Annotated in this window: 111 protein-coding genes and 1 rRNA gene (1 of these 112 running past the window's edge); 63 read left to right on the forward strand and 49 right to left on the reverse strand. The window is 71.6% G+C overall.

Going from position 1 to position 110,927, the window contains the following annotated elements; translation table 11 throughout:
• Positions 1–151: 151 nt before the first annotated feature.
• The 10 genes from rrf (at position 152) to ACFYXE_RS00050 (ending at position 8,114) form a co-directional block, all read left to right on the forward strand.
• Positions 152–268, forward strand: a 5S ribosomal RNA gene (gene rrf, locus ACFYXE_RS00005).
• 114 nt (positions 269–382) lie between these two features.
• Positions 383–1,024 carry an HAD family hydrolase gene (locus tag ACFYXE_RS00010; RefSeq protein WP_389307475.1) on the forward strand — a complete coding sequence of 214 codons (642 nt, stop codon included), beginning with the start codon at positions 383–385 and terminating at the stop codon, positions 1,022–1,024.
• A gap of 134 nt (positions 1,025–1,158) precedes the next feature.
• Positions 1,159–1,902, forward strand: coding sequence for a VC0807 family protein (locus ACFYXE_RS00015; protein WP_389307477.1), 744 nt, complete (start codon positions 1,159–1,161; stop codon positions 1,900–1,902).
• Between the two features lie 57 nt (positions 1,903–1,959).
• Entirely contained in the window at positions 1,960–3,174 is a 1,215-nt protein-coding gene (locus ACFYXE_RS00020) for an MFS transporter (RefSeq protein WP_389307479.1), read from the forward strand.
• On the forward strand, positions 3,125–4,300 hold the full coding sequence (locus tag ACFYXE_RS00025) for an acetoin utilization protein AcuC (RefSeq protein ID WP_389307481.1): 1,176 nt from the start codon (positions 3,125–3,127) through the stop codon (positions 4,298–4,300). The genes ACFYXE_RS00020 and ACFYXE_RS00025 overlap by 50 nt, the downstream gene beginning before the upstream one ends.
• Before the next feature lie 124 nt (positions 4,301–4,424).
• The gene (locus ACFYXE_RS00030) at positions 4,425–5,240 is read left to right on the forward strand and encodes a phosphatase (RefSeq protein WP_389307483.1); all 816 of its coding nucleotides are present in this window, start codon (positions 4,425–4,427) and stop codon (positions 5,238–5,240) included.
• Between the two features lie 134 nt (positions 5,241–5,374).
• On the forward strand, positions 5,375–5,584 hold the full coding sequence (locus ACFYXE_RS00035) for a helix-turn-helix domain-containing protein (RefSeq protein WP_157869005.1): 210 nt from the start codon (positions 5,375–5,377) through the stop codon (positions 5,582–5,584).
• A 146-nt stretch (positions 5,585–5,730) separates the two neighbouring features.
• Positions 5,731–5,829, forward strand: a complete 99-nt coding sequence (locus tag ACFYXE_RS00040) for a 30S ribosomal protein bS22 (RefSeq protein ID WP_003948845.1) — start codon at positions 5,731–5,733, stop codon at positions 5,827–5,829.
• Between the two features lie 174 nt (positions 5,830–6,003).
• Complete coding sequence (locus ACFYXE_RS00045; protein WP_389307486.1) at positions 6,004–7,053, forward strand: NAD-dependent epimerase/dehydratase family protein; 1,050 nt, start codon at positions 6,004–6,006, stop codon at positions 7,051–7,053.
• 14 nt (positions 7,054–7,067) lie between these two features.
• The gene (locus tag ACFYXE_RS00050) at positions 7,068–8,114 is read left to right on the forward strand and encodes a 1-acyl-sn-glycerol-3-phosphate acyltransferase (protein ID WP_389307488.1); all 1,047 of its coding nucleotides are present in this window, start codon (positions 7,068–7,070) and stop codon (positions 8,112–8,114) included.
• A 91-nt stretch (positions 8,115–8,205) separates the two neighbouring features.
• On the opposite strand, the gene ACFYXE_RS00055 is transcribed toward ACFYXE_RS00050, so the two are convergent.
• From ACFYXE_RS00055 to ACFYXE_RS00065, 3 genes are all read right to left on the reverse strand, one after another.
• Positions 8,206–9,459 carry a DUF5667 domain-containing protein gene (locus tag ACFYXE_RS00055; protein ID WP_361170020.1) on the reverse strand — a complete coding sequence of 418 codons (1,254 nt, stop codon included), beginning with the start codon at positions 9,457–9,459 and terminating at the stop codon, positions 8,206–8,208.
• 259 nt (positions 9,460–9,718) lie between these two features.
• Positions 9,719–10,513: an ECF subfamily RNA polymerase sigma factor, BldN family gene (locus ACFYXE_RS00060; RefSeq protein ID WP_389307491.1), complete on the reverse strand. Its 795-nt coding sequence runs from the start codon at positions 10,511–10,513 to the stop codon at positions 9,719–9,721.
• Between the two features lie 339 nt (positions 10,514–10,852).
• Positions 10,853–11,806: an HAD-IB family hydrolase gene (locus tag ACFYXE_RS00065; RefSeq protein ID WP_361170026.1), complete on the reverse strand. Its 954-nt coding sequence runs from the start codon at positions 11,804–11,806 to the stop codon at positions 10,853–10,855.
• Between the two features lie 127 nt (positions 11,807–11,933).
• Here ACFYXE_RS00065 and ACFYXE_RS00070 point away from each other — a divergent pair, with 127 nt between their 5' ends.
• From ACFYXE_RS00070 to ACFYXE_RS00100, 7 genes are all read left to right on the forward strand, one after another.
• Positions 11,934–12,224, forward strand: coding sequence for a glutaredoxin family protein (locus tag ACFYXE_RS00070; protein WP_389307493.1), 291 nt, complete (start codon positions 11,934–11,936; stop codon positions 12,222–12,224).
• Between the two features lie 304 nt (positions 12,225–12,528).
• On the forward strand, positions 12,529–13,284 hold the full coding sequence (locus ACFYXE_RS00075; protein ID WP_389307495.1) for a redox-sensing transcriptional repressor Rex: 756 nt from the start codon (positions 12,529–12,531) through the stop codon (positions 13,282–13,284).
• A complete protein-coding gene (locus ACFYXE_RS00080) occupies positions 13,281–14,642 on the forward strand; it encodes a glutamyl-tRNA reductase (protein ID WP_361170035.1) in 1,362 nt (453 codons plus the stop codon). The genes ACFYXE_RS00075 and ACFYXE_RS00080 overlap by 4 nt, the downstream gene beginning before the upstream one ends.
• Positions 14,639–15,598: a hydroxymethylbilane synthase gene (hemC, locus tag ACFYXE_RS00085; RefSeq protein ID WP_361170038.1), complete on the forward strand. Its 960-nt coding sequence runs from the start codon at positions 14,639–14,641 to the stop codon at positions 15,596–15,598. The genes ACFYXE_RS00080 and hemC overlap by 4 nt, the downstream gene beginning before the upstream one ends.
• Entirely contained in the window at positions 15,595–17,250 is a 1,656-nt protein-coding gene (locus ACFYXE_RS00090; RefSeq protein ID WP_361170041.1) for a uroporphyrinogen-III synthase, read from the forward strand. Before hemC ends, ACFYXE_RS00090 begins: the two co-directional genes overlap by 4 nt.
• 142 nt (positions 17,251–17,392) lie before the next feature.
• Complete coding sequence (hemB, locus tag ACFYXE_RS00095; protein WP_389309414.1) at positions 17,393–18,382, forward strand: porphobilinogen synthase; 990 nt, start codon at positions 17,393–17,395, stop codon at positions 18,380–18,382.
• 104 nt (positions 18,383–18,486) lie between these two features.
• On the forward strand, positions 18,487–19,464 hold the full coding sequence (locus ACFYXE_RS00100) for a zinc-binding dehydrogenase (RefSeq protein ID WP_389307498.1): 978 nt from the start codon (positions 18,487–18,489) through the stop codon (positions 19,462–19,464).
• Between the two features lie 39 nt (positions 19,465–19,503).
• On the opposite strand, the gene ACFYXE_RS00105 is transcribed toward ACFYXE_RS00100, so the two are convergent.
• From ACFYXE_RS00105 to ACFYXE_RS00115, 3 genes are all read right to left on the reverse strand, one after another.
• Positions 19,504–20,400 carry an NAD(P)-binding domain-containing protein gene (locus ACFYXE_RS00105; protein ID WP_361170050.1) on the reverse strand — a complete coding sequence of 299 codons (897 nt, stop codon included), beginning with the start codon at positions 20,398–20,400 and terminating at the stop codon, positions 19,504–19,506.
• A gap of 141 nt (positions 20,401–20,541) precedes the next feature.
• Positions 20,542–21,015, reverse strand: coding sequence for a carboxymuconolactone decarboxylase family protein (locus tag ACFYXE_RS00110; RefSeq protein ID WP_389307501.1), 474 nt, complete (start codon positions 21,013–21,015; stop codon positions 20,542–20,544).
• Between the two features lie 104 nt (positions 21,016–21,119).
• Entirely contained in the window at positions 21,120–21,746 is a 627-nt protein-coding gene (locus ACFYXE_RS00115; protein ID WP_389307503.1) for a DUF4232 domain-containing protein, read from the reverse strand.
• A gap of 176 nt (positions 21,747–21,922) precedes the next feature.
• Between ACFYXE_RS00115 and ACFYXE_RS00120 the strand changes: the two genes are divergently transcribed.
• Both ACFYXE_RS00120 and ACFYXE_RS00125 read left to right on the forward strand, forming a co-directional pair.
• Complete coding sequence (locus tag ACFYXE_RS00120) at positions 21,923–23,209, forward strand: helix-turn-helix domain-containing protein (protein WP_389307505.1); 1,287 nt, start codon at positions 21,923–21,925, stop codon at positions 23,207–23,209.
• A gap of 134 nt (positions 23,210–23,343) precedes the next feature.
• Positions 23,344–24,555 carry a PLP-dependent aminotransferase family protein gene (locus ACFYXE_RS00125; RefSeq protein ID WP_389307507.1) on the forward strand — a complete coding sequence of 404 codons (1,212 nt, stop codon included), beginning with the start codon at positions 23,344–23,346 and terminating at the stop codon, positions 24,553–24,555.
• Positions 24,556–24,613: 58 nt separating this feature from the next.
• On the opposite strand, the gene argS is transcribed toward ACFYXE_RS00125, so the two are convergent.
• Positions 24,614–26,374 (reverse strand): arginine--tRNA ligase, encoded by a 1,761-nt coding sequence (gene argS / locus ACFYXE_RS00130; protein WP_389307509.1) that lies wholly within the window; start codon positions 26,372–26,374, stop codon positions 24,614–24,616.
• A 187-nt stretch (positions 26,375–26,561) separates the two neighbouring features.
• Here argS and lysS point away from each other — a divergent pair, with 187 nt between their 5' ends.
• Positions 26,562–28,349, forward strand: coding sequence for a lysine--tRNA ligase (gene lysS, locus ACFYXE_RS00135; RefSeq protein ID WP_389307511.1), 1,788 nt, complete (start codon positions 26,562–26,564; stop codon positions 28,347–28,349).
• A gap of 167 nt (positions 28,350–28,516) precedes the next feature.
• The gene (locus tag ACFYXE_RS00140) at positions 28,517–28,726 is read left to right on the forward strand and encodes a hypothetical protein (RefSeq protein WP_389307513.1); all 210 of its coding nucleotides are present in this window, start codon (positions 28,517–28,519) and stop codon (positions 28,724–28,726) included.
• A 23-nt stretch (positions 28,727–28,749) separates the two neighbouring features.
• Here the strand turns inward: ACFYXE_RS00140 and ACFYXE_RS00145 are convergent, their stop codons facing one another.
• The 3 genes from ACFYXE_RS00145 to ACFYXE_RS00155 form a co-directional block, all read right to left on the reverse strand.
• Entirely contained in the window at positions 28,750–30,240 is a 1,491-nt protein-coding gene (locus ACFYXE_RS00145; RefSeq protein ID WP_389307515.1) for a DUF2637 domain-containing protein, read from the reverse strand.
• 162 nt (positions 30,241–30,402) lie between these two features.
• Positions 30,403–31,332: a DUF3558 domain-containing protein gene (locus ACFYXE_RS00150; RefSeq protein ID WP_389307517.1), complete on the reverse strand. Its 930-nt coding sequence runs from the start codon at positions 31,330–31,332 to the stop codon at positions 30,403–30,405.
• A gap of 142 nt (positions 31,333–31,474) precedes the next feature.
• Positions 31,475–32,419, reverse strand: coding sequence for a DUF3558 domain-containing protein (locus tag ACFYXE_RS00155; RefSeq protein WP_389307519.1), 945 nt, complete (start codon positions 32,417–32,419; stop codon positions 31,475–31,477).
• A gap of 181 nt (positions 32,420–32,600) precedes the next feature.
• Here ACFYXE_RS00155 and ACFYXE_RS00160 point away from each other — a divergent pair, with 181 nt between their 5' ends.
• Positions 32,601–33,794 (forward strand): RtcB family protein, encoded by a 1,194-nt coding sequence (locus tag ACFYXE_RS00160; protein ID WP_389307521.1) that lies wholly within the window; start codon positions 32,601–32,603, stop codon positions 33,792–33,794.
• A 4-nt stretch (positions 33,795–33,798) separates the two neighbouring features.
• On the opposite strand, the gene ACFYXE_RS00165 is transcribed toward ACFYXE_RS00160, so the two are convergent.
• From ACFYXE_RS00165 to ACFYXE_RS00175, 3 genes are all read right to left on the reverse strand, one after another.
• Positions 33,799–34,014, reverse strand: a complete 216-nt coding sequence (locus tag ACFYXE_RS00165) for a hypothetical protein (protein ID WP_389307523.1) — start codon at positions 34,012–34,014, stop codon at positions 33,799–33,801.
• Positions 34,011–34,775, reverse strand: coding sequence for an SDR family NAD(P)-dependent oxidoreductase (locus tag ACFYXE_RS00170; protein WP_389307525.1), 765 nt, complete (start codon positions 34,773–34,775; stop codon positions 34,011–34,013). The genes ACFYXE_RS00165 and ACFYXE_RS00170 overlap by 4 nt, the downstream gene beginning before the upstream one ends.
• A 135-nt stretch (positions 34,776–34,910) precedes the next feature.
• Positions 34,911–35,246, reverse strand: a complete 336-nt coding sequence (locus ACFYXE_RS00175) for a YnfA family protein (protein ID WP_361170083.1) — start codon at positions 35,244–35,246, stop codon at positions 34,911–34,913.
• A gap of 114 nt (positions 35,247–35,360) precedes the next feature.
• On the opposite strand from ACFYXE_RS00175, the gene ACFYXE_RS00180 reads away from it, so the two are divergent.
• Positions 35,361–36,122 (forward strand): hypothetical protein, encoded by a 762-nt coding sequence (locus tag ACFYXE_RS00180; RefSeq protein ID WP_389307528.1) that lies wholly within the window; start codon positions 35,361–35,363, stop codon positions 36,120–36,122.
• Between the two features lie 50 nt (positions 36,123–36,172).
• Here the strand turns inward: ACFYXE_RS00180 and ACFYXE_RS00185 are convergent, their stop codons facing one another.
• Both ACFYXE_RS00185 and ACFYXE_RS00190 read right to left on the reverse strand, forming a co-directional pair.
• Positions 36,173–36,685, reverse strand: a complete 513-nt coding sequence (locus ACFYXE_RS00185; protein ID WP_389307530.1) for a GNAT family N-acetyltransferase — start codon at positions 36,683–36,685, stop codon at positions 36,173–36,175.
• Between the two features lie 89 nt (positions 36,686–36,774).
• Positions 36,775–37,761, reverse strand: a complete 987-nt coding sequence (locus tag ACFYXE_RS00190) for a DUF6597 domain-containing transcriptional factor (RefSeq protein ID WP_389307532.1) — start codon at positions 37,759–37,761, stop codon at positions 36,775–36,777.
• Between the two features lie 89 nt (positions 37,762–37,850).
• Here ACFYXE_RS00190 and ACFYXE_RS00195 point away from each other — a divergent pair, with 89 nt between their 5' ends.
• The 3 genes from ACFYXE_RS00195 (at position 37,851) to ACFYXE_RS00205 (ending at position 40,406) form a co-directional block, all read left to right on the forward strand.
• Positions 37,851–38,498: a TIGR03086 family metal-binding protein gene (locus ACFYXE_RS00195; protein ID WP_389307534.1), complete on the forward strand. Its 648-nt coding sequence runs from the start codon at positions 37,851–37,853 to the stop codon at positions 38,496–38,498.
• Between the two features lie 178 nt (positions 38,499–38,676).
• Positions 38,677–39,810, forward strand: coding sequence for an LLM class flavin-dependent oxidoreductase (locus ACFYXE_RS00200; protein WP_389307536.1), 1,134 nt, complete (start codon positions 38,677–38,679; stop codon positions 39,808–39,810).
• Positions 39,807–40,406: a CE1759 family FMN reductase gene (locus tag ACFYXE_RS00205; RefSeq protein ID WP_389307539.1), complete on the forward strand. Its 600-nt coding sequence runs from the start codon at positions 39,807–39,809 to the stop codon at positions 40,404–40,406. Before ACFYXE_RS00200 ends, ACFYXE_RS00205 begins: the two co-directional genes overlap by 4 nt.
• A gap of 9 nt (positions 40,407–40,415) precedes the next feature.
• Here ACFYXE_RS00205 and ACFYXE_RS00210 read toward each other — a convergent pair whose 3' ends face one another.
• Positions 40,416–41,033 carry a hypothetical protein gene (locus ACFYXE_RS00210; protein WP_361170104.1) on the reverse strand — a complete coding sequence of 206 codons (618 nt, stop codon included), beginning with the start codon at positions 41,031–41,033 and terminating at the stop codon, positions 40,416–40,418.
• Positions 41,034–41,197: 164 nt separating this feature from the next.
• Between ACFYXE_RS00210 and hemL the strand changes: the two genes are divergently transcribed.
• From hemL to ccsB, 7 genes are all read left to right on the forward strand, one after another.
• Complete coding sequence (gene hemL / locus ACFYXE_RS00215; RefSeq protein ID WP_389307541.1) at positions 41,198–42,523, forward strand: glutamate-1-semialdehyde 2,1-aminomutase; 1,326 nt, start codon at positions 41,198–41,200, stop codon at positions 42,521–42,523.
• Positions 42,520–43,212 (forward strand): histidine phosphatase family protein, encoded by a 693-nt coding sequence (locus ACFYXE_RS00220; protein ID WP_361170110.1) that lies wholly within the window; start codon positions 42,520–42,522, stop codon positions 43,210–43,212. The genes hemL and ACFYXE_RS00220 overlap by 4 nt, the downstream gene beginning before the upstream one ends.
• A 256-nt stretch (positions 43,213–43,468) precedes the next feature.
• On the forward strand, positions 43,469–44,692 hold the full coding sequence (locus ACFYXE_RS00225) for a hypothetical protein (protein WP_361170113.1): 1,224 nt from the start codon (positions 43,469–43,471) through the stop codon (positions 44,690–44,692).
• A gap of 149 nt (positions 44,693–44,841) precedes the next feature.
• On the forward strand, positions 44,842–45,477 hold the full coding sequence (locus ACFYXE_RS00230) for a TlpA family protein disulfide reductase (RefSeq protein WP_389307544.1): 636 nt from the start codon (positions 44,842–44,844) through the stop codon (positions 45,475–45,477).
• Positions 45,477–46,241 carry a cytochrome c biogenesis protein CcdA gene (locus tag ACFYXE_RS00235; RefSeq protein ID WP_361170119.1) on the forward strand — a complete coding sequence of 255 codons (765 nt, stop codon included), beginning with the start codon at positions 45,477–45,479 and terminating at the stop codon, positions 46,239–46,241. Before ACFYXE_RS00230 ends, ACFYXE_RS00235 begins: the two co-directional genes overlap by 1 nt.
• Before the next feature lie 3 nt (positions 46,242–46,244).
• The gene (locus ACFYXE_RS00240) at positions 46,245–47,996 is read left to right on the forward strand and encodes a cytochrome c biogenesis protein ResB (RefSeq protein ID WP_389307546.1); all 1,752 of its coding nucleotides are present in this window, start codon (positions 46,245–46,247) and stop codon (positions 47,994–47,996) included.
• Positions 47,993–49,087 carry a c-type cytochrome biogenesis protein CcsB gene (gene ccsB / locus ACFYXE_RS00245; protein ID WP_389307548.1) on the forward strand — a complete coding sequence of 365 codons (1,095 nt, stop codon included), beginning with the start codon at positions 47,993–47,995 and terminating at the stop codon, positions 49,085–49,087. Before ACFYXE_RS00240 ends, ccsB begins: the two co-directional genes overlap by 4 nt.
• Before the next feature lie 47 nt (positions 49,088–49,134).
• Here ccsB and ACFYXE_RS00250 read toward each other — a convergent pair whose 3' ends face one another.
• From ACFYXE_RS00250 to ACFYXE_RS00260, 3 genes are read right to left on the reverse strand one after another with little or no spacing between them, the layout of a single operon-like run.
• On the reverse strand, positions 49,135–49,599 hold the full coding sequence (locus tag ACFYXE_RS00250) for a nucleoside deaminase (RefSeq protein ID WP_389307550.1): 465 nt from the start codon (positions 49,597–49,599) through the stop codon (positions 49,135–49,137).
• Positions 49,592–50,533, reverse strand: coding sequence for an isopenicillin N synthase family dioxygenase (locus tag ACFYXE_RS00255; protein ID WP_389307552.1), 942 nt, complete (start codon positions 50,531–50,533; stop codon positions 49,592–49,594). The genes ACFYXE_RS00250 and ACFYXE_RS00255 overlap by 8 nt, the downstream gene beginning before the upstream one ends.
• Positions 50,534–50,562: 29 nt before the next feature.
• Positions 50,563–50,946 carry a PLD nuclease N-terminal domain-containing protein gene (locus tag ACFYXE_RS00260; protein ID WP_389307554.1) on the reverse strand — a complete coding sequence of 128 codons (384 nt, stop codon included), beginning with the start codon at positions 50,944–50,946 and terminating at the stop codon, positions 50,563–50,565.
• 89 nt (positions 50,947–51,035) lie between these two features.
• On the opposite strand from ACFYXE_RS00260, the gene ACFYXE_RS00265 reads away from it, so the two are divergent.
• From ACFYXE_RS00265 to ACFYXE_RS00275, 3 genes are read left to right on the forward strand one after another with little or no spacing between them, the layout of a single operon-like run.
• Complete coding sequence (locus ACFYXE_RS00265; RefSeq protein ID WP_361170137.1) at positions 51,036–52,493, forward strand: menaquinone biosynthesis decarboxylase; 1,458 nt, start codon at positions 51,036–51,038, stop codon at positions 52,491–52,493.
• On the forward strand, positions 52,490–53,392 hold the full coding sequence (gene mqnP, locus ACFYXE_RS00270; protein WP_361170140.1) for a menaquinone biosynthesis prenyltransferase MqnP: 903 nt from the start codon (positions 52,490–52,492) through the stop codon (positions 53,390–53,392). The genes ACFYXE_RS00265 and mqnP overlap by 4 nt, the downstream gene beginning before the upstream one ends.
• A 25-nt stretch (positions 53,393–53,417) precedes the next feature.
• The gene (locus ACFYXE_RS00275) at positions 53,418–54,101 is read left to right on the forward strand and encodes a UbiX family flavin prenyltransferase (protein WP_389307557.1); all 684 of its coding nucleotides are present in this window, start codon (positions 53,418–53,420) and stop codon (positions 54,099–54,101) included.
• A 20-nt stretch (positions 54,102–54,121) separates the two neighbouring features.
• Here ACFYXE_RS00275 and ACFYXE_RS00280 read toward each other — a convergent pair whose 3' ends face one another.
• A complete protein-coding gene (locus ACFYXE_RS00280; RefSeq protein WP_279616319.1) occupies positions 54,122–54,247 on the reverse strand; it encodes a hypothetical protein in 126 nt (41 codons plus the stop codon).
• 133 nt (positions 54,248–54,380) lie between these two features.
• Between ACFYXE_RS00280 and ACFYXE_RS00285 the strand changes: the two genes are divergently transcribed.
• From ACFYXE_RS00285 to ACFYXE_RS00310, 6 genes are all read left to right on the forward strand, one after another.
• Complete coding sequence (locus tag ACFYXE_RS00285) at positions 54,381–54,836, forward strand: Lrp/AsnC family transcriptional regulator (protein ID WP_030791839.1); 456 nt, start codon at positions 54,381–54,383, stop codon at positions 54,834–54,836.
• A gap of 58 nt (positions 54,837–54,894) precedes the next feature.
• On the forward strand, positions 54,895–56,058 hold the full coding sequence (gene mqnE, locus ACFYXE_RS00290; RefSeq protein WP_361170147.1) for an aminofutalosine synthase MqnE: 1,164 nt from the start codon (positions 54,895–54,897) through the stop codon (positions 56,056–56,058).
• Positions 56,059–56,175: 117 nt separating this feature from the next.
• The gene (locus ACFYXE_RS00295) at positions 56,176–56,700 is read left to right on the forward strand and encodes a GNAT family N-acetyltransferase (RefSeq protein WP_389307561.1); all 525 of its coding nucleotides are present in this window, start codon (positions 56,176–56,178) and stop codon (positions 56,698–56,700) included.
• A 96-nt stretch (positions 56,701–56,796) separates the two neighbouring features.
• Positions 56,797–57,132 (forward strand): DUF4229 domain-containing protein, encoded by a 336-nt coding sequence (locus tag ACFYXE_RS00300; RefSeq protein WP_389307563.1) that lies wholly within the window; start codon positions 56,797–56,799, stop codon positions 57,130–57,132.
• A gap of 384 nt (positions 57,133–57,516) precedes the next feature.
• The gene (locus ACFYXE_RS00305; protein ID WP_389307565.1) at positions 57,517–58,881 is read left to right on the forward strand and encodes a dicarboxylate/amino acid:cation symporter; all 1,365 of its coding nucleotides are present in this window, start codon (positions 57,517–57,519) and stop codon (positions 58,879–58,881) included.
• 233 nt (positions 58,882–59,114) lie between these two features.
• On the forward strand, positions 59,115–59,741 hold the full coding sequence (locus ACFYXE_RS00310; protein ID WP_389309417.1) for a TetR/AcrR family transcriptional regulator: 627 nt from the start codon (positions 59,115–59,117) through the stop codon (positions 59,739–59,741).
• Here ACFYXE_RS00310 and ACFYXE_RS00315 read toward each other — a convergent pair.
• Together ACFYXE_RS00315 and ACFYXE_RS00320 are read right to left on the reverse strand one after the other, a co-directional pair.
• Positions 59,704–60,645, reverse strand: coding sequence for a MaoC family dehydratase (locus ACFYXE_RS00315; RefSeq protein ID WP_389307567.1), 942 nt, complete (start codon positions 60,643–60,645; stop codon positions 59,704–59,706). The two genes, ACFYXE_RS00310 and ACFYXE_RS00315, sit on opposite strands and share 38 nt — an antisense overlap.
• A 547-nt stretch (positions 60,646–61,192) precedes the next feature.
• Entirely contained in the window at positions 61,193–62,512 is a 1,320-nt protein-coding gene (locus tag ACFYXE_RS00320) for a 3-oxoacyl-ACP reductase (protein WP_389307568.1), read from the reverse strand.
• A 72-nt stretch (positions 62,513–62,584) separates the two neighbouring features.
• On the opposite strand from ACFYXE_RS00320, the gene ACFYXE_RS00325 reads away from it, so the two are divergent.
• Both ACFYXE_RS00325 and ACFYXE_RS00330 read left to right on the forward strand, forming a co-directional pair.
• Entirely contained in the window at positions 62,585–63,862 is a 1,278-nt protein-coding gene (locus ACFYXE_RS00325; protein ID WP_389307570.1) for an acetyl-CoA C-acetyltransferase, read from the forward strand.
• A gap of 110 nt (positions 63,863–63,972) precedes the next feature.
• Positions 63,973–65,550 carry an alpha/beta hydrolase gene (locus ACFYXE_RS00330; protein ID WP_389307572.1) on the forward strand — a complete coding sequence of 526 codons (1,578 nt, stop codon included), beginning with the start codon at positions 63,973–63,975 and terminating at the stop codon, positions 65,548–65,550.
• An 11-nt stretch (positions 65,551–65,561) separates the two neighbouring features.
• Here ACFYXE_RS00330 and ACFYXE_RS00335 read toward each other — a convergent pair whose 3' ends face one another.
• Entirely contained in the window at positions 65,562–66,437 is an 876-nt protein-coding gene (locus tag ACFYXE_RS00335) for a helix-turn-helix transcriptional regulator (protein ID WP_389307574.1), read from the reverse strand.
• Between the two features lie 227 nt (positions 66,438–66,664).
• On the opposite strand from ACFYXE_RS00335, the gene ACFYXE_RS00340 reads away from it, so the two are divergent.
• Positions 66,665–68,092 (forward strand): MFS transporter, encoded by a 1,428-nt coding sequence (locus tag ACFYXE_RS00340; RefSeq protein ID WP_389307576.1) that lies wholly within the window; start codon positions 66,665–66,667, stop codon positions 68,090–68,092.
• Here ACFYXE_RS00340 and ACFYXE_RS00345 read toward each other — a convergent pair.
• From ACFYXE_RS00345 to ACFYXE_RS00360, 4 genes are all read right to left on the reverse strand, one after another.
• Positions 68,034–69,119, reverse strand: coding sequence for a molybdopterin-dependent oxidoreductase (locus ACFYXE_RS00345; protein WP_389307578.1), 1,086 nt, complete (start codon positions 69,117–69,119; stop codon positions 68,034–68,036). The genes ACFYXE_RS00340 and ACFYXE_RS00345 overlap by 59 nt on opposite strands.
• Positions 69,119–69,259, reverse strand: a complete 141-nt coding sequence (locus ACFYXE_RS00350; protein WP_389307580.1) for a hypothetical protein — start codon at positions 69,257–69,259, stop codon at positions 69,119–69,121. The genes ACFYXE_RS00345 and ACFYXE_RS00350 overlap by 1 nt, the downstream gene beginning before the upstream one ends.
• A 173-nt stretch (positions 69,260–69,432) precedes the next feature.
• On the reverse strand, positions 69,433–70,593 hold the full coding sequence (locus ACFYXE_RS00355) for a lipase family protein (RefSeq protein WP_389307582.1): 1,161 nt from the start codon (positions 70,591–70,593) through the stop codon (positions 69,433–69,435).
• Positions 70,594–70,726: 133 nt separating this feature from the next.
• Complete coding sequence (locus tag ACFYXE_RS00360) at positions 70,727–71,764, reverse strand: AraC family transcriptional regulator (protein WP_389307584.1); 1,038 nt, start codon at positions 71,762–71,764, stop codon at positions 70,727–70,729.
• Between the two features lie 127 nt (positions 71,765–71,891).
• On the opposite strand from ACFYXE_RS00360, the gene ACFYXE_RS00365 reads away from it, so the two are divergent.
• Complete coding sequence (locus ACFYXE_RS00365; protein ID WP_389307586.1) at positions 71,892–73,694, forward strand: AMP-dependent synthetase/ligase; 1,803 nt, start codon at positions 71,892–71,894, stop codon at positions 73,692–73,694.
• Here ACFYXE_RS00365 and ACFYXE_RS00370 read toward each other — a convergent pair.
• Complete coding sequence (locus ACFYXE_RS00370) at positions 73,660–73,974, reverse strand: AzlD domain-containing protein (protein WP_361165294.1); 315 nt, start codon at positions 73,972–73,974, stop codon at positions 73,660–73,662. The genes ACFYXE_RS00365 and ACFYXE_RS00370 overlap by 35 nt on opposite strands.
• Positions 73,971–74,738, reverse strand: a complete 768-nt coding sequence (locus ACFYXE_RS00375; protein WP_389307588.1) for an AzlC family ABC transporter permease — start codon at positions 74,736–74,738, stop codon at positions 73,971–73,973. The genes ACFYXE_RS00370 and ACFYXE_RS00375 overlap by 4 nt, the downstream gene beginning before the upstream one ends.
• Before the next feature lie 97 nt (positions 74,739–74,835).
• Here ACFYXE_RS00375 and ACFYXE_RS00380 point away from each other — a divergent pair, with 97 nt between their 5' ends.
• On the forward strand, positions 74,836–75,396 hold the full coding sequence (locus tag ACFYXE_RS00380) for a helix-turn-helix domain-containing protein (protein ID WP_389307590.1): 561 nt from the start codon (positions 74,836–74,838) through the stop codon (positions 75,394–75,396).
• 244 nt (positions 75,397–75,640) lie between these two features.
• Here ACFYXE_RS00380 and ACFYXE_RS00385 read toward each other — a convergent pair whose 3' ends face one another.
• Entirely contained in the window at positions 75,641–75,844 is a 204-nt protein-coding gene (locus ACFYXE_RS00385) for a cold-shock protein (protein ID WP_006138897.1), read from the reverse strand.
• A 336-nt stretch (positions 75,845–76,180) separates the two neighbouring features.
• Between ACFYXE_RS00385 and ACFYXE_RS00390 the strand changes: the two genes are divergently transcribed.
• Positions 76,181–77,035, forward strand: a complete 855-nt coding sequence (locus tag ACFYXE_RS00390) for a menaquinone biosynthetic enzyme MqnA/MqnD family protein (RefSeq protein WP_389309420.1) — start codon at positions 76,181–76,183, stop codon at positions 77,033–77,035.
• An 8-nt stretch (positions 77,036–77,043) separates the two neighbouring features.
• Here ACFYXE_RS00390 and ACFYXE_RS00395 read toward each other — a convergent pair whose 3' ends face one another.
• The gene (locus tag ACFYXE_RS00395; RefSeq protein WP_389307593.1) at positions 77,044–78,081 is read right to left on the reverse strand and encodes an alpha/beta hydrolase; all 1,038 of its coding nucleotides are present in this window, start codon (positions 78,079–78,081) and stop codon (positions 77,044–77,046) included.
• 163 nt (positions 78,082–78,244) lie between these two features.
• Between ACFYXE_RS00395 and ACFYXE_RS00400 the strand changes: the two genes are divergently transcribed.
• A complete protein-coding gene (locus tag ACFYXE_RS00400; protein WP_389307595.1) occupies positions 78,245–79,927 on the forward strand; it encodes a serine/threonine-protein kinase in 1,683 nt (560 codons plus the stop codon).
• 45 nt (positions 79,928–79,972) lie between these two features.
• On the opposite strand, the gene ACFYXE_RS00405 is transcribed toward ACFYXE_RS00400, so the two are convergent.
• Positions 79,973–84,688 carry an FtsK/SpoIIIE domain-containing protein gene (locus tag ACFYXE_RS00405; RefSeq protein ID WP_389307597.1) on the reverse strand — a complete coding sequence of 1,572 codons (4,716 nt, stop codon included), beginning with the start codon at positions 84,686–84,688 and terminating at the stop codon, positions 79,973–79,975.
• A 258-nt stretch (positions 84,689–84,946) separates the two neighbouring features.
• Between ACFYXE_RS00405 and ACFYXE_RS00410 the strand changes: the two genes are divergently transcribed.
• From ACFYXE_RS00410 to ACFYXE_RS00430, 5 genes are all read left to right on the forward strand, one after another.
• Complete coding sequence (locus ACFYXE_RS00410) at positions 84,947–85,246, forward strand: WXG100 family type VII secretion target (protein WP_361165312.1); 300 nt, start codon at positions 84,947–84,949, stop codon at positions 85,244–85,246.
• A gap of 109 nt (positions 85,247–85,355) precedes the next feature.
• Positions 85,356–85,745 (forward strand): hypothetical protein, encoded by a 390-nt coding sequence (locus ACFYXE_RS00415; protein WP_389307600.1) that lies wholly within the window; start codon positions 85,356–85,358, stop codon positions 85,743–85,745.
• Positions 85,745–87,124 (forward strand): hypothetical protein, encoded by a 1,380-nt coding sequence (locus tag ACFYXE_RS00420; protein WP_389307602.1) that lies wholly within the window; start codon positions 85,745–85,747, stop codon positions 87,122–87,124. Before ACFYXE_RS00415 ends, ACFYXE_RS00420 begins: the two co-directional genes overlap by 1 nt.
• Complete coding sequence (locus tag ACFYXE_RS00425) at positions 87,124–87,810, forward strand: hypothetical protein (RefSeq protein ID WP_389307604.1); 687 nt, start codon at positions 87,124–87,126, stop codon at positions 87,808–87,810. Before ACFYXE_RS00420 ends, ACFYXE_RS00425 begins: the two co-directional genes overlap by 1 nt.
• Before the next feature lies 1 nt (position 87,811).
• Positions 87,812–88,408 (forward strand): hypothetical protein, encoded by a 597-nt coding sequence (locus ACFYXE_RS00430; protein WP_389307606.1) that lies wholly within the window; start codon positions 87,812–87,814, stop codon positions 88,406–88,408.
• A gap of 20 nt (positions 88,409–88,428) precedes the next feature.
• On the opposite strand, the gene ACFYXE_RS00435 is transcribed toward ACFYXE_RS00430, so the two are convergent.
• From ACFYXE_RS00435 to ACFYXE_RS00490, 12 genes are all read right to left on the reverse strand, one after another.
• A complete protein-coding gene (locus tag ACFYXE_RS00435) occupies positions 88,429–88,992 on the reverse strand; it encodes a hypothetical protein (RefSeq protein ID WP_361165327.1) in 564 nt (187 codons plus the stop codon).
• Positions 88,989–89,711 carry a hypothetical protein gene (locus tag ACFYXE_RS00440; protein WP_389307608.1) on the reverse strand — a complete coding sequence of 241 codons (723 nt, stop codon included), beginning with the start codon at positions 89,709–89,711 and terminating at the stop codon, positions 88,989–88,991. The genes ACFYXE_RS00435 and ACFYXE_RS00440 overlap by 4 nt, the downstream gene beginning before the upstream one ends.
• Entirely contained in the window at positions 89,711–90,295 is a 585-nt protein-coding gene (locus ACFYXE_RS00445; RefSeq protein WP_361165333.1) for a hypothetical protein, read from the reverse strand. The genes ACFYXE_RS00440 and ACFYXE_RS00445 overlap by 1 nt, the downstream gene beginning before the upstream one ends.
• Positions 90,296–90,330: 35 nt before the next feature.
• Positions 90,331–91,557, reverse strand: coding sequence for a hypothetical protein (locus ACFYXE_RS00450; protein ID WP_389307611.1), 1,227 nt, complete (start codon positions 91,555–91,557; stop codon positions 90,331–90,333).
• A complete protein-coding gene (locus ACFYXE_RS00455) occupies positions 91,554–91,838 on the reverse strand; it encodes a type VII secretion target (RefSeq protein WP_361165338.1) in 285 nt (94 codons plus the stop codon). The genes ACFYXE_RS00450 and ACFYXE_RS00455 overlap by 4 nt, the downstream gene beginning before the upstream one ends.
• A 307-nt stretch (positions 91,839–92,145) precedes the next feature.
• Positions 92,146–93,240, reverse strand: coding sequence for a hypothetical protein (locus ACFYXE_RS00460; RefSeq protein WP_389307613.1), 1,095 nt, complete (start codon positions 93,238–93,240; stop codon positions 92,146–92,148).
• The gene (locus ACFYXE_RS00465) at positions 93,237–93,911 is read right to left on the reverse strand and encodes a hypothetical protein (RefSeq protein WP_389307615.1); all 675 of its coding nucleotides are present in this window, start codon (positions 93,909–93,911) and stop codon (positions 93,237–93,239) included. The genes ACFYXE_RS00460 and ACFYXE_RS00465 overlap by 4 nt, the downstream gene beginning before the upstream one ends.
• A gap of 149 nt (positions 93,912–94,060) precedes the next feature.
• Complete coding sequence (locus tag ACFYXE_RS00470; RefSeq protein ID WP_389307617.1) at positions 94,061–94,666, reverse strand: hypothetical protein; 606 nt, start codon at positions 94,664–94,666, stop codon at positions 94,061–94,063.
• Positions 94,663–95,289 carry a hypothetical protein gene (locus tag ACFYXE_RS00475; protein WP_389307619.1) on the reverse strand — a complete coding sequence of 209 codons (627 nt, stop codon included), beginning with the start codon at positions 95,287–95,289 and terminating at the stop codon, positions 94,663–94,665. Before ACFYXE_RS00475 ends, ACFYXE_RS00470 begins: the two co-directional genes overlap by 4 nt.
• The gene (locus tag ACFYXE_RS00480; protein WP_389307621.1) at positions 95,276–95,647 is read right to left on the reverse strand and encodes a hypothetical protein; all 372 of its coding nucleotides are present in this window, start codon (positions 95,645–95,647) and stop codon (positions 95,276–95,278) included. Before ACFYXE_RS00480 ends, ACFYXE_RS00475 begins: the two co-directional genes overlap by 14 nt.
• A gap of 158 nt (positions 95,648–95,805) precedes the next feature.
• The gene (locus tag ACFYXE_RS00485; protein ID WP_389307623.1) at positions 95,806–97,071 is read right to left on the reverse strand and encodes a hypothetical protein; all 1,266 of its coding nucleotides are present in this window, start codon (positions 97,069–97,071) and stop codon (positions 95,806–95,808) included.
• 11 nt (positions 97,072–97,082) lie between these two features.
• Positions 97,083–97,379 carry a hypothetical protein gene (locus ACFYXE_RS00490; RefSeq protein WP_361165359.1) on the reverse strand — a complete coding sequence of 99 codons (297 nt, stop codon included), beginning with the start codon at positions 97,377–97,379 and terminating at the stop codon, positions 97,083–97,085.
• A 658-nt stretch (positions 97,380–98,037) separates the two neighbouring features.
• On the opposite strand from ACFYXE_RS00490, the gene ACFYXE_RS00495 reads away from it, so the two are divergent.
• From ACFYXE_RS00495 to ACFYXE_RS00515, 5 genes are all read left to right on the forward strand, one after another.
• On the forward strand, positions 98,038–98,373 hold the full coding sequence (locus ACFYXE_RS00495; protein WP_389307625.1) for a hypothetical protein: 336 nt from the start codon (positions 98,038–98,040) through the stop codon (positions 98,371–98,373).
• Complete coding sequence (locus ACFYXE_RS00500; protein WP_389307627.1) at positions 98,370–99,800, forward strand: putative T7SS-secreted protein; 1,431 nt, start codon at positions 98,370–98,372, stop codon at positions 99,798–99,800. The genes ACFYXE_RS00495 and ACFYXE_RS00500 overlap by 4 nt, the downstream gene beginning before the upstream one ends.
• A gap of 130 nt (positions 99,801–99,930) precedes the next feature.
• Positions 99,931–101,328: a hypothetical protein gene (locus ACFYXE_RS00505; RefSeq protein ID WP_389307629.1), complete on the forward strand. Its 1,398-nt coding sequence runs from the start codon at positions 99,931–99,933 to the stop codon at positions 101,326–101,328.
• Positions 101,325–101,936 carry a hypothetical protein gene (locus ACFYXE_RS00510; protein ID WP_389307630.1) on the forward strand — a complete coding sequence of 204 codons (612 nt, stop codon included), beginning with the start codon at positions 101,325–101,327 and terminating at the stop codon, positions 101,934–101,936. The genes ACFYXE_RS00505 and ACFYXE_RS00510 overlap by 4 nt, the downstream gene beginning before the upstream one ends.
• Before the next feature lie 6 nt (positions 101,937–101,942).
• On the forward strand, positions 101,943–102,539 hold the full coding sequence (locus tag ACFYXE_RS00515) for a hypothetical protein (RefSeq protein ID WP_389307632.1): 597 nt from the start codon (positions 101,943–101,945) through the stop codon (positions 102,537–102,539).
• A gap of 40 nt (positions 102,540–102,579) precedes the next feature.
• Here the strand turns inward: ACFYXE_RS00515 and ACFYXE_RS00520 are convergent, their stop codons facing one another.
• The 4 genes from ACFYXE_RS00520 to ACFYXE_RS00535 form a co-directional block, all read right to left on the reverse strand.
• Positions 102,580–103,494 carry a hypothetical protein gene (locus ACFYXE_RS00520; RefSeq protein ID WP_389307634.1) on the reverse strand — a complete coding sequence of 305 codons (915 nt, stop codon included), beginning with the start codon at positions 103,492–103,494 and terminating at the stop codon, positions 102,580–102,582.
• An 87-nt stretch (positions 103,495–103,581) separates the two neighbouring features.
• Positions 103,582–104,613 (reverse strand): hypothetical protein, encoded by a 1,032-nt coding sequence (locus ACFYXE_RS00525; protein WP_389307636.1) that lies wholly within the window; start codon positions 104,611–104,613, stop codon positions 103,582–103,584.
• A complete protein-coding gene (locus ACFYXE_RS00530) occupies positions 104,604–105,287 on the reverse strand; it encodes a hypothetical protein (protein ID WP_389307638.1) in 684 nt (227 codons plus the stop codon). Before ACFYXE_RS00530 ends, ACFYXE_RS00525 begins: the two co-directional genes overlap by 10 nt.
• Positions 105,288–105,448: 161 nt before the next feature.
• Complete coding sequence (locus tag ACFYXE_RS00535) at positions 105,449–106,204, reverse strand: hypothetical protein (RefSeq protein ID WP_389307640.1); 756 nt, start codon at positions 106,202–106,204, stop codon at positions 105,449–105,451.
• 373 nt (positions 106,205–106,577) lie between these two features.
• Here ACFYXE_RS00535 and ACFYXE_RS00540 point away from each other — a divergent pair, with 373 nt between their 5' ends.
• The gene (locus ACFYXE_RS00540) at positions 106,578–107,219 is read left to right on the forward strand and encodes a hypothetical protein (RefSeq protein ID WP_361165389.1); all 642 of its coding nucleotides are present in this window, start codon (positions 106,578–106,580) and stop codon (positions 107,217–107,219) included.
• A 127-nt stretch (positions 107,220–107,346) separates the two neighbouring features.
• Here the strand turns inward: ACFYXE_RS00540 and ACFYXE_RS00545 are convergent, their stop codons facing one another.
• Positions 107,347–108,222, reverse strand: a complete 876-nt coding sequence (locus ACFYXE_RS00545) for a S1 family peptidase (RefSeq protein ID WP_389307643.1) — start codon at positions 108,220–108,222, stop codon at positions 107,347–107,349.
• Between the two features lie 855 nt (positions 108,223–109,077).
• Between ACFYXE_RS00545 and ACFYXE_RS00550 the strand changes: the two genes are divergently transcribed.
• The 3 genes in view from ACFYXE_RS00550 to ACFYXE_RS00560 are tightly spaced (at most 17 nt apart) and all read left to right on the forward strand, a layout consistent with a single transcriptional unit that may run on beyond the window.
• The gene (locus tag ACFYXE_RS00550) at positions 109,078–109,797 is read left to right on the forward strand and encodes a hypothetical protein (protein ID WP_389307645.1); all 720 of its coding nucleotides are present in this window, start codon (positions 109,078–109,080) and stop codon (positions 109,795–109,797) included.
• Between the two features lie 17 nt (positions 109,798–109,814).
• The gene (locus ACFYXE_RS00555) at positions 109,815–110,651 is read left to right on the forward strand and encodes a hypothetical protein (RefSeq protein ID WP_361165398.1); all 837 of its coding nucleotides are present in this window, start codon (positions 109,815–109,817) and stop codon (positions 110,649–110,651) included.
• Positions 110,648–110,927, forward strand: partial view of an ATPase, T2SS/T4P/T4SS family gene (locus ACFYXE_RS00560; protein ID WP_361165402.1) — the 5' portion only. Its footprint extends 1,031 nt past the window's final position; only the first 280 of its 1,311 coding nucleotides appear in the window; its start codon is at positions 110,648–110,650; the stop codon falls past the right edge of the window. Before ACFYXE_RS00555 ends, ACFYXE_RS00560 begins: the two co-directional genes overlap by 4 nt.

The raw sequence follows: 110,927 nt of genomic DNA on the forward strand, positions 1-110,927 counted from the left end.
AGATCTGGAAGCCCGGTAACGGGTGGAGGTGACTGGTACTAATAGGCCGAGGGCTTGTCCTCAGTTGCTCGCGTCCACTGTGTTGGTTCTGAAACCACGAACAACCCCATGCCATGGTCACGGTGTGGTGCGGTTGTCAGTTTCATAGTGTTTCGGTGGTCATAGCATGAGGGAAACGCCCGGTTACATTCCGAACCCGGAAGCTAAGCCTCATAGCGCCGATGGTACTGCAGGGGGGACCCTGTGGGAGAGTAGGACGCCGCCGAACTCCTTTTAGTCGGGAAACCCCCGCACCTTATGGTGCGGGGGTTTTCTGCGTTCCGGGGCATTTCCGCGGAAGGGGATCGCCGAGCGGGCCGAGGGGACGGATTAGGGTCGACATATGCGCTACGACCTGGTCATCTTCGACAATGACGGCGTCCTCGTGGACAGTGAGCCGCTCTCCAACACGATCCTCTCCGGCTATCTGACCGAGCTCGGGCACCCGACCTCCTACGAGGACTCCCTGCGCGACTACATGGGCGCCGCGGTCCACCGCGTACACGACCTGGTCTTCGAGCGGAGCGGGCAGCGGCTTCCCGCGGACTTCGACGACGTCCTGCACGCGCGCGTGTTCGCCGCCTTCGAGCGGGAGCTGCAGCCGGTGGACGGGGCCATCGAGCTCCTGGAGAAGCTGTCCGCGGAAGGGGTCCCCTACTGCCTGGCGTCGTCCGGGAGCCACGAGCGGATCCGGGTCGGGCACCGCAGGACCGGACTCGACAAGTGGTTCGACGACGACCGGATCTTCAGCGCGCAGGACGTCGGGCGGGGCAAGCCGGCACCCGACCTGTTCCTGTACGCCGCCGAGCGGATGGGGGTGGCGCCCGGCCGGTGCGTCGTCGTCGAGGACAGTCCGCTGGGCGTGCGGGCCGCGGTGGCCGCCGGGATGGACGTGTACGGGTTCACCGCCATGACTCCCGCCGAGCGGCTCGTGGGGGCCGAACTCGTCGGGGATCTGCGGGAGTTGGCTGACCTGCTCGTATGACGTGTGCGGAGGCGGGCCACTGACATTTGTCACGGCCAGGTCCGGACGATCGTTCCTGTCGGCGGCGGGGGGCCCGGCGGGAAGCTGAGGGTGTCGCGAGGAAGTCCACGCACACCGTCACGGAGGAACCGCTCATGAGCCAGCTCGTCACCGAGGCCCCCGCCCCGAACGCCGCCGATGCCGCCTCCGTGTCCACCACCTCGCCCGCGGACCCGGGCGGTGCCCGGGGCGGTTCGCTGCAGCCGCTGCTGCTGGACGCGGTGCTGCCCACCGCCCTGTACTACCTGCTCAGCAAGGGCTTCGACATGGGCACGCTGGCAGCGCTGGCCTGGAGCAGTGTGGTGCCGGCCGGGCGCACGGCGTGGGGCCTGGTGCGGGAGCGGCGGATCAACGGGCTCGCGGCGCTGATCCTGACCGCCAACGTCGTGGGGCTGCTGCTGAGCCTCGTGGCCGGGGACCCGCGGCTGATGCTGGCCAAGGACAGCGGGATCACCGCGACCGTCGGGCTCGCCGTGCTGGCGTCCGTGGTGGCCGGACGGCCGCTGATGACCGCGGCGCTCAAGCCCTGGGTCACCAAGGGGAACGCGGCGCGCGACGCGGCCTGGGAGCGGCTGAGCGCCGAGCGGCGGTTCGTGCGGCGGGAGCGGACGTTCTCGGTCGTGTGGGGAGTCGCGCTCTTCGGAGAGGCGCTGGTGCGGGTCGTGGGGGCGTACACGCTGCCCGTGGACACGATGGTGTGGCTCGGCGGTGCCGTCGCGGCGGTGGCGATCACGGGGGCCGTGCTGGTCAGTGGTGGCCTGGCCGTCGGGCCGATGGAGGAGATGGTCCGCGGTGCGGTCGGGGACGCGACGGGCGGCAAGGGTGTCGCCGGTCGGTGAAATTGGTCGAGTGATCCATCTACCCACGGGTAGACCGGGGCCCTACGCTCTGCAGCCATGACCGAAGAGCTGCGGCGCGGCAGGGCCTCGCTGGCGTTCGCCTTCCTGGTGCAGGGAGCGACCTTCGCCCTGCTCGTGACGCGGATTCCGGCCATCCAGGACCGCTACGGGATATCCGACGGACTGCTTCCCGTGTTCCTGGCCGCGGTGCCCGTCCTGGCCGGGGTGGGCAGTGTGGGCACCGAGCAGTTGGTCAGGCGGGTGCCGCCGAGTGCGGTGCTGCGGTGGTCGCAGCCGGTGGTGCTGCTGGCGCTGCTCGGGGTGGGGGCGGGCGACGCGCTGTGGCAAGTGGCGGTGTCGCTGGGGGCGTTCGGGCTCGCGGTGGGGGCGCTGGACGCGTCCATGAACATGCTCGGGGTGAGCCTGCAGCGGGCGTACGGGCGCAGCATCATGCTCGGTTTTCACGCCGCGTACAGCCTGGGCGGGATCGTGGGGGCCTCGCTGGCGTGGGCGGGGGCGCACTGGGATCTCTCGCTGTTCGTCTCGTATCTGCCGGTGGTGGCGGTGCTGTTGCCGGCCGCGCTGGTGGGGTCTCGGTGGTACGTCGACGCCCCGGTGGAGCGAACAGGTACGGGGGCCGCGGGGGACGGTGGTGGTCTCGTCTTCACGATGCTGCTGCCGCTGTGCCTGGTGATGACCTTCGCGTACATCGGCGACTCGACGGTCTCGAACTGGAGCGCCAAGTACCTCCAGGACGTGCTGGGCAGTTCGGAGGAGGTCTCGACCGTTCCGTACAACGTCTACATGGTCATGACGTTGGTGGGGCGCGGGCTGGGGGATCTGGGGGTGCGGCGGTTCGGGGCCGTGGCGGTGGTGCGGGCCGGGTCGGTGGTGGCGGCGCTGGGGTTCGCGGTCGTGGCGCTGGCGCCGGGGGCGTGGGTCGGGATCGGCGGGTTCACGGTGCTGGGTCTGGGGTTGTGCGTGGTGGTTCCGCAGACGTTCGCCGCGGCGGGACGGCTGTTCCCGGGGGCCTCGGACGCGGCCGTCGCGCGCCTGAACGTCTTCAACTACGTGGGTTTCCTGATCGGTTCGCCGTTGGTGGGGGCGCTGGGGGACGCGTGGAACTACCGGGGCGCCATGGTCGTTCCTCTGGTGTTGGTGCTTCTGACCTTGTTGTACGCCCGTTCCTTCGCCCCGGGAGCGGACGGGTACGGTGACGGTCATGAGCGGCCGCGCACAGCTGATGTGGGACGAGGCAGTAACGGGCTATGACTTCGGTCCGGGTCACCCGATGGACCCGGTCAGGCTCGGGCTGACCCGAAGTCTGGTCGGCGCCTTCGGGCTCGACCGGGAGCTCGACGTGGTCGCGGCCAAGCGCGCCGGTGACTCGACGCTCCGGCTCGTGCACCGCGCGGACTACGTGGACGCGGTGAAGGCCGCGTCCCTCGACCCCGCCGCCGCGCGCGGGGAGTACGGCCTCGGCACGGAGGACGATCCGGCCTTCGCCGGCATGCACGACGTGTCGGCGCTGATCGCCGGCCAGTCCGTGGGCGCGGCCGAGGCGGTGTGGCGCGGGGACGCGCTGCACGCGGTGAACTTCGCGGGCGGGCTGCACCACGCGATGCCCGGGGCCGCCTCCGGGTTCTGCATCTACAACGACGCGGCGCTGGCCGTGGCGCGCCTGCTCGAGCTCGGCGCCGAGCGGGTGGCGTACGTCGACGTCGACGTGCACCACGGGGACGGCGTGCAGGCCGCGTTCTGGGAGGACCCGCGGGTCCTGACGATCTCCCTCCACGAGCATCCGCGGACGCTCTTCCCGCAGACCGGCTGGCCCGAGGAGACCGGGGCGGACGGCACGGCCGAGGGGTCCGCGGTGAATGTCGCGCTGCCCGCGGGGACCGGGGACGCGGGCTGGGTGCGGGCCTTCCACGCCGTGGTGCCCGAGCTGCTCGCCGAGTTCCGGCCGCAGGTCCTGGTGACGCAGCACGGGGCGGACACGCACTTCGAGGACCCGCTCGCGCACCTCGCCGTCTCGCTGGACGCGCAGCGGGCCGTGCAGGTCGCCTGTCACGACCTGGCGCACGAGCACGCCGACGGGCGGTGGGTCGCGCTGGGCGGCGGGGGATACGCGGTGGTGGACGTGGTCCCGAGGTCCTGGACGCACCTCGTGGGCATCGCCGCGGGGCGGCCCGTGGAGCCGACGGCGACGATCCCCGAGGCGTGGCGGCAGGAAGTGTACGCACGCACCCGGCAGTTGGGCCCGCAGCGGATGACGGACGGGCGGTGGCCGGTGGACTTCTCCGGCTGGGAGTCGGGGTACGACCCCGCGGACCGGCTCGACCAGGCCGTGCTGGCCGCCCGCCGGGCGGCGTTCCCGCTGCGGGGACTGCTGGCGTAGGAAGGGCGTGTCCTTCGGGTCCCTGCCCCCGGGGCCCGTCGGATTATGGCCGCGTTAGCCCAACTGTGGGGGTTTTCCGGGGTTTTGGCGGACCTGTCGGTGTGCATGCGCCAGCATCGGCAGCGTGTTGAGCACCGGAGCGCTGCGTGCGCATCTGTTGGCGGCCCGGCTGGCCGGGCCCGTGGCCACCTCGCGTGAGGAGAGCCTGCGGAGTTATCGCCTCTTCGCGGCCCGGGACCCCCGGATACTCCTCGGGCTCGACCCGGAGTGGAGCTGGGGGGCCGGCGATCTGCTGCGCCTGATGTCCGACAAGTGCGGGGTGTCCGCCGACCCGCGGCACACCTCGGGGGCCGATGTCATCGATCCGGAGCGGACGTTGACGGCGCTGGACGCGTTCGCGGAGCGTCTGTCGCATGCCGCCCGGCGACGACTTCCCGTACTCTTCGGGACCGGACACCCGCACCGGTTACTGGGCTTCTACGCCGCGTTGGCGGACGCATTGTCGGCGGCGGGATGTCCCGTCCTCACCCCGGCGCAGGGCAGCAGTGTCGACATAACGACCCGGTTCGGCCTACGCACGTACAACCTTGACTACGTACAAGGAGTCGCGCTGGTGCGCGAACCCGGCGTGCGTCCCACCGGGAGTGAGACCGGCGCACACACCCATTCACCCCTGCCGATTCGGGCCGCCCTGGATGCCGCGGCGGAGGCCGGCGGGCCGCTTCCCGAGCTTGTCGTGGGGGACCACGGGTGGGTCTGCGGAGCAGGTCAGCTGGGGTTTGAGGCGATCGGTCTGGCGGATACGGACGATCCCGCGCTGTTCGTCGGAGAGGCCGAGGGGCGGGTGTCCGTCGTCGTTCCGCTTGATGACGCTGTGCGGTCTGATTACTACCGACCGCTTACTCGCTATGTACTCAATCGAGCGTGTCTGTCACAGTAGGCGGCCGATGGCTGCTCCTCTTCCCCACTCGCACCATCCGCCCCTAGTCTGGGGAGTGAGCGCGCAGCGACGAAGAGTCACCGGAAGGGGAAGCCGGTGTGCCCGTCATGTGCGGAAGGTTCAGGTGGGGTGTCATGGCTGCAGACCAGAGGCCGCTGAACGAGGTTCAGTTTCTGACCGTGGCGGAAGTCGCCTCGGTGATGCGAGTGTCCAAGATGACCGTGTACCGGCTGGTGCACAGCGGTCATCTGCCCGCCATCCGGGTCGGAAGGTCCTTCCGGGTCCCGGAGCAGGCGGTTCACGAGTACCTCCGCGAGTCGTATGTGGGGGTCGAAGCAGGCTGAGCGAGGGGCCCCAGGGCCCGTCGCGCAGGGGCCACGGCCCCTCGATTACGTCCCTCACGCCGGGACGGGTAGGCTAGGCCGACGTAGGTCGTGTGGGCCCAGTCTGCTGCCCCGCACCGAGTGAAGAGAAGTGAGCGAGGGTAGTCGTGGGCTCTGTAATCAAGAAGCGGCGTAAGCGGATGGCCAAGAAGAAGCACCGCAAGCTGCTGAAGCGCACTCGCGTTCAGCGTCGCAACAAGAAGTAAGCGGCCGCTGCAACAGCGCGTTCCGAAGCCCTCCCGTCATCCGGCGGGAGGGCTTCGGTGTTTTCGGCCGTCTCTGGACCCACGGACATCACAGCGCAACGTCCACCCGCTAGCGTGGGCCGGGACACAGCCGACGGTGGCGCGGCGAGGGTTGGGGAAAGGCAGGCGCTGATCTTGGGCAAGGTCGTGCTCGTGACCGGAGTGGCCCGACAGCTGGGCGGACGGTTCGTCCGGCGCGTCCAGCGCGACCCGGACGTCGACCGGGTGGTCGCCGTCGACGCGGTCCCACCCGAGCACCATCTCGGCGGCGCCGACTTCGTCCAGGCCGACATCCGCCAGCCCACCATCGCGCGGGTGCTCGCCGAACACGGCGTGGACACCGTCGTGCACATGGACGTGACGGCCACCGCGCTGGCCAGTGGCAGCCGCGGCTCGGTCAAGGAGACCAACGTCATCGGCACCATGCAGCTCCTCGGTGCCTGCCAGAAGTCGCCGACGATCAAGCGGCTCGTGGTGAAGTCGAGCACCAGCGTGTACGGCTCGGCGCCCAAGGACCCGGCCGTCTTCACCGAGACCACGCCGCCCAAGTCGCTGCCCAGCGGTGGCTTCGCCAAGGACACCGTCGAGGTCGAGGGCTATGTGCGCGGCTTCGCGCGGCGCCGCCCCGACGTCGCCGTGTGCGTGCTGCGCTTCGCGAACATCCTCGGCCCGGCCGCGGATTCGCCGCTCGCCGAGTACTTCTCGCTGCCGATGCTGCCGACCGTCTTCGGCTACGACCCGCGCCTGCAGTTCGTGCACGAGGACGACGCGGTGGAGGTGCTGCGCCTCGCCTCGCACGAACCGGCGCGCGGCACCCTCAACAGCGGCACGTTCAACATCGCGGGCGACGGCCAGCTGCTGCTCTCGCAGTGCGCGCGGCGGCTCGGCCGCCCCACCGTGCCCGTGCTCCTGCCGGCCGTCACCTGGGTCGGCTCGGCGCTGCGCACGCTCGGCATGACCGACTTCTCGCCCGAGCAGATCAGGCTCCTCACGCACGGCCGGGTCGTGGCCACCCGGCAGATGCGCGAGACACTGGGGTTCAGGCCGAAGTGCACGACCGAGCAGACCTTCGCGGACTTCGTGCGCAGCCGGGGCCCCGGGCTGCTGCCACCAGGCGCCCTCGCGGGCGCAGTCGACCGGATCGCCGCGCTGCCCCTCGCGGGCGGCAACCAGAGCGCCAACTGAGGAGAGCGTCAACGATGGCGGACGCCAAGGTCATTCCGTTCGACGACGACCGCTCGCGCGGGAGCGCGCAGCGCCCGGGGCGCCGCAGGTCCGCGCCGCGGCGCCCGGGCGATCCGGTGGCCGGGGTCAAGGCGCTGCCGGGGCAGCAGGAGGGCCCGCCCCAGGAGGCGCCGCAGGGCGCCGGACCGCGGCAGCAGCCGCGTCCGGCCCCGCAGCCGGGCGGCGGCTGGGACCGGCGCGTCGCGGGCGGCCTGGCCTTCCTGCGGCGGCGGCTGACCGGTGAGTACGAGGTCGACGACTTCGGTTACGACGAGGAGCTCACCGACCAGGTCCTGATGTCGCTGCTGCGGCCCGTCTACGAGAAGTACTTCCGGGTCGAGGTGAAGGGCATCGAGAACATCCCCGCCGACGGCGGGGCGCTGATCGTCGCCAACCACTCCGGGACGCTCCCGCTGGACGGCCTGATGATGCAGGTCGCGGTGCACGACAACCACCCCCAGGGCCGGCACCTGCGGCTGCTCGCCGCCGACCTGGTCTTCATGCTGCCGGTGGTCAACGAACTGGCCCGCAAGGCCGGGCACACCCTGGCCTGCGCGGAGGACGCGGAGCGGCTCCTGGAACGCGGCGAGCTGGTCGGGGTGATGCCGGAGGGCTTCAAGGGCATCGGGAAGCCCTTCAGCGAGCGCTACAAGCTGCAGCGGTTCGGCCGCGGCGGCTTCGTGTCGACGGCGCTGCGGACCGGGTCGCCGATCGTGCCCTGCTCGATCGTCGGGGCGGAGGAGATCTACCCGATGATCGGCAACGCGAAGACGCTGGCCCGGGTCCTCGGCTTCCCGTACTTCCCGATCACGCCCACCTTCCCGTGGCTGGGACCGCTGGGTGCGGTGCCGCTGCCGACGAAGTGGACGATCCAGTTCGGTGAGCCGATCCCGACGGACGGCTATCCGCCGGAGGCGGCGGAGGACCCGATGCTGATGTTCAACCTGACCGACCAGGTGCGCGAGCAGATCCAGCACTCGCTGTACAAGCTGCTGGTGCAGCGGCGGTCGGTGTTCTTCTAGCGGCTGGGCATGCGTGTGCGGCTGGGCATGCGTGTGCGACCGGGGGCGTCCTCCTGGTGGAGGGCGCCCCCGGCCGCGGGCCGGCGAGGGCCTACTTCACGTCCTCGCCGTCGATGCCGAGCTCCGGGAGCTGCAGGCCGGGCAGGAGCGGCGGCAGCGTGACGTCCGGCTTGGCCGGGGTGCTGTGCTGGCCGGGCTTGCTCTTGCCCTCCGAGGGCGCGGGACTGGTCTTCTTCTCGTCCGGTGGGTCGAGGAGATCGCCGGTGGCGCCGCCGAGGAGGCCGTCGTCGTGCCGGTCCGAGGTGGAGGGCCTGGGCTTGCTGTCGCTGCCCGTGCTCCCGCCGTGCGAACTGCCGCTGCCCGAGGGGTGGGAGGGCCGGCCGTCGGAGCTGTCGGAGCCGCTGGGGCTCTGCGACGTCCGGCCGGTCGAGCCGCCCTTCTCGGGGGCGCGGGGCAGCAGGGAGCGCAGCGGGTCGACCTCGTCGTCCATGGCGTCGAAGACGGAGTTCACCTGCTCTCCCACGTCGCCCAGCTGGACGGGGAGGCGGCCCTTGAGGTCGCTCCACGCCTCGCGGTGGGACCGGGAGAACGCGGACAGCGCCTGGATGGGGCCGAGGGAGCCGTCGCGTTCGTACGCCTCGAGGAGCAGGCGGTGGCCCTCGGTGGCGTCGTGCCGCATGCCGGAGAGCGCGCGTCTGACTTCGCCGAGGGACTCGTGGTCGAGGCTGCCGGAACGGCCCCGCTCCATGAGCCTGCGGGCCTCGCTCAGCCGCGTCGATGCCTGGTCGAGGTAGATGCGTCCCCGGTCGGCGTCGTCGTCGGCCATGCCTCGCTTGAAGTCCTCCATGCCCCGCTTGAGGCCGTACAGCGAGTCGCCGGGCAGCGCGTCGTTGCTGGCGGCTGCGACGCCGCCGAACGCGCCCGCGGCGACACCGACGGTGAGACCGCCGGCCGCGATGCCCTTGGAGAGACGGGAGCGCGGACGCAGCTTCCGCAGGGCGCTCGCTCGGTGAGCACCCTTGCGGGAGCGTTGCTCCGGCACCGAAGGGGTGGTGCCCTCGAGGAACATGGCTTCCATCGCGGCCACGAGCTGGGCGCGCTGGACGACCTTGACCTCGGGATCGAGGGCTGGCTTGGGCAGCGCGTCGAGACCGTCCGCCAGGGCCAGCATGCGGCCCTGCTCGGTCGGTTCGGAACGGGCCGCGGTTTCGGGGGACTCCACGGCCGCGGGTGCGGGTGCCGCGGAGTCCTCGGACTGCTCGGCCGCCGGGTCCTGGTCGGAATGCTCCTCCAGGGCCTGGGCGAAGGCGTTCGCCCGCCGGTGGGCCGATACGTTCGCGATCACTGGCGGCACCTCCTCTCGTCAAGACGGTCGACTCCCCAGGGGGTCCTGAGGGTTGCATGTCCTGACCATGTCCACACGATCGAGTGAGCGGAGCCAGCCAGGTAGCGACCACAGGGAGCCTGCATCCCGCACAACGAGCGTCGCGGCACTTGGGTTACGGACGAAAGATGATCGGACCGCGACAATTCCGTGGCGACCATCTGGCCGCCACGGAACGTGAGTTGGGCATCACGGAAGGTGATTCGGGGGTCACGGTGGGCTAGCGGGCGTCGTCGGGCAGCAGCCGGGCGAGCGTCCGCACCGCGCGGTACTGGAGGGTCTTGATCGCACCCTCGTTCTTGCCCATGACCCGCGCGGTCTCCGCGACGGAGAGCCCCTGGAGGAAGCGCAGGGTCACGCATTCCTGCTGCTGGGGATTGAGGCGGCGGACGGCTTCCAGCAGTGCCGCGTTCGAGAGGGACTCCAGGACGGAGTCCTCGGGGCTGCGCTCGACCTCATTGGCGTCGAGCATCTCGCCGGTGGTCACTTCGAGGCGGAAACGGCTCGATTTGAAGTGGTCGGCGACCAGGTTGCGGGCGATCGTGACCAGCCAGGCGCCGAAGTCGCGACCCTGCCAGGTGAAGGTGCCGATGCGGCGCAGGGCGCGCAGAAAGGTCTCACTGGTGAGGTCCTCGGCGGTCGCCTTGCCGCCCACGCGGTAGTAGATGTAGCGGTAGACCGTGTCGCTGTACTGGTCGTAGAGGCGGCCGAAGGCGTCGGACTCGCCCGCCTGGGCGCGCTCGACGAGGTCCATCATGCGCGCGCTGTCGCTGTCCGCGGCGGGACGGCGGGGGGTGGGTGCTGAGGTGGCGGCCGCGGCGCCGGTGCGGGCCCGTCTGTTGACTGCCGCACCGCCGTTCGCCAGGGCATAGCAGGGCCCGGCGGGTGCGGGGACGGCGAAAGCGGGGACGGCGGGGACGGCGTACGCGGTGGGGACGAAGCCGCGCAAGCGGTCGATGACCGTTGCGCGCAGCGTAGCCAGGCCCGAGGCGTCAACCCCGACGTGTGGGTACACGGGACTCCCAGAGGCAGAGCTTCCATCACGTGCAGTGCGGGACCGTTCACCCGTCGTAGCGACGCGTGGGGTCCCTTATGCGTCTGAGGAGAATAACGCTTCGTACAGGCAGCGCTACACCCAGTTGCTCAAATCATCGATTACGTCGCTTCTGTAACCGATTGACGCCGGGTCAGGCACCGGAGAGTGACCAGTTGTTGATCGGATGAGCCCGCTTTCCGTCTCGGCCGGGTGCGTGTTGTGGCCGAGTGCTACCGGGGTGACTGGCGGGAGACGGGGCGGGGTAGAACCCACGGAATGCACGGCGCCACGCCGTGCGGGGGGTGCCGGAACGGGTGTTCAGTGCCGGCGGCGGTGCAGCGCGACGGCCGCGGCGGCGCCGCCCGCGAGCGCGCCGACCCCGGCGGCGGCCGGGATGCCGACCTTCGCGGCCTTGCGGCCCGTGCGGTAGTCGCGCAGCCGCCAGTCCCGCTCCCGGGCGTGCTTGCGCAGTTTGGCGTCGGGATTGATCGCGTACGGGTGTCCGACGAGCGAGAGCATCGGGATGTCGTTGTGCGAGTCGCTGTAGGCGGCGCAGCGGCTGAGGTCCAGGCCCTCGCCCGCGGCCAGCGCGCGGACGGCCTCGGCCTTGGCGGGGCCGTGCAGGGGCTCGCCCACGAGCTTGCCGGTGTAGACGCCGCCGACCGACTCGGCGACGGTGCCGAGGGCGCCGGTCAGGCCGAGGCGGCGGGCGATCACCGTGGCGATCTCCACCGGGGCGGCGGTGACCAGCCAGACCTTCTGGCCCGCGTCCAGGTGGGCCTGGGCCAGGGCGCGGGTGCCCGGCCAGATGCGCTCGGCCATGTACTCGTCGTAGATCTCCTCGCCGATGGACATCAGCTCGGCGACCCGGTGGCCCTTGACGATGGACAGGGCGCTGTCGCGGGCGTCCTGCATGTGCTCGGGGTCCTCGACGCCGGCGAGCCTGAACCAGGCCTGCTGCCAGGCGAATCGGGCCAGTTCCTGGCGCTCGAAGAACTTCCGCTTGTACAGCCCGCGGCCGAAGTGGAAGATCGCGGCGCCCTGCATCACGGTGTTGTCGAGGTCGAAGAAGGCGGCGGCCTTGTCGTCGCCGACGACGGGGAACTCCGGTTCCGCGGGCGCCGCGTCGACCGCGTCCGGCGTGGCGCGGCTTTCGAGCTCCTCCAGCTCCTGGGAGGACTTGCGCGCTGCCTCAGCCGAGGCCTCGCCTGCCAACACGCTCCGCGCCGTGGCGGAGCGCCTACGGGGGGTGAGCCATCCGAGAGCGGCCATGTCGTGAGCATAGCCAGTTTGTTCGGTGGTTCCGGAGTCGGGAGGATTCGGGCCCGTGAACTCTCCGCGTCCGCGCCGTGACACGGGCCGTCCGCGGAGTGTCCGCCGACCGCGCGAGAATAGGGGGATGAGCCCCATTTTCCGTCGTAGCGGCGGTCGTACGGAGAAGAAGAAGCCGCAGGAGCGGCTCGTCACCCTGATCGGGAAGCCGGGGTGCCATCTGTGTGATGACGCACAGTCGGTGATCGAGAAGGTCTGCGCGGAGCTGGGCGCGCCCTGGGAGAAGAAGGACATCACCCGGGACGAGGAGCTCCACAAGGCCTACTGGGAGCAGATCCCCGTGGTGCTGGTGGACGGGGAGCAGCACACCTTCTGGCGCGTGGACGAGGAGCGGCTGCGCCGGGAGCTCGCCGGATAGGCCCACGGGAACTGACCGGTCAGTCCAAAGTGCCCGCGGAGTCGTCTACGCTTTGGGGCGGTTTTGGTCTCGGGGGCGATGATCGTGAGGAGAGTGTGCGGTTTTGCCCCCATCGCAGCAGCAACGACAGTGCCCGCGCGCCGGTTCCACGATCGCGCGCCGGGCGTGCGTGACCCCGGTCACGTTGGCCGGGCAAATCGGACACCATCTTTGTGCACGCGTTCACAAAGACATAGCCTGCATTCGACGGGGCGGTCTGGGGACGAGTGACCGCCTGCAGCCCCGCTCTACCCGCAGGAGCACCGTGGCAACTGGCCGAACTCACCGACCGGCGACCCGCAGCCGAGGGATTCCCGAGGCCACCGTCGCCAGGCTTCCGCTGTACCTCCGAGCCCTCACCGCACTGTCGGAGCGCTCGGTGCCCACGGTCTCCTCCGAGGAGCTCGCGGCCGCCGCGGGGGTCAACTCCGCGAAGCTGCGCAAGGACTTCTCCTACCTCGGCTCCTACGGGACGCGCGGGGTCGGGTACGACGTCGAGTATCTCGTCTACCAGATCTCCCGTGAACTCGGGCTGACCCAGGACTGGCCGGTCGTCATCGTCGGCATCGGTAACCTCGGCGCCGCCCTGGCCAACTACGGCGGGTTCGCCTCCCGCGGCTTCCGGGTCGCCGCGCTCATCGACGCCGACCCGGCCATGGCGGGCACGCCGGTCGCGGGCATGCCGGTGCAGCACACCGACGACCTCGAGAAGATCATCGAGGAGAACGGCGTCTCGATCGGCGTGATCTCGACTCCGGCGGGCGCCGCCCAGCAGGTCTGCGAGCGGCTCGTCGCCGCCGGTGTGACCTCCATCCTGAACTTCGCGCCGACCGTGCTGTCCGTGCCGGACGGCGTCGACGTGCGCAAGGTCGACCTCTCCATCGAGCTGCAGATCCTCGCCTTCCACGAGCAGCGCAAGGCCGGTGAGGACGCGGCCCACGACGGGCCCGTGCCGCCCGTGGCGGCCAAGCAGCAGCGCAAGGGACCCGACGGGGACGTCCCCGCCGTGATGCCGGCATGAGTCTCCTGGTCGTGGGGCTGAGTCACCGCAGCGCCCCGGTGAGCGTCCTGGAGCGCGCCGCGCTCTCCCCCGAGGCGCAGGCCAAGCTCCTGCAGGACGCCCTCGCCGCCGAGCCCGCCGCCGAGGCGGCCGTGCTCGCCACCTGCAACCGCATCGAGCTGTACGCCGACGTGGACAAGTTCCACGCGGGCGTCGCCGAGCTGTCCACGCTGCTCGCCCAGCACAGCGGCGTCGGCCTGGAGGAGCTCACCCCGTATCTGTACGTCCACTACGAGGACCGCGCCGTCCACCACCTCTTCTCGGTGGCGTGCGGGCTCGACTCGATGGTCGTCGGCGAGGGGCAGATCCTCGGGCAGATCAAGGACGCCCTGGCGCGCGCGCAGGACCTGCACACCGCGGGCAAGCTCCTCAACGACCTCTTCCAGCAGGCCCTCAGGGTCGGCAAGCGCGCGCACTCCGAGACCGGCATCGACCGGGCCGGGCAGTCGCTCGTGACCTTCGGCCTCGAACAGCTCGCCGTGCGCGGGCCGGTGGAGGCCTGGGCCAAGGGCAAGCGCACCCTGGTGATCGGCGCGGGCTCGATGTCCTCGCTGGCCGCGGCGACCCTCGCGCGGGCCGGCGTCGAGGAGGTCGTCGTCGCCAACCGCACCCTGGAGCGGGCCGAGCGCCTCGCGCAGATCCTGGGCGAGCCGGGCGGCACGGGCGTCCTCGCGCGCGCGGTGCCCATGGGCGACGTGGCCGCCGAACTGACACGTGCCGACATCGTCGTCTCCTGTACCGGCGCGACGGGACTCGTCCTGACCGCACCGGCCGTGGAGGCCGCGCTGGCCGGGCGTACGGCCCCGCTCGCGCTCCTGGACCTCGCCATGCCGCGCGACATCGACGGCGCCGTGCACCGGGTCGAGGGGGTGCGCCTCGTCGACATCGAGTCGCTCGCCGAGGCCTCCGCGGACGCCCCGATGGCCGACGACGTGGAGAAGGTGCGGGGCCTCGTCTCCGACGAGGTCGCCGCCTTCGGCGCCGCGCAGCGCGCCGCGCACATCACGCCGACCGTGGTCGCCCTGCGCACCATGGCCGCCGACGTGGTGGCCGGTGAGATGGCGCGCCTGGAGGGGCGGCTGCCCGGACTCGAGGACAAGCAGCGCGCGGAGATCACCCAGACCGTGCGCCGCGTCGTCGACAAGCTGCTGCACGCGCCGACGGTGCGGGTCAAGCAGCTGGCGAGCGAGCCCGGCGGCGCCGGGTACGCGGACGCGCTGCGCACGCTCTTCGACCTCGACCCGCAGACGGTCGCGGCGGTCAGCAGGGCTGACCACATGAACAACGAGAACGACGACCCGAATCGAGGCCGGGCATGACCGAGAGGGCTTTTCGGCTCGGGACCAGGCGCAGCAAGCTGGCGATGACCCAGTCCGGCCACGTGGCCGACGCCGTCCGGGAGTTGACGGGGCGCCCCGTCGAGCTGGTGGAGATCACCACGTACGGCGACACCTCGCGCGAGCACCTCGCGCAGATCGGTGGCACCGGCGTCTTCGTCGCCGCCCTGCGCGAGGCGCTGGCCCGAGGTGAGGTCGACTTCGCCGTCCACTCCCTCAAGGACCTGCCCACCGCGCAGCCGGCCGAGCTCACCCTCGCCGCCGTGCCCGAGCGCGAGGACCCGCGGGACGCGCTGATCGCCCGCGACGGCCTGACCTTCGCCGACCTCCCCGAGGGGGCCAGGGTCGGCACCGGTTCGCCGCGCCGCATGGCGCAGCTGAACGCCTACGCGCGCAGCCACGGCATGACCATCGAGACCGTGCCGATCCGCGGGAACGTCGACACCCGCATCGGATACGTGCACCAGGGCGAGCTCGACGCCGTCGTGCTGGCCGCCGCCGGACTCAACCGCGTCGGCAGGGCCGACGAGGTGACCGACTTCCTGTCGGTCGACACCGTTCTGCCCGCCCCCGGCCAGGGGGCACTGGCGATCGAGTGTGCCGCGCACAACGCGTCACTCGCCGCCACGCTCGCCGAGCTCGACGACCCGTACACGCGGGCCGCCGTGACCGCCGAGCGAGCCCTGCTCGCCGCCCTGGAAGCCGGTTGCAGCGCGCCCGTCGGCGCGCTGGCCGACCTCCTGGCCGACGGGCAGATTGTCAAGGAAATGCGCCTGCGCGGCGTCGTCGGTACGACCGACGGCTCGTCGCTGGTGCAGCTGTCCACCACCGGTCCCGTGCCCGAGACGGAGACCCAAGCCATGGCGCTGGGCCGCGAACTCGCGGCCGAGATGCTCGCCAAGGGCGCGGCCGGTCTGATGGGGGAGCGAGCACTTTGAGCCCCACCTCGAACCTTCCCGGCCTTCCCGCACACGGGCACGTCACCTTCCTCGGTGCCGGTCCCGGAGATCCGGGACTGCTGACCCTGCGCGCCGTCGAGGCGCTGGCCCGAGCGGATGTGCTGATCGCCGAGCCCGATGTGCTCGACGTCGTCCGCGTGCATGCCAGGGGAGGTGTGGACACACCCCAGCCGACACCTGACGACACGTCAATGACCGCCGACGCGACGCCGTTCCGAGCTGCCGCCAATCTTGTCATGGCGGCCGCCAAGGGCGGCAGGCGGGTCGTGCGTGCGGTGAGCGGCGACCCGGGCCTCGACACGTACGCGGCCGAGGAGATGCTCGCCTGCGCCGCCGAGGGCATCCCCTTCGAGGTCGTGCCCGGCATCGCGGCCGCCGTCGGTGTGCCCGCGTACGCGGGTGTCCCGCTGCGCGACGCGCAGGGCACGGACGTCCGCTTCGTCGACGCCAGGACCGCCTCCGACCGCTGCTGGAGCGAGGTGGGCGCGTCCGACGGGACCGTCGTCGTCTCCACCGCGCTCGACTCGGTGGCCGCCGCGGCCGGCGAGCTGGTGGCCGCGGGCCGCAAGCCGGACACCCCGATGACGGTGACCGTGGCCGGTACGACGACGCGCCAGCGCACCTGGACCGCGACGCTCGGCACCATCGCGCAGGTCCTCAAGCAGGCGAAGGTGCTGCCCTCGCCGGACGGCGGCCAGCCGGTCATAGCCGTGGTCGGCGAGCGTTCCTCGGCCGCCCAGCGCGAGCAGCTGTCCTGGTTCGAGTCCAAGCCGCTCTTCGGGTGGCGCGTCCTCGTGCCGCGCACCAAGGAGCAGGCGGCCTCGCTCTCCGACCAGCTGCGCTCCTACGGCGCCGTGCCGCACGAGGTCCCGACCATCGCGGTCGAGCCGCCGCGCACGCCCCAGCAGATGGAGCGCGCGGTCAAGGGCCTGGTCACCGGCCGGTACGAGTGGATCGCCTTCACCTCCGTCAACGCCGTCAAGGCGGTGCGCGAGAAGTTCGAGGAGTACGGGCTCGACGCGCGGGCCTTCGCCGGGATCAAGGTCGCGGCCGTCGGCGAGCAGACCGCCGCCGCGCTGGTCGCCTTCGGCGTCAAGCCGGACCTGGTGCCCAGCGGTGAGCAGTCGGCCGCCGGACTCCTGGAGGACTGGCCGCCCTACGACCCGGTCTTCGACCCGATCGACCGCGTCTTCCTGCCGCGCGCGGACATCGCCACCGAGACGCTGGTGGCCGGTCTCATCGACCTGGGCTGGGAGGTCGACGACGTCACCGCCTACCGGACGGTGCGCGCCTCGCCGCCCCCGGCGGACACCCGGGAGGCGATCAAGGGCGGCGGCTTCGACGCGGTCCTGTTCACCTCGTCCTCCACCGTGCGCAACCTCGTCGGCATCGCCGGCAAGCCGCACAACGTGACCGTCATCGCCTGCATCGGCCCCGCCACCGCGAAGACCGCGGAGGAGCACGGGCTGCGGGTGGACGTGATGGCGCCCGAGCCGTCGGTCCACAAGCTGGCCGAGGCGCTCGCCGACTTCGGTTCCCGGCGGCGCGCCGCGGCCCTGGAGGCGGGGGACCCGGTCACCCGGCCCAGCGAGCGCCGTCCCGGCTCGCGCAGGAGGCGGGCGGCGCCCTGACGCCCGCACGGCGTACCGTGAAATCACCGGCTTCGCCGAGTTCGTCCTCAAGCGCCGGACAGGCTGGATCTTCCCAGCCCGTCCGGCGCTCGTGGTTCGGCGGCGGGTGCCGGGTCCGACACAGCGTGAGGTGAGAGAGACAGTGACGACGTACGGATCCTTCCCCGGCACGCGGCCGCGCAGGCTGCGCACCACTCCCGTCATGCGGCGCATGGTGGCCGAGACGCGCCTGCACCCGGCCGACCTGATCCTGCCCGCGTTCGTGCGCGAGGGGATCACCGAGCCGGTGGGGATCGAGGCGATGCCCGGCGTGTACCAGCACACCCGCGACAGCCTGAAGAAGGCCGCGGTCGACGCGGTGACGGCCGGGGTCTCGGGGATCATGCTCTTCGGTGTGCCGGAGGAGTCGAAGAAGGACGCCCTGGGCACGCCGGGCACGGACCCGGACGGCATCCTGCAGGTCGCGCTGCGCGACGTGCGGGCCGAGGTCGGCGACGACCTCCTCGTGATGTCGGACGTGTGCCTGGACGAGACCATCGACCACGGGCACTGCGGTGTCCTGGACGACCGGGGCCGGGTGGACAACGACGCGACCCTGGAGCGGTACGCCGAGATGGCGCAGGTCCAGGCCGACGCGGGCGCCCATGTGGTCGGCCCGAGCGGCATGATGGACGGCCAGATCGGCGTCATCCGGGACGCGCTGGACCAGGCCGGGCACGAGGACGTCGCGATCCTCGCGTACACCGCGAAGTACTCCTCGGCCTTCTACGGCCCCTTCCGCGAGGCCGTCGGCTCGTCACTCAAGGGCGACCGCAAGACCTACCAGCAGGACCCGGCCAACAGCCGGGAGTCCCTGCGGGAGCTGGCGCTCGACCTCGAAGAGGGCGCCGACATGGTGATGGTCAAGCCCGCGGGCCCCTACCTCGACGTCCTGGCCCGGATCTCCGACGCGTCCGACGTGCCGGTGGCGGCGTACCAGATCAGCGGCGAGTACTCGATGATCGAGGCCGCCGCGCAGCGCGGCTGGATCGACCGGGACAAGGCGATCATGGAGTCGCTGACGGGGATCAAGCGCGCGGGCGCGAACATGATCCTCACCTACTGGGCGACCGAGGTCGCGCGGCAGCTCTGACCCGCGAAGGAGATCCGCTGCCCGGCGGCTCTTGACCTCAACCTTGGTTGAGGTCGGAGGGTGGGGTGCATCGACGTTCGTCACCGCGAAACGAGGAGCACCCCATGCGCGCCGTTGTCCTGCACCAGTTCGGTCCCGCCGAGAACCTGCGCCCCCAGACCCTGCCCGACCCCGTCGCGGGGCCGGGGCAGGTGCGGATCGCGGTACGCGCGGCGGGGGTCCACTTCGTCGAGACCGTGATGCGCAAGGGCGAGGCGTCCGACATGGCGCCGCCGCTGCCCGAGCTGCCCGCGGTGCTGGGCGGCGAGGTCGCCGGCGTCGTGGACGCGGTGGGCGACGGCGTCGACCCCGGGTGGCTCGGGCGGTCCGTGGTGGTCCCGCGCTCGGCCCCCGGCGGGTACGCCGAGCTGACCGTCGCCGACGCGGACACCGCGCACGAGGTCCCGGACGGGCTCGGCTTCGAGGCCGCGGTGACCATGGTGATGACCGGGGCCACCACCATGGGCCTGCTGGACTCCGCCCGGCTGCGCCCCGACGACGTGGTCCTGGTGACGTCCGCCGCCGGGGGCGTGGGACGGCTCGTGGTGCAGTACGCGCACGCCCTGGGGGCCACGGTGATCGGCGCGGCCGGTGGACAGGCGAAGGTCGACGCGGTGCGGGAGCTCGGCGCCGACATCGCCGTCGACTACAACAGGCCGGGCTGGGAGCGCGAGGTCGCCGAGCGGCTCGGCGGGCGGCGGGTGACCGCCGTGCTCGACGGTGTGAGCGGCGAAAAGGGCGCGGCCGCCTTCGAGCTGATCGCCGACGGGGGCCGGTACGTCGTCATCGGCTGGGCCGCGCAGGAGGACTTCCGGCCCGACCCCGCGGTGCTCGCCGAGCGGGACATCACCGTCACCAACGCGCTGCTGCAGCTGATCGGCGCCCCCGAGAAGGGCCCCGACCGCGAGCGGGAGGCGCTGGCGGCCGCCGCCAAGGGGCAGTTGGTGCCCGCCTTCCAGGCGTTTCCGCTGGAGCGGGCGGCCGAGGCGCACGCCGCCCTCGAGCGGCGGCAGACCACGGGCAAGGTGGTCCTGGTCCCCTGAGCGCCGGTCCTTCCGGCGCGCCGGTCCCCCCTGCGGACGTCAGTCCTTCGTGAGCAGCAGGGCCAGCCGGGAGAGGCCGTCGGCGCCGTGGCCCTGCTCCACCGCCCGGTCCAGGAGGTCCTGCAGCGGGTCGAACAGCTCGGTGCGCAGGCCCTGCCGGGTGAACGCCTCGGTGAAGTTGGCGAACGCCGCGCGGTTCATGGCGAGGTTCGAGACGTCCGTGAGGTGCTGCCCGGAGTCGAGGGCCGCGGCGCCGCCCGTCACGACGCCCCGGGTCATCGCGACGACGAAGTCGTCCAGGAGCGGCGCCAGGTCACCGGCCGCCAGGCCCTCGCTGCGGATCAGTGCGAAGGCCTGGGAGACGCCCATGACCATGCCGTACATCCCGGTGAGCAGCGCCAGGTCGTACAGCGCGGCGTGACCGGGGTCGGTGCCGACCCACCGGGGGTCGGCGAGCGCGGCCAGCGTCGGCCGGTGCGCCGCGAACGCGGCCTCGTCGCGGCCGCTGTAGAAGATGTACGCGCCGGGCGTGGCGATCATCTGCGGGACGGCCATGATGCCGCCGTCGAGGTAGGTGATGCCGTGGGCCGCCGCCCAGTCCGCGAGCTCCCGCGCCTGGTCCGGGGTGCCGTTGGTCAGGTTGACCAGGGTGCGCCCGGCGAGCGCGTCGGCCTCCGGCGCCAGCAGGGCGCGCACCGCGTCGTTGGTCGTGAGGCAGACGACGACGAGGTCGCTCGCGGTGATCGCGGCCCGTGCGGTGCCGGCGGGGACGGCGCCGCGGTCGGCCAGCGGCCCGGTTCTGGACCGGGTGCGGTTCCAGACGGTCGTCGGGTGCCCCGCCGCGACCAGGGCGGACGCGAGGGCGGAACCCATCAGGCCGAGACCGAGGACGGTGACGGGGCCGGGCGAGTCGGTCGTACGGGTGGTGCCGGTCACGGGGGAGCTCCTTCGAGGGCGCTGCGTCGGGGACGCGTTCGATCCTCGTGCGGCTCCCGGGGGCGGACAAGTACCGACTTTTTTGTGCGGTACTCACCAAAAGGTGTGTGAGCCGGTGGGAGCTCCCCGTGCCGGGGGCGGTCAGCCGAACTGGCCGGGCCGGTAGTCGCCCGCGGGCTGCTGGAGGATGACGTTCAGCCGGTTGAAGCTGTTGATGAGGGCGATCAGCGTCACCAGGCCGGTGAGCTGCTCCTCGTCGAAGTGCTTGGCCGCATTGGCCCACACGTCGTCGGGGACGCCGCCCGCCGCGTCGGCGAGGCGGGTGCCCTCCTCGGTCAGCTCCAGCGCCGCGCGCTCGGCCTCGGTGAAGACCTTCGCCTCGCGCCACGCGGCGACCAGGTTCAGCCGCGTCGAGGTCTCGCCGGCCGCGGCCGCCTCCTTGGTGTGCATGTCCAGGCAGAAGCCGCAGCCGTTGATCTGGCTCGCGCGGATCTTCACCAGCTCCTGCGTCGCGGCCGGCAGCCCCGTGTCCGAGACGACCTTGCCCACCGCGGTCAGGTGCTTCAGGGCCTTGCTCGCGGTCGGGCTCGCGAAGACGTTCAAACGGGCTTCCATGGTGTGCTCCTGTGCCGTTGTTCGTGCGGGGTCCTTCACAGCTATGACGGACCGACCCGACGAAATTGTGACAGGAGCCGATGTGACCTGCGTCTCCCGCGAGGTCACCAGCTCAGGGCGTCCTCGCGGGTCGCCTGCCAGTAGGTGGTCGTGACCGAGCTGTCCACGTACACGCCGCCCGCGGGGAGCTTGAGGTCGGCCGGGGCGCCGACGCTGCCGTCCATCGCGCGGTTGGCGAAGTGCACGCGCAGCCGGTGGGCGGTGCGGCCGTGCGTCCCGCTGCCGTCGGCCGCCGAGGTGCGCACGCCCGCGTACGCGGACCGGCCGGGCTCCAGCGTGACGACCGCCTGCGGTACGGAGTCGCGGTCGACGGCGGCGGACGCCTGGGCGTCGTCGAAGCGGAGGTAGGGCGCGTTGTAGGCGTAGCAGGGCTTGCTGCCGGTGTTGGTGGCGGTGATCAGGAGGTGGTTGAGCGGGCGGGTCACCTTGGTCACCGTCACCTTGGTGGTGGCCGCCGTGCAGGTGACCGTCCGGCCGGCGTCGGCGGAGCGTCCGGCGCTGGGCTCCGGCGTCGCGCGGTGCTGGGTGGTCGCCCCGGCCACGAGCGTGGCCGCTCCCTCGTCCCGGGTGCCGGTGCCGTCGGAGCAGGCCGCCAGGGAGAGGGTGCCGACGGCGAGGGCGGCGGCCGCGACGGCGCGGGCGGTGAGGATGCGGGAACCGGTGCGGGGCATGGCTGGTCCTTAATGTGTGCCGGATTCGGCGGGCTGGGTCGACCACAGCTTGCGCGGAGTCCTGTCCCGGTCGCCACGGGTGACGGGGAGTTGGGGACGCTGGAACGCCCGCACCGGCTCTGGCCTGGGGGAATGCCGTCCCCCTGGAACACGTGACTGGAATGGGGCAGGTGGACATGGCGTCGCTCGCGGAGCTGCTGCGGGAGCTCAAGGAGCGGTCCGGGCTCAGCTACGGGGTGCTGGCCAAGCGGCTGCACATGAGTGCGTCGACGGTGCACCGCTACTGCAACGGGGACGCGGTGCCCACGGACTTCGCCCCCGTCGAGCGGTTCGCCCGGCTGTGCGGGGTGACCCCGGAGGAGCTGATGGAGATCCACCGGCGGTGGATCCTGGCGGACGCGGACCGGGGCCGCAAGGCCGCGCCGCCCGCCCCGCCCCGGTCCACCACGCCCGCCACGCCCACCACCCTCGAAACCGCCGCCCCCACCCCTCCCGAGCCCGCCACTCCCGGCACCACTCCCGAGCCCGCCGCCCCGGAGCCCGCCACTCCCGAAACCGCCCCCGCCGAGCCCCACCACACCGCCCCGCACCCGACCCCGCACTCCGCCCCGCCCCCGGCCCCCGACCAGCCCCGCCACCCCGCCCCGGAAGCCCCCGCCCCCGTACCCCCTGCGTCGCCCCCGCCCCCGCCCCGCAGGCGCCGCACCCTCGTCCTCGCGGCCGTCGTCGTCGCCGTCGTCGCGGCGGGCTCCGTCGCCCTCGCCCTGAGCGACCGGGGCGGGGACCGGGGCGGCGACCGGCGGGCCGGGGGCGCCGCCACCCCGTCGGACCGGGGCGCCTCGCCGTCCCGGAGTCCCGGCGAGGGCGGGGACTCCGGCGCGCCGCTGACGGCACGCACCAGGCCGTACGCCTACGACCACGCGTGCGACCAGGACTTCCTGGTGAACCGGAAGGCCGGCGAGGTGCCCGAGCGGCCCCTGAAGGAGGACTGGCCCGGCTGGGTCGGCGACCTCGGCGCCGTCTCGGCGGGCCGCCAGCGCGTCGAGGTCACCGTCCAGGGCACGGGCAGGGACACCGTCGTCCTCCAGGACATGAACGTCCGCGTACAGAGCACCGGTGCCCCCCTGGAGTGGAGCGCCTTCGGGATGGGCAGCGGCTGCCACGGCAGGGCGCCCGCCGAGGAGTTCCGCGTCGACCTCGACGAGGCGGCCCCGGGCGTCCGGCACCAGGACGGGCGGCGCGACTTCCCGTACAAGGTCAGCGAGAACGACCGCGAGGTCTTCCACGTCACCGCCGCCACCCGGCTGCACGACGTGCGCTGGTACCTGGAGATCGAGTGGTCCAGCGGCACGCGGCACGACGTGCTGCGCGTCGACGACCAGGGCAAGCCGTTCCGCACCAGCGGGGACCGGGGGCGCCCGCGGTACGAGTGGAACGGCGGGTGGAAGAGCGCGCAGCGCTGAGCCGGGGCCGGGTGCCGGGGCCGGGGAAGGGCGGGCCCGGCCCCCGCCGGTCCGCATCCCGGAATGACGTGTGTAGCCCGCACCCACCTGCCTAGGGTGCGGGCTACACCGCCAGAGCCGAAGGAGCCGTCGCCGTGACCGTCGCCGAGCCAGTCCCCACCGCCCCGCCCATGCCGCCGCTCGCCCCGCGCGCCGCCACGGTCGGCGGCTCGCCGGTACGGGACATCCTCGCCGTCACCGCACGGCCCGAGGTCATCAACTTCGCGGGCGGCCTGCCCGCCCCCGGCCTCTTCGACAGCGAGGGCATCGCGGCCGCCTTCCGCGCGGTGCTCGCCGAGACGCCCGAGCGGGCTCTGCAGTACTCGACCACCGAGGGCGAACCCGCGCTGCGCACCGCCATAGCCGCCCGCACGACCGCCCGCGGCCTGCCGACCGGCGCCGACGACGTGCTCGTGACCACCGGCTCCCAGCAGGCGCTCTCGCTGCTCGCGACCGCCCTGATCGAGCCCGGCGACACCGTCCTGGTCGAGAACCCCTGCTACCTGGCGGCCCTGCAGGCCTTCGCCTTCGCGGGCGCCCGCGTGCTGCCCGTGCCCTGCGACGCGGCCGGCATCGACCCCGCCGCCCTCGACGAACTCGTCGCCCTGCACCGCCCCAAGCTGCTCTACACCGTCCCCACCTTCCAGAACCCGACCGGGCGCACCCTGCCCGCCGACCGGCGCGCGGCCGTCGCCGAGGTCGCCCGGCGGCGCGGCCTGTGGATCGTCGAGGACGACCCGTACGGCGAGTTGCGCTTCGAGGGCGAGCGGGTGCCGTGGATCGCCACCCACCCCGGGGCGGTGGAGCGGACCGTGCTGCTCGGCAGCTTCTCCAAGATCATGGCGCCCGGTCTGCGGCTCGGCTGGCTGCGGGCGCCCGCCGGGCTGCTGCGCGCCTGCGCGGTGGCCAAGCAGGCCGCCGACCTGCACACCCCCACCGTCAACCAGCTCGCCGCGGCCCGGTACCTGGCCGACCGCGACCTGGACGCGCACGTGGCCCGGGTCGCCGGGATCTACCGCGAACGGCGCGACGCGCTGCTCGCCGGGCTCCCCGACGCCCTCCCGGAGGGCTCCGGCTGGCTGCGGCCCGAGGGCGGCATGTTCGTGTGGGCGCGGCTGCCCGACGGCCACGACACGACCGAGCTGCTGCGCACGGTCATCACCCACGACGTGGCGTACGTCCCCGGCGCGCCGTTCTTCGCGGGCGAGCCCGACCGGGCGACGCTGCGGATGTGCTTCGTGACGCAGTCCCCGGACGAGATCGCGGAAGGGCTGCGGCGGCTGGGCAGGGGGCTCGGCCGGAGCTGAGCGGAAGCGACGACGGGCCCCGCACCGATCCGGTGCGGGGCCCGTCGTCGTCCGCGGGTCAGAGGCGCTCGGGCGTCCTGATGCCCAGCAGCGCCATGCCCCGGTGCAGGGTGCGGGCCGTGATGTCGCACAGGAACAGGCGGTTCTCGACCTGCGCCGGGGTGTCCGCCTTGAGGACCGGGCACTTGTCGTAGAACGAGGTGTACAGCGACGCCAGCTGGTAGAGGTACGCCGCCAGCTTGTGCGGCGCGTACTCCGCGGCGGCCTCCGCGAGCGTGTCGCCGAACGCGTCCGCGTGCAGGCCCAGCGCCCGCTCCGCCGGGGCCAGTTCGAGCTCGGGGTGCGCCGCGGGACGCGTGTCCGCGCCCGCCTTGCGCAGGATCGACTGGATCCTGGCGTACGCGTACTGCAGGTACACCGACGTGTCGCCGTTCAGCGACACCATCTGGTCCAGGTCGAACTTGTAGTCGCGGTTCGCCGACGTCGACAGGTCCGCGTACTTCACGGCGCCGATGCCGACCTGCGCCGCCCGCTCCTGGATCTCCTCCTCGGAGAGGTCCCGCGCCTTCTCGCGCACCACCTCGGCGGCCCGCTGCACCGCCTCGTCGAGCAGGTCCTCCAGGCGCACCGTCTCGCCCTCACGGGTCTTGAACGGCTTGCCGTCCGCGCCGAGCACCGTGCCGTAGCCCATGTTGTGCGCGGTGACCTCGTCGTTCAGCCAGCCCATCCGGCGGGCCGCCCCGAAGACCATCTTGAAGTGCAGCGACTGCCGCACGTCCACCACGTACAGCAGGGTCGTCGCGTGCAGGCCGAGGACGCGGTCGCGGATCGCCGACAGGTCGGAGGCCGCGTACCCGAAGCCGCCGTCCGCCTTCTGCACGATCAGCGGGACCGGCTTGTCGTCCTTGCCCTTGATGTCGTCGAAGAACACGACGAGCGCGCCCTCGGAACGCACCGCGACACCCGACTCCTCCAGGAGCCGCGCCGTCTCGGCCATCATGTCGTTGTACGCGGACTCGCCGACGATCTCGTCGTCGCGGACCTCCATGTCCAGCTTCTCGAAGACCGAGTAGAAGTAGACCTTCGACTCGTCCACGAACCGCTGCCAGAGGTCGAGCGTCTCCTTGTCGCCGGACTGCAGGGCGACGACCCGCTTGCGGGCCCGCTCCTTGAACGCCTCGTCCGCGTCGAAGACCGCACGGGAGGCCTTGTACACGCGGTTCAGGTTGCTCATGGCCTGCTCGCCGTCGACATCCGCGGCCGGGGCCAGCTGGTCGGGGTTCTCCAGCAGGTACTGGATGAGCATGCCGAACTGGGTGCCCCAGTCGCCGATGTGGTGGCGGCCGATCGTCTTCTCGCCGGTGAAGTCCAGCATGTGGCGCAGCGCGTCGCCGATGACGGCGGACCGCAGGTGGCCGACGTGCATCTCCTTCGCCACGTTCGGCTGGGCGTAGTCGATGACCGTGGTGCCCGCGTCCGCGTTGAGCGGGACGCCGAGCCGGTCGCCGTCGGCCGCCCGGGCCGCGAGGGTCTCGGTGATGGCCTTGTCGGTCACCGTCACGTTCAGGAAGCCGGGGCCCGACACCTCGACGTCGGCCAGCAGGTCACCGGCCGTGATCCTCTCGACGACCTGGGTGGCGAGCTCCCGCGGCTTGGCCTTGGCCTTCTTCGCGAGCGCCAGGATGCCGTTGGCCTGGAAGTCGGCCCGGTCGCTACGTCGCAGCAGCGGGTCCGCGGCGCCGGCTTCCGGCAGGGCAGCCGAGAGGGCGTCCGCGAGGCGCTGGTGGACGGAGGCGGTGAGGGACGTGACCGGGGCCATGAGCTTCCGTTCTCGTAAGTCTTCGGCGTGCGAAAAGGGGATGCGTGAGCGTGCCCGTCGAGTGTCCCATGAGCGCGGCGGCGCTTTCTCCTCGATAACGGCGGCCCGGCGCAACCCCGGAGCGGGTCCCGCCGTCTGGGAGAATGGCGTACGCCGGATTCCAGGAACCCCGAGGAAACAAGAGGACGTGCCGATCGTGGCAGCTCAGAGCACCGATACCACCGACTGGGTCTCCCGCTACGCGGACGAGGTCATCGCCGAGTCGGAGCGTCGTGCCCCGGGCAAACCCGTCGTCGTCGCCTCCGGCCTCTCCCCGTCGGGACCGATCCACCTCGGCAACCTCCGCGAGGTCATGACCCCGCACCTGGTCGCCGACGAGATCCGCCGCCGCGGGCACGAGGTCCGCCACCTCATCTCCTGGGACGACTACGACCGGTACCGCAAGGTGCCGAACGGCGTCCCGGGCATCGACGACTCCTGGGCCGAGCACATCGGCAAGCCCCTGACGTCCGTCCCGGCCCCGGCCGGCTCCGCCCACCCGAACTGGGCCGAGCACTTCAAGGCCGCGATGACCGCGTCGCTGGCCGAGCTCGGCGTCGAGTACGACGGGATCAGCCAGACCGCGCAGTACACCTCGGGTGTCTACCGCGAGCAGATCCTGCACGCCATGAAGCACCGCGGCGACATCGACGCGATCCTCGACCAGTACCGCACCAAGAAGGACCCGGCCAAGGCGGGCAAGGGCGGCAAGCAGGCGCAGAAGCCCGTCGACGAGGCCGAGCTGGAGGCCGCCGAGGGCTCCGGCGCCGCCTCCGAGGACGACGGCAGCGACGGCACCGGCGGCTACTACCCGTACAAGCCCTACTGCGGGCAGTGCGAGAAGGACCTGACGGCCGTCGTCTCCTACGACGACGAGACCACCGAGCTCGTCTACACCTGCACGGCGTGCGGCTTCGGCGAGACGGTCCGGCTCAGCGAGTTCAACCGCGGCAAGCTGGTCTGGAAGGTCGACTGGCCCATGCGCTGGGCGTACGAGGGCGTCATCTTCGAGCCCTCCGGCGTCGACCACTCCTCACCCGGCTCGTCCTTCGTCGTCGGCGGCCAGATCGTCCGGCAGATCTTCGACGGCGTCCAGCCCATCGGCCCCATGTACGCCTTCGTGGGCATCTCCGGCATGGCGAAGATGTCGTCCTCCAAGGGCGGCGTGCCGACCCCGGCCGACGCCCTGAAGATCATGGAGGCGCCGCTGCTCCGCTGGCTGTACGCCCGCCGCAGGCCCAACCAGTCCTTCAAGATCGCCTTCGACCAGGAGATCCAGCGGCTCTACGACGAGTGGGACAAGCTGGAGGCCAAGGTCGCCGGGGGCACCTCCCCGGCTTCCGGGGGCGGGGCCGTGCTGCCCGCCGACGCCGCCGCGCACAGCCGCGCGGTGCGCACCGCCGCCGGGGAGCTGCCGCGCACCCCGCGCCCGCTGCCCTACCGCACGCTGGCCTCCGTCGCCGACATCACCGCGGGCGCCGAGGACCAGACCCTGCGCATCCTGCGCGACCTGGACCCCGCCGACCCGATCACCTCCCTCGACCAGGCCCGCCCGCGCCTGGACCGCGCCGAGAACTGGATCACCACCCAGGTCCCGGCCGACGCCCGCACCGTCGTGCGCACCGAGCCGGACACCGAGCTCCTGAACTCGCTGGACGACGCGGGCCGCGAGTCGCTGCGCCTCCTCCTGGAGGGCCTGGACTCGCACTGGTCCCTGGACGGTCTCACCCACCTCGTCTACGGCGTGCCGAAGGTGCAGGCGGGCTTCTCCGCGGACACGACCGCCAAGGAGCTGCCGGCCGAGATCAAGGTGGCGCAGCGCTCGTTCTTCGCGCTCCTGTACCGCCTGCTCGTGACCCGTGAGACCGGCCCGCGGCTGCCCACGCTGCTGCTCGCGGTCGGCGCCGACCGGGTCAGGAAGCTGCTGGCCGGCTAGTACCGCCGCCCCGGCCGCCCGTGCCGGGACCGAGGGCCCCGCTCCTGCCGGAGCGGGGCCCTCGCGCATGCCGGGGTGTTCTCGGGGCGGGGGTGCATCCTTCGGACTACCGGGGATTCGGCCTGAGGCAGGACGCGGGCCGCGTCTCCGGATCCGATCATGGACGCATGAAGGAAATCATTGGCATCGTCGGTTGGGTCCTGGGAATCCAGGGCGGCCTCGGCGCCGTCGGGCAGACGTTCGGCGACGAGCCCTGGGGCATGATGAAGAACTGGTGGGACGTCCCCACGCCCGGATACCTCGCCCTCGCCGCGGCGGGCGCGGCCCTCGCGTTCTACGGGGAGTCCGCGAAGCGGCGGCGCAAGGCGCGCGGCTGATCCCGGCCGCGCGCCCGCCCCCGCTACGCGATGTGGTCCTCCATCAGCTCGTTGTCGAGCCGGGCCGTGAAGCGGTCCATGTAGTTGTTCAGCTCGCGCGACTGGAGGCGCAGCCCGAACGCCGCCTCCGCGTTGGCCGCGAACGCGCCCGGGGTCGGCATGCCCTCACCCTCTATCGAGTGCCGGAAGACCTGGTACAGGTCCTCGTCGGTGGGGGCGGACGCCGGGGCCGGGCCCTGCGCCGGGCCGGACCCGGGCTGCGGGATGCCGTCGCCGAGCGGACGGGTGCCGCCCGCGCCGTTCGGCACGGGGAACTCCGGGCCCTGCTGCGGCTGCGGGCCCTCGGGGCCGTGACCCTGGGCCTGCTGCTGCTCGAACGCCTGCTGCTGCTCGAACGCCTGCTGTTGTTCGAAGGCCTGCTGCTGGTAGGCCTGTTGAGCCTGCTCGGCGGTCTGGTGGGGTTCGCCGGCCGCCTGGCGGCGCTCCTGCTCGGCGTACCACTCGTCGTAGGGCACCACCGGCGCGTACGAGGCGTTGTGCGCCGAGAACCAGGGGCTCGCGTGATTGGCCACGGGGAGGTTCTCCTCCTGCGGCTGCTGATCCTGCGGCTGCTGGTCCTGGGGCCGGGCCTGCTCCTGGTCGTGCTCCGGGGCCTGCTCCTGCCCCTGCTCCGGGGCCTGTTCCGGGGTGTCGGGTCCGGACCCGGCGGGCGCGGCCCGCGGTGCCGGGACCGTGCCGGCTCCGGCCGCGGCCCCGGCCTCCTCGCGCGCGGGCGCGGCCGGCAGCTGCGGCTGGACGTGCCCGACCTGTGCCGGGGCGGGCGGCAGCAGCACCGGCTCGATGCCTGCCGCGGCGAGCCCGGCCGGGGCGGTCTCCGCCAGCGGCACCCCGAAGCGCGCCAGGCGCAGCGGCATCAGCGACTCGACCGGTGCCTTGCGCCGCCACGCCCTGCCGTACCGGGCCTGCAGGCGCGCCTGGTAGACCAGCCGCTCCTGTTCGAGCTTGATGACCTGCTCGTAACTGCGCAGCTCCCACAGCTTCATCCGGCGCCACAGCTTGAACGTCGGTACGGGCGACAGCAGCCAGCGCGTGATGCGCACGCCCTCCATGTGCTTGTCGGCGGTGATGTCCGCGATCCGGCCCACCGCGTGCCGGGCCGCCTCGACCGCGACCACGAAGAGCATCGGGATCACCGCGTGCATGGCCACGCCCAGCGGATCGCCCCAGCTGGAGGCCGCGTTGAACAGGATCGTGCCCGCCGTGAGCAGCCACGCCGTCTGCCGCAGCAGCGGGAAGGGGATGCGCAGCCAGGTGAGCAGGAGGTCCAGGGCGAGCAGCACGCAGATGCCCGCGTCGACACCGATGGGGAAGACCACCGAGAAGCCGCCGAAGCCCTTCTTCTCCGCGAGTTCGCGCACGGCCGTGTACGACCCCGCGAAGCCGATCCCGGCGATGACGACCGCACCGGCGACGACGACTCCGATGAGTATCCGGTGCGTGCGTGTCAGCTGCATCGCGGCCACCCGCGAACCCCTCCCTGTTCAAGGCCTCTGTCGGCTTGTTGCGAGCGACAGCCTGGCACATGCGTGCGGAAGGCCGTGTGCCGGTACGCCCGGAGCCCGGCCCACGAGGGGCCGGGCTCCGGTCAACGTGCCTGGTGGAAGCGCGAGTTGAGGTCAGGACTTGCTGTCGGCGGCCTTCTTCGCGTCCGCCTTGGCGTCGTCCTTGTCCGCCGACTCCTTCGACTCCTTCGAGTCCTTCGGCTCCTTGGACTCCTTCGACTTGGCGTCCTTGTCGTCCTTGGCGTCCTTCGACGCGTCCGACTTCGGCTTCGCGCTCGAATCGGAGTCGTCCTTGCCGCCGCCGATGTTGGCGTTGACGACCGCGTCCGCGGCCTCCTTGGCCGCCTTCTCCGCGCTCTTCGACAGCGTGCCGGCGTCCGGCGACTTGTCGCCCGCGAGGCCCGCGCCGTTGAAGTCGACGGTGACGACCGCGTTCTCCACGCGGGTCACCAGCGTCTGCTGCTTGAAGGTGTCCTTGTCCTTCTTCAGGTCGTAGCGCACGAGCGTCGCCTGCTGGCCCACGCCCTTGACCGGCTCCGCCTTGACGCTCTTCGCGTCCTTGGTGGCCTGCGCGTCCTCCACCTGCTTGGCGAAGTTCTCCTGCGCGCGCTTGGCGCCGCTGCCGAGCGAGGAGTCCGACTCGAAGCGCAGCAGCGAGACGCGCAGCCAGCGGAACTGCGAGCCGTCCACGCCGTTGTTGTCGAGGCTGTCCCACGAGCAGCTGCCGCGCAGCTCGGTGTCGCTGGAGGCGCCGGCCTTGCCCGACTTGTCCTTCGCCTTGGGCACCAGGTCCTCAAGGGTCTTCTTCGACAGGACCTTGCAGGGCTCGGGAAGCGTGGCGTACGCGGCCTTCTCGACGCTCGCCGCCTTGTCGCCGGCCTTGGCGGACGCCGAGGCCTTGGCGCCCGAGTCCTTCTTGCCGTCGGAGCCGGAGTCCGAGCCGGAGTCGGAGGAGCAGCCGGCCACGAGGAGGGCCGGTACGGCGGCCGCGCAGACGAGGAGGCGGCTGCGGAGCTGTCGCTTTCGCTGTGCAGGTCGGTGCATGGTTCCTTCACTCTGTTCGTCTCGTGACGTCCAGTTCGTCTCGTGACGTCGTCGGGTCCGGGGCCACGGTACGCGCACCGGACGGCGGGCGGCTCCGCTTCACCGGAGCGCGGGCCCCGGCCGGAACGGATCCGGCCGCCCCTTACTCGTCGAACTCCCCGGCCAGCTGATCGGCCAGTTCCTGCGCTTTGTCCTGCATTTCCTTGCTGTCGGGGACGTCCGTGCGGCGGCCGGGCTGCTCGTCGTACTCGATGGTCACCACGACGTTCGACGTGCGGAACACCACAGTCACGGTGCGGTGACGGGAGGCCGACGCGGCGGTGGTGAGGGCGTCGTCGAGGAACGCCTCGTCGCCGAGGTCGCCGAGCGTGCGGGGTTCGAGGCCGGGGGGCGGGGTGGCGGGCCCGGTGGCGGCCGACGCGTCCTCGTCGTCGGCGCCGTCCTTGCCCTCTGCGTCCTCTGCGGGCCCCGCGCCCTTGCCCTTGTCCCCGGCGGCCTTGCCCTTGTCGTCGTCGCTCCGGCCGCGCTTGCCGCCCTGCGCCTTGTCGCCCGCCTCGGTGTCCCCGGCCTTGTCGGAGCCGGCGGACTCGGTGCCCGCGTCGCCGTCGTCCTGCGGGGCGTCGCCGGAGGGGCGGCTCAGGCCCGCCTCGCGCAGCTTGGTCGCGTAGACCTCGGCGGCGCGGGCGTCGTCGCTGACCGTGCCGTCGTAGGAGACGACGCGCTCGAAGTCGATCAGCAGGTGGTGGGAGGCGCCGGACGACTCGACCTTCCAGTTGCAGCCCACCCGCCGGTCGGTGTCGTAGGTCACCGTGGGCGTGCCCTCGTACGCCTTCTCGCGCTGCTCGGCGTCGGTCATCTCCGGGATGCCGGGCAGCATCGAGTCGAGGGTGTCGTGGTCCACCTCGCCGCAGGGCTCGGGCAGGGTGCGGTACTTGCCGGGCTGGACCGGGGCTGTGGTGCCCCCGCCGCCGCCCGGCTTGGAGTCGTCGCTCTCGTCGCCGAGGCCGGAGCCGCCGCTGCAGCCGGCCAGCAGCACCGCGAGGAGTGCGGCGACACCGGGAACACAGGCCTTGGCCTTCCGCTGCACCGTGATGGCTCCTCTCGCCGGGTTCTGCCTGGATATTCGGTTGCCGCCGGTGGGCGGCCGGTGGAGACAATGTGTATCGCACGCGCTGCCGTGGATGCCGGTCCGTCACCCCTTTCGTTGACCTTGGCTCCGGTATTTGCGCTTCTGGGCTTGTAGTTGTTTCCGGGGGATTGAGGCCGATATGCCGTATGTGGAGGTGCCCGGGGTGCGGGTGCCGATCCGGATGTGGGCGGACCCGGCGTCCGTCGAGGACGCGGCGCTGCGCCAGCTGCGGAACGTGTCGACGCTCCCGTGGGTCAAGGGCCTCGCGGTCATGCCGGACGTCCACTTCGGCAAGGGCGCGACGGTCGGCTCGGTGATCGCCATGCAGGGCGCGGTCTGTCCGGCGGCGGTCGGCGTCGACATCGGCTGCGGCATGTCGGCGGTCAGGACGTCGCTCACCGCGAACGACCTTCCGGGTGATCTTTCGCGGCTGCGCTCGAAGATCGAGCAGGCCATCCCGGTGGGCCGCGGCATGCACGACGACCCCGTCGGGCCGGGCCGCTTCCACGGCATGGCGACGTCCGGCTGGGACGACTTCTGGGGGCGCTTCCAGGGGGTCGCGCGGGCGGTCGGGTTCCGGGAGGAGCGGGCCGTGAAGCAGATGGGGACGCTCGGCTCCGGCAACCACTTCGTGGAGCTCTGCGTCGACTCGTCCGATGCCGTCTGGCTGATGCTGCATTCCGGTTCCCGCACCGTCGGCAAGGAGCTCGCCGAGCACCACATCGGTGTCGCACAGAGGCTCCCGCACAATCAGGGGCTGGTCGACCGCGACCTCGCGGTCTTCGTTTCGGACACCCCTCAGATGGCGGCGTACCGCAACGACCTGTTCTGGGCCCAGGAGTACGCGAAGCACAACCGCGCGATCATGATGGCGCTCTTCCGGGACGTCATCCGCAAGGAGTTCAAGAAGGCCCGGCCGGCCTTCGGGCGGGAGATCTCCTGCCACCACAACTACGTCGGCGAGGAGCGCTACGACGGGATGGACCTGCTGGTCACCCGCAAGGGCGCCATCCGCGCCGGCAGCGGTGACCTCGGGATCATCCCCGGCTCGATGGGCACCGGCTCGTACATCGTGAAGGGCCTCGGCAACGAGGCGTCCTTCAACTCCGCCTCGCACGGCGCCGGCCGGCGCATGAGCCGGGGCGCGGCGAAGCGGCGCTTCACGGCCCGGGACCTGCAGGACCAGACGCGGGGCGTCGAGTGCCGCAAGGACGCGGGCGTCGTGGACGAGATCCCCGCGGCCTACAAGCCGATCGAGCAGGTCATGGCGCACCAGCGCGACCTCGTGGAGGTCGTGGCGAAGCTGAGGCAGGTCATCTGCGTGAAGGGCTGAGCCGTCACTTCGCGTGCCGGACCGCGTAGATCATGACGAAGGCGACCAGGTGGATGCCGAAGAGGAAGTACGCGAGGTACCACCACACCATGCGTTCGTTCTTCTTCTCCTCGGCGAGGCGGCGGGCCTCGTGCTCGTGGGTGAGGCGTTCGAGAGGGTCGGGGGAGTCGGCGGAGTAGGCCGGGCCGCCCGGGTCGTCGCCGGGGAGCGTCATCGTCATGACTCCCGGTGGACCTTGGTGTTGGACGCCTGGGCGCGCGGACGGACCACCAGGAGGTCGATGTTGACGTGCGGCGGACGGGTCACCGCCCAGGTGATCGTGTCCGCGACGTCGTCGGCGGTGAGCGGCTCGGCCACGCCCGCGTAGACCTTCTCGGCCTTCTCGGCGTCGCCGCCGAAGCGGGTCAGCGCGAACTCGTCCGTCTTGACCATGCCGGGGGCGACCTCGATGACGCGCACCGGGGTGCCGACGATCTCCAGGCGCAGGGTCTCGGCGAGGACGTGCTCGGCGTGCTTGGCCGCCACGTAGCCGCCGCCGCCCTCGTACGTGCCGTGGCCCGCGGTGGAGGAGAGCACCACGACCGTGCCGTCGCCGCTCGCGGTGAGCGCGGGCAGCAGGGCCTGCGTGACGTTCAGCGTGCCGATGACGTTCGTCTCGTACATCTGGCGCCAGTGGGCCGGGTCGCCGGTGGCGATCGGGTCCGCGCCCAGCGCGCCGCCCGCGTTGTTCACCAGGACCGCGACCTTCTTGAAGGCCGTCGCGAAGGTGTCCACCGCGGCGCGGTCGGTGACGTCGAGCGCGTAGGCGACCGCGTCGTGCCCGGCCTCGTGGAGCTCGGTGGCGAGCGCCTCGATGCGGTCCTTGCGGCGGGCGGTCAGGACGACGCGGTAACCGGCGGCGGCCAGGCCGCGGGCGGTGGCGGCACCGATACCGCTGCTCGCGCCGGTGATGATCGCGATGCGGGTGGCGGCGGCGGTCATGGGCGCTCCTCGGCGGGGTGCGGGTGGTGGTGCCGGTCCTGGCGTGCGGGTCGTGCTCGGGGCGGACCGTCGTGGCCCGTCCCCGGTCAGGATATGCGTGCGGTTCCGGGCGCTCGCGGGGTGTGTCCGCCCGCCTCAGTCGCCCCGGGGCGCGTACATGATCACGGCCATCCCCGCGAGACAGATCAGCGCCCCCGCGACGTCCCACCGGTCGGGCCGGTAGCCGTCGGCGACCATGCCCCAGGCGATCGAGCCCGCCACGAAGACCCCGCCGTACGCGGCGAGGATGCGGCCGAACTCGGCGTCGGGCTGGAGCGTGGCCACGAAGCCGTAGATGCCGAGCGCGAGGACGCCCGCGCCGATCCAGGCCCAGCCCTTGTGCTCGCGCACGCCCTGCCACACGAGCCAGGCGCCGCCGATCTCGAAGAGCGCGGCGAGGACGAAGAGGGCGGCGGACCGGGCGACGAGCATGGTCAACAGGGTGGCATAGGGGGCGCCCGGTGATCTTGCGGCGGCGCGGTGGCATAGATCGGGCAAGGTCCGCAAAGGTCCGGGTCGGTCGGTCGGTGCGTGGTGGAGGTCGGTGTGCGGGTTCCTCGTACGGGAGTGCGGGTGGGGGTGGCCGTGGCGGCGCTGGGGGTGCTGCTCGGCGGGGGTGTGGCGGTCGCCGGATCGCACGGCGGTGGCGGTGTCCGGGGCGACGGTGCTCGGGGCGATGGTGCTCGGGCCGACGGTGCCTGGGCCGACGGCGCGAACGGTGATCCGGAAGGGCGGGAGCGGGACGGTGATCCGGAAGGGCGGGAGCGGGACGGTGATCCGGAAGGGCGGGACGGTGGTGGCCGGGGCGGGGGCGGCGGATGGCCCGATCCGGCCGACCGGGGCGGGCTCGGCGGGCCGGCCGGCGGGGAGGCGGGCCTCGCCGCGGCCTTCGGGCCGGGCGCCGGCGTCGTGGGGCCCGTCGAGCGGGAGGCCGACCTCGCCTTCCACGGCGAGGTGTCCGTGCGCGGAGGCACCGTGCGGGTGCGGTTCGTGCCGCAGAACCACGGGCCGTCCGACCTCGCCGACGCCACCCTGCGGCTGCGCTGGTCGCTGCCGGTCAAGGAGGTGCCGCGGCTGCCCGAGGGCTGTCTGCGGTCGGGCGCGGCCTCGGTGCTGTGCCGTACGGGTGCGCTGGACGCCGACACCATGGGCGAGTCCGTCGAGATCGTGGTGCGGGTGGCGGGGCGCCCCGGCGAGGTCGGCGTCCGGATCGGGACGGACTGGAACGGCGGGGCCGCGGACCTGAATCCGCGCAACAACGAGCACGCGGTGCTGGCGCTCGACACGGGGGACACGTACTACTTCTGACCCCGGGTCGGCCGGGGCGCCGCCCTCGCCCCCGCCCCCGTCCGGACCCGTCAGTCCGTGGTCAGCGTGATGCGCCAGTCGTTGCACGCGTGCCAGTTGCCCTTGGGGTACTCGATCATCGCCTCGCCGCGCAGGGTGAAGCCCGCCTTGCGGCACACCGCGTTCGACGCGCCGTGGTCCGTGGCGGGGAACGCGTGCAGGTGGGCGTGGACCCCGGCCGCCCGCGCCCGCCCGGTCACCAGGCGGGCCGCGTCCGCGGCGACGCCCATGCCCTGGAACGCGGGCAGGACGCCCCAGCCCGTCTCCCAGACCTGCTCGCCCTGCCAGGTCGTCTCCCAGAACCCGATCGAACCCGCGACCTCGCCGTCGAGGGTGATGCGGAACATCGCGCCCCTGCCGTCCAGCCCGAGATAGCGGCGGTGGCGGTCCGCGAGCTTCTCCTCGGTCTCGGGGCCGCCCAGATGCTCGGTCATCTCCGGGGTGTTGAGCTGCCGCAGCAGCGCGAGGCCGTCGTCGTCGGACCAGGGCTCCAGGCGCATGTCCGGTCGGTGTGATCGCTCCATGCCCTCACGGTAGGCGGAGGGTCTGACAACTGCCCCGGCCGGCAAGGGAGTCGGCCCGGCGGGCGCACGGCAGGCCCCGGGGAAACCCCCTAGTGGGGCCCGTACGCCGTCGGGGGCACCCCCACCGTCGCCGTGAAGTCCCGTACGAGATGGGCCTGGTCGGCGTAGCCGAGGGTGGCCGCCAGGTCCGCCCAGTCGACGTCCTCCTCCGACTCGGCCCGCTCCAGGGCCTCGTGGATCCGGTACCGCAGGATGATCCACTTCGGCCCTACGCCGACGTACGCGGAGAAGAGCCGCTGCAGCGCCCGTACCGACAGACCCTCCGCGCGGGCGAACGCGGCCACGCGCCGGATCGAGCGGTCCCCGCGGATCCGGTCGACGAGCCCGGCCGCCAGCTCGGCCTGCGGGTCCGGCGCGGGGGCGAGGCCCAGCAGGAACGCGTCGAGTGCCGCCACGCGCGCGTGCTCGTCGTCGGGGGCGAGGACCGAGTCCACGTCGGCCGACGCCTCCTCGGGGGTGTACGGGAAGACCTCCGGCAGGGGGAGCCTGCGGCCCGTCCAGTCCGCCACCGGGTGGCCCGGGGCGAACGGGCGGAAACCGCCCGGGCGGAACTGCACCCCGCACACCCGGCCGCGGCCCTCCAGCTTCGTGCTGAAGAGGCCGAGCCCGATGCCCGCCACCTCGCCGAACCGGTGCGGGCCCGGTGCGACGGCGTGCGGCGTGTTCGCCTCGTACGACTGGAAGACCACGTTGACCGAGGGGTGCGGGACCACGTGCGTGGCGTAGGGCTCCGGCAGGTCCCAGTCGATCAGCCAGTAGTGCTCCAGGTAGGGGCGGAGTTCCTCGGCGGGCGCGTGGCGCCGGAAGCGCACATGGGAGAGGAGGCCGGAGGCGTCCACGATGCCCCGGGTGTCGCGGCGGGGGGTGTCGGACGGGGAGTCGGACGGGGAGCCGGACGGGGATCCGGTGCCGATGGCGGCGCCCGGGACCGTGCCTGTGCCTGTTCCCGTATCCGCGCCCGTGTCCGTGTCCGCGGTGACCTCTGGTCCGTCGTGTTCCGCGCGCGCTGCCGACATGGGGGGATCGTAGGTCCGCGCGCGTGCCGCGGCGGCGCGTGTCGCGTTTCTTCAAGCCGCGGGGCGCCCGCCCTTCGTACGGTCGTCGCATGGACACCGCACACGCCCCCGAGGGCGCCCCCGACCCCACCCCCGACGCCAGGATCAGCGACCTGCTCGCCCTCGCCGTCGAGCGCGCCGCACCCGTCGTGCGCGCCCTGCCCGACGACCGCCTCGGCGATCCGACCCCGTGCGCCGACTACGACGTGCGGGCGCTGGCCAATCACCTCTTCCACGTGGTCGTCCAGTTCCAGGAGCTGGCCGCCAAACGGAACTCGGACTTCTCCGTCACGCCCGACCACCTCGCCGGGAGCGGCGACGCCTGGCGGGAGCGGTTCCTCGACGAGGCCGGGAAGCTCGTCGCGGCCTGGGGCGAGCCCGGTGCCGACGAGGGCACCACCGGCGCGATGGACATGCCGGCCCGGACCGTGGGCTGCATGGTCCTGCTCGACCTGACCGTGCACGCCTGGGACCTGGCCCGTGCCACCGGTCAGGAGTACCGGCCGGGGGAGCGGGGCGGGGCGGGCGACCCCGTCGTGGCGCGGCTGACCGAGGCGGTGGCGGGCATGGCCCCGACGGCCCGGAAGATGGGCGTCTTCGGCGAGGCGGTGCCGCTGCGGGACGAGGACGGCGCGACCGCCTTCGAGCGCCTCCTCGCGATGACGGGGCGCGACCCGTACTGGGGCCGGGACCGGTAGGCCATCGCCCGGCCGTCATCCCCCCGCTGTCATCGCTCCACGCCATCGCCCCGCCGTCGACGCACCCCTCCGCCCGCCGTCGCCGTCCTCCGCCCTCCCCCCCGGGAATAGCCGTCCCCGCGCTTCCGTTCCGCAGGTATAGTTGAACCGTAAACAACCTGCGGAGAGTGAGCCAGCCATGCAGTTCGGGATCTTCAGCGTCGGTGACGTGACCGCCGACCCGACCACCGGCCGCACCCCGACCGAGCGCGAGCGGATCAAGGCGATGGTCGCCATCGCGCTCAAGGCCGAGGAGGTCGGGCTCGACGTCTTCGCGACCGGCGAGCACCACAACCCGCCCTTCGTGCCGTCGTCCCCGACCACCCTGCTCGGCTACATCGCCGCCCGCACCGAGCGGCTCGTCCTGTCCACCTCCACCACCCTCATCACCACCAACGACCCGGTGAAGATCGCCGAGGACTTCGCGATGCTGCAGCACTTGGCGGACGGGCGGGTGGATCTGATGACGGGCCGCGGCAACACCGGCCCGGTCTACCCGTGGTTCGGCAAGGACATCCGCAGGGGCATCGACCTCGCCGTCGAGAACTACGCGCTGCTGCGCCGCCTGTGGGACGAGGACGTCGTGAACTGGGAGGGGAAGTTCCGTACGCCCCTGCAGTCGTTCACCGCGACGCCCCGGCCGCTCGACGGCGTCGCGCCCTTCGTCTGGCACGGCTCGATCCGCTCCCCGGAGATCGCCGAGCAGGCCGCGTACTACGGCGACGGCTTCTTCCACAACAACATCTTCTGGCCGGCCGAGCACACGAAGAAGATGGTCGAGCTGTACCGGTCGCGGTACGCGCACTACGGGCACGGCACGCCCGAGCAGGCGATCGTCGGGCTCGGCGGACAGGTGTTCATGCGCAGGAACTCGCAGGACGCGGTGCGGGAGTTCCGCCCCTACTTCGACAACGCGCCCGTCTACGGACACGGCCCCTCGCTGGAGGACTTCACCGAGCAGACCCCGCTCACCGTCGGCTCCCCGCAGCAGGTCATCGAGCGCACGCTGTCCTTCCGCGACACCGTGGGCGACTACCAGCGCCAGCTGTTCCTGATGGACCACGCGGGACTGCCGCTGAAGACCGTCCTCGAACAGCTCGACATCCTCGGCGAGGAGGTCGTCCCGGTGCTGCGCGCGGAGTTCGCGAAGAACCGCCCGGCCGGGGTGCCGGACGCCCCCACCCACGCCGCCCGGGTGCAGGAAGCCGACCGGACCCGGCAAGAGACCCAGGAAGAGGCCCGGGAAGAGACCCAGGAAGAGGTGACGGCGTGAAGCTCGTCGTCGTGTCCGCGGGACTGGGCGTCCCCTCGTCCACCCGGCTGCTCGCCGACCGGCTCGCCGCGGCGGCCGAACGGCACACCGCGGTGGAGGTCGAGTTCGTCGAGGTGCGCGACCTCGCCGTGGAGATCGCGCACGGCCTCACCACCGGCTTCCCCGGACCCGCCCTGAGCGCCGCGATCGAGGCGGTGCGCGGCGCGGACGGCCTGATCGCCGTGACACCGGTCTTCTCCGCGTCCTACGGCGGTCTGTTCAAGTCCTTCTTCGACACGGTCGGCGGCGTCGACCGGGACGCGCTCGCCGGCACGCCGGTCCTGGTCGCCGCCACCGGCGGCTCGGCCCGGCACTCCCTGGTCCTGGACCACGCGCTGCGCCCGCTCTTCGCCTACCTGCGGGCCGTCGTCGTACCGACCGGCGTGTACGCGGCGTCCGAGGACTGGGGGGCACCGGGCCTGGCCGACCGGATCGACCGGGCGGCGGCGGAACTGGCCCGCCTCATGCGGCCGACGGCGGACCTCCCCGCACCCGGGCAGGAACCCGCGGAGGTCGTCCCGTTCGCGGAGCGGCTCGCGGCGCTCGGGCAGGCGTAGCCGGGCGGGTCAGGGCCAGACCAGGCAGTACGCCTGGTGCCCCGCGTCGTGCAGCCGGTGGCTGAAGTCCTGCCACTCGTGGAGGAGTTGGTAGACGTTGAAGGCGTCGCGCGGGCCGCCGCGGTCCGGGACGGTGGACCAGATGAAGGCCGCGGCGCCCACCGACTCCTCGCCGACACCGCGCAGCGGGTCGACGACGGTCATGGGGAGCTTCACCACGGCGTAGTCGGGGTGGAGGACGACCAGCTCCAGCGGGGGGACCCGGTGCAGGGGTATGCCCTCGATGCCGGTGAGGACCATCGCGGCCATCGTCTCCGGCTTGATCTTCGTGAACATGCCGCCCATGCCGAGCTCGTCACCGCCGAGCTCCTCGGGCCGCATCGAGATCGGCACACGGGCGGCGGTCGCGCCGTCCGGGGCGCCGAAGTACTTGTACGTCACCCCCACCCCGCCACTCCTGCTGCTCGCCCGGTCCCGCCGGAACTCACCGAACCCGTCGGAACCGCCGTGCGCCTGCTCGGGCGTCTGCGCCGGTTCCGCTTCCGCCTCGCGTCGGTGCTTGCCCCGCCGGGCACGCCGGGGGCCCAGGCCGTCGGTCCCCTCGCCCAGTCCGCCACCGCGATGCATATCTCCACCCGACTGCTTTTCCAGGGCGGCACGGCCCTGTCTTTTCTAGGCCTCGCGGCCCCCGCCACGCAACCCGATCATCGTGTCAGTGACCTCCCCCACGGTCACCCGCTAAAACGTGGAGTGAAACACCTGTCCGCAGGATGTCCGGACGCTCTGACACCATGGCTCGTGTGAGCTTCCCGTATAGCGCCCCAGTTTCGCAGACTCTTTTCGACCGTGCGGCGGCCGTGACGCCCGGCGGTGTGAACTCTCCCGTGCGCGCGTTCCGCGCTGTGGGTGGTACGCCCCGTTTCATGGTGTCCGGTACCGGTCCGTACCTGACCGACGCCGACGGCCGCGAGTACGTCGACCTCGTGTGCTCGTGGGGTCCGATGATCCTCGGGCACTCCCACCCCGAGGTGATCGCCGCCGTGCAGGACGCCGTCTCGCGCGGCACCTCCTTCGGCACGCCCGGCGAGGGCGAGGTCGCCCTCGCCGAGGAGATCGTGGCCCGCATCGAGCCGGTCGAGCAGGTGCGGCTCGTCTCCAGCGGCACCGAGGCGACCATGTCCGCCATCCGTCTGGCGCGCGGCTTCACCGGCCGCGCCAAGGTCATCAAGTTCGCCGGCTGCTACCACGGCCACGTGGACGCGCTGCTCGCCTCCGCGGGCTCCGGCGTCGCGACGCTCGGCCTCCCGGACACCCCCGGCGTCACCGGCGCCCAGGCCGGCGACACCATCGTCGTGCCGTACAACGACATCGAGGCGGTGCACGAGGCCTTCCACCGGCACCCCGGTGAGATCGCCTGCGTCATCACCGAGGCGGCCCCGGGCAACATGGGCGTCGTCCCGCCGCTGCCCGGGTTCAACGAGGGCCTCAGGGCCGCCTGCGCCAAGAACGGCGCGCTGTACATCTCCGACGAGGTCATGACCGGCTTCCGCACGTCGAAGGCCGGCTGGTACGGCGTCGACGGCGTGACGCCCGACCTGATGACCTTCGGCAAGGTCATGGGCGGCGGCTTCCCGGCCGCGGCCTTCGGCGGCCGCGCCGACGTCATGGCGCACCTCGCCCCGGCCGGCCCGGTCTACCAGGCGGGCACGCTCTCCGGGAACCCGGTCGCGACGGCCGCGGGCCTGGCCCAGCTGCGGCTCCTGGACGACGCGGCGTACGAGAAGGTCGACGCGGTCTCGGCGCAGCTGCGCACGCTGGTCGGCGAGGCGCTCGCCAAGGAGGGCGTCGCCCACCGGGTGCAGAACGCGTCGAACATGTTCACCGTGTTCTTCACCGACCGCGAGGTGCGCAACTACGAGGAGGCGAAGGCGCAGGACTCCTTCCGCTTCACCGCGTTCTTCCACTCGATGCTGTCGCAGGGCGTCTATCTGCCGCCCTCGTCCTTCGAGTCCTGGTTCGTGTCCACCGCCCACGACGAGCGGGCCGTCGAGCGGATCGCCGCCGCCCTGCCCGCGGCCGCGCGCGCCGCCGCAGAAGCCACGGAGGCCACCGCATGACCGGCACGGCAGCGGGCGACGAGCTGACCGTCGTCCACCTCATGCGCCACGGCGAGGTCCACAACCCCGAGGGGATCCTGTACGGGCGGCTGCCCGACTACCACCTCTCGGAGCTCGGCCGGCAGATGGCCGACCGCGTCGCCGAGCACCTGGCGCGGCGCGACGTCACGCACGTCGTCGCCTCGCCGCTCGACCGCGCCCAGGAGACGGCCACGCCGATCGCCAAGGCGCACGGCCTCGACCTCGCCTCCGACGGCCGCCTCATCGAGGCGGGCAACGTCTTCGAGGGCAAGACCTTCGGGGTCGGCGACGGCGCGCTGAAGAACCCGGAGAACTGGAAGCACCTCGTCAATCCCTTCAAGCCCTCCTGGGGCGAGCCGTACGTCGAGCAGGTCGTGCGGATGATGGGCGCCCTGGACGCGGCGAAGGACGCGGCCCGCGGGCACGAGGCGGTGTGCGTCAGCCACCAGCTGCCGATCTGGATCGTGCGCAGCTTCGTGGAGAAGCGGCGGCTGTGGCACGACCCGCGCAAGCGGCAGTGCACGCTCGCCTCGCTGACGACGTTCACCTACCGCGGCGACAAGATCGTCTCGGTGGGGTACAGCGAGCCCGCCCGCGATCTCGTGCCGGCGCATCTCCTCGCGGGCGCCAAGCCGGTGCCGGGCAAGAGCAAGGCATTCGGCGCGTGACGGGGCGCTGAACGGGGTCCGATTTCCTGGCCCGGAGACCCTTGTCTTTCGGGCCGGGCAACCCCGGTGTTTTCTACGCCACATCCGTATGGTCGACGTCGCGTAATCGCGTCGCGACTGTATGTCCCTTCCGGGTAAAGCACCGTAAATAAAAGCCGGTTGCCGGAACCCCGCTGTTCGTCGCGCCCTCTAACGGGTTGTCCCTCTTGCAGGCAATAGAGCAGGGCGGACCAAGGGCGCGACGAATGGGGATGGAATGCGCGACATCAGTCGCAGGGGAATGCTCGGCCTCGGAGCCGGCGCGGCCGCCGCTCTCGGGCTCGCGGCATGCGGCTCCGGCGGCGACGGCGACACGTCGGGTCCCGCGGGAAAGGCCGGGGACGGACAGGGCGGCGCCGGCAAGCAGCCCGCCAAGCCGATCGGCGACGGTTCGACCGCCTACACCGGCAAGCAGCCCCGCCAGCCCGGCAAGCCCGTCCCGCTGCAGCCCGGCGAGACGCCCCCGCAGTTCGTCATCTTCTCCTGGGACGGCGCCGGCGAGGTCGGCAACGGTCTGTTCCCGCGCTTTTTGAAGCTCGCCGAGGACCACGACGCGCACATGACGTTCTTCCTCTCCGGGCTTTATCTCCTGCCGGAATCGAAGAAGCGTCTCTACCGCCCGCCGAACAACGCGGTCGGCGCGTCGGACATCGGTTATCTCACCGACGGTCACATCAAGGACACCCTGAAGTACGTGCGCCAGGCCTGGCTGGAGGGCCACGAAATCGGCACGCACTTCAACGGGCACTTCTGCACCGGTAACGGTTCGGTCGCCAAGTGGACGTCCGCGCAATGGCAGGACGAGATCGACCAGGCCAAGTCCTTTGTGAAGAAGTGGCGTACGAACACCGGCTGGACCGATCTGCCGTCGCTGCCCTTCGACTACGAGAAGGAACTCGTCGGGGGCCGCACGCCCTGTCTGCTCGGCCAGGACAACCTGCTGCCGACGGCCAAGAAGCTCGGCTGGCGCTACGACGCGTCCTCGCCCGGCGGCCGCCAGCGCTGGCCCCAGAAGAAGCTGGGCGTCTGGGACCTGCCGCTGCAGGCGGTGCCCTTCCCGGGCCACACCTTCGAGGTCCTGTCGATGGACTACAACATCCTCGCCAACCAGTCGAACAACTCCACGAAGGCGCCGCCGGCCAACTACCCGGGCTGGCGCAAGCAGGCCACCGAGGCCTACCTCGCGGGCTTCAAGCGGGCCTACGAGAGCAACCGCGCGCCGTTCTTCATCGGCAACCACTTCGAGGAGTGGAACGGCGGCATCTACATGGATGCCGTCGAGGAGGCGCTCAAGCACATCGCGGGCAAGAAGGACGTGCGCCTGGTGTCCTTCCGCCAGTTCGTCGACTGGCTCGACGTGCAGGACCCGAAGGTCCTCGCCAAGCTGCAGGGCCTGGAGGTCGGGCAGCAGCCGGCCGGCGGCTGGAAGAACCTCCGCTAGCCGAACCGCCCCCCCCGAAGCGCTCGCGCCCCGGATCCCGGCACCCCGACGAGGCCGCGGAACCGGGGCGCGACCGTGTCTGAAGTGGGCACATTCTCCTGCGGAGGGGGTGCGGAAGATCCCCGAACCGGACATGCGAAACTTTTCACATGAGTGTTGCCTGCCGTGCCCCACACCGCGTCGACAGCAGCAGTCACCGCCGCAGCCGTGCCGCCCTGCTCGCCGCAGGTGCCGCGGTCGCCGCGCTGACTCTGTCCGCCTGCAGCTCCGGCGGCACGTCGGGCGGTTCCGGAAACACCAACTTCGTCGCCGGCTCCGACGGCATCGCCACCGTCAAGAAGGACGACCGCAAGGCGAGCCCCGCACTCGACGGCGAGACCCTCGACGGCAAGAAGCTGAACATCGCCGAGGACTTCAAGGGCAAGATCGTCGTCCTGAACGTCTGGGGTTCCTGGTGCGCGCCCTGCCGGGCCGAGGCACCGAACTTCGTGAAGGTCGCCGCCGAGACGAAGGCCAAGGGCGTCGAGTTCGTCGGGATCAACACGCGGGACCCCGAGCGGGGCCCGGCGATCCAGTTCGAGAAGCAGCACAAGGTGCCCTACCCGAGCCTGCACGACCCGATGGGCAAGCTGATGCTCCGCTTCCCCAAGGGCTCGCTCAACCCGAACTTCATCCCCTCCACCCTGGTCATCGACCGGGAGGGGAAGATCGCGGCCCGCTCGCAGCAGCCGCTGAACGAAGAGAAGCTGCGCAAGATGATCGACCCGGTCCTCGCGGAGAAGTGATGTCCACTCTCGCCGCCATCAGCGGACCGAACCAGACCGTGATGAGCGGCGCGCTCCTGCTCGCGCTGCCCATCGCCCTGCTCGGCGGTCTCGTCTCGTTCTTCTCGCCCTGCGTGCTGCCGCTCGTGCCGGGCTACCTCTCCTACGTCACCGGGGTCAGCGGCCAGGACATGGCCGAGGCCAAGCGCGGCCGGATGGTCGCCGGCTCCGGGCTCTTCGTGCTCGGCTTCACCGTGGTCTTCGTCTCCTACGGGGCGCTCTTCGGGGAGTTCGGCCGCACCCTCCAGGACAACCAGAGCATCGTCACGCGGGTGCTCGGCGGCGTGATGATCGTGCTCGGGTTCTTCTTCATGGGGCTCATGCCCAAGATCTCCCAGCGCGAGTTCCGCTTCCACAAGAAGCCCGCCGTGGGGCTGGCGGGCGCCCCGATACTGGGCGCCCTCTTCGCCGTCGGCTGGGCCCCCTGCGTCGGCCCGACGCTCGCCGCCGTCAGCGTGCTCTCGCTGGACCAGGCGAGCGCGGGACGCGGCGCGCTGCTGAGCGTCGCGTACTGTCTGGGACTCGGCGTCCCCTTCATTCTCGCGGCGGTCGCCTTCCGCAAGGCGCTCGGCGCCTTCGGCTGGGTGAAGCGGCACTACGTCTGGGTGATGCGCATCGGCGGCATCATGATGATCGCGACCGGACTCCTCCTCGTCACCGGCGTGTGGGACAGCATCGTGCAGCAGATGCAGGTCTGGTCGAGCGGCTACACGGTGGGGATCTGATCCATGAGCAAGACCGAAGCACCCGACGGCACGGCCGGGACCCGCGAGGGCGACGACGACCTCGGTGCCGCGGGCGCCAAGCTGTCGACCGCCCCGAGCGAGCGCGAAGAGCCGCCCAACATGCCCCGGCTCGGCGTCATCGGCTGGCTGCGCTGGTTCTGGCGGCAGCTGACCTCGATGCGGGTCGCGCTGATCCTCCTCCTGCTCCTCTCGCTCGGCGCCATCCCGGGATCGCTGATCCCGCAGAACAACGTCGACGAGCTCAAGGTCCAGGACTTCATGGACCGGCACACCACGCTCGGCCCGCTCTACGACAAGCTGCAGCTCTTCGACGTCTACAGCTCGGTGTGGTTCTCCGCGATCTACATCCTGCTGTTCGTCTCCCTCATCGGCTGCATCGTGCCCCGCACCTGGCAGTTCGTGGGCCAGCTGCGCGGCCGCCCGCCGGGCGCCCCCAGGGCGCTGACCCGGCTGCCCGCCTACACCACGTGGCGCACCGAGGCCGAGCCCGGCCAGGTGCACGCCGCCGCCCTCACGATGCTCAAGGAACGCCGCTTCCGCGCGCACACCGCGGGCTCCGGCGCCGCCACCTCCGTCGCCGCGGAGAAGGGCTACCTGCGCGAGGCGGGCAACCTGCTCTTCCACATCGCGCTGATCGTGATGCTGCTCGCCTTCGCCGCCGGACAGCTCTTCAAGTCCGAGGGCGGCAAGCTGATCATGGAGGGTGACGGCTTCGCCAACACCCTCAGCCAGTACGACGACTTCAAGTCCGGCAGCCTCTTCGACAGCGACGGCCTGGAGCCGTTCAGCTTCAAGCTCGACAACTTCGTCGGGACGTACGAGAAGTCCGGGCCCAACCGCGGCACGGCCCGCACCTACCGGGCCGACGTGACCTACTCCGAGGGCCCCGACGGCGCCGAGAAGAAGAAGTCGATCGAGGTCAACAAGCCGCTGGAGGTCGACGGCTCGAAGGTCTACCTCATCGGCCACGGCTTCGCGCCCGCCGTCACCGTCCGCGACGGCAAGGGCAAGGTCGTCTACCAGGCGTCCGTGCCCGTCCTGCCCATCGACCAGAACGGCACCGCGACCGGCGCCATCAAGGTCATGGACGGCTACCGCGACAAGAACGGCAAGCCGGACCAGCTCGGCTTCAACGCCTTCTTCGTGCCGACCTTCGCCGGTGTCGGCAAGGGGCAGATGTTCTCGCAGTTCCCCGCCGCCGACTACCCGGTGCTCGCGCTGTCCGCGTACCACGGCAGCCTCGGCGTCGACGCCGGTGTCCCGCAGAACGTGTACCAGCTGGACACCCGCAAGATGAAGAAGTTCAAGGACGCCGACGGCCAGCTGTTCAAGCAGCGGCTGCGCCCCGGCGAGACCATGAAGCTGCCGAACGGCGCCGGGTCGATCACCTTCGAGAAGAACCTCAAGGAGTGGGCGACCTTCCAGATCTCCCAGCAGCCCGGCACCGGCTGGGCGCTGGGCGGCGCGATCGCCGCCGTCGCCGGACTCGCGGGCTCCCTGTTCATCCAGCGCCGCCGCGTGTGGGTGCGGGCGGTCGAGGGCGCCGACGGCGTCACCGTCGTCGAGATGGCGGGCCTGGGCCGCAGCGAGTCCGCGAAGGTCCCCGAGGAGCTCTCCCGCCTCGCCGCCCACCTCCACGACCGGGCGCCCAGCGCGCCCCTGCCCGACCCGGACGAGGAAGCCGCTTCCGACTCCGGCCCCGATGTTGCACCTGCCGAAGGGGCTGAGAAGTGAATCTCGCCACCACCCTGGCCGCCGAGCCCAACGAGAACCTCGCGCACATCAGCAACGTGCTGATCTACTCCGCGATGGCCGTCTACCTCCTGGCGTTCTTCGCGCACATGGCGGAGTGGCTCTTCGGCAGCCGCAGCAAGGTCGCCCGCACGGCGGCCGCGCTCACGCCGACCGCGGCCACCACGGCCGGGGCCCCCGCCGTCACCGCCCGGGCCAAGGGCGGCACCGCCACCCTGGAGCGCCCCGAGGTCGTCACCCGGTCCGTGGCCGGCGCCCGGGACGTGCCGGACGGGCCCGGCGCCGCGGCGGGCGACGAGAAGGGCGACCTCTACGGCCGCATCGCGGTGTCCCTCACCGTCCTCGCGTTCCTGCTGGAGTTCGGCGGTGTGCTCACCCGCGCGCTGTCGGTGCAGCGGGCCCCGTGGGGCAACATGTACGAGTTCAGCATCACCTTCTCCACCGTCGCCGTCGCCGTGTACCTGGTGCTGATGGCGCTGAAGAAGAACATCGCCTGGCTCGGCCTCCCGCTGGTCACCACGGTCCTGCTCGACCTCGGTCTCGCCGTCACCGTGCTGTACACCTCCAGCGACCAGCTGGTGCCCGCCCTGCACTCGTACTGGCTGTGGATCCACGTCTCCACCGCGATCTTCTGCGGTGCCGTGTTCTACGTGGGCGGCGTCGGCACGCTGCTCTACCTCTTCCGGGACAGCTACGAGGCGAAGCTGCAGAACGGCGGCACGCCCGGCAAGTTCGCCACGTCCGTCCTGGAGCGGCTGCCCTCGGCGGCCTCGCTGGACAAGTTCTCCTACCGCCTGAACGCCGCGATCTTCCCGCTGTGGACGTTCACGATCATCGCGGGCGCGATCTGGGCGGGCGACGCCTGGGGCCGCTACTGGGGCTGGGACCCCAAGGAGGTCTGGTCCTTCATCACCTGGGTCGCCTACGCCTGCTACCTGCACGCCCGGGCGACCGCGGGCTGGAAGGGCCGCAAGGCCGCCTACCTGGCCCTGATCGCCTTCGGCTGCTGGCTGTTCAACTACTACGGCGTGAACATCTTCGTCACCGGCAAGCACTCCTACGCGGGCGTCTGACCCCGGCGTCGCGGAGCGGCCCGCGCGGCGCGCGGCCCACCGAGGGGCTACTCCCCGATGTCCTCGCGCCACAGCTCCGGGCGCTCCGCGACGAAGCGGCGCATCATCGCCGCGCACCCGTCGTCGTCGAGCAGCACGACCTCCACGCCGTGCGCGGCCAGCCAGTCGTGGCCGCCGTGGAAGGTCCTGGCCTCGCCCACGACCACCCGCGAGATGCCGAACTGCCGCACCAGGCCGCTGCAGTACCAGCAGGGCGAGAGCGTCGTGACCATCGTCGTGCCGCCGTAGCCCCGCTGCCGTCCGGCGGCCCGGAAGGCGGCGGTCTCCGCGTGCGCGGACGGATCGCCGTCCTGCACCCGCCGGTTGTGCCCGCGCCCGAGCAGCGTGCCGTCCGCCGCGTAGAGCGCGGCGCCGATCGGGACGCCGCCCTCGGCGAGCCCCTGCCGGGCCTCCTCGACGGCCGTCGCGAGCCAGTCGCGGTCCCGCGCCGGGCCCGCGGCCGGCTCAGCCATTGCCGGCCTCCACCGCGATCGCGTCCAGCTGCCCGCGCAGGTACGTGTGCGAGTCGGTGCCCCGTACGTCGGTGCCCGGGTCGCACTCGTAGAAGTACACGAGCGACATCAGCTCCTCGGCGGGTTCCTCCGCGGGCGGCGGCAGCACGCGGTGGCGGCCCGACTGCCAGCGGCCGTCGGTCCAGCGGGCCATCAGGTCCCCGATGTTGACCGTGAACGCCGCCGGGTCGAAGGGCGCGTCCTCCCAGCCGCCCTCGTCCGTGAACACCTGCAGTCCGCCCCGGCCCGCCTGCCGGTCGAGGACCGTCACCGTGCCGAAGTCGGTGTGCGGGCCGATGCGGAACTGCCCCGGCGCGGGCTCGCCCACGGTCCGCCGCCCCGGATACCAGTTGATGTTGAAGCCCCAGGTGGGGTGGCCGGTGTGCCGGGTGAAGAAGTCCTCCGGCTCGCCCAGGGCGACGCCGAGCAGTTCGAGCAGCAGATCGGACAGGGCCCGCATCCGGCCGAGGTAGGTGACGACGAGGTCCCGCAGCTCCGGGGTCTGGGCGGGCCAGGTGTTCGGCAGGAACCACTCGGCGTCCACGGCCGCGTCGCCGGTCGGCTCGTCCGCCGCGAAGGACAGCGACTCCTTCAGGTCCGGGGGAGTGGCCGTGCCCTCCGCGTAGCTGTTGGCCTCGGCACCGGGGCCGAGCCAGCCGCGTGCGCCCACCCGCACCGCGTAGGGCCGCTTCGCGGTGTCCGGCAGGTGGAAGAAGGCGCGCGCCGACGCGCGGATCGCGGTGCGCAGGGCCGGGTCGACGCCGTGCCCGGTGACCAGCAGGAACCCCGCGGTGCGCAGGGCCTCGTCGACGGTGCGGGCCGTCCGCGCGCGGGCGCCGGGGTCACCGGAGAGCCACGGCCGCAGGTCGACCGTGGGGATGCGGGATGCGCTCATGCCCCCATGGTGCCCGGGCGGACGCTCCGTCAGGCGTCGCCGCCCGTGTCCTTTTTGTTCTCGCCCGGGTCCTTGTCCCTGTCGTCCCTGTCGTCCCCGTGGCCCCCGGCGCCCCCGTCGTCCCCGCTCTTGCTCTCGTCGCGCAGCGACTTCAGGAACTCGGGGTTGTCGTCCGGCGCGACCCACCGGCCGCGGCCCCGGGCGCCGACGCCGCCCGCACCGGGCGCGTGGCGCACCTTGCCGGTGACGAACCAGGCGATCGGGCCGAGCAGCACCTCGCCGAAGAGCAGCACGATGATGACCCACACCACCTTCGGCAGATGCCTGACCTCCTTCTCCGGAGTGTTCAGGACATCGATGAAGGCATAGATCCACACTGCCAGGACCAGCAGGAACGGCAGATACCTGAGCATGGTGGTGCGATCCCCCAAGCGGTGGCGGCGGGGGGCGTGCGAGCCCCCGGTGACGGGGCCAGGGTAGCCGGTGCCGGATACTGGAACGCATGGCTTACGACGATCTTCGCTCCCTGCTCCGGGCACTGGACCGCGAGGGCGATCTCAAGCGCATCAAGGCCGAGGTCGATCCCTACCTGGAGGTCGGCGAGATCGTCGACCGCGTCCAGAAGTCGGGCGGTCCCGCGCTCCTCTTCGAGAACGTCAAGGGCTCCGCGATGCCCCTGGCGATGAACGTGTACGGGACGGACCGGCGCCTCCTGAAGGCGCTGGGCCTGAAGTCGTACGGCGAGATCAGCGAGAAGATCGGCGGCCTGCTCAAGCCGGAGCTGCCGCAGGGCTTCGTCGGCGTGCGCGAGGCGTTCGGCAAGCTCGGCGCGATGACGCACGTCCCGCCCAAGAAGGTGAAGTCCGACAGCGCGCCGGTCCAGGAGGTCGTCCTGACCGGCGACGACGTCGACCTGGAGCAGCTGCCCGCGCTCTTCACCTGGCCCGAGGACGGCGGCTCCTTCTTCAACCTGGGCCTGACCCACACCAAGGACCCGGACACCGGGGTGCGCAACCTCGGCCTGTACCGCCTGCAGCGCCACGACAAGCGCACCATCGGCATGCACTGGCAGATCCACAAGGACAGCCGCAACCACTACCAGGTGGCCGCCCGCCGGGGCGAGAAGCTGCCGGTGGCGATCGCCTTCGGGTGCCCGCCCGCCGTGACGTACGCCTCGACGGCGCCGCTGCCGGGCGACATGGACGAGTACATGCTGGCCGGGTTCATCCAGGGAAAGCGCGTCGAGATGGTCGACTGCAAGACCGTCCCGCTGCAGGTCCCGGCGCACGCCGAGGTGGTCATCGAGGGCTGGCTGGAGCCGGGCGAGATGCTGCCGGAGGGCCCCTTCGGCGACCACACCGGCTTCTACACGCCGCAGGAGCCGTTCCCCGCGCTGACCATCGACTGCGTGACGATGCGCAAGCGTCCGCTGCTCCAGTCGATCGTGGTCGGCCGCCCGCCCACGGAGGACGGCCCGCTCGGCCGCGCCACCGAGCGGTTCTTCCTCCCCCTCCTCAAGGTGATCGTCCCGGACATCGTGGACTACCACCTGCCGGAGTCGGGAGGCTTCCACAACTGCGCGATCGTCTCGATCGACAAGAAGTACCCGAAGCACGCGCAGAAGGTCATGCACGCCATCTGGGGCGCCCACATGATGTCGCTGACCAAGCTGATCGTGGTCGTGGACAAGGACTGCGACGTCCACGACCTGCACGAGGTGTCCTGGCGCGCCCTCGGCAACACCGACTACGCCCGTGACCTCACCGTGCTGGAGGGCCCGGTCGACCACCTCGACCACGCCTCCTACCAGCAGTTCTGGGGCGGCAAGGCGGGAATCGACGCCACGAAGAAGCTTCCCGAAGAGGGATACACCCGGGACGGCGGCTGGCCGAACATGGTCGAGTCCGACCCGCACACGGCGGCGAAGGTCGACCGTCGCTGGAAGGAATACGGACTGTGAGTTCAGCCTCCGCCGCGATCCCGCAGCCGGGCCGCACCAAGGCGTTCCTGCGCCTCGTGATGATCGAGCACTCGGTCTTCGCGCTGCCGTTCGCCTACATCGCCGCGCTGACCGCGATGTTCCGGCTGGACGGGAACATCCACTGGGGGCGGCTGCTCCTGGTGACCGTCTGCATGGTGGGCCTGCGCACCTTCGCCATGGCCGCGAACCGGATCATCGACCGGGAGATCGACGCCCGCAATCCGCGCACCGCGCACCGCGAGCTCGTCACGGGCGCGGTGTCGGTGAAGTCCGCGTGGACGGGCGCGCTGATCGCGCTGGTCGTCTTCCTCGCGTCGGCCGCGCTGCTCAACCCGCTGTGCCTGGCGCTCGCGCCGGTCGCGGTGATCCCGATGGTGGTCTATCCGTACGGGAAGCGGTTCACGAACTTCCCGCAGGCGATCCTCGGCATCGCGCAGGCGATGGGGCCGGTCGGCGCCTGGATCGCGATCACCGGCGAGTGGTCGGGCCAGGCGGTGATCCTCGGGCTCGCGGTCGGCATCTGGATCGGCGGCTTCGACCTGATCTACGCCTGCCAGGACGTGGAGACGGACCGCGAGGTCGGCGTGAAGTCGGTGCCCGCGCGGTTCGGCATCCCGGCCGCCATCCGGGGCGCGCGCGCCTGCCACCTGGTGACCACGGCGCTGTTCGTCTGGTACGCGGCGTCCACGGACGCGGGCGTGTTCTTCTGGCTGGGCATCGCGGTCGTCGCGGGCGCCTTCGTCTACGAGCACTCGATCGTGCGGCCGCACGACCTGTCCCGGCTGAACCGGGCCTTCTTCCAGGTGAACGGTTTCATCGGAATCGCCCTGTTCGTGTGCGCGCTGCTGGATCTGCTCGTACGCGGCCTCACCCTCTGAACGGCCCGGGGATAGGCTTCAGAGCGTGAACCCAGGAGATACGCAGCGTAGGCCTTGGATCGTGGGGGTGTCGGGCGCCTCGGGGACGCCCTATGCCGCCGCCGTGCTGCGTGCGCTGCTCGCGGCGGGGGAGAGCGTGGACCTCGTCGTCTCGCGGGCCTCGCGGCTGACGCTGCTCGACGAGACGGGCATCGCCTTCCGGGACGCGCACTGGCGCGAGGACCTGCGGCACTGGCTGGGGCGCGGCGCGGACGGCAAGCCCGCCGCGTTCGACGTGCCGGAGCGGGCGCTTCAGGACGTGCGGTACTGGGCCGCGGGCGACCTGGCGGCGGGGCCGTCCTCGGGGTCGTACGCGACGAAGGGGATGCTGATCGTGCCGGCGTCCACGGCGTGTGTGGCCGGGGTGGCGCTCGGGCTCTCGAAGGACCTGCTGCAGCGCTCGGCGAGCGTGACGCTGAAGGAGGGCAGGCGGCTCGTGGTCTGCGTACGCGAGACGCCGCTGAACGGTCAGACGCTGAAACACCTGGTGAGCCTGGACGAGGCGGGCGCGATCGTGCTGCCCGCCTCTCCGGCGTTCTACGCGGGGGCGACGCACATCCAGGATCTGGTGGACTTCGTCGCCGGGCGGATGCTGGACGCGGCACGGGTGCCGCACAGCTTGTACCGCCGTTGGGAGGGAGAGCTGGGGGGCGCTTCCGGTGCCGGATGAGCACCCCGACGGGGGAGGGGCTACCGCTTCTTGGCGCCCCGGGCCTTCTTGGCGGCCTTGCGCGGCGCCGCGACGTTCGCACGCGAGCGGTTGGCCATGTCCTGGAGCTCGCGCATGCGGGCGTAGGCCATCTCGATCGAGTACACGGGTGACTCACTCCTGAAGGATCGTCGTTGATCGGCCGAAATTGAGAAAGATTCACAGGGCCTAGGCCCTGTTACGCCTTAGATTCTACACATAGACTCGCGGTATCGCTGAATAATGAAAGGCATCGCACCTATGGACGCCGTGGACAGGCAGCTCATCCAGGCCCTGCGGGAGAACGGCCGCGCCTCGTACGCCGAACTCGGGCGGCTCGTGGGCCTCTCCGGGCCCAGCGTCACGGACCGGATCAACCGCCTCGAAGCGGCCGGTGTCATCACGGGCTACCGCGCGACCGTCGACTCCGCCTCGCTCGGCCTCGGCGTCATCGCCCTCATCGGCATCTCGCTCTCCGACGCCGCCGACCACGAGGACGTGGCGCGGCGCCTGAAGGACCTGCACGAGATCGAGGACTGCTGGTTCATCGCGGGCGACGACTCGTACATGCTCAAGGTCAGGGCCAGCGACGTGGACGGTCTGGAGAAGACCATCCGCCGGCTCAGCGGCACCCGGGGCGTCTCGCGCACGCGGACGACGATCGTGCTCTCCACCAAGTGGGAGAACCGTGTCGGGGAGCTGCCCGAGGAGGAGTGAGCGGGGGCGTGGGCGTACGGTGGGCCGGAGTTTGTCGTAGGAGAGGTAAGGGCGAGGCATGGACGCAGGTCTCAAGCGCGAACTTGAGCAGAAGGTCCGGGACGGTGAGCGGCTGTCCCGCGAGGACGGCATCGCGCTCTACGAGTCGGACGACCTGGCCTGGCTCGGCGGACTCGCGCACGAGGTGCGCACCCGCAAGAACGGCGACGTCGTGCACTTCAACGTCAACCGCCACCTCAACATGACGAACGTGTGCACCGCGTCCTGCGCGTACTGCTCCTTCCAGCGCAAGCCGGGCGAGAAGGACGCGTACACGATGCGCATCGAGGAGGCCGTCCGGCTCGCCAAGGCGATGGAGGGCGAGAACCTCACCGAGCTGCACATCGTCAACGGCCTGCACCCCAACCTGCCGTGGCGCTACTACCCGCGCTCGCTCTCCGAGCTCAAGAAGGCGCTGCCCGACGTCTCCCTGAAGGCCTTCACCGCCACCGAGATCCACCACTTCGAGACGATCTCGGGGATGTCCGCGTCCGACATCCTCGACGAGCTCATCGAGGCCGGCCTGGAGTCGCTGACCGGCGGCGGCGCGGAGATCTTCGACTGGGAGGTGCGTCAGCACATCGTCGACCACCGCACCCACTGGGAGGACTGGTCGCGCATCCACCGCCTCGCGCACGAGAAGGGTCTCAAGACCCCGTGCACGATGCTGTACGGCCACATCGAGGAGCGGCGCCACCGCGTCGACCACGTGCTGCGGCTGCGTGAACTGCAGGACGAGACCGGCGGTTTCCAGGTCTTCATCCCGCTGCGCTACCAGCACGACTTCGTCGACATGCAGGACGGCAAGGTCAGGAACCGGCTGCAGGCGCGCACCACGATGGCGTCCGGCGCCGAGGCCCTGAAGACCTTCGCGGTCTCGCGCCTCCTCTTCGACAACGTGCCGCACGTCAAGGTCTTCTGGGTGATGCACGGCCTGCACACCACCCAGCTCGCCCTGCAGCACGGCGCGGACGACATGGACGGCTCGGTCGTCGAGTACAAGATCACGCACGACGCGGACAACTTCGGCACGCCGAACAAGCTGACCCGCGAGGACCTCCTCGACCTGATCCGCGAGGCGGGCTTCCGCCCGATCGAGCGGAACACGCGCTACGAGGCGATCCGGGAGTACGAGGGTCCCGACCCGATGCTGCGCGAGGCCCCGCAGGCGATGCGCGTCTGACCCGCGGCCTTCCGTCACCACGCAGCGAGCCCCGGCCCCACCGGCCGGGGCTCGCTGCGTCGTCCGGGATGCGGGATGCGCTTGAGCCCCCTGATGCGTAATGGTTACTCTCGCTCCATGACGCTTACATTCCGCCTCGATCCGGAGATCGACCCCGCCCTGCGCGACGGCGTCCTCGCCCTGTGGGCCGACGTCTCCAACGCCGGCGGAGCCGTCGGCTTCGTGCCGCCCGTGACCGTCGACGACATACGCCCCGAGTGGCTCAAGCGCCTGGCGGAGCTGAGCGAGGGCCGCACCCGGCTCCTCGTGGGGTACGACGAGGAGGGCGCCGTCGCCGCGACCGCGTTCCTCGCGTACAACCAGCACCGGCTGATGAAGCACTGGATCTGGCTGTACGTGGTGATGGTCCACCCGCGCCACCAGGGCAAGGGGTACGGGCGCGACCTGATGGCCGCCGCCGCACAGGCCGCCCGCTCGATCGACGGCGTCGAGGCGATCCGGCTCACCTGCCGGGGCGGCACCGGCGTCGACCGCTTCTACGCCGCCTGCGGATACAAGGAGGTCGGCCGCGTGCCGGGCGCGATCCGGGTCGCTCCCGGCGACGACCGCGACGACATCACGATGCTGTTGCCGCTGCCGTAGGACCGGGCACCCCCGTGCCGGACGCGGCCCGTCCCGTGCTTCACTGGAGAGGCTCGTCCAGCTCGGGCCCATTTCGGAACGGAAGAGTGGATTGACATGCTCCGCTACACGCTGATGCGCCTCGGGATCTTCGTGGGTTGCTTCTTGGTCGTCTGGGGCCTGGTCTACTCCGAGATCCTGCCGCGCGGCCTCGGCGACTCGAACCTCCTGTGGGTGCTGCTGCTCTCGCTGGTCATCTCCGCGCCCATCAGCTTCGTGGCGCTGCGCAAGGAGCGCGACCGCGCCTCGATGAACGTCGTCGCGCGCGTCGACCGCGCCAAGGCCAACCTGGACGCGAACCGCAGCCAGGAGGACGAGGCCGACGACGTCGCCCGCTCCGGCGCGCAGACCTCCCCGCAGACGCAGGGCTCCACGCAGGCGCAGGGCTCGTAAGCTTCGTCACACCCGTCACCGGACCCCGGTCCCGGAGCACATCGCTCCGGGGGCCGGGGTTCCGTGCGTCGAGGGGCAGTTGGGACCCCGCGCGCGGGCCGGGAAGCGGCAGCAACCCCTCCGCCTACCTCAAACAAGACCTTTGATGTTCTCAAAGCACGAGTGTTAACGTGTTCGACATGAAGACAGCAGCAGCGCACCGCCACGTCATGAGCGTCCCGCTCGTGGCGCGCCTGCATGTCGACCTCTGCCGCTGCATGTCCGCGGCCTGTCACATCTGAACGTGACCCCCGCCGCAGCGACTCCGCCGGCCTCTCGCGGTTGCCGCTCCCGTACGTCCGCTTTCCCCTGACTTCCCCTGACTTTCCTCACCGGAGTGTGTCCGTGTCCGCGAATCCCGCGACGCCCGCCGACCAGGCCGGGCAGCCCGAGAAGCCCCAGTCCGGCTTTCGGATACCCAAGTTCCTCAAGATCCCCTTCTGGGCCCAGATCCTCGGTGGCCTGGTCCTGGGCGTCCTGCTCGGCTGGATCGCCCGCAACCAGGACGTCGACTGGCTCGTCACCACCCTCTCCAAGGTCGGTGACACCTTCATCGGGCTCCTGAAGCTCGCGGTCGCCCCGCTCGTCTTCTTCGCGATCCTGGTGTCGATCACCAACCTGCGGAAGGTCAACAACGCCGCACGGCTGGCCACCCGCACCCTGCTGTGGTTCATGATCACGTCGCTGATCGCGGTGGCCATCGGCCTCGCCATCGGCCTGATCACCAACCCCGGCTCCGGCACCGGTCTCACCCCGAAGGACGGCAAGGCCCCCGACCACGCGGGCTCCTGGATCGACTTCCTCACCGGGATCATCCCGACCGACGTCGTCACGCCCTTCACCCAGCTGAACGTCCTGCAGATCGTCTTCATGGCCGCCGTCGCCGGCATCGCCGTCCTGAAGATCGGCGACAAGGCGCAGCCCATCCTGGACCTCTCCGAGTCCGTGCTCGCGCTGCTGCAGAAGGCCCTGTGGTGGGTCATCAAGCTCTCCCCGATCGGCACCATCGGCCTCATCGGCTTCGCCATCGCGGACTACGGCTGGAACCTCATCAGCAAGTACGCGACGTTCACCGCGGACATCTACATCGGCTGCGCCCTGGTCCTCTTCGGCGTCTACCCGCTGCTGCTCGCGTTCGTCGCCAAGGTCAACCCGCTGCAGTTCTTCAAGGGCGCCTGGCCCGCGATCCAGCTGGCGTTCGTCTCCCGCTCCTCGGTCGGCACCATGCCGATCACCCAGAAGGTCACCGAGCGCCTCGGCGTCCCGAAGGAGTACACCTCCTTCGCCGTGCCGTTCGGCGCGACCACCAAGATGGACGGCTGCGCCGCGATCTACCCGTCGATCGCCGCGATCTTCGTCGCGCAGATCTTCGACGTGAACCTGGGCATCAAGGAGTACCTGCTCATCGCGTTCGTCTCGGTCGTCGGCTCCGCTGCCACTGCTGGTCTGACCGGTGCCACCGTCATGCTGACGCTGACCCTGTCGACGCTCGGCCTGCCGATGGAGGGCGTGGGCCTGCTCCTCGCCATCGACCCGGTCCTCGACATGATGCGCACCGCGACGAACGTCGCCGGACAGGCGCTGGTCCCCGTGATCGTCGCCGCCCGCGAGAAGATCCTCGACCACGACGCGTACGAGAGCGCGTCCGCGTCGCCGCTGGAGGAGTACGACGAGGTGCCCTCGTCGCACGCGGTGGCTGCCGCCGCCTGAGCCACCGGCTCGACCTGCGGCCCTTCCCGGCCGCCGGAAGCCCCGCCCCGTCCCGGGGCGGGGCTTCCGTCTTCCGGCGGTCGGACGGTCCTGCGGCGGTGGGACGGTCCTGCGGCGGTCCGGTAATCGTGAAGTGGCCTCCGGTGACCGTACGCTGACGTGTGAACGGACAGCGTGGGAAGGCGGGGGCCGGGGTGGGCGAGAAGCGGCGGCACAAGCAGCGGCAGACGAGGATGCCGCGGGCCGTGCGCGAGCAGCAGATGCTGGACGCGGCGGTGCGGACGTTCGGGCAGCGGGGGTACCGGGCCGCGTCCATGGACGAGATCGCGGAGCTCGCCGGGGTCTCCAAGCCGCTCGTCTATCTGTATCTGAACTCCAAGGAGGAGCTCTTCAGCGCGTGCATCCGCCGCGAGGCCGCCGCGCTGGTCGACGCGGTGCGGGACGGGGCGAGCGGGGCGGCGGGCGAACCCGCCGACCGGCAACTGTGGGACGGGCTCCGCGCGTTCTTCGCGCACACCGCCGAGCGGCCCGACGGGTGGGCCGTCCTGCACAGCCAGGCGCGGACGCAGGGCGAGCCGTTCGCGGCGGAGGTCGCCGCGATGCGCGAGGAGATCGTCGCGTTCGTGACGACGCTGATCGCGCAGGCGGCGCGGTCCGCCCACGGTGACCCCTCGCTGCCCGACCGCGAGGTCGCGGGGCTCGCGCAGGCGCTGGTGGGGGCGGCGGAGTCGCTGGCCGGGTGGGCCAACACGGACACGTCCGTCTCCGCCAAGGAGGCGGCCGCGACGCTCATGAACTTCGCCTGGGCCGGGCTCGGGGGGCTCATGGAAGGGCGGCGCTGGGCTCCGTCCGGCCGATGAGGTGCGTTCTGGCTTGCGCGCCGTGGAGGCCGTGGAGGCCGTGGAGGGTGAAGGCGGGGCCGCGGCGGGTGTACGTGACCGTGGCGGGGAGCAGGACGGGGGACCTGAACTCCACGTGGGCGTAGGTGGGTTCCCCCTCGTCCTGCTTGCTCTCGTCGGTTCGGCCGGCGCGGGTGATCTGCGCCAGGCAGCGGGCCGCGGTCCACATGCCGTGGGCTATGGCGCGGGGGAAGCCGAAGGGGCGGGCCGTGAGGGGGTGCAGGTGGATGGGGTTGCGGTCGCCGCTGACGGTGGCGTAGCGGCGGCCCAGGTCCGGGGGGAGGGTCCACTCCTCGACTGCGTCGGGCTGCTGTAGGGGCTCGGTGGGCGCGGGCGCGGGCGTGGGTGTGGGTGTGTGCGGTGGGGGTGTGGTTTTTGTGGTGTGGCGGGCCAGGTAGGTGCTGGTGGATTCCCAGAGCAGCGTGCCGTCCTTGGTGGTGGCCTCGGTACGCAGGACGGCCTCCGTGCCGCGGCGGTGGGGCACGAACCGCTCTGCCTGCACGGTGAGTTCGAGCTCCTGGGTGTGGTGCAGGGGGTGGTGCCGGGTGAGCTCGATGGACGTGTGGACGAGGCCCAAGAGGGGGAGCGGGAAGGCGGGGGCGGCCATGAGGCGCATGGCCAGGGGGAAGGCGAGGACGTGTGGATACGTGAGGGGGAGTGGGCCTCCGGTGCGGGTGCCGGTGCCGGTGTCGTCGTCGGTGGGGAAGCCGCAGATCTTTTGGTACGCCGCCAGGTGGCGGGGGTCCGGGGTGCGGGTGGCCGTCAGGGGGGCCTGGGTCGCGGGGCCCGGGGCGGGGTGTTTGAGGGGGGAGAGGGCGGCGGCGCGGAGGAGTAGGGCGGGGAGGGGGACGTCTGTGGCTCGCATGGAGTCCTTTCGGTGGGGTCGGTGTCTGCGTCGGTCCTGCGCCTGTTCTTCGGTTCGTGGGGCGGGGCCGCGGGGGTATGTGCGTACTCGCTATCCCTGCGCCCCGCTGCACGAACAAAGGCGCCATTGTTTCCTCGGTGCTCCGTGCGCACATACCCCCACGTCCCCTCGCGTCTCGCGTGCGGGTGCGGCCCGGTGGTGCGTCGGTCGCGGGTGCGGCCCGGTGGGCTTGTTCCGTGAGTCCCCTCGACCGGAGGGGTGAGGGTGAGTCCGTAGGTTCCCCTCGACCTGAGAGGCGGGAGTGAGCCAGTAGTCCCCTCGACCGGAGAGGTTGGGGGAGTTCCCCACCCACCCGCCCCCGCCCGGTGCGAGGGCGGGACCCATCCACCGAGCACGAGGCCGGTACTCTTCCTCCCCGCTTCGCCCGCCGCGAGGCGGTACTTACGTGCCCCTACTCCCGCCGTACGGCGCGGGGTGAACGGGTGGGTGGGAGAGGTCCGCCGCGGAGCGGTGGGGGTGGTTCAGGGGTGGGGAGTGGTGGCTGAGGTCAGGCGCCCAGGAGGCTTTGGCCGCAGACGCGGATCGTCTGGGCGTTGACGCCGCCCTGGGCGAGCCAGGAGGTCGTCTCGGCGACGTCCACCGGGAGGCCGCCCTGCGCCAGGGAGTTCATGCGGCGGCCCGCCTCGCGGATGAAGAGGGGGACGGCCGCCGTCATCTTCGTCTCGATGAAGCCGGGGGCGACCGCGTTGACCGTGACCCCGTGTTCCGCCAGCGCCCGCGGCCCGAGCGAACGGACCAGGCCGATGATCCCCGCCTTGCTCGCCGCGTAGTTGGTCTGGCCCGCGTTGCCCGCGATCCCCGCGATGGACGCCGTGGCGACGATCCGCCCGCCGCGGCGGATCGTGCCGGTCTTCAGGAGGGCGTCCGTGGTGGCGAGGACCGCGGCGAGGTTCACGTCCAGGACGGACGTCCAGCGGTCCCGGCCCATGTTGGCCAGCTTGCGGTCGCGGGTGATGCCCGCGTTGTGGACGAGGATGTCGAGGCCGTCGCCGGGGAGCGCCGCGGCGATGCGCTCGCCCGCGTCCGCCGCCGTGATGTCCAGCGGCAGCGCCGTGCCGCCCAGGCGTTGTGCCACGCGGGCCAGATCGGCCGCGGCGGACGGCACGTCCAGGAGCGTGACGTGGGCCCCGTCCCGCGTCAGGACCTCGGCGACCGCTTCGCCGATGCCGCGCGCCGCGCCCGTCACGAGGGCGGTGCGGCCCGCGAGCGGCCTGGCCCAGTCCGCGGGGGCCGCCAGGCTCTGGGAGGGTCCGGTCTCGACGACCTGGCCGGTGACGTAGGCCGACTTGGGGGAGAGCAGGAAGCGCAGGGTGGGTTCGGCGGTGGCGATGGGTCCCGAGACCCGTACGAGGGTGGCGGTGCGGCCGCGGCCGAGCTCCTTGGCCAGGGAGCGCACGAACCCTTCGAGCGCCTGCTGGGCCGCCGCCTGGTGGTGGTCCGCGGGGTCCGGCGGCGATCCGACGACCAGGACGCGGCCGTGGTCCGCGACCTCGCGCACCACGGGGTGCAGGGCGGCGTGCGCCCCGGCGAGGGTCGCGACGTCGGCCATCGCCGTGGCGTCCAGGACGACGGCGGCGGGGCGGTCGGCGGTCGGGGTGGTGACGACCCGGTGGCCGGTGGCGGCGAGGAGGGTCGGGAGGTCTTCGGCGTAGGCGGAGGTGCCCGCGGTGAGCAGCAGCAAGTCGCCGTCCAGCGCGGGGTGTTCGGGGGACCAGCGGCGCAGCGCGGCCGGCTGGGGGAGGCCCAGGCGGCGGGTGAGGAAGCGGCCGGGGCCGGTGGCGGTGAAGGTCAGATAGCGGTCGGCCATTGTCCAACTCCCAGCTCGGTCGTAAATTTACTTCTGAGTAAGGTTACTCAAGGGTCAGGAGCTGGTCGAGACATGAGTTCTCCCTCTGTGCGCCGGGTCGCCGTCCTCGGCGGCAGCCGCATCCCGTTCGCCCGGTCCGACGGGCCGTACGCCACCGCATCGAACCAGGACATGCTGACCGCGGCCCTGGACGGGCTCGTCGCGCGGCACGGCCTCGAAGGGCCGGGCGCGGTCGGCGAGTTCGTCGCCGGGGCCGTGCTCAAGCACAGCCGGGACTTCAACCTCGCCCGCGAGGTCCTGCTCGGGTCGGCGCTCGACCCGCGCACCCCCGCCTACGACATCCAGCAGGCCTGCGGCACCGGCCTGCAGGCCGTGGTCGCCGTCGCCAACAAGGTCGCGCTCGGCCAGGTCGAGTCGGGGATCGCCGGCGGGTCCGACACCGCGAGCGACGCCCCGCTCGGCGTCAACGACCGGCTGCGGCGCATCCTGCTGGAGGCGCGGCGGGCCGGGTCCGTGGGCGGGCGGCTGCGGGCGCTCGGCAAGGTGCGGCCCGCCCACCTCGTACCGGACATCCCGCGCAACGCCGAGCCCCGCACCGGCCTGTCCATGGGCGAGCACGCCGCCGTGACCGCGCGGGCGTGGGGCATCACGCGCGCCGCGCAGGACGAGCTCGCCGCGCTCAGCCACCAGCGGCTCGCGGCCGCGTACGAGCGGGGGTTCCTGGACGACCTCGTCGTGCCGTTCCGCGGCCTGGACCGCGACCAGAACCTGCGGCCCGGGTCGACCGTGGAGAAACTGGCCACGCTCAAGCCGGTGTTCGGCACCGGCGAGCCCGGCGCGACCATGACCGCGGGCAACTCGACCCCGCTGACCGACGGTGCCGCCCTCGCGCTGCTCGGCAGCGAGGAGTGGGCCGCGGCGCGCGGCCTGGAACCGCTCGCGTACCTCACCGCCTGCGAGAGCGCCGCCGTCGACTTCGTGCGGGGAGACGTCGTCGGGGGCGAGGACGGACTCCTGATGGCCCCCGCGTACGCCGTGCCCCGGATGCTGGAGCGGGCCGGGTACACCCTCGCCGACTTCGACTTCGTCGAGGTGCACGAGGCCTTCGCCTCCCAGGTGCTCGCCACGCTCGCCGCCTGGGAGAAGCGGGGGCTCGGCACGGTGGACCGGGCGCGCCTGAACGTCGCGGGGTCCTCGCTGGCGACGGGTCACCCGTTCGCCGCGACCGGCGCACGGATCGTCGCCACCCTGGCCAAGCTGCTCGCCGAGCGCGGGCGGCCGGGGCGCGGGCTGATCTCCGTGTGCGCCGCGGGCGGGCAGGGGGTGACCGCGATCCTGGAGCGGGACTGAACCGCGTACGCACCGTGACCGGGGTGTACGGAGGGTCACCTTGCGCTGAACGGGCGAGGCCCGCGCCCCGCCCTTAGGGTGAGCCGAGGGGCTGACCCTGGGAGGTTGCCGTGCGCGGAGCCTGTGCAGTCGCCGGCGTCACCGCGCTGGTCGTCGTCGGAGCGGTCGTGCCGGGCGTGGCCTCGGCCGCGACCGTCGCCGACGGGAGCGGCGGGCGGCCCGACCTGTCGCGCTTCTACACGCAGAAGATCAAGTGGACCGCCTGCAAGGGCGAGACGGCGTCCGCGGCGGAGGCCTCGGGCGGCACCAAGGACGTCCGGTGCGGGCACGTGTCCGTCCCGCTCGACTACGCCAAGCCCGCCGCCGGGACCGTCGACGTCGCGATGATCCGGATGAAGTCCAGCGCGAGCGGCAAGCCGCGCGGCTCCCTGCTGCTCAACTTCGGCGGCCCCGGCGGCCCCGGCGTCTCCGCGCTGGCCGGCTCCCAGAAGGAGTTCGGCTTCCTCAGCAAGGGGTACGACGTCGTCTCCTTCGACCCGCGCGGGGTGGGCCAGAGCGAGCCGGTCAGCTGCGGCGACGCCGAGCAGGACACCGACGCGATGTCCGGCGACGCGGACGACCCGGCCGCCGTCCTCGACGGGCTGCGCAGGATCGCCGAGCAGTGCAAGGCCGAGTCGGGCCCGGTCCTGCCGCACATGGGGACCGTCAACGTCTCCCGCGACCTGGACGTCATGCGGCAGGCGCTCGGCGACAAGAAGCTGAACTACCTCGGCTTCTCCTACGGCACGCGGCTCGGCGCCGTCTACGCCGCGCAGTTCCCCCGGAAGGTCGGGCGGATGGTGCTCGACGGCGTCGACACCCTCACCGAGCCCGTCGCCGAGCAGTCCCTCGCGACCGCGGAGGGCCGCCAGACCGCCCTGGACAACTTCCTCGCCTGGTGCACCGGCAACGCCGGATGCGTCTTCGGCACCGACGCCCGCTCGGCCCGCCGGGGCATGGTCCGGCTCATCGACGACATGGACCGGATGCCGCTGCGCTCCCTGGACGGCCAGGAGTTCACCGGACAGGACGTCGTCGGCGTCCTCAGCCAGGCCCTGTACAGCAGGCAGGCGTGGCCCGCGCTCTCGCAGGCCCTGGGCGCGCTGCTCGCCGACGGCGACCCGCGCGCGCTCATCCGGATGAGCGGTGGCCTCGCGGACGCCTCGGTGCCCGGCCGTGCCGCGGCCGGGGCGGCGGGCGACGAGATGCCCGCGGACAACATGGAGGCCGCCCTGATGGCGGTGAACTGCGCCGACGACCCCGACCGGCCCGACGCCGCCCGCATAGAGAAGGAGGTCGGCCGCCTCCAGGAGGAGTTCGACGAGGCCTCGCCGGTCTTCGGCAAGTCGATGCTGATGCCCGTGCTGCTGTGCTTCGGCCGCCCCGCGGGGACCAGCTACATCCGGGACGACGTACGGGACCTGAAGACGCCCGACCTGCTGCTCGTCGGCACCCGCGGCGACCCGGCCACCCCCTACCGGTGGACGGAGGAGACCGCGAAGCGCCTCGGCCCGAAGGCCGTCGTCCTGGACAACAAGGGGGACGGGCACACCGGTTACCTCGGCTCCACCTGCGTGCAGGACAAGGTCGACGGCTTCCTGCTGTACGGCGAGACGCCGAAGACCGGGAGCTCCTGCGCGGCCGAGTGACGCCGCGCGGGTCAGTGCGTGCGGGGCAGCCGCAGCATCGCCGCCTCGTCCGGTGAGCCCTCCGGGGCCTGGTAGACCACCATCCGCTGCCCGCCCGTGCGCGCGAGCCGCATCACCTCGTACGTGAGGGTCATCGCGCCGACCTTCGGGTGCTCGAACGACTTGGTGCCGCCGCCGCGCTCGCTCACGTCGTACCGCTCCCAGATGCGGGCGAAGTCCGGCGACTTCAGGAGCAGTTCGCCGACCAGGCTGGTCAGCTGCGGCGAGTCCGTGTCGGTGCCCGCGATCGCGCGCAGGTGCGACACCGACTTGGCGACCGTCTCCTCCCACGGCCGGTACAGGACGCGGCCCACCGGGTGCAGGAAGAGGTAGCGCAGGACGTTGCGCTGCTCGGCGGGCCACTCCCACAGGCCGGGGAGCAGCGCCCTGCCGGGGGCGTTGGCGGCCAGCATGTAGCTGTGCCTGCTCACCACGTACGCCGGCAGCGGGGTCAGCGCGTCCAGCATGCGCAGGGTGGAATCGCGGACCGTGTGGTCGGCCGTGGGGTGCGGTTCGGTGAGACGCCCCGACGCCAGCTCGGCCAGGTCGCGCAGGCGGTCGTGCGCGTCGCCCGTCAGGCGCAGGGCGCGCGCCAGGGCGTCGATGACGGGCGGCGACGGGTTCGTCTCGCGGCCCCGCTCCAGGCGCGTGTAGTAGTCGACGCTCACCCCGGCGAGGGTGGCGAGCTCCTCGCGGCGCAGGCCCGGCGTGCGCCGGATCCCGGCGCCCGCGGGCAGGCCCGCCTCGGCCGGGGTGACCCGGGCCCTGCGGGCGCGGAGGTAGCGGCCCAGTTCGGTGCCGGTGCTCGTCCCGTTCGCCTGCGCCGGGTGCGTGGTGCTTTCCGTCATCCGCACATTGTCCCTGGCCGGCCGCCGCCGTGGGGGGCCGTGTCAGGGCCAGGAACGGGGCACCCCGGTGAACCGCGGCCTGCCACCGCGCGGCGCCGGGCCGCAGAGTGGAGCTCGTTGCGGGCGGCTCGGCCACCGCGGCCCAGGGGGCGCACGACGCCGGGCCGCGGCCCGGTGGCCGTGTCCGCCCGCCCGTTCCTGCCCACCTGCCGTCCCGGAGGCGTTCCGTGCCCGTCGTTCTCGCTCCCCGGCCCGCCCGGGCCACCGCATCCGCGTCCCGGCCCGCCGCCCGCCCCACCTCCTCCGTCGCCCTGGCCGCCGCGCTCCTCGGCTTCGCCGTCATCACCATCGACGTCACCGCCGTGAACATCGCGCTGCCCGACATCCGCGCCTCCCTGCACGGCGGCATGGCCGGACTGCAGTGGGTCGTCGACGCCTACACCCTCATGTTCGCCGCGCTCATGCTGTCGGCCGGGGCGCTCGCCGACCGGGCCGGGGCGCGCCGCGCCTACGCCTGGGGCGTGGGGCTGTTCACGCTCGCCTCGCTGGCCTGCGCCGTCGCGCCCGGCATCGGCGCGCTCGTCGCGGCCCGGGTCGCCCAGGGCGCGGGCGCCGCCGTCGTCATGCCCGCCTCGCTCGCCCTGATCCGCCAGGCCTACGACGACCCGCGCCGCCGGGCCCGCGCCATCGCCCTGTGGACCGTGGGCGGTTCGGTGTCCGTGGCGGTCGGGCCCGTGCTCGGCGGCGTCCTGACGGAGGCCGCCGGGTGGCGGTCCGTCTTCCTGCTCAACCTGCCCGTCGGCGCCCTGATCCTGGTCCTGCTCGCCCGCGTCGCCCCCTCCCCGCGCCGTCCCGCGCCGCTCGACCTCGGCGGGCAGGTGACGGCCGTACTGGCCCTCGCGGGCCTCGCGTTCGCCGTCATCGAGGGCGGACACCTGGGGTGGACCAGCGCGCCCGTGCTCGCCGCCTTCGCGGTGGCCGTCGCCGCCGGATGCGCCTTCCACGCCGCGGAGAAGCGGCACGCGGCGCCGATGGTCCCGCTCGCCCTGCTGCGGCAGCGCCAGGTCGGCGTCGCCCTCGCCGTCGGCTTCGCGGTGAACGCCGGGTTCTACGGCGTGACCTTCCTGCTCGGCCTGTACTACCAGCAGTTGCGCGGCATGTCGGGCGTCGCCGCGGGCCTGATGTTCGTGCCGCTCGCCTTCCTCATCACGGCCACCAACCTCGTCTCGCCGCGGGCCGCCGAGCGGTTCGGGCGGCGCCGGGTCATCGTCCTCGGCCAGGCGATCCTCGCCCTCGCCATGTTCGTCCTGGTGCCGCTGGGTGACCGGACGCCGCTGTGGCTCGTCCTCGTCCTGCTCGTGCCGACCGGTCTCGGCGGCGCCTTCGCGGTCCCCGCGCTGACCGCGCAGCTCATGGACAGCGTCCCCGGCGAGCGCGCGGGCACGGCCTCCGGACTGCTCAACTCCCTGCGCCAGACCGGCGGGGCGATGTCGGTGGCGCTGTTCGGCGCGCTGCTCGCGGGCGGCGGGGCCGGCGAGGGGTTCTCGCTCCCGGGGATGCGCACGGGACTCGTCGTCGTGGGCCTGACCCTGTGCCTCACGACCGCCGTGTCGGTGTGGCTGCTGCCCCGCGACCGGGGCGACCGCGCCGCGTGACCGTGAACGCCACCTCGTGGACCGCGTTGCGTGCGCCGGGGCCCGGCTGGACGCGGCCCGACCGGTCCGTCGCGCGGGAGCGGACGGTGTGCGGGCCCGGCCCGAGCGGGCGGCGCAGCGAGAAGCCCTGCCACGCCGGGTCGGCGCCGCGCACGTCGAGCGTGGCGGGCTCCCACGGGCCGCCGTCCACGGAGAGGTCGAGGCGGACGACCTCCGTCGTGGACCACGCGCGGCCCCGGAACGTGACCGTGCCCGGGGCCAGTTCGGCGCCCGGGCCCGGCGCGAGCACCTTGCTGTTGACGTCCAGCGCGCGCACCGGCGTCGGGGCGTCGGCGCCCGGCAGCCGCCGGGTGTAGAAGGTCGTCGTGAACATGTGCCGCGGGCGCTCGTCGCTCAGCACGATCCGGGTCAGCCACTTCACCGCGTTCGTGCCGAACATGCGCGGGACCACCGCGCGCAGCGGGAAGCCGTGCCGGGCGCGCAGCGGCTCGCCGTTCATCCCGTGGGCCAGGAACACGTCGTCGTACGCGGTGCCGAGCGGCAGGTCCTTCAGGTACGAGAGGCCGTCCTCGCCGTGGAAGGAGCCGGTGTCCGCGCCTTCGAGGAGGACGTGCCGGGCGCCGGGCAGCGGGCGGGCGCGGTCCAGGAGCAGGGCGAGCGGCAGGCCCGTCCACGCCACGTTCGTGACGGCGCGGGTGGGGGTGTCGGGCCGCAGCGGGCTGCCGAAGCACTCGTGGACGGCGGTCAGTTGCTCGCGCGGCAGGGCGTGGACGGCGGCCAGATCGAGCCGCAGGGGCCGCTCCACCAGACCGTCGACGGTCAGGGTCCAGGTGTCCGGGTCGATCTCGGGGAGTCCGAGGTGGGTGCGGACGAAGACGTGGTCCACCGGGGTGACGAAGTCGGGGCCCGGCGCGGGGTCCGCCCGCGAGGGGTCCTCCGGCGGAGGCGTCAGCGGGGCCGCGGGAGCCGTCGGCGCGGCGGGTACGGCTGGTGTGGCCGAAGCGACAGGTGTGGCGGGTGTGGGCATCAGACCGTTCCCGTCCCGGATCCCTCCTGTTCGGTGCCCGGTTCCGCCGCCGCGGGATGCGGCTGGGCGTCGGACGCCTTCATGGCCAGGACGAACAGGGCGAGCAGGGTCAGGGACAGGATGGTGGGCGCGACGAGCATGACGAGAATTCCCCCCGGTTCTCGAACTTCTGCGGCCCGAAGATCCTATGGGGGCGGCCTCGCGCTGCCCAACGGTTTTCCTGGAGCGGCGCTCGTGCGGCGTGGCAGGCAGGGACCCCGGTGGCGGACGGGGCGTCCCGGACCCGCGGGACGCCCCCACCGTGCCTCTGCGATCAGCAGTTGCCGCGGGCCGGTTTGCCCGCGAAGCGGTCCGCCAGCCACTGGGCGGCGAACGGCGACTGCGTGATCACGCCGCTCACGTGCTCGCCGAGCGGAATCGTGTGCCACTCCACGTTCGCGCCCCGCGCGCACCAGTCCGCACGGACCTGCTTGCCGACGCCGTACGGGATCAGCTCGTCGGCCAGCGCGTGGTACTGGTACACCGGGGCGTCCGGCTTGACCGTGCCGACCCGCGACTCGGTCAGGCGCCGCTGCCAGTCCGGCTGGTCGAGGGGGTTCCGCGTCGTCATCGACGCGATCGACTTGAAGGACCCGAGCACCGCGCCGTCCGCGACGCAGCTGTTCCGCAGGGCGCCGATGAGCGTCCTGCCCAGCGGGTTGAGGTAGGAGTCGAGCTTCAGCTCGGGGAACGCCGCGTTCTGGCCGATCGCCGCCATGAAGATCAGGCCGGAGCCGTACGAACCGTCGTTGAACTTCGCCACCTTCAGCAGGTCGCCCGGGATGCCGCCGGTCGCCGTGCCCTTGACGTCCAGGTCGGGGGCGTACGAGCCGTGCAGCTCGGCCGCCCACGACGAGGCCTGGCCGCCCTGCGAGTAGCCCATGATGCCGACCGGCGTGTCCTCGGCCAGGCCCGCCTCGGGCAGCCGGATCGCGGCGCGGGCCGCGTCCAGCATGGCCTGGCCCTCGGCCCGGCCCACCGTGTAGGTGTGGTCGCCGGGGGTGCCGAGGCCCTCGTAGTCGGTGACGGCCACCGCCCAGCCGCGCAGGGTGAGCTGCTGGATGAGGTTGGCCTCCACGGCGGTGCCCTGGGGGAAGCCCGCGCTGGGCGCGCAGTGGTCGCCGACGCCGACGGTCCCCACGGCGTACGTGATCAGCGGGCGCGGGCCCTTCCTGCCGTCCTGGGGCACGATGACCGTGCCCGAGACGGTGTTCGGCCGGCCGGACGCCGTGGTCGAGCGGTAATGGATCTTCCAGGCCTTGGTGTTCGTGGGCTGGCCGGGCAGCGGGTGGAAGCTGCTCGGCTCGGAGCTCACGACGTCGCCGGGGGACCCGGCGGCCCGCTCGTCGGCCTGCGCCGCGGCGAGCGGGGTGACGGCCGACAGACCGAGCGCGGCCACCAGGGCCCACGCTCCGGCACCGGTACGTGTGTGCATGCGGCTCTCCCAACTGTCCTCAGGGGCTGGGGGTGTTCCGGCAACGACCGTAGTGACTTGCGAGTAAGTTCCGGGCTGACCGGGACGCTCACCTTCGTTGACCCCTGCTCGCAGGCGCCCGCGCGGCGCCCGCTCAGCCGCCCGGCGCCGTCCGCGCCGGGTCGCGGGGGCCTTCCGTGCCGGTGCGGTACGCGCCCGGGGTCGTCCCCGTCCACCGCCGGAACGCCCGGTGGAAGGCCGTGTCCTCGGAGAAGCCGAGCCGCGCCGCGAGCTCCGCGATCGGCTCGTGGCCCTCGACGAGACCGGCGATGGCCGCGTCACGGCGCACCGCGTCCTTCAACTGCTGGTACGACGTGGACTCCTGGGCGAGGCGGCGGCGCAGCGTCGCCGGGCTCACCGCGAGCCGCGCCGAGATCTCGCCGAGCGAGGGCAGCCGCGGCGAGGAGCGCAGGCTCCGGGCGAGCGCCCGGCGGACCTGCTCGGCGACGGTCGTGCCGTACTCGCGCCGGGTGAGCAGCTCAAAGGGCGCCCTGCGCAGCATCTCGTCCAGCGCGTCCTCGTCCCTGATCAGCGGCGCGTCCAGCCAGTGCGGGTCGAATCCGGCGCCGGTGCGCTCGGCGCCGAACCGCACCGGGCAGCCGAAGAGCAGCTCGTACTCGTCCTTGTGCGGGGGCGGCGGATGCCCGAACTCGGCCCAGCGCAGCGGGATGCGGCGGCCGATCAGCCAGCTGCACAGCCGGTGCCAGATGATGACCAGGCACTCGGCGAGGAAGTAGTCCTGCTCCAGGTCGTTGCGGACGGTGAACACCGCCTCGGCGCCCAGGCGTTCCAGGGCGAGGTCGGGCCCGCCGGGGAAGAGGCCGTAGAAGGTGGCGCCCCGGCACACGGCGGCGCCCAGGTCGCGGCAGCCCAGCGAGGCCTGGCACATCATCGCGAACGTGCCGGGCCTGCTGACGGCGGAGCCGAGGCCGAGGAACTCGTCCTGCGTGACGCGGTACAGCTCGCGGAAAAGCCGGGCGAACTGCGGCGCGGTGACCCGGGCCCGGTCGTCGCCCAGGAGCAGCGGCGGTATCTGCGCCCCCCGCAGCAGCGGCACGGTGTCCACGCCGCCGCGCTCGGCACCGCGCAGCACGGCCCGCACATGGTGCACGGTGATCGTCCGCCTGGCCATGTGTCGACGTTAGCGCCGCGCGGCGCGGCCCGACACACCCCGTGGGGCGGCGGCTGAGCGCCCCGGTCAGTGGTGCTGACGTTTCGCGTCATCCCGGGCGCCGGGCCCGCTCCTTAGCGTCGTACCCATGCAGCAGACGCGGAAGGACCTCGTGGCCCCGGCCGAACTGCCCGGCACGCTGGCGCTCCTCGCGGAGTGGGCGGCCGAACGGCACGGCGCGCTGCCCGCGCTGCGCTTCCGGCGCGCGGGGGAGTGGCAGGAGCTCTCGTACACCGGGCTGCGGGACGCGGCCCGCGGGGTGGGCCGGGCCCTGCTGGCGCTCGGGGTGCGCCCCGGCGACCGCGTGGCGGTCCTCGCCGAGACCAGGCCGGAGTGGACCTGCACCCACTTCGGTGTCCTTGCGGCCGGCGCGGTCGTGGTGCCGGTGTATCCCACGGCGGGCGACGAGGAGGTCGCCTGGGTCGTGGCGGACTCCGGGGCGACGGCGGTGATCTGCGAGGACGCGGCGCAGGCGGCGAAGGTCGAGCGGCTGCGCGGGCGGTTCCCCGACGTGCGGAACGTGCTGCGGATGGACCAGGATCCGGCCGGACTCGGCCCGCTGGACGAGCTGTTGGCCCGCGCGCGGGCGCGGCGCGGCGACGACCTGGCCACCATCATCTACACCTCGGGCACCACGGGTCCGCCCAAGGGCTGCCTGCTGACGCACGGCAACCTGCTCGCGGTGCAGGCCGCCACGGTGCCGCTGGTGGCGGGCGGCCCCGGCGACTCGACGTACCTCTATCTGCCGCTCGCCCATCTCCTGGCCCAGCTCATCGAGTTCACCACGCTCATCGAGGGCGGCGCGCTCACCTTCTTCGGCGGGCGCGTCGAGGACGTCGTCGCCGAGCTCGCCGAGGCGCGGCCCACCCATCTGCCGTCCGTGCCGAGGCTCTTCGAGAAGGTGCGCTCGGTGGTGCTCTCGCTCGCCGAGGCGCAGGAGGGCGGGCGCGAGCGGTTCGAGGAGGCGGTGCGCATCGGGGTGCTCGCCGCCGACGGCGAGCTGCCGGCCGAGCTGAAGGACGCGTACGAGGCGGCTGACAAGGCGCTCTACGGCCTGGTCCGGCAGGCGCTCGGCGGCCGCGTGCGGTGGGCGGTGACGGGCGGGGCGCCCATCGCGCCGGACACCGTGGACTTCCTGCGGGCCTGCGGCATCGCGGTCTACGAGGGCTACGGGATGACGGAGTCGGCGGGCGTGCTGACCCTCAACCACCCGGGCGCCGTGCGGTACGGGACGGTCGGGCGTCCGGTGGACGGCGTCGAGCTGGCCGTCGCGGACGACGGCGAGGTCCTGGCCAGGGGCGCGATGGTCTTCCCCGGCTACCACAACAACCCGGCGGCCACCCGCGAGGCGCTCGACGAGGACGGCTGGCTGCACACCGGCGACCTGGGGACCCTCGACGACGACGGCTACCTGACGATCACCGGCCGCAAGAAGGACCTCATCATCACCTCGGGCGGCAAGAACCTGACGCCCTCGCTCAGCGAACTCGCCCTGCAGACCTCACGGTTCGTCTCCCGCGCCGTGATGGTCGGGGACCGCCGCCCCTACCCGGTCGCGCTCATCACGCTGGACGCGGAGGAGGTCGCCGGCTGGGCGGCGCGGGAAGGCGTGACGCTGACGGGACCCGCCTCCCGCGACCCGCGCGTGCGCGCCCTGGTCCAGGAGGCGGTGGACGCCGTCAACGCCACGGTGTCGCGGCCCGCCCGCATCCGCGGCTTCGCCCTGCTCGACGAGGACTTCACGATCGAGGACGGCCTGCTCACCCCGAGCCTGAAGGTCCGCAGGAAGGCGGTGACGGACCGGTACGCGCACGTCGTGGCGGAGCTGTACGCGCGGGACGCGGCAGGATCCGGCCTCAGTGGACCCCCGCGAGGCGCAGCAGCGCCGTAGTCGCCGCGGCGCCCACCACGACGAGGGCGAACGGTGCCCGGCGCCAGGCGAGCACCCCGCCGGCCAGCACCCCGGCGGGCCTGGCCCACCCGGCGAAGCCCTGCCCCTCGGTGAGCGCGCCGGTGGCGAGCAGCGCGACGAGCAGCACGGTGGCGCCGACGGCCAGCAGTTCCTGGACCCGCGCCGGGAGTTCGACGCGGCCGTGCAGCACCGGCCCGGCGAGCCGGAAGACGTAGGTCCCCGCGGCGAGGACGAGGACGCAGGCGAGCGTGGCGTTCATGCGGCACTCCCGGACGAGGCGGGGCGGGGGCGGCGGGGCCCGCGCCGGGCGGGGAGCAGACCGAGCAGGGCGAGCAGCACCGGCACCCCCGCGGGCAGCAGCGGGGCCGCGAGGACGGCGACGACGGCACCGGCCGCCGACGCCCGCCGGGCCGCGCTGTCGGCGCGCAGGGCGGGCAGCACCAGCGCGAGCAGCACCGCGGGGAAGGCCGCGTCGAGCCCGAACCGGTCGGTGTCGCCGAGCGCGGATCCGGCGAGGGTGCCCGCGAGCACGCTCACGTTCCAGGCGACGAACAGGCCGGTGCCGGATATCCAGAAGGCGGCCCTGCGCTGCCTGCGGCCGTGCTGGGCCAGTACGAAGGCGGCGGTCTCGTCGGTGACCAGGTGCGCGCCGATCAGCCGGGCGGTCCAGGACCGGCCGAGGTCGTCGGCGAGCGCCAGGCTGAAGGCGGCGGTCCGGGAGTTGAGCAGCAGCCCGGTCGCCGCGGCGGCCACCGGTCCGCCGCCCGCGGTGAGGATGCCGACGGCGCTGAACTGGGCGGAGCCCGCGTACACGAGCAGCGACATGACCACGGGCACCCAGACGGGCAGCCCGCCCGCGACCGCGATGGCGCCGAAGGAGAGCCCGACGACGGCGTCGGCGAGCCAGACCAGCGCGATGTCGCGCAGCACGCCGGGCGGCAGGTCGGAGAGGCGGACGAGGCCGCCGGACACGCCGTCGTCCGTTCGGTCGGCCGGATCGTCTGTTCGGTGTGGCGAACGCATGCGTCGTAGGATGGGCGGAGCGGGGCGTGTTCGTCAAGCCGAACGATCGGTCCCCTGTACCGAACGCACGGGGATGAGCCCAGGAGGAACACCAGCCATGGCCGACGGATCCCGTATGCCGCGCGAATGGGTCGCGGCGGCGCTGCGGCGCGAGCGCACGAGGGCGGGGCTCTCCCTCTCCGAGCTGGCCAAGCGGGCCGGCATCGCGAAGTCCACGCTGTCCCAGCTGGAGGCGGCGACCGGCAACCCGGGCATCGAGACGCTCTGGGCCCTGGCCGTCGCGCTCGGCGTGCCGTTCAGCGTGCTCGTGGAGTCACCGGCCCCCGCGGTGACGGTCATCCGCGCGGGTGAAGGCCCGACGATGCACGCCGAGAACTCGTCGTACGCGGGCACGCTGCTCTCCCCGGGCCCGACCGGCGTGCGCCGCGACCTCTACCACGGCGCCCTGGAGCCGGGCGCCGCCCGCGAGTCGGACGCGCACATCCCGGGCTCGGTGGAGCACCTGGTCATCAGCACGGGCCGCCTCCTGGCGGGCCCGCACGGCGAAACGGTGGAACTGTCCCCCGGCGACTACATGTCCTACCGGGCCGACGTCCCCCACTCCTACGAGGCCCTGACCCCCCGCACGACCTTCATCCTGATCATGCAACACACCTAGACCAGGACCGCGAACGACGGCAAGCGGGTAAGGGGCGCGGGGAACTGCGCAATCGTGAAGGGCCCCACCCACCGACCGCAACGCCGACCACCCAGCCCCCCGTCCCAAGGCCCAGGGGCCAGAAAAAGGCAGGAGCCCCACCTCCCCCGCTCACGCGGAGGAGCAGGGCTCCTTGGGTACTGCTATCCATCTCCGGATCTGGTCACCGGAGCAATCACACGCCCCACTCGCGTGGAGCGCCCGATTACATCGGGGTGACGTTCTCCGCCTGCGGACCCTTCGGGCCCTGCGTCACGTCGAAGGAAACGGCCTGGTTCTCCTCGAGGGAGCGGAAGCCGTTCGCGTTGATCGCGGAGTAGTGGACGAAGACGTCCGGGCCGCCGCCTTCCTGGGCAATGAAGCCAAAGCCCTTTTCAGCGTTGAACCACTTCACGGTTCCGGTAGCCATAAGCCCTCCTTGGGCCAAAGGGTTGCCCTGCTCCAGAACCAGCGATTGTTTAAACAACTGCATAAGTCTGAAAACGACGAGAGCCCGCGGGGTCACATGCTCCGCAGGCTCTGTACTGCAAGGGAAACCAAACTGCAACTTGCGGCGAGCTTAGCACGCACGGACCGGAATGCAATAGGGGGCAAGATCACGTCACCCGGAGGTTTGACGGGGCTCCCGGCGGGGTTGACGGGGCCGGTCGGGGACCCGGCGCCCGCACCGTACCGGACGGGGGCTAGCCTCCCCGATGTGGACAATTCTCCCCTGGACGCCTTCGCGGGGGCAGGCGCCGAACAGCTGCACGACTCCCGCCGCATTCCCCGGCCGCGCGTCGGTCACATCCAGTTCCTGAACTGCATGCCCCTGTACTGGGGCCTCGCGCGGACCGGGACGCTCCTCGACTTCGAGCTGACCAAGGACACCCCCGAGAAGCTCAGCGAGCAGCTGGTCAGGGGCGAACTCGACATCGCGCCCGTCACGCTGGTCGAGTTCCTGAAGAACGCCGACGACCTCGTCGCCTTCCCCGACCTCGCGGTCGGCTGCGACGGCCCCGTCATGTCCTGCGTGATCGTCTCGCAGGTGCCGCTGGACCGCCTCGACGGCGCCCGTGTGGCGCTCGGCTCGACGTCGCGGACCTCCGTGCGCCTGGCCCAGCTGCTGCTCGCCGAGCGGTACGGCGTACAGCCCGACTACTACACGTGCCCGCCCGACCTGGGGCTGATGATGCAGGAGGCGGACGCCGCCGTCCTGATCGGCGACGCCGCGCTGCGCGCCAACCTCATCGACGGACCGCGGCTCGGCCTGGACGTGTACGACCTCGGGCAGATGTGGAAGGACTGGACGGGCCTGCCGTTCGTCTTCGCCGTCTGGGCCGCCCGCCGCGACTACGCCGCGCGCGAGCCGGAGGTCGTGCGCGCGGTGCACAAGGCCTTCCTCTCCTCCCGCGACCTCTCCCTGGAGGAGGTCGGCAAGGTCGCCGAGCAGGCCGCGCGCTGGGAGTCCTTCGACGCCGGCGTCCTGGAGCGGTACTTCACCACGCTCGACTTCCGCTTCGGCGGCGAGCAGTTGGCGGGCGTGACCGAGTTCGCCCGCAGGGTCGGCCCGACGACGGGCTTCCCCGCCGACGTGGAGGTCGCGCTGCTGCGGCCCTGACCCGGGGCTCAGCCGTTCGGGATCGGCGCCTGCATGTGCCCGCTGATCCACTGGATGGGGCCGTCGGCCATGGCGGGCACGTAGGAGCGCGCGTTGTGGCCGCCGCCCGGGATGACGTTGAGCCGCGTCTTCACGGGGCCCTTCCCGTACGTGTCCATGAAGGACCGCAGCTTCGCCCGGCCGGACTCCCGCGTGCCGATCTGGAAGGCGAGGTCGACCTCGGGGCCCTTCCGGTCGGCCAGGTGCCGGGCGAGACGTTCCGGGTCGTTGGCCCGGCGCTCCTTCTCGTGCCCGGCCCACAGCGGTGAGTCCGGGACGATGTCCGGGCCGCTCGCGATCACGGCGCGGAACTTCTCCGGGTGCTTGAGGACCGACTTCAGGCCGACGAAGCCGCCCGACGAGGAGCCCATGAAGGCCCAGCCGTCCCGGGACCTGAAGGTGCGGAAATTGGCCTTGACGAAATCGGGCACGTCATCCGTCATCCACGTGCCCATTTTGGGCTGTCCCGGTATATCGCTGCCGTCGTAATAGTTCTTTGCGTCCGGATTGAGCACGGGCATCACCACGATGAACGGCAGGCTCTTTCCCTCCCGGGACCACGCGGCGATGCTGCTCTCCAGCTTGAGGTCGGTCCCCATCCAGTAATTGTTGGGATAGCCGTTGCCGCCGGGCAGGGCCATCAGTACTGGGAAGCCGCTGTTCGCGTACTTCGGGTCGAAGTACTGCTTGGGCGCCCAGACCCACACCTTGCCGGTGAATCCGGACTTCTTCCCCTTCAGCGTCGTCACGGCGATCTTCGTGCCGTCGTCCAGGGTGCTCTCGGTCGTGAAGTCCGCCCTGGGTCCGGTGGGGAGCAGCGTCTTGTCGGCCGCCGAGCCCTTCGCCTGCTGACCTCCGCCCGCCTGCCCCGACCCTTCCGACTGCCGCGGGTTGTCGAAGCTCACGGGCTCGCCCTTGTCGGAGGAGCAGGCCGACAGGAGGAGGGCCGAGGCCAGAGCGGCGGCGGTCGCGGCGAGGGCGGGCGTGGACGGGCGGCGGCGTGTCATGGGGACCTCGGGACGGGGACGTAGGCGATCAATACGGTCATTACGCACATGTAGAGGGCAATGCGGGCGGGGGCGTTCCCCGGGCGGCTTCCGCACTACGCTGATCCGCGGTGCGGCGAGGCGCGCGAGGTGTCCCGCGGCACGCCTGGGGGAGGCCAAGGTCATGCATCCGCTCGAAGCCGGCGAACCCACGGTGATCGGTCCCTACCGGCTGCTCGGCCGGCTCGGCTCGGGCGGCATGGGCCGGGTCTATCTGGGGCGCAGCGCGGGCGGCAGGACCGTCGCGGTGAAGATCGTGCACCCCCACTTCGCGCTCGACGACGAGTTCCGCGCCCGCTTCCGCCGCGAGGTCGACGCGGCCCGCCGGGTCGGCGGCGACTGGACCGCGCCCGTCCTGGACGCGGACCCGGACGCGCCCGTGCCGTGGGTCGCCACGGGGTACGCGGCGGGCCCCTCGCTGACCGAGGCGGTACGCGACGGCGCGCCGCTGCCCGAGCACTCCGTACGGGTCCTGGGCGCGGGCCTCGCCGAGGCGCTGGCGCACGTGCACGCGCTCGGCCTCGTCCACCGCGACGTGAAGCCGTCGAACGTGCTGCTCACCCTCGACGGGCCGCGCCTGATCGACTTCGGCATCGCGCGGGCCACGGACGGCACGGCCTCGCTCACCGCCACCGGCGTCTCCATCGGCTCGCCCGGCTACATGGCGCCCGAGCAGATCCTCGGCCGGGGCGTGACGGGCGCGGCGGACGTCTTCTCGCTGGGCGCGGTGCTCGTGTACGCGGCGACGGGGGAGTCGCCCTTCCCCGGCGACTCGTCGGCCGCGCTGCTCTACAAGGTCGTCCACGAGCCGCCCGAACTGGGCGCGCTCCACGGCGACCTGCGGGAGCTCGCCGCGTCCTGCCTCGCCAAGGACGCGGCGGCGCGGCCCGCTCCCGGGGACCTGGCGCGTGCCCTCGCCCCGGGCGGCGCGGCGGCCCTGGTCGCGGCCGGGTGGCTGCCGGGGCCCGTGGTCGAGCGGGTCAGCCGCGGCGCGGTGCGCCTCCTCGACCTGGACACGGGCGCGGGCGCCCCGCCGGTGGACGCCCCCTCCGGCCCGGTGGAGTTCGACGCCCCCTCCGTGGAAGGGGCGTTCGGGCCGCCGGACGCCTCGTACGGCGCACATCCCGCGCATCCCGCGCGCCCCGGGCAGGCCGACGGGGAACGGCCCCCGCCCGCCGCCCCGGACACCCGTCCGGCCGGCAAGTTCTCCGTCTCCGTCGCCGCGACCTCGGGCCCGGACGGGGCGAACGGCGGCGGCCACAAGGTCAGTTGCACGGTGGCGCTCGCCATGGCGGGGGCGCTGGCGGCCGTCACGGTCGGCTCGGTCTTCGTCTTCGGCATGCTGCCGGACCGCGACGGCGACGACGGCGGCGGGGACCAGGGCAGCGGGCGGCCCCCGGCGGCGTCCGCCACCCCCAGCGCCCCCGCCCAGGACGACGCCACGGGCAAGGTCCCCGGCGCCTACCTCGGCACGTGGCGCGGCGAGGCCACCGCGAGCGGCGGCACGGTCCCGCTCGGCACGTTCACGCTCACCCTGCGCCAGAGCAGGCCGGGCGAGCGCCTCGGCACGGTCGTGCAGCGCGACCCGATCGGCAACACCTGCACGGACGTCCTCACCCTGCGGTCGGCCACGTCCCGGCGCCTGGTGGCGACGGGCAAGGGGGCCGACACCAACGGCGCCCAGTGCTCCCAGGCCCCCCACACGATCACCCTGACCCCCACCGGCGAGGACCTCACCTACACCTCGAAGGACCCGGGGGCGGGCAATCCGCAGTCCCGCCTGAAGCACCTGAAGCAGGCGGACTGACCCGGGCCCGCCGCACCCCGGCGGGCCCCCGCGCGGCGGCCCGCCCTACAACGGCGTCGTCACCGTGGCGAGTTCGCCGTTGCCGAGGTGCAGCATGCCCTTGCCCGGCGCGATCGGCCCGCCGACCACGCTGCGCGAGATGCGCAGGCCGATGAGGTCGCCGCTGGAGCTGTCCTGGGGGGAGAGGAGGATGCCCCTGCGGCCCTTCTTCGCGTCGACCTGCCAGCCCGAGAAGCCGCTGCAGACGTCCTCCTCGTCGCCCGCGAGGACCAGCGCGAGACCCAGCTCGGCGCCGCGCTGGATGATCCGCTTGAACTGGCTCGCCGCGTCGGCGTCCTCCAGCATCTCGGCGTCGTCGACGAGGACGACGACCGGGTCCTCGCGGGACGCGTCCGCCTCGTCGATCAGCTCCTCGAACTCGTCCTCGTCGACGTCGTCCCCGGTGAACACCTTCAACACGCCCTCGGTGCCCTCCAGTTCGCGCAGCGGCGACAGGCGGGGGGCGATCACGACCAGGCGTACGCCCTGCGCGCGGAAGGAACGGGCCATGTTCATCAGGACCGTCGAGCGGCCCGACTTGGCCGGGCCCGCGATGACGAACGCCGGGACGCCCTGCGCGAGGTCGGGACCGTGGCCCATGACCTCGTCGCCGCCGATGCCCACCAGCGCCCACAGCCGCGAGCGCGCGGCGTCCGGGTCGCGCAGCTCCCACGCCTCCTCGAAGGTGATCCGGCTGGGCAGCGTGTCGACGCGGAACGGGCGCAGGTGGCGCGGCACGCCGGCGTCGCGGGCCGCCGCCTGCTCGCCGATCGCGGCGATCGCCGCCGCCTGCCCCTGGCCGGTGGAGTCCTCGGAGAGCAGCGCGAACTGCGTCTCCGTGCCGCTCTCGTTCTTGAAGGCGCGGCCCGGCGCGATCTCCTCGGGGACCTTGCGGGCCGGGATGCCGAGCATCGAGAAGTCGGAGCGGTCCGCGAGGCGCAGCCCGTACTTGTCCTCGGTGAGGGAGGAGATGCGGCCCACCAGGATCTGCCGGTCGCCCGTCATGACCATGTGGAGGCCGACGCTCGCGCCCTCGCGCATGATCGTGGTGATCTCGTCGGTGAGCGAGCCGTGGTCGACCTCGCCGAGCGTGGGCAGCCAGCCCTCCCAGCGGTCGAGCAGCACCACCAGGTGCGGCAGCCGCTCGTCGGCCGCCGCGTCGGCCCGCTGCTCGCCGATGTCCGCGTACCCCTTGTCGGCGAGCAGGTCCTGGCGGCGGGTCAGTTCGCCCTTGAGACGGTTGATCAGGCGCACCACGCGCTCGGTCTGGTTGCGGCCGACGACGGCGCCGCAGTGCGGCAGCCGGGTCAGCGCGTTCAGCGCGCCGTTGCCGCAGTCGATGCCGTACAGGTGGACGTCGGCGACGGAGTGCGTGCGCGCCAGGGAGCCCGCGATGGTCCGGAGCACCTGCGAGCGGCCGGAGCGCGGGGCGCCGCCGATCATCAGGTGGCCGAAGCCCGCGAAGTCCACGACGACCGGGCGGCGCGCCTGGTCGGCGGGCAGGTCCTCGACGCCGAACGCGGCGGGCGTGAGCGCGCCGGGCGCCGTGCGGGCCGCGGGCACCGGGATCTCGTCGAGCAGCAGGGTCTCGCCGAGCGCGGGCAGCCACGGGCTGTGCTGGGCGGGGATGCCGAGCGTGCGGTTGGCCTCGATGATCGTGTCGACCAGGACCTTCAGGTCGGTGATCTCCTCCTCCTCGCGGGCCTCCGCCTTCGGCTTCACCAGCGAGGCACGGCCCAGCGCGGACCAGTCGAGGGCGTCGACCCAGGGCGCCAGCACGGTCGGGTCGGCGGCGCCGGGCCGCCGGCCGCCGACGCGGCCCGACTGGAACGGTACGAGGGAGGCGTGCCCGAGACGCACGTACGCCCGTCCCGGGGTGTTCTTGGAGATGTGCCCGGCCTCGGGGGAGTCGATGACGTCGCTGGACTCGCCGCCGTCCGTCACGCGCAGCGCGATGCGGAGGTTGGTGTTGGCGCGGATCTCGGGGGAGACGACACCGGACGGACGCTGGGTGGCGAGCAGCAGGTGGATGCCGAGCGAACGGCCCCGCTGGGCGATGTTGACCAGGCCCGTCACGAAGTCGGGCAGGTCGCGCACCATCGAGGCGAACTCGTCGATGACGATGAGGAGCCGGGGCACCGGCGCGTGCGACGGGTCGCGCCGCACCAGGTCCTGGTAGTCCTCGATGTCCTTCGCGTCCGCGTCGGCGAGGATGTGCTCGCGCCGCTTCAGCTCGGCGCCCAGCGATTCGAGGGCGCGCTCGACGAGGTGCGCGTCGAGGTCGGTGACCATGCCGACGGTGTGCGGCAGCTTCACGCAGTCCTTGAACGCGGACCCGCCCTTGTAGTCGACGAGGACGAAGGTCATGTTCTCGGGGGTGTTGGCCACGGCGAGCGCGGCCACGATGGTCTGCAGCAGCTCGGACTTGCCGGAACCGGTGGTGCCCGCGATCAGACCGTGCGGGCCGTCCTTGCGCATGTCGATGCCGAAGGCACCGTCGTACGACTCGCCGATGACGGCCATCGTCGACTGCCCGCCCGCCTGCCAGCGCGCGGTGATCGCGCCGGACGTCGGCGGCTCCAGCTGCAGGACGTCCAGGAGCCGGCTCGACCCGGGCAGCGCGGAGTCCTCGGTCTCCCCGCTGATGTCGCGCAGCGGCGACACGGACCGGGCCAGGCGCAGGCACCAGGCGGGCGTCACGAAGTCGGGGCGTACGTCGCGCAGCCGCTCCGCGCCCGTCATCTCCACGCGCAGCCGCAGCTCCTGGCGGTCACTGGACTGCTGGGGGTCGGGCGCGGTGGTGTGCCACGCCTGGAAGGAGGGGAAGCCGCCGGGCACCTGGGGGGCCTGCGGGGGCCGGGCCGGCAGGTGCGGCGCGGCGGCCGAAGCCGCGAGCTGCTCCCGCGGCTTCGGCTCGGCGACGACGAAGGCCTGGCACTCGCCGGGCAGAAACCGTTCTTCGGTGTCGAGGCACAGCGCGTACAGGTGCACGGCGGGGCCCTCGCGCAGCAGCCGGACCACGCCCGGCAGCGACCGCAGCCGCCGCGAGCCGTCCCACACCACGACGATGTCCGGGTCGGTGAAGTGGGCGCCCTGGCTCTTGTTCTCCTCCACGGCCTTCACGCGCGCGTCGAGGATCTGCGTCAGCTCGCCGATGCGGGCGCCGACGGTCTCGGCGTCGGTGCCGATCAGGAGGTTGACGTCCTGGCCGCCGGACGGCCGCGCGTGCGGCAGCCAGCGCATCCAGTCCCAGCTGTCCTTCGAGGTGTTCTCGGTCAGCACGTAGAACTGCACGTCCATCGGGCTGTGCAGGGTCGCGGTCTGCGCGACGGCCCAGCGGCCGAGCGCGGTGGCGGAGTCGTCGGGCCCCGCGATGCCGATGACGCCGAGCCCCTTCAGCGGCAGCGCGACGGGCGCGTCCTCGATCTGCCAGGTCACCTGGCGCCGGTGCTCGTCCATCTCCGGGTCGTCCAGGACGACCTCGGAGGGCAGCCGGCCGGTGCCGAAGCGCAGCAGCAGGTGGTCGGCGTCGGTGCGCCGCCGCTCCCACAGGCGGGTGCGGGGGCCGGTGCTCAGGGCGAGCACCGCGGCGGGGTCGGGGATGGCGGCGCGCCGGTCGAGCCGCTCGGCGACCAGCGCGTCCTGGGCGTCCTTCTCGATCCGCGCCTTGGTCTCCTTGTACTCCTTGACCTGCTTCGCATGGGACTTGCGCCCGTGCTTCTTGTCCATGAAGTAGTTGCCGAACAGCATGATCGGGCTCAGGCCCGCCATGATCAGGTAGTACCAGCGGTTGAAGATCATCGCGGCGACGACGGCACCGACCAGCGGGAACAGCGCCATCAGCCACGGCAGTGGCCGCGCCTCGAACTCCCGGGGCGGGGAGGGCAGCCGGAAGGTGGTCTGCCGCTCGGGCGGCCGCAGCCGCGGCGGGCGGTTGTAGTCGAGCCCGGCGCCGTCCTCGGACCACTTCAGGGCGGCGTTCGGGGGCGTGTAGCGGACGAGTTCGAGCAGGGTGTTGCCGACGGCGATCTGCGCGCCCAGCGGCCAGGGGACGGTGTCCCTGCGGCCCTTCGCCCGGGCCTCCTTCTTCTCCTTGCGCTCCTGCTTCTCGCGCTTCTCCCGGGCCTTCTTCTCCTTGCGGGACTCGCCCTCGGGGGCGGGCCGCTCGGGCTCCTCCTTCTCGACGCCGAAGGGCTCCCCGTCGAGGGTGACGCCCTCCTTGTCCTTCTCCTCCCCGTGCAGGGTGACTTGGCACGTGCCATCGGTTGCAACTGACAACGTCAGGGCGCGGGCGGGCAGCTCCGGATCGTCGATGCGCAGGTACGAGGCCGGCCCGCCGCCGATGTCGTAGCGCCCGATGCCGAGCCGGTGGACGGCCCCGGCCGCACTCCCGCCGACGACGCGCAGCTCGACGAGACCGGAGGGCTCGCCCGGCAGGCAGCCGGCGGGATCGTCGAGACTGACGACGGCGCCCTCGCGCAGCGGCGAGGTGACGACGGTGGCGGTGGGGTCGACGGCGTACCCGTCGACGTAGATCATCGGCGCGTTGCCGCCGGGCACCTGCTGCCCCTGCCCGATGGGGATGATCTGCGCACCGCTGTGGCCGACCTGCCGGGCCAGTTCCACCGCGATGTCCTGCACGGTGGACTCGGGATCGGCGTCGAGAACCACGTCGGCGGCACCACCGCCGAACGGATCGACGACGGTCAGAGTCAGGCGCACGATCGTCCTCCCCGGAGCTGAACAATGCGCCTGACGATATCCGCTCCACCCTTCCCACAGGCAACGGCCTGTGCACGGGCTCATACCGGAATCGACCCCGCCGGCGGGGTGCCTCCTCATAGCAGACCTGTGACTCAACCGGACTGTGATCCCATCTGCCCCACCCGTAAGCTGCTGGCGCAAGAGCGGAAGATCGCACCATCCGCAAAGAGGAGCCACGGGGGTTGGCCCTGCGGCTAGTTGATTGGAGAGAGCCTCATGGCCAAGGACCTTGATGTCACATATCAGGACATGCGAGACGCGGCCAAGCACGTGGTCAAGGAGAAGGACAAGCTCAAGGAAAAGCTGGACGGCCTGAGGAAGTACATCGCGAACCTGGTCGAATCGGGCTTCGTCACGAAGAGCGCCTCGAAGGCGTTCGACGAGAACTTCGAGGAGTTCGTGAAGGGCGCGAAGGACACCCTCGACGGTCTGGACGGCATGGGCGACTACCTGACCAACGCCGCGGACAAGTTCGAGCAGATCGACGACGAGCTGGGCAAGGCTGCGCGGAAGTAGCGCCGGCGGCATGAGGCTCCGGGACGGGGTGACGGGCGTATCGCCCGTCACCCCGTCCTCGTTGCGGGGATGGCGGCGGGAAGGCGCCGCGCGACGGAGGGGACGTCCGATGGGCGAGTACACGAAGATCGACGATCTGGGTGTGATCCGGGAGATGGGGGTCGGTCTCGGGAGGATCAAGGACGCGTTCGACGGCCTCGGGAAGCTCAAGGGGCAGTACGAGGACGACTTCGGCGAGCACGATCTCTCCTGGCAGTTCGGGGACTTCGTGGAGAACTGGGAGAGCCACCGAGAGGAACTCGGCGAGGAGATCGCCCGCCTCGGCGAGCTCGCGAAGGCGGCCGCGAAGACGTACGAGAGCGTGGACGGCGAGCTGGCGAGGGTGCTGCGCGAGTCCGACCGGTCGGACCGGCCCGACCGGAAGGGCTCCGGTGGCTCCGGCGACTCCGGCGGCTCCGGTACGAAGGGTTCCGCCCGGGAGGGCGGGGGCACGCCCTGATGGCCGGGCAGCGCGCCGCGGACTGGCAGCCGCTGGCCGACCGGGACCCGGTCCCGGGCGACCCCGACCGTCTGGAGCAACTGGGCCGCAAGCTCCGCAGGACGGCCGACGAGCTGGAACGGCAGGTGCGGCACCTCAAGGCCGCGTCCGAGGTGACGTCCTGGGACAGCGACGCCGGCCAGGAGTTCCGGGAGAAGGCGAAGAAGTGCCGGGGCCGTCTGGAGGCCGCGCACAAGCGCTACCGGACGGTCGCCGACGCGGTGGGCGACCGGATCGTGGACCACGGAGCGGACTACGAGTCGAACGCGGCGGCGCCGCCCGGCAGTTACGCCACCGAACTCCACCGGGCCCAGCGGATCGCCGAGATCGCCCGGCGGGAGGCGCAGGAGGCCGAGGCCGACAGGAGCGCGGCCAAGAAGGGCCTGGACGGCCTGGCGGGAAGCCCCGGCAAGGACGACGCCAAGGGCGACGCCAAGAAGGACAAGGCCCGCAAGGAGAAACTGGAGGACCGGGCGGAGGCCGCCGGGAAGTCGTTGGAGGCGGCCCGGGAGAAACTGAAGAGGGCCGAGTCCATCCGCGACGCCGCCGCGCGCAGGGCGCGTGAGGCGATCGACGAGGTCATCTCGCACGACGCGCTCAAGGACGGTTTCTGGGACGACTTCGCCGACGTCGTCGCCATCGTCGCCGATGTGACGGAGAAGATCTCCAAATGGGCGGGCATCGCGGCGCTCGCGATCGGCTGGATTCCCGTCATCGGCCAGGGAATCGCCGGTTTCCTGGGCGCCGTCTCCATGGTGGCCACGCTCGTCAACATCGCCTGCACGGCGATTCAGGTCGGCATGGGCGACGAATCGTGGACGGCGCTCGCCACGGCGGCGGTGGGGCTGTTGATGATGGGGGCGGGGAAGGCGATGACGAAGATCAGCGGGCGGTATGCCAAGGGCCTGCTGACACGTATCCAGACTGCCAAGGGCGGCAAGGCGACTCCGCGGCAGCTCAAGCGCAACCGCCAGAAGTTCAACCGCGAGGCGGGCGTCGTCAAGGGGCTCGAAAAGGGCGACATCTTGAAATCCGTCCGGGAACCCGTGACGGAGATCTTCAAGGGGTCGACGTGGACCGACGCGTTCAAGGGCGGTTTTCGCGAGTCCGCGCGGGTGCTGAAAGATCGCGGAAACGGCAGCTACCTGAAAGGGATCGGCAAGTCGGCCACTCTGGCGGATCCCTCTGCGGCGTCCTACCTGAACGAGGCGAAACACCTGAGCAAGAGCCTGGGTGACCAGGGGTTCGATGTCAACAAGTTGTCGCGCAGTGCTACGCGGCTGAGTGTGGCCGGCAGTGGGGTCACGGCCGGCGGCCTATTCTTCGACGAGGTGTCTTGATGGAACAAGAGCAGCAGAATGAGGGCGGAGAACTTTCCGCCCCCGAGGACGATTTCCTCATCGACCTCGACTTCGACAACGGCTGGCTCGACCTCACGTTGCACGAGGGCACGCGTGACGAGGCCCGGCGGCTGGCCACAGATCTTGTGGAGCAGTTCGACCCGCTGCGTCTGGGCGGCGGCAAGGCGGCCCTGCGGCAGGAGCTGGAGGAGCACGCCCTGACGGCCCACGAGTCCGGACCGCTCCTGACCACCGTCGCCTATACGGAGGGCGGCGTGTTCCTGGCGGACCTCTCCGTCATCGCCTACGGAGAGGACGGAGTCACGCGCCCGTCACCGGAGGAGTATCGGGACATGCTCCTGAAGTGGTCCTATGCCGAAGTGAAGGGGGAGGCCCAGGTCGAGGAAGTCGAGTTGCCGATCGGTCCGGCCGTCCGGGTCCAGGCGGTGCTGGTCGAGAAGCGGCGCTTCGGCTGGGGCAAGAAGCTCAGCGAGTGTCTCCGGTACTGGGTCTGGCCGACCGGCCACGAGGAAATCCTGTTGGCCGAGGCGCGGTGGCTCAACTTCGAGCGCACGGACGAGCTGACCGATCTGGTCGACCGTCTGGTGCCCTCCATGCGCCTGCTGCCCGTTCCCGCGGAAGCCGCCCCGGACACCACCGTGCCCGAATCCCCCCACGAGAGCTGACATGCCCCTCCGCACCGCATGGGACACGCCTCCCAGCGACTACACGATCCTCGTGCCCGCCGGATGGTTCCAGCTGCACCTGGACCCCGAGGAGCGCGACCGCGGCATCGCCGCGCTGGCCGACCGGCAGTTCGCGGGCATCGACAACGCGCCCGTCCTCAAGGAACGCCTGATGCGCGACCTGCAGAAGCAGGCGAAGGCGGCCCACCGCGAGGGAGGCGTCGAGCTGTACGTCTCGCTGCTGACGGTCGAGGGCCTGCCCCTGGCGTCCTCACTGCTCGTGAGCCTGCTCCCGGACGGCTGGCCCGGCTGCCGTACGGCCCACGACCTGGCCCGCCGGCTGGGGGAGACGGGCCGCCCCGCGGAGGTCAGGAAGCTCGACGCGGCGGGCGACGCCGTACGGACGCAGAAGACCGAGGCCCCCGACCCCGAGCACCAGATGGGCAACACGCTGGCGACGACGACCGTGGCGTACCACGTACCCGTCCCGGCGAGCGACACGTGGCTCACGCTCACCTTCTCCACACCGATGGAGGGCCTGGCACCCCAGATGGTGGAACTCTTCGACACGGTGGCCGGGACGCTGCACTGGGAGTAGGGGGCGGCGCCCTCAGCCCGTCATACCCATCGCAGCGACTGCGCCATGGCCTCGCACAGCTCACCCACGGGGCTGTCGATTCCGGCGAGCGGCACGGTGAAGGAGAGGTGCAGGTACCCGACTCTTCCCGGCATGTGGACGAACAGATCCAGGGACGTCGCCGCGGCCACCCGCACGCACCTGCCCGCCGGAAGGTCGACCGTGGACACCTCGGCCCTGCCGTTGCGTTCCGCTAGCGTGCGCGCGAATTCCTCGGGCCCCGCGTAGAGGTCGCCCGGCATCGGAAGCAGCGACACCAGCAAGGTCGCCGGTGACGACACGGCGACGGCCGACTCCGACTTGAGGAAGAGTTCCAGGGCTCCTTGGGAGGCGCCGCTCTCGGCGGTGTTGCGCAGCGTGGACCACAGCCCCTGGCGCGCTTCCGCGGACATGTGGCGCGCCGCTGTCTGCTGGTCCACGAACTTCTTCAGCTGGGGGCGCCAACGGTCGAGCGTGAGATCGATGCGGAACCAGTCGCGGGGCACCAGGAGTTGATAGTCCTCCGGTGGTTCGTCCCGCTGGAGAGGCGTCTCGATCGCTCTCACTCGCCGATCTCCAGGAGCCGTCCCCGGGTGTCGATGGGGCTGCCGTGGGCGTCGAACAGGGTCACGCTCTTCGCGATGCCCGCGAACATCGAGGAGAAGACGTCCCAGCCCTCCTGGGTGGGGGTCGTCATCTCCAGGACGACCGCGGTGCCGTTGGAGAGCGGCACCTGCACGTTGATGAAGGAAGTCCAGAACGGCTCGTCGTGCCCGGAGGGGGCGAGTGCCGCCTCGATGAGTGCTTGCCGTGTTCCCACCCAGGACACGGCCGGACCGCACGGCAGGAGGATCTCGTCCACATCGCCCTGCCCCAGGGCGCGAAGTGCCCGCGCGGTATGGGGGACCGGACTGAACCGGGCCTCTTCGGCCAGGTCGATGAGGGAGAGGTTCACATTCGCGGTGCAGCGCGTCCCCTCGACTTCGGTGATGACGAATCCGGCGTACTGCACCCCGGCGTCGATCAGCTCGTCATAGGTCGCGATACACATGGCTGCCCAGTGGTACTGCATGTCGGGAGTGCCCTTGGGCATGATCTCCCGAGCCAACTCGACGATCCGGTCGGCCAGATCCTCGATGGAATCGGCTTCCGCCGGGAGTTCGAAGAACCCCTCCGGCATGACCCATCGGACGTGTACCGGTTCTCCGTCCCCGACGGAGGACATCCCGGGACCCTTGGTCCCCTCGCTCTTGGTCACGTCGCTGCCGGGCATCAGCGCAGTCATCAGAACCTGTTCCTGTCGGGCAGCTCGAGTTCATCGGCCTCCGGGTGGAAGTTGGCCGCGAAGGGATAGGGCCCGTAGTGCGGGTAGAAGGCGGGGACGTCACCGCCGTTCTCAGCGGCGATGTGAGCGATCTTCCGGTAGGCGGCAGCCCGTGCCCGTACCTTCTGGCGGGGCCGGTTTCCCCACTGCCGGATCAGCGTGCCGACGAAGAACGCCACGAGCCCCGCGACGACGACTCCGGCCGCCGCGTAGTAGAGCGACTGGTTGCGGGCCGACTCCCAGTACTGGACGTACGCGCCCCAGTAGGCGAAGAGGCCGAAGAGGATCAGCGCGGTCGGCCACGCCAGCCTCTTTCCGGCGTTGTGCAGCTGCGTGTCGTCGATGTGCCGCAGCCGCAGCAGCGTGAGAACGGCCTCGTCGTCGAGGAAGTCGAACCGCAGCCGCCGGCCTTCGGCCTCCGCGGCCTCGCGGGCAGCCGGTACCGCGGCCAGTACCTCGCCGGGAACCATCGTCCTGATGATTCCCTCCCGTGCTCTGTACTCCCACGGTCCGGGTTCCCGGTCGTTGTCTACCTCGTCCGACATGTGAAGTGCTCCTTGGCTTGGGGTGGCTGGGAGGCTCAGTGTGCGAGCGCGGTGTGGAAGGGCTTCGGTGACGGTGTGGGGGACGGCTGAGGGGAAGGGCGCGGTGTGGGCGGGACGGTGCCCTGCGGCATCGGCTTGGGGTCGCCGGGGTCACCGGTCGCCGCCCCGTCCTTGCCCGTGAAGATCTTGTACAGCGCGCTGCCGAGGCTTCCGGTCTTGATGCCCGCGGTGATCCGCTCGCCCTCCAGAACAGGCTTGCCGGCCTTCTTGAGCACGAAGTTGACGCCCTTGACCGCGACACCGTTGAAGAACTTGTCCGTGACGCCGGCCATGGCGCCCGAGCCGCTGAAGCGCAGTCCCCGGAGCTTGGACAGGCCCTTGAGCCCCTTGAGGGCACCGAAGCCCTTCAGGGCTCCGAGTCCTGGCATGACGCCCAGGACGTCGAGGCCGAGCTTGAGCAGATTGAGCTTGCCGCCCCTCGCCGTCATGTCATAGGCGTGGCCTGCCAGCGCGGCCGCACTGGTGATGACCGCGAGTGCGGTGAAGACGGGCAGCAGCACTTGAAGAGGTGGCACAAAGGCGCAGATGACCGCCAGGATGGAGAAGATCGCCGACAGATTGGAGAATCTGTCGGTCCAGTCGGCCAGCCAGTTCATGAATCCACCGGGGTCCCGGACCCCGTCGTGGTGAATGATGTTCTTGATGTGCTTGGCGGCCGCACTGGCGGCGTCGTCCCGGATCTCCTTGGCGCGGTCGATCTCTCGACGGCAGTCGCCCAGGGTGCTGAGAGCCGCCGAACGCTTCCTGGCGGCCTTCTCGCGCTCGGTGTCGGACATGTCCGACGGGGTTTTGGTTCCGGACGGTTTGAGCTGACCGTCCGTGTCGCCGAGGTCGGCCTCCACGGCACGGAAATTCTGGAGCGCCTTGTCCGCGACCTTCTGGGCGCGGTTGAGCTCGCTCGCGTACTCCTTCGACTCCCCGCCGTCGACGACCTTCGTGCCCAGGGCCTTGGCGGCCTCGTCGTAGCGCTCGAACGAACGCTTCAGGCGTCCGGCGGTTCCATCGGCGATCTCGTGGAACGCGCGACCGGCCTCGCTGTCCCAACTCTCCACGGTGGAGAGCGCCTTGATGTTCCGCGCCTGTTTGTCTATCTCATCGGCCATGTTCCGCAGCTTCTTGCCGAGCCGCGCGACTTCGTACGGGTCGCCGGGTACGGGGTCGCCGCTGTGCAGGGGTTCCCAGTCGCTCGGACGCGCAGTCACTTCTTGCCCTTCTTGGCCTCGGCGCGGGCCTTGCGAAGGGCCTCGGCCAGCTCATGATCGACCTTGTCGTACGTGTCGGCCGCGGTGTCGGTGAACTTGGCCAACTGCTCGATGTCCTTCATGAGCTTCTTGCGCGTCTTTTTCCAGGTTTCCGAGAAATCATCGAATACGTCGCGAAGTTTCTCGCTGCCCAGCGCGGTGTCGTATCCGTCTGCCGGGTTGCTGTTTCCCTTGAACTCGCGGTGAATCCTGAACAGTGAGTCCGAGCAGTCCCTGATCATGTCCAGGTCTGCCCTGGTTCTCCCACCCATCATTTCCCCCGTGTGCTGTGCGGATCGTTGTTCCGAGGACGCCTGTCACCCCTGCAGGGAGTCAAGTCCGACAGATCGACGTTATCTGTGCCGATGCCGCCGTCACCAGTTCCGAAAATGGGTCAAGGAGACGTATGCGGACGTAGTGTCATCCATTTCGACGTGAAGATATGGCGCATCTCAGGTCGGCCGACGATCGCCCCACGGATGAACCCCACCACCGCTTGTCGCGATGGTGGGGCCCTGTGCGTCACGGCGCGTGCTCTTCGGCGTGCGCTCAGCGGTTGACCGACTGGACTTCCTCGACCGTGATGTCCTGCGTGACCTCGATCGTGCCGTCGGGCATCTGGACCGGGGCGTCCTGGCCGGTCCCCGTCCAGCTGATCTCCCAGGTGAGGGAGGCCTTCAGCGGGAATGTGGCACCGCCGGAGGAGCGGCCGTAGACGATGCCGCAGGGCGGCGTCTCCTTGGCCTTGCCCTTCGCGTACGGCGCACCGATCTTGCCGTCGACTATGGGGCACTCGCCGCTCGCGGGAATCAGCCTGGCGTCGCCGGCGCCCGGTTCGAGGGTGAGCGACTTGGGCTTCGCGGTCGTCGTCGCCTCGATGTGGAAGCCCGGGACGTCGACGGCCGCCGTCGCCTCGACGTCGTCGAAGGCGGCCTTGTCGAGCCAGGCCCACGTCGGCAGGTTCACCTTGGTGGTGCCGTCGGGCGCGAGGGAGACCTTGGTGTCGGGCAGCTGCATGCGCTGGTAGGCCAGGGCCGCGAGCATCTCCGGCTTGATGGCTTCCTCGTGCTGGGGCGGCGGGGGCTCGCCGTTGTCGACCCAGAAGGGCAGGTCGGTGCAGGAGTTCCGCTTGAGGTAGTCGGGCTCATCGGGGTTGGGGACCCCGGCCCAGAACATCCCCTCGCCGTCCTTGTCGACGTTGTAGTCCTTGTAGCCGGGGGTGTCCGCCCAGCCGTAGTCGTCCTCGTAGTGCTGCTGCGTCTGCGCGAGCGCGGCACCGGCGTGCCCGGTCATGCCGGGTGCGCCCATGGCGTCCTTGAGTTCCTTGGTCATCTTCTTCTTGAACTCTTTGGCGCCGTACATCGGGGCGTACCAGCAGGGCGGGGGAGTCCAGGTGACGTCGGCGGAGGCGACGTTGCCACGGCCGCCGCCCTTCGCGACGGCTCCGCTGTAGCGAATCTCCGCCGCGGCGTAGATGCCGGTTGCCCCGTCGCCGCCGCCCTCTTGCCGGGCATCCCCGTGCTGCCCGCCCTTGCCGGTGTCCACCGGCTCGGCCACGGCGTGGGGCGCCGTCACGACGAGAGCGCCGATCGCGAGGGCAACCGCGGTGCCGAGCCGGCGGTTCGTGCGTCGTGATCTCTTCACCGGCACTTCTCCGCCTTCGTCTCGACGGACACGTTGGAGGCCTGCCAAAGGCCCTTGCCCGTGGGGTGCTTGACCATGATGACCTTGTAGAAGGCGAAGTCCTTGGCGCTGGGCTCCGTCTTGAGGATCTTCCCCGTCTTGACGTCCTGGCCGTAGAACTTCCCGGTGTCGGCGCAGAAGGCGACCTCGACCGAATCGCCGTTCGGCGCGGACCGTGTCGTGGCCTGGTAGTGGCGGCGAGTGCCGTTGCCGGTCCAGCCGCCCTTGATCCACTCCTTGATCTGGACTTGGCCGTAGTGAAGGCCTCCGCCGGTCGCATAGGCCGCCAGGGCCGCGTCCTTCGTGGTGCGCTTGTCCACGCCCCGGTAAATGGCCCGCAGGAAGTTCGCGGCGTCACTCATCGCCGCCGCCTCGTTCTTGTCCTTCGGCTTGTTCCAGTCGAAGACGAGATTCATGCTCTTGGGCAGGGAGACGTCGACGCCGTCCGGCTTGTCGGCCGCCGGTGCCCCCGAGGGGTTCTCCGACTTCTCCGGCTTCGCCGAACCGTCGTCGGCTCCGGCGATCTTGTCGCTGTCCTTGGACCCGCCGTCGTCCCCGCTGCCGCATGCCGTCAGAAGCAGGGCGGCGGTCGCGGCGAGCGCGGCGGTGGCGTGCAGGGTACGGCGGTTCACGGTCGGCTCCCGGTGGGGCGAGGGATGTCTCCAGCGTGCCGACGTTAACCGTGGGTTGTGGGAATCGCCAGGGTCGAAAGCGGGACGACTCCGCCGAATTCAGCAGACTGTCACCGTGTCGTGACGGAGGCCGCTCCGGCGATCCCGGCTCATGTGTCGAGATTGACGAACAGGCTCCGGGCGAATGCGTCGAACTCCTCGATGTGGGAGGTGATCCAGCCGATGTCCTCACCGACGGTCCGCACGATGACGTCGATGCCGAGCGAATCGATGCGCCAGGCGTAGTTCACCGAGACGCACATCTCCTCGGCCTTGGCGGCGACGAAATAGCGGATGGAGCGCCTGCCGCGGCCCAGGCGCTCCGTGTCGAAATCGATGACCTCGGGATCCTGGACCGCCCCCGGCTCGTGCTTCTGGACGAGTTCGTCGAGCGTCGCCTCGACCTCGCCCTTGCTCTCGCCCGCGTGGACAAGGAAGGTGAGGAACTCCCGGCGCGGGTCGGGGACGTAAAGGAAGAGCTGGTGCACGGGAATGGCCCGGGGCACCTGCTCCGCCACGGATTCCAGCTCGAACGCCAGCATCTTGACCTGCTTCTTGTCGACCGGTTCGTCGTCGACGAGGCCCCAGAGCAGCTCGGAGGTGCGGCGGGCCCATTTCTTGCGCTCTCGTGCCGCGCCGCGCCCTTCGCCGGGAAGCGGAACGGCGGGCCACACCGCGGCGTCGCTGTCGGTGTCGAGGGAGAAGGTGACAGTCACTCGGTCCTCCAGCGGAACGTGGTCATGACGGCGTCGAAGAGTTCTACGAGAATCTCGGTGAAGTCGCTTTCGGGGTTGCCGTCGCCGAGCGTGCTGAAGCTGACGACGACCCAGCCGGAGTCGGTGCCGCTCGAAGGTACCTGCACGAGGTAGTCCACGTGCTTGGACGGCGCCTCGACACCCTTCTCGACGTCGGCAGGCATCGCCCGTTCCTTGCGCACCGCGGCGGAACCGTCGACCTCGACCGGCTCGGAATCCGCGGAGCCCGCGAGCAACTGCTTCAGCACGTCCTGGCGGCCGACCCCGTCGTGCTGTGCCGTGTCGAGCTTGGTGACGATGATGGAAGCGGCGATCAGGTATCCGTGCATGGGCTCCACGGGGAGGTAGAGATCCACGCCGTCACGCTGGCGTGCCTCCTTCACCGAGGTGTTCAGGCGCCGGTAGAGCTCGAGCCGGGCCTCGGCCACCTTGTCCCGCGGCAGATCTCCCGATACCCGTTCCGCCGCCTCGTCGACGATCTTCTTGACCGCTTCTTGCGTCCCGTCCCTGAGCGGGATCCGCGCCCACCCCGGCGGGATCACGAGGGTGTAGCCGAAGGCGTTCCTGGTGTCAGCCGGAGGCATCGCGGCGGCTCCTTCGTTCGAGCGCCCCGTGGACGAGTGTGAGGGCGCCGGGCAGCAGCGGGCCGACGAGCACGACGGGATGGTGGTGCATCAGCAGAAGCAGCGGGGCGAGCTGGGCGAGCCCACCCCCGGCGAAGTAGAGGGTGAACTCGGGGCGCCAGCGGCCGCGCCGACGCAGGACGACCACGCCGGCCGAGAGCACGGCGACCGCGAGCAGCGGCAGCGCCTGCCCCGGGACGCGGAAGACGGCACTGAGCGAGTCGGGCAGGGCCTTCGAGTCGATGAGGACCCCGCCGATGATGGCGACGACGAGAAAGGCGAGCGGGGTCACGAGGACGATCCGCGCGTTCCTGATCACTGCCCGGTCCTCGGGAGGAAGGACAGCGGCGGTCCCGGCTGCTGTGTTGTCGACCATGTACGAGGCTCCTGATTCCGTGCTTCGCGGCCCGGGCCGGCGAGGGACCACCGGCGCGGGCACCCTGGCCGGAGACAGCCGGTCCGCACCGCTGATCGTGCTCACCATGCGGACTGGGCCTGCCTGACTCCGTGGCCGGCCTTGAAGTCGTTGTACGCGTCCCAGCTGGGCTTGTGCGGGAGGCCGAGCCCGTCGCTCGCGGCGTTCAGGGTGTCATTGTCGCCGAGGAGCTTGTCGCCCCAGTCCACGGCGGTGCCCGCGTACGCCGACCCCATGGCGACGCCGTAGGCCGCGTTGCCGCCCGCCTTGGTGCCCTGCGAGATTCCCTCGCCGAAGAGCTTCTTGTTCGCGCTGATTCCCTTGCGCAGCGCCGCGAGCTCGCTGTCGCCCAGGTGCGCCGCGGTGGCCAGCCTTCCGGGGGGCGGCAGTTCCTCCGCGACCTTTCCGGCGCGTCCGGCGATTCCCTTGCGCAGGGCGTTCATCTCCTGCCGGATGGCGGTCTTCGCCGTGTCGTCGCCTGCGGCCGCCAAGCGGTTGGCCAACTGGTTGCGCAGCCCCTTGGTCGCCGCGAGGCCGCCCTTCAGCTTGGTGACGCGCTGCACGGTCGATGCGGCCCGGGTGGATTTGCTCGCCACCTTGAGTCCGGCCATGGCGCCCCGGCCGAGACCCATCGTGAGCAGTCCGAAGGCGTCGAAGGCGACATCCATCAGGGTCGCCTTGCCGGCCGCCACCAGGAGCAGGCGGCCCAGCACGACCGCGACTCCCAGACCGATGACCAGGAGATTGAGCCCTGGGACGAAGATCGCCACGATGGCCAGCGCGGTACCGACCCAGCTGAGGACGTCGAGGAAGAGCTTGAACCCGTCGGCGTGCTCCTTGGCCCAGGCGACCAGGTTGTCCCAAGGGCTGTCCTCCACCGCGTCGTCGATCGCGTCCAGGATGTTGCCGCGCGCCGTCACCGCGTGACTGTTGAAGTGGGACCTGGCCACGGAGAGGTCCCGCTTCGCTTCCTTGACCTTCTCCTCGTCCTTCTCGTCGGCCTGTGCCTTGGCGCGTGCCTTGCCGGCGAGGTGCTGCGCGTGTTCCAACTCCTTGGCCCACGCATTGAGATGACCCGAGACCTTCTCGTAGCGTCCCTTGGTCTTCTCGAACCGTCCGGCGAGCTCGTCCGACTCGTCCTTGAGGCTCTTCGCGTACTCGCCCTTGATGTTGTCGTCGTCGCCCAGCTGGCGGAGCTTCTTCACCTGACGGGACAGAGTCTCGGCGATGTCCGAGAGCCGCTTCGCCTCGGTACGGACGGCCTGGGGGTCGCCCGGAGTCGGGTCGGAATCGGCAATGGGGGACCAGTCGACAGGACGGCCAGCCACGCGCATCTCCCTTACTTGTTCTGCTTCTTGCGTTTGTTGGCCTCTGCCAGCTCTTTGTCGAGCTTCTTGAAGTTCTCGATCGACTGCTCGACGAGCTTCCCGACCTTCTCGATGCTTCCGAGGAGTTCCTTGCGGTGGTCGTCCCAGTTGCCGGTGAAGTCGTCCATCGCGCCGGAGACGAACGGCGATCCGTACTCCTCCCGCATTCCTTCCTGGTGTCCGGTGCAGCCTTTGAACTCCTTGCGCACCGTCTCCAAGTCCTTCTTGATCGTGTAGAGGTAGTCGTAATCCACACCCAAGTCGGTCATGGAACCTACTCGCGCTTCTCTCGCTGGGCCGGGTCAATAGGGGGTCGCTCGGCAGGGCAGGACCTGCTCCGAACGGCGACCCTATCCAGGCGATACGGGCCGCGGCCAGGCGTGATTCCAGGGCAATAGGTGACATTCCGACGGACTGTCACCGTGTTGTGACGCGGAATCGAGTGACCCTCCGGAGGGAATTCCTCAAAGATTCAAGGGCTTCCTGAGCTCTCGAACGCGTTCGCTGTCGGCACCCGGTCCGAGAGGTGTTCGCATACCTTTCGCAGCTTTCGCGCGCCGGTCGAAGCGTTGTCGCGGCGCGCCCCGAGGAATTATCTACAGGAATGTAGAAGCAGGCCGGGGTATGGGGGTGGGGGGAATCCGTGCCGAGGGTCAGAAGGGATTTCGACCCGGTAGTGCCCGCCCGGCCGACGGGTGACGACCGGCGCTTCGGACATGGATCCGTGCCGGTGCGCGTCTTTCGCCAGAAATGCTTCGACGGCGTCCTGCTGGAGGTCCATGTACGCACTGTCTCAGGGGTGTTGTCCGGAGGTGCCGGGTGGGGCCCGCGTGTCATGGGAGCAGGAACGGGCTGCCGGTCGCGCGGGTGGCGGTGATAGCTTCGATCTACATACGTGTAGTAGCAGTCGGGGTGGGGGGAGCCGCTGTGGGGGACCAGGAAGCGGACATCGAGAGGATCAGGGAGTGCGCCAGGTCGCTGAAGCGCATCCATGACACCTTCCAGAAGCGGAGCAATCCCGCTGACGGGTACGGCACCGGTGAACTCGGTTCGCAGCTCCTGCTGGACACGTTCGACACCTTCGGCGGCAACTGGAAGATCCACCGGAAGAAGCTGACCGAAGAGCTGCGGTCGCTGCACGGGATGACCAAGGCGGCGGCGGACGCGTACGAGAAGATCGATCACGAACTGGCCGAGGCGCTGCGGCGCAGCGACGGGCAGGCCCGGGAGGAAAAGCGTGCCGGGAAGCAGGCCGGCACGTGACGGCCCGTCGCCCCGCCGCCCACCGCTGGAGCGTTCTCGACGAGTCCGCGGATCCCGTTCCGGGAGATCCCGAGGAAGTGGCCCGGCTCGGGCGCGAGTTGCGGCGTACCGCCGAGGCGATCGACAAGGAGGCCCGCGAGATCAAGGCGCTGGCGTCCGTCGAGAACTGGAAGGGCAAAACGGCGACCGAGTTCCGGGGCTCGGCCGAGGGTGCCGGGGACAAGCTCCGCAAGGCGTTCAAGCGGTACGACGAGGCCGCGGACGCGCTGGGGACCAGGGTGGTCGACGGAGTGTGCGGCACCGAGTACGCCTCGGAGCTCCACCGGGCCCAGCAGATGGCCGACCAGGCGTTGCAGGACGCGGAGGCCGCGCAGGGCGAGGGTGCCGCCGCCCGGCGATCCCTCGACGGGCAGCCGGACGACACCCCGAAGGACGACCCGGACACACGGAAGTACGAGAAGCAGAAGGAGCAGGCGGCCACTGCCCTGGAGGGCGCCAAGAAGGCGCTGGGTACCGCCAAGGCGATCCGAGACGCGGCCGAGAAGCGGGCGGCGGACGCGATCCACGACGTCATCGAGGGAGACGGGCTCAAGGACGGCTGGCGGGACAAGTTCAAGAACTGGGTCCATGAGAACGCCGGCTGGCTCCGGCAGATCTCCGCATGGTCGGGCCGCATCGCCCTGTGGGCCGGTGTGGCCGCGCTGGCCCTGGGGTGGATCCCCGTGATCGGGCAGGCCATCGCCGCGGTCGCCAACGTGATCGCGTTGGCCGCGAGCGTGGTGGCCCTGGCCACCGACCTGGTTCTCGCCCTGGGGGGCGAGGGCAGTTGGAAGTCGGTGTTCCTCGACGCGGTGGGCGTGGCCACCTTCGGGCTCGGACGCGCCGCCATGGCCGGGGCGAAGGGTGCGGCCGCCGGAACCAAGGCGTTGGCGCGCAGCTCGCTGGCGAAGAAGGCGCTCGCGTCGGGCATGAAGCCCAACAAGGCCTGGAACCTGGCCAATCGGGGAGCGCAGGGCTCCGTCCGGGGCAAGGGCGCGGCTGAGGCCATGGCGAACATGCCCAGGGGAAAGCTGCCGAGCTGGAGCAACCTCAAGGAGGGCTTCAGCCCCACGGCCATGACCCGGGACACCGTCGACGGCGTCAAGTCGGTCAGGAACGCCTTCTCCGGCCAGGGCTGGCGCGACGGTCTCAGGGGCATGGCGCCGCCGAGGTCGGCGGGGACGCTGGACCCCGATCTGGCGAGGACCGCGGCGGACCTGCGGGGCATCGCCCCCGAGGCCGCGGGCATGCCGAACGTGAGCGGCGCGCTGAACAACTTCACCGGTCAGACCAACGTCTGGACCGGGGCCACGCTCACCGGCGTCGCCGCCGGGACGGAAGGCGTGTACGGCCCGGTGACGTCCCTCGTGGATTGGACCACGGGATGACGCCTTGCCCTGCTCGCCCGTCCGCACCCGCTGGCCTGTCCCCTTTCCTCTGCTTTCCTCCCCGTTCCTCCGATCCCCTCCGAACCGGAATGTCTCCCCTCCTCTCCTCCGAACCGAAATGCGCCCCCGTATGAGCACCGACCCCGCCGCCCACGGCACCGGCAGCCCCGGCCCGCGCCTCCGTACCGCCCTGCCGGAGCCCGCTCTGCGGCCCCGCGCCCAGCGGGGCCCCGGCGTGGAGCTGAGTCATCGGGCCCGGCTCTTCGTGGAGGAGCGGGCGCACGGGCGCGAGCTGGTGCTGCGCAACCGTCGCGGCACGCGCCGCCTCCCGGTCGGGGGCGAGCCCGGGAGCGGCGGAGTCAGCCGGGCCGTCTTCGTCGACGCCGGGGGCGCGGACGCGGAGCGCATGGGACCGCCGGTCCCTGGCTCCTGGGGAGAGCTCCAACTGCAGGACGCCAAAGGGGCGTTGCTGGGCCGGGTGGTGCTCGACGACTGGCTTCCCGAGGCGGACGCACTGCCGAAGCGATCCGTGCACGGAGCCCAGCTTCTGAGCCGCACCGGCGCGGCCGGTCTGCTGGCGGCCGCGCATGTTCCGCTGCACACCGTGCGGGACGGAAGCGATCCGCTCGTGGCGCCGCGGCCTGGAGGCCGCGCGGGTGCCACCCTGTCGCCGGGCAGCCCCTTCCCCCTCTGGTACTGGGTGGTGCGCGGCCTGGCGGCGCTCGTCTGGTTCGCCACGTTCACCGTGCTGGTGTTCACCGGCACCGCCCGTCCCTGGCTCGTGCTGGTCTCGGCGGGCGCGGCCCTCGCCGCCCCGGTGGCCCGCCTGGCGCTGCGGGGCTGGACCCGGTTGCGGCTGGGTCGCCTGGCCCCCGTCGCCGTGACGGCACGCATCGCTCCCCGTCCCGCCCCTGGTACGGGTGCCACGGTCCGGTTCTGCCGGAGCACCGAGTTGTGCGTCCAGGAGCACGACCTCGTCCTGAAGGACTTCTCGGGGCAGGAGCACTGGCTGCCGCGCCGCGGGCCGCACGCCGTGACCGCGCTGATGCTCGTACGCGACCGGTCGGGTCGGCCCCTCGGGGTCGAACTGCGCGGACCCGACCAGCAGATCAGGGCCGTCCTGCCCTGGGAGCTGTGGTTCGGCGCCGACGACGGGGGCTGGGCGACGCTGCGGAACACCACCGGTCTGACGGCGGGCGAACGCCGGCTCACCGGCAGGGGCAGCTGGCCCAAGGGACCGGCGCTCGGCCTGCGCGTGCTCCCGTCGTCCGGGAAGGAGGCGCGCGCCATGTCCCGCTTTCCGGTCACCCTCGTGGGCGTCTCGTCGACGGCGGTCATGGCGCTGGGCTCGTTCTTCTCCGTCGTGCAGGGGACCCGGCTGCTGGACACGCACGCCACCGCGGCCTGGTCGGCGATAGCGATGGGTGCCATCGGCGGGGCGCTGCACCTCTTCCCGTACGCGATCCATCAACTGCGCGGCAGGTTCGTGCTCGACCGGCCGGCGCGAGAGCAGGTGACCCCGTCGTGACACCACCGGAGCAGATGCCGGCGGCCGTCCCGCCCCGCGACTACCGGCTGCTGCTGCCGGACGGTTGGTTCAGGATCCTGCTGGAACCGGACGAGAGGGAGCGGGCGGTCGCCGCACTCGTCGAGCGGCAGTTCCACGGCATCGACGATGCGCCCCACCTCAAGGACGAGTTGCGCAAGGACCTCCGGGCCCGCGCGGCCAAGGCGTATCGCAGCGGCGGCATCGAGCTGTACCTGAGTCTCCAGCAGGCGGGCCCCTTCACCGTTCCCGCCTCGCTGCTGGTCACCCTCGCGCCCCTGCCCCACGCGGAGTCGCTGCCGCTCGACGCGCTGGCGCAGGTTCTGGGAGCCGAGGGGCCCGAGGGGCAGGAGGTCGGCGTCGAGGAGTTGTCGTCGGGCCCCGCGGTGCGGATCAGGAAGCGGGTGGCGCAGCGGCGCGACGACTCGGTCGACCGTGCGTACTCGTCCACCACGGTGGAGTACCACCTCCCCGTGCCCGGGGCGACCGCGTTCCTGCTGCTGTCCTTCTCCACGCCACTGGAGCCGATCGCGGACGCGATGGTCGGCCTCTTCGACGCGGTGGCCGACTCGCTGACCTGGACGGAGTGAGACCCCATGGCCGACAGGGACGACCTCGGGAACATCGGACTCGAATGCTCCGAGGACTGGGTGCCGCTGCCCGTCGCCGGCACCATCGACCTCGACCCCTGGGCGGAGCAGCAGGCCCGTGACCTCGTCGACAGATACGCGCGGGACGGCGAGCGGGGGGATCTCCGGCTGCTGGCCCGCGACCTGAGGCGGGTGGCCGCCGACAGCCGTACGCGGGAGCCGCTCGGCGCCTTCGCCTGGTACCTGAGCGGACACCGGACCGTGGCCGCGGTCCTCGAACTGGACGCCATCCACCCCGACGCCACGGTCCCGGTGATCTCCCTGCCGTGGCTGGCGGAGCGGATGTGCGCGAGCGACTTCGGGGAGCCGGACGTCCGCGACGTCCGGCTCCCCGTGGGCGAGGCCGTCCGCATCCGCCAGAACGTCATCGGCGAACGCAAGCGCCTCCTCGGCCCCCGTCCGGTGATCCGCACGCTCCTGCACGGCATCCGCCCCACCGGGACGGAGGCCGCCCTCACGATGTACGTCTCCTGGACCGAACCCGTCCTGGACGAGCCACTGGAACAGATCGTCGACGCCATGGCACGGACCCTGTCGCTGTGACCGGCCTGTTCCGACCCCGTTCCGGTACCGGATTCAGACGTCAGAAGTCGTCCGGATGCTGCTCCGCCAGCTCCACTTCGGCGCCATCGGAATCCATGATCAGTTCCAGTTCGCAGGCACCGAAGAACGAGTCGAACCGGCTGGGCGGGAGGACTTCGACCCGGTAGTGGCCGCAGGAGCGGCGAGTAATGACAGGGGCCCCGCAGTCCGGGGCTCCGGCCCGCGCCGAGACGAGAAAGCCGTCGACGGCGTTCCGCTGTCCCGGGGTGAGTGCGTCCGGCGGGACCAGGTCCAGGGGGCCTGCCAGGTGCCGGGTGAATTCCGGCCGGACAACCGTCTCCAGCCTGCACCAGGACCCGTCGCCAAAGGCGACCTTGACGTCTCGCCCGTGCCGGAAGTCCCGCTGCTCGACACGGCTGATCGTCGATCGAGGCGTCTCCCAGAGGACCTCATCCTCGATGAGCCCCTTGTCCTTGTGGACGGGTAGGCCGACGAGAACCACGCGACGGTCCGTGACGATCGCGTGGGTGCGGCAGCGCTCCGGTGCGGGGGAGCGATCAGGATCCAACTGCCAGGGCAGGGTGCGGGCGATGGTGCCGGGGGCGGCCCATACGACCGGAAAGTCCTCGACCTCGTCGGGGCGGTCGATGGACGTCACCGAGCCGGCCCTCGAGGGCGACGGGCCGCTGCCACCGCCCCCGGTGAGGAAGCCCATGAGGGCGGCGCCGAGGGCCGCTGCGCCGCCTCTGCCGATATTCCGTGTCAGCGAGCCGCCCGCTGACCGGGGAGCATAGACGGGCCCTTCGGGCCAGCCGGGAAGGTCGTCCTGGATGTCCCGCCGCTCGGTGTCCCGGAACCAGCGCATGCCGGAGACGGGCATGGCGTGGCCCGTCGCAAAAGTGACCGGGGTGCGGGCCAGGAGGATCTCGTCTGCTTCGGGCTGCCAGATCCTCATGTTCCTGCGAGGGGCCGTTCCGTTGTCATCCTGCCTGTCCCTTCTGCCGATCCGTCGATGCCCTGCGTGTGCCTGCCGGACCACACGTCACCGATTCACCGACTGAATCTCCTCGACCTTCACGGCCTGGTCGTTGCCGTACTCGCCGTCGGGGAGCGTGCCCTGGGCGCCGCCGGTGCCCGTCCATGTGATCCGCCACGTCGCCGTCGCCTGCAAGGCGTACGTGCCCGTGCCCGAGGAGCGCTGGTAGACGACGCCGCACGGCGGGGTCTGTCCCGCCCTGCCCTTCGCGAAGGGCTCGCCGATCGAACCGTCGTCGTTCAGCTCGCACGTGCCCGACCCCGGCAGGAGCTCGGCGTCGTCCGTGCCCGGCTTGATGGTGAGGGACACGGGCTTCGCGGTGGTGGTCGCCTCGATGTGCAGTCCGGGCGCGTCGAGCGAGGCGGTCACGGACACGGGCTTGAACTCGCCCTTGTCGAGCCAGGCCCAGGTCGGCAGGTTCACCTTGGAGGCGCCGCCGGGGGCGAGGCTGACCTCGGTGCCGGGGACCTTGATCTGCCGGTAGGCGAGGCCCGCGAGGATTTCGGGGCTGATGACGTTCGGCACGTCGGGCGTCTCACCGTTCTTGACCCAGAACGGGGGCTCGTTGCACTTCTGCTGTTCCTCCAGGGTGGCGTCCGGGCTGAACTGCGCGCCCCACCACATCCCCTCTTTCTCCTTGTCGATGTTGTAGTCGTCCTCCGCGTAGCTCCTGTTCTCGTCCGACATGTCCTTGAGCGCGTCCCGGGGAGCGTCGGGGTCGTGTCTCGCCCCGAAATACAGCCGGTCACGGAATTCCCGGAACTCGGTCGCCTTCCACTCCGGTGCGTACCAGCACGGCGGCGGCGTCCAGCTGGGGTCCACGGAGGTGATGGCGCCCGACCTTGATGCGCTGCCGCCCGACTTCGTGTAGCTGACCCGCGCGACGGCCCCGATGGTGTCCTTCTTCTTGGTGGCCGACGTACTGCTGTCGCTGATGCCCGGGTCCTCCCCCGCGAAGGCCGGTCCGCCGACGGTCAAGACCAGTGCCGCCCCCGCAGCCAGGACGACTAAGTGCTTCCGTGCGCCGCTCACCTGCATTCCCCGGCCTTCTCCTTGACCTGCACCTTGTGTGCCCGCCACAGTCCGTTCGTGTTCTTGGACGGCTTCATGAGCACCTGCCACGAGTAGTAGTCACTGATGCTCGGCTCGGTGTGGTGCACCTTTTCCGTCTTCACCTCCTTGCTGAACAGCTTGCTGCTGTCGCTGCAGAAGGAGACGACGGCCGACTTCTTGTTCTCCGCCTCGGAGACCTTGGTGCGCGTGAAGCGCATTTCCCCGCTGATGCTGAGGCCCTTGTCGACGCGCTGCTTGATCTGGTCCCTGGCATAGCTCTGCGCGGGGCTCTGCAGTTCGGAGTAGAACTTGTACGCGCTGTCGTCGGCGTTCTGCTCGACGATTCCGTACCGGATGGACCGGACGAAGTTACGCGCGTCATTCACGGCCGCGGTCTGGTCGGGACCGGTCGTGGTGGCCTGATCGAACACGAGACTGACGTCCCGGGGGAGCGTCATTTTGGGGCGGTCGATCTTCGGGGCGTCGCTCCTGTCCGCCCGGGCGGAGTCGCTCGGCGCACCGGATCCGGTCTCGGCCCCGGCGATCCTGTCCTTCCCGCCGCCCTCGTCGTCGCCGTCACCCCCGCATCCGCTCAGGAGCAGGGCCGCGGCGGCCGCCGCCGAGGCGGCGGTCAGGGGAAGGGTGTGGCTGCGATTCACGTGGGACTCCCGGTGGGGCGACAGTTCGACAAGCCATCCGAAGGTACTGAAGGGGCCGGGGCCGTGCCAGGGCCGTCCGCGCGGGTGGCCGGTGTGCGGCGTCCCGCAACGGCCGTGAACCGTCCCCCACTTCAGCTTCGCCCCCTGCGCCTTCGCCCTCGCTACTTCAGCTTCGCCCCCTGCGCCTTCACCACCGCCGGTGCGACCTCCGCGTCGCCGGGGCGGCCCTGGGTGAAGGCCATGCCGTCGACCGCGAAGTAGACGGCGAGCGTGTCGCCGTGGCGGACGAGGCGGGTGCGCATCGTGTGCGTGACGCCCTGGTACTTCGTCGTGGCCCTGAACGCCGTCGCCCCGTCCGTGCCCGACGGCGCGGTGCCGGGCTCGCGCGCGATCGCGTCGTACGCGCTGCTGCTGCCGCCCGACTTCGCGGTGAAGCCCCCGGCGCACGTGCCGATGGCCTTCGTGACCTCGGCCAGGGTGGACTTCGCCGCGCCGTCCGCGTACCCGGCGAGCGTGACGTACGTGAAGGAGCCGACCGACTTGCCGCCGGGCGCGGCCACCCGCGTGACCTCCGCCTCCGCCGTGCCCGGAGCGAACTGGTTCATCGCGTACGCCAGCGGCGCGCACTCCGCCCTGTCGACCTTGATCCGGTCCCGGGACGTGGCGAACGCGTACTCCTGGTCCGGCTTCCTGATCTTGAACCCGCTCACGTCACCCTCGGCCAGCACGGCGCTCTTCAGCTCGGCGGCCGGGTCCGGCGCCTTCTTCTCGGGGGCCGCGGCCCGCGTCGACCCGCCGTCGTCCGGCGCGTCGGAGCCCGCGCAGGCGCCGAGCGCCGCCACGGACAGGGCGGTGAGGACGGACAGGGCGAGGCCGGTGCGCGTCCGCCGGCTGGAAGGGCGCGTGGTGCGACGCATGGGGGGACTCCCGGGAAGACTGTGGGACGGGTGAGGTGTACGTGAGGTGTGCGTGAGGCCTGCGTGACGGGTGGGGCCGTACGACCGGGCACTGTACCCGTGGCGCCGCGGGCCCTCACGGCCGCCGTCCGCCGGGTTCGCGGCCATGTGGCTTGATACGTGCGGGTGTTGGGTGGGGGACGTACAGGTGTCGGGCGGGAGGGGATGTACGGGTGTCGGGCGGGGGAGGCCGGGCGCGTGAACGAGGGGATCACGTGCGTACGAGAGGTTCCGGATCCGCTCGTGCCGCGCCCGCCGGCCGCCCCGTAGGCTGACCGGCCGGAGACCGATCAGAGCAGGGACGGTCGGAGCAGGGACGGAGAGGGTGCCGGCCATGGCCCGCTACACAGCACCGCAGACCATCGCGCGCGGCGGATTCAGCATCAAGGTGCCGGAGACGTGGTGGGAGTTCGACGTGCGGCCCGAGTCGCGCGACGCCGCCATCCGGCAGATGATCAACGACCGGGTCCGCGCCCGCCCCGAGCTGGCTCCGCACCGCGACACCTTCGAGGTCTTCCTGCGCAAGGCCGCGAAGGACGCCTGGCAGTCCGGCGCGCTGTACTGCGGCTGCATGGCGGAGAGCTTCGGCGGCGACACCCCGGTGACGGGCTCGGTCACCGTCTCCCTGGTCGGCGCCCGCACGCCGGACGGCGACGTGCTCCCCACCGACCCCGAGCGCATCGTCGCCCAGCTCGGCGTGCGCGAGGCCAGGCGGGAGGGCGACGCCTGGCGCAAGGTCACCACGGTCGACATCCCGGGCGTCGGCCTCGCGGCCCGCACGCACGGCATCGAGGACGTCTCCGTGCCGGGCGACGAGCGCACGATGCGTGTCGTCCTGATGCAGACCTTCATCCCGGTCCCCGGCCAGGAAGGCAAGGTCGCCCTCGTCTCCGGCAGCAGCCAGGTCCTCGACCTCGCGGACTCCTTCTTCGACATCTTCGACGCGGTGACCTCCACGTTCCGCTTCGAGGAGTAGGGGAGGAGGGGAGTACGAGAGGAGTAGAGGAGTAGGAGAGGAGCGGGGGAGTCGGGCCGCGGCTGCCGGTGCGGTCCGGGGCCGGGCGCGCGGGCGCCCCGGACCGCACCGGCAGGTCACCGGACCGTCAGCGGCGGTTCAGCGCCCGCTTCACCTTCTTGCCCGAGGGCGACTCGTCCAGCGTCTTCCACAGCTTCGACGAACTCAGCGAGGTGTAGACGCCGGGTGCGCCCTGCGCGCCGCAGCCGTCGCCGTACGAGACGACGCCGATCAGGATCGGCGCCTCACGGCCGGGGACCTTGCGGAAGATGGGGCCGCCGCTGTCGCCCTGGCAGGAGTCCTTGGTCTCCACCCCGGCGCAGAAGTTGACCTTCGCGTCGTACTCCTTGTAGCTCGTGCGGCACTCCGCGTGGGAGAGGATCGGGACCTTCACCTCGCGCAGGCGGTCCGGCGTGTGGGTCAGGTCCGTGTCCGTGTTGCCCCAGCCCGCGACCGTCGCCTTCTGGCCCGGGCGGATCAGCGCGTCGGTGCCCTGCGTGGGGAGCGCGACCGGCGAGATGCCGCGCACCGGCTTCGCCAGCTGGAGGAAGGCCACGTCGTAGGCCTCCTTGCCCTTCAGGTAGCGCGGGTGCACGACCACGCCGCCCTTGGCGATGTCCCGTATCTGGCCCTGCTTCTTGGTCAGCACCGTGCGGCCGACGGCCACCTGCAGCGACTTCGGCCGGACCGGCTTGCCCGCGTCGTCGACGAGGCAGTGCGCCGCCGTCACGACGGTGTCCGCGGTGACCAGGCTCGCGCCGCAGAACTGCCGGTCGAACGCGCTGCCCTGGCCCTTGGACAGCACGGCGGTCATGAACGGGTAGGCGTCATTGGGGACTTCGGTGCCGCCGATGATCGCGTGCGCGGCCGGGGCGGACGTGGCGACCATCGCCAGGGCGGCGGTCGTCGCGGCCAGACCGGCGGCCGCCGAGGTCCTGCGCGTGGGGGTTCTCTTGAAACGCATGGGGGGTTGCTTCTCTTTCGTACGACAGGAATTGCGGAATTCACTCGGCGCGCGAAAGGTCCGTACCAGAATGCGGTCAACGGGGGCGACCTGAAAGGCATTTGGTCGCCCGTTCAACGATCCCGCACGGTTTCCCTCGCGCTGAAATGAGAGAGGGGCAATGCGGCGCGCGGGTTCATTCCGGCGTACGCCCCGTTCCCGGTCGCCCACCGCCCACCGCCAGTTGCTCGCCGCTCGCCGCTCGCCGCTCGCCGCCCGCGCCGGCCCACTGTCAGGTGTCCACCGCCCACGGCCCACCGCCCACGGCCCACGGCCCACCGCCCACGGCCCACCGCCCGCCGCCCCGGCTCCGGTTGCGTGGGATGTGGGGAGGAGTGGCAGGTGTTCGGTGGGGGTGGCCGCGACGGGACTGCGGCCTGGCTGCGGCGACGCGTGGGGCGGGTGGGAACCGGCTCGGCCCCCGCCTGCGTCCTCCCCGGGGCCGACGGACCACGGCATGCGGTGCGTCACGTTCCGCGCCGACGGTGTGGGAACCGTGTGGAAGCGGCCACCGGCGGCCCGTCCGCCCACAGTTGTGCAAAGTGTCCCTCTTCGCGCACGCACACAATTGCCCCTCCCTGCGACCCGGGAACGGCATCGGAACCAGGGGTCGCGGATTGCGCGTGGATAACGATGGGAGGTGTGAGCTTCGCGATCTTTAACGCGCCTTGAGGGGCTTATGTGCTGCTGATACGGTGCGATGACTTGACACTCGGCCTGCGGCTGAATAGCCCGCCTGATACGGGCGAGAGGGCCATGAGTGTCGTAAATGATCGAAATTGACCGAATCTTCTTGGGTGTGCGGGGAGCAGTTGCGTGAAGATCCAGGAGCGTACGGGGGCGGGCAACAACCGTTCTGCCGCACCGGTTCAGCCGGGGGTCGGTGAGCGGCTTCCCGCGCCGCCTCGCGAGCGCAAACCGGCACTGGCCGCCCTTGCCGTCCTTCTCATCCTCGTCGGCGCGCTCGGCGCCACCGTGCTCGTGCTGCGCGCCGGGGACCGGATCGAGGTCGTGAAGGTCACCCGGGACATCCAGGCGGGCGAAGCCGTCGAGGAGGGCGTGAACATCACCGGCGTGATGGTCGCCGCCGACGACTCGATCAACTACGTCAAGTGGGAGCAGCGCGGGGTCCTGTCGCGGCTCAAGGCGAAGAGCGCCATCCCCAGGGGCGCCGTCGCCGTCGGCGAGATGTTCGCCAAGCAGCCCGCCCTGCCCGCGGGCAAGGCCTCCGTCGGCCTCTCCCTCAAGGAGGGCCAATACCCCTCCGACCTGAAGGCCGGCGACACCGTCTCCGCCTTCCCGGTCGTCTCCAGCACCTCCACCGGCAAGGGCACGAGCGGCAGCGGTTCGACCTCCGGCACCCCGCTGGTCGCCGCCGCCAAGGTGAACACCATCACCGACAAGAGCGACGCGACGGTGAGCACGGGCAACCAGAGCATCACCCTCCTCGTCCCGCAGGAAGAGGTCGCCGCCCTGGCCAGCGCCGCTTCCGAGGGCAAGGTCGTCGTCGCCCGCGTCTCCCCTGACAACAACTAAAGGCGAGTACAAGAGACATGGCGCTCATCGCTCTCGCCGCCGACAAGGGGTCTCCCGGCGTCACCACCGCCGCCGTCGCGCTCGCCGCCGTCTGGCCGCGGCGCGTCCTGGTGGCGGAGACCGACCCCGCGGGCGGCGACCTGGTCTACCGCAGTGCGGCAGCGCACGGCGGCCCGCTCAACCCCAACACCGGCATGCTCTCCATCGCCGCGACGGCCCGCCGCGGCCTGGTGCCCGATCAACTCTGGGACCACACCCAGCCGTTGAGCGGCGGCCTGGAAGTGCTCGTCGGGCTCGGCATCGCCGAGCAGGCCGCCGGGCTCGCGGGCCTGTGGCCCACCCTCGGCCGCGCGTTCGCGCAGCTCGCCGACTCGCCGCAGGCGCCCGCCGACGTGATAGCGGACTGCGGCCGGATCAGCGGCGACGGGCCGGTCGTCGAACTGTTCCCGCACGCCGCGCTGGTGCTGCTCGTCTCGCGCACCGAGCCGGAGGCCATCGCGCGCGTCCGGGACCGGGCCGCGGCCCTCGCCGCCAAGCTGCACGGCGGCCCGCGCGGCGCCGCCTCGCTGGCGCAGCCGCTCATCGGCGTCCTGCTGATCGCCGACCCGGCCACCTCCGGCAAGCTCGTCCACCAGGTCAACGACATGCTGATGGCCGCGCAGACCGGCGCCCGCGTCGTCGGCACCCTCGCCGACGACCCGGCCGGCGCCGACCAGCTGGCCGGGCGCCGCCGCGGCCGCCTCGACAAGTCGCTGCTCATCCGCTCGGCCCGCAAGGTGACCGTCGACCTCTACCAGCAGTACGGCGCCGCCTGGACCAACCCGGTCGCCCAGCAGCCCGGGACGGGCCGATGAGCACGGCCGTCGACCACCAGCTCGTCAAGCGGTTCCGGCAGGACGCCGGTGACCGCATCGCCGAGCAGCGCCGCCTGGACCAGGTCTCCGGCGTCACCCCGATGTCGGGCGAGGACGAGCGGCACTACGCCCGCGCCGTCATCGCGCAGATCCTCGAGGAGTACGCGCGCGCCGAGATCAACGCCGGGCGCACCCCCCTCGACGCGGAGACCGAGGAGCAGTACGCGGCCGCCGTGCACGCGGCGCTGTTCGGCGTCGGACGGCTGCAGCCGCTGC

Source organism: Streptomyces sp. NPDC002564, from assembly GCF_042889645.1.
GTDB lineage: Bacteria > Actinomycetota > Actinomycetes > Streptomycetales > Streptomycetaceae > Streptomyces.

Bases quoted from the DNA above. Each gene is read 5' to 3' on its own strand.
- ACFYXE_RS00175 (WP_361170083.1), bottom strand. From the start codon at position 35,246: ATGCTCGTCGCCCGGTCCGCCGCCCTCTTCGTCCTCGCCGCGCTCTTC.
- ACFYXE_RS00385 (WP_006138897.1), bottom strand. From the start codon at position 75,844: ATGGCTACCGGAACCGTGAAGTGGTTCAACGCTGAAAAGGGCTTTGGC.
- ACFYXE_RS00250 (WP_389307550.1), bottom strand. From the start codon at position 49,599: ATGGCTGAGCCGGCCGCGGGCCCGGCGCGGGACCGCGACTGGCTCGCG.
- ACFYXE_RS00355 (WP_389307582.1), bottom strand. From the start codon at position 70,593: ATGCACACACGTACCGGTGCCGGAGCGTGGGCCCTGGTGGCCGCGCTC.
- ACFYXE_RS00070 (WP_389307493.1), top strand. From the start codon at position 11,934: ATGAGCCCCATTTTCCGTCGTAGCGGCGGTCGTACGGAGAAGAAGAAG.
- ACFYXE_RS00185 (WP_389307530.1), bottom strand. From the start codon at position 36,685: ATGGAGCGATCACACCGACCGGACATGCGCCTGGAGCCCTGGTCCGAC.
- ACFYXE_RS00220 (WP_361170110.1), top strand. From the start codon at position 42,520: ATGACCGGCACGGCAGCGGGCGACGAGCTGACCGTCGTCCACCTCATG.
- ACFYXE_RS00360 (WP_389307584.1), bottom strand. From the start codon at position 71,764: ATGGCCAGGCGGACGATCACCGTGCACCATGTGCGGGCCGTGCTGCGC.
- ACFYXE_RS00115 (WP_389307503.1), bottom strand. From the start codon at position 21,746: ATGCCCCGCACCGGTTCCCGCATCCTCACCGCCCGCGCCGTCGCGGCC.
- ACFYXE_RS00370 (WP_361165294.1), bottom strand. From the start codon at position 73,974: ATGAACGCCACGCTCGCCTGCGTCCTCGTCCTCGCCGCGGGGACCTAC.
- ACFYXE_RS00230 (WP_389307544.1), top strand. From the start codon at position 44,842: ATGAGTGTTGCCTGCCGTGCCCCACACCGCGTCGACAGCAGCAGTCAC.
- ACFYXE_RS00150 (WP_389307517.1), bottom strand. From the start codon at position 31,332: ATGCACCGACCTGCACAGCGAAAGCGACAGCTCCGCAGCCGCCTCCTC.
- ACFYXE_RS00475 (WP_389307619.1), bottom strand. From the start codon at position 95,289: ATGCCTCCGGCTGACACCAGGAACGCCTTCGGCTACACCCTCGTGATC.
- ACFYXE_RS00455 (WP_361165338.1), bottom strand. From the start codon at position 91,838: ATGATCAGGGACTGCTCGGACTCACTGTTCAGGATTCACCGCGAGTTC.
- ACFYXE_RS00190 (WP_389307532.1), bottom strand. From the start codon at position 37,761: ATGTCGGCAGCGCGCGCGGAACACGACGGACCAGAGGTCACCGCGGAC.
- ACFYXE_RS00430 (WP_389307606.1), top strand. From the start codon at position 87,812: ATGCCCCTCCGCACCGCATGGGACACGCCTCCCAGCGACTACACGATC.
- ACFYXE_RS00025 (WP_389307481.1), top strand. From the start codon at position 3,125: ATGAGCGGCCGCGCACAGCTGATGTGGGACGAGGCAGTAACGGGCTAT.
- ACFYXE_RS00440 (WP_389307608.1), bottom strand. From the start codon at position 89,711: ATGACTGCGCTGATGCCCGGCAGCGACGTGACCAAGAGCGAGGGGACC.
- ACFYXE_RS00165 (WP_389307523.1), bottom strand. From the start codon at position 34,014: ATGACGATGACGCTCCCCGGCGACGACCCGGGCGGCCCGGCCTACTCC.
- argS (WP_389307509.1), bottom strand. From the start codon at position 26,374: ATGGCCCCGGTCACGTCCCTCACCGCCTCCGTCCACCAGCGCCTCGCG.
- ACFYXE_RS00235 (WP_361170119.1), top strand. From the start codon at position 45,477: ATGTCCACTCTCGCCGCCATCAGCGGACCGAACCAGACCGTGATGAGC.
- ACFYXE_RS00515 (WP_389307632.1), top strand. From the start codon at position 101,943: ATGGCCGACAGGGACGACCTCGGGAACATCGGACTCGAATGCTCCGAG.
- ACFYXE_RS00525 (WP_389307636.1), bottom strand. From the start codon at position 104,613: ATGCAGGTGAGCGGCGCACGGAAGCACTTAGTCGTCCTGGCTGCGGGG.
- ACFYXE_RS00300 (WP_389307563.1), top strand. From the start codon at position 56,797: ATGCTCCGCTACACGCTGATGCGCCTCGGGATCTTCGTGGGTTGCTTC.
- ACFYXE_RS00110 (WP_389307501.1), bottom strand. From the start codon at position 21,015: ATGGAAGCCCGTTTGAACGTCTTCGCGAGCCCGACCGCGAGCAAGGCC.
- ACFYXE_RS00395 (WP_389307593.1), bottom strand. From the start codon at position 78,081: ATGACACGCCGCCGCCCGTCCACGCCCGCCCTCGCCGCGACCGCCGCC.
- ACFYXE_RS00535 (WP_389307640.1), bottom strand. From the start codon at position 106,204: ATGCGTCGCACCACGCGCCCTTCCAGCCGGCGGACGCGCACCGGCCTC.
- ACFYXE_RS00050 (WP_389307488.1), top strand. From the start codon at position 7,068: ATGGCGGACGCCAAGGTCATTCCGTTCGACGACGACCGCTCGCGCGGG.
- ACFYXE_RS00445 (WP_361165333.1), bottom strand. From the start codon at position 90,295: ATGTCGGACGAGGTAGACAACGACCGGGAACCCGGACCGTGGGAGTAC.
- ACFYXE_RS00310 (WP_389309417.1), top strand. From the start codon at position 59,115: ATGCCGCGGGCCGTGCGCGAGCAGCAGATGCTGGACGCGGCGGTGCGG.
- ACFYXE_RS00335 (WP_389307574.1), bottom strand. From the start codon at position 66,437: ATGACGGAAAGCACCACGCACCCGGCGCAGGCGAACGGGACGAGCACC.
- ACFYXE_RS00410 (WP_361165312.1), top strand. From the start codon at position 84,947: ATGGCCAAGGACCTTGATGTCACATATCAGGACATGCGAGACGCGGCC.
- ACFYXE_RS00160 (WP_389307521.1), top strand. From the start codon at position 32,601: ATGCCGTATGTGGAGGTGCCCGGGGTGCGGGTGCCGATCCGGATGTGG.
- ACFYXE_RS00285 (WP_030791839.1), top strand. From the start codon at position 54,381: ATGGACGCCGTGGACAGGCAGCTCATCCAGGCCCTGCGGGAGAACGGC.
- ACFYXE_RS00240 (WP_389307546.1), top strand. From the start codon at position 46,245: ATGAGCAAGACCGAAGCACCCGACGGCACGGCCGGGACCCGCGAGGGC.
- ACFYXE_RS00120 (WP_389307505.1), top strand. From the start codon at position 21,923: ATGGCGTCGCTCGCGGAGCTGCTGCGGGAGCTCAAGGAGCGGTCCGGG.
- ACFYXE_RS00380 (WP_389307590.1), top strand. From the start codon at position 74,836: ATGGCCGACGGATCCCGTATGCCGCGCGAATGGGTCGCGGCGGCGCTG.
- ACFYXE_RS00425 (WP_389307604.1), top strand. From the start codon at position 87,124: ATGGAACAAGAGCAGCAGAATGAGGGCGGAGAACTTTCCGCCCCCGAG.
- ACFYXE_RS00225 (WP_361170113.1), top strand. From the start codon at position 43,469: ATGCGCGACATCAGTCGCAGGGGAATGCTCGGCCTCGGAGCCGGCGCG.
- ACFYXE_RS00035 (WP_157869005.1), top strand. From the start codon at position 5,375: ATGGCTGCAGACCAGAGGCCGCTGAACGAGGTTCAGTTTCTGACCGTG.
- ACFYXE_RS00015 (WP_389307477.1), top strand. From the start codon at position 1,159: ATGAGCCAGCTCGTCACCGAGGCCCCCGCCCCGAACGCCGCCGATGCC.
- ACFYXE_RS00365 (WP_389307586.1), top strand. From the start codon at position 71,892: ATGCAGCAGACGCGGAAGGACCTCGTGGCCCCGGCCGAACTGCCCGGC.
- ACFYXE_RS00320 (WP_389307568.1), bottom strand. From the start codon at position 62,512: ATGGCCGACCGCTATCTGACCTTCACCGCCACCGGCCCCGGCCGCTTC.
- ACFYXE_RS00375 (WP_389307588.1), bottom strand. From the start codon at position 74,738: ATGCGTTCGCCACACCGAACAGACGATCCGGCCGACCGAACGGACGAC.
- ACFYXE_RS00325 (WP_389307570.1), top strand. From the start codon at position 62,585: ATGAGTTCTCCCTCTGTGCGCCGGGTCGCCGTCCTCGGCGGCAGCCGC.
- ACFYXE_RS00545 (WP_389307643.1), bottom strand. From the start codon at position 108,222: ATGCGTTTCAAGAGAACCCCCACGCGCAGGACCTCGGCGGCCGCCGGT.
- ACFYXE_RS00195 (WP_389307534.1), top strand. From the start codon at position 37,851: ATGGACACCGCACACGCCCCCGAGGGCGCCCCCGACCCCACCCCCGAC.
- hemC (WP_361170038.1), top strand. From the start codon at position 14,639: ATGACCGAGAGGGCTTTTCGGCTCGGGACCAGGCGCAGCAAGCTGGCG.
- ACFYXE_RS00140 (WP_389307513.1), top strand. From the start codon at position 28,517: ATGAAGGAAATCATTGGCATCGTCGGTTGGGTCCTGGGAATCCAGGGC.
- ACFYXE_RS00100 (WP_389307498.1), top strand. From the start codon at position 18,487: ATGCGCGCCGTTGTCCTGCACCAGTTCGGTCCCGCCGAGAACCTGCGC.
- ACFYXE_RS00170 (WP_389307525.1), bottom strand. From the start codon at position 34,775: ATGACCGCCGCCGCCACCCGCATCGCGATCATCACCGGCGCGAGCAGC.
- ACFYXE_RS00200 (WP_389307536.1), top strand. From the start codon at position 38,677: ATGCAGTTCGGGATCTTCAGCGTCGGTGACGTGACCGCCGACCCGACC.
- ACFYXE_RS00490 (WP_361165359.1), bottom strand. From the start codon at position 97,379: ATGACCGACTTGGGTGTGGATTACGACTACCTCTACACGATCAAGAAG.
- hemL (WP_389307541.1), top strand. From the start codon at position 41,198: ATGGCTCGTGTGAGCTTCCCGTATAGCGCCCCAGTTTCGCAGACTCTT.
- ACFYXE_RS00345 (WP_389307578.1), bottom strand. From the start codon at position 69,119: ATGCCCACACCCGCCACACCTGTCGCTTCGGCCACACCAGCCGTACCC.
- ACFYXE_RS00260 (WP_389307554.1), bottom strand. From the start codon at position 50,946: ATGCTCAGGTATCTGCCGTTCCTGCTGGTCCTGGCAGTGTGGATCTAT.
- ACFYXE_RS00265 (WP_361170137.1), top strand. From the start codon at position 51,036: ATGGCTTACGACGATCTTCGCTCCCTGCTCCGGGCACTGGACCGCGAG.
- ACFYXE_RS00315 (WP_389307567.1), bottom strand. From the start codon at position 60,645: ATGCGAGCCACAGACGTCCCCCTCCCCGCCCTACTCCTCCGCGCCGCC.
- ACFYXE_RS00505 (WP_389307629.1), top strand. From the start codon at position 99,931: ATGAGCACCGACCCCGCCGCCCACGGCACCGGCAGCCCCGGCCCGCGC.
- mqnE (WP_361170147.1), top strand. From the start codon at position 54,895: ATGGACGCAGGTCTCAAGCGCGAACTTGAGCAGAAGGTCCGGGACGGT.
- ACFYXE_RS00520 (WP_389307634.1), bottom strand. From the start codon at position 103,494: ATGAGGATCTGGCAGCCCGAAGCAGACGAGATCCTCCTGGCCCGCACC.
- ACFYXE_RS00400 (WP_389307595.1), top strand. From the start codon at position 78,245: ATGCATCCGCTCGAAGCCGGCGAACCCACGGTGATCGGTCCCTACCGG.
- ACFYXE_RS00420 (WP_389307602.1), top strand. From the start codon at position 85,745: ATGGCCGGGCAGCGCGCCGCGGACTGGCAGCCGCTGGCCGACCGGGAC.
- ACFYXE_RS00080 (WP_361170035.1), top strand. From the start codon at position 13,281: ATGAGTCTCCTGGTCGTGGGGCTGAGTCACCGCAGCGCCCCGGTGAGC.
- ACFYXE_RS00145 (WP_389307515.1), bottom strand. From the start codon at position 30,240: ATGCAGCTGACACGCACGCACCGGATACTCATCGGAGTCGTCGTCGCC.
- ACFYXE_RS00295 (WP_389307561.1), top strand. From the start codon at position 56,176: ATGACGCTTACATTCCGCCTCGATCCGGAGATCGACCCCGCCCTGCGC.
- ACFYXE_RS00210 (WP_361170104.1), bottom strand. From the start codon at position 41,033: ATGCATCGCGGTGGCGGACTGGGCGAGGGGACCGACGGCCTGGGCCCC.
- ACFYXE_RS00020 (WP_389307479.1), top strand. From the start codon at position 1,960: ATGACCGAAGAGCTGCGGCGCGGCAGGGCCTCGCTGGCGTTCGCCTTC.
- ACFYXE_RS00010 (WP_389307475.1), top strand. From the start codon at position 383: ATGCGCTACGACCTGGTCATCTTCGACAATGACGGCGTCCTCGTGGAC.
- ACFYXE_RS00415 (WP_389307600.1), top strand. From the start codon at position 85,356: ATGGGCGAGTACACGAAGATCGACGATCTGGGTGTGATCCGGGAGATG.
- ACFYXE_RS00065 (WP_361170026.1), bottom strand. From the start codon at position 11,806: ATGGCCGCTCTCGGATGGCTCACCCCCCGTAGGCGCTCCGCCACGGCG.
- ACFYXE_RS00555 (WP_361165398.1), top strand. From the start codon at position 109,815: ATGGCGCTCATCGCTCTCGCCGCCGACAAGGGGTCTCCCGGCGTCACC.
- ACFYXE_RS00350 (WP_389307580.1), bottom strand. From the start codon at position 69,259: ATGCTCGTCGCGCCCACCATCCTGTCCCTGACCCTGCTCGCCCTGTTC.
- ACFYXE_RS00540 (WP_361165389.1), top strand. From the start codon at position 106,578: ATGGCCCGCTACACAGCACCGCAGACCATCGCGCGCGGCGGATTCAGC.
- ACFYXE_RS00255 (WP_389307552.1), bottom strand. From the start codon at position 50,533: ATGAGCGCATCCCGCATCCCCACGGTCGACCTGCGGCCGTGGCTCTCC.